Here is a 115,343-nt window from a genome sequence, read left to right as displayed (position 1 = left end):
CCGGCTAGCGAAACAGAAACTTGCCGGACAGCATCATTTTTGTTGCGAATATAGGAATCGATCTTTTCGAGCAGAGCGACCTTTGATTCAAATGAAGGTGAGGAAAGGGGGTTCAGTTCGTCATAGAGTTTTTTATTGGTGCCACGCGGTGCAGCACTATAATTTCCGTGGTAACCGTGGGTGACAGCTTTTGCAGCATCGGAAGCTCTGTTCAAGGCTGCTTTTGTCAGTTCTCCGGAATGGGCATAGCCCGTTGCCTCACCTGCGACAGCACGTAAACCGAAGCCCTTATCCTGATCGAACGAGCCATTTTTCAATCTTCCATTATCGAAAAGGAGTGACTCGCTTTCACGATATTCAAGAAACAATTCACCATCATCTGCATCTTTCAATGTGTTCTTTACGATTGACTGAACATCATTGGCTCCAATGTCGAATTGTTCGATCAGCGGTTTCATAAAATTTTCCTGTCTTTTAAACGGCCATTTGTATTGTTTTATATAAAAAGCGCCAACGCTTTTATAAAGGCCGCTTCAAGCTTTTATTCATGGAAAAATATTTCATTGGCATGACCGTGTCTTCATCACTCTTTGGGGAGCGCTGCATAGGCTTCCTTCAAGCCGTTAAGATCAATCATGCCGCCGACGCCTTCCTCAGGCGTTGTGAATATGAAATAGGTTGCCATTTTCCCGTCAAGGAAAGATTTCAGATCATCGTCTTTCAAGAAGGCTTCGGCTACGCAATTGTCACCAAGACAACGGCGATATTCCATTTTACCCATATCTTTATTGTCAATCTTGATACCAACGCCCAAGCGCAATTCTACTCTGATCGGAACAAAAACCCGCATCAGCGTTCCCTGATTTTTAGGCAACTTATAAAGTGTCACACGAAAAGCAATGTCGGGGCGGTTTTGTGCCCGAACATTTTGTACGACCTCGCATTGGACATTGGGTGTGCCCGGTGGCAGAGAGCAAACCTTGGTCCAGGCTCCAAAGGTTTTGGGTGCAGGAACTTCCTGTTGATTTGGCGTTTGCGCCACTGTCACGGGAAGACAAAACCCGATTGTTGTTAAACAAAACGCCGCAACGCTACAAGCTCGTTTGAAGAATTGACGAAGTGACATAAGAACTCCTGCTCGAATCATCATGACGTTATCGTGCTTAAGCCTTCATGAAAAGTGCCCAACAGCTCTAGAATATAAACCATACACAACTGATATAACATAGTGTTCAATTCTTGGGCGAGAACATGGCAAAAACTGGAAAATTTGACAATTAAGGCGATGAAGTGTTTCTATTTGGGTCTGTTTGTCGCATTGTTTTGATATTGAAATGTTGTTAAAGCAGTGAAAAAGTGGTTCCGCAGTCGCTTGATTGCTTGATTTATTTGGCAAAATTGATGTCTGAATGCGTAAAAAAAAGTTTCTTTTCATCGATATTGAACCTGGATAGCAGGGCAATCGGTACGCTCTATCTGGTGCTCGCCATTGTTGCAGGTGTCGTCGGTGCAGTCTTTTCTTTTGTTCTACGGCTTGCTCTCAATGGCTCCGATCTTGCCTTTCTATCGCTCATTGTTCCATCCGATCCGGCTTTATTGTCTTTTATGAACACCGCACACGCACTGATTCTGGTGTTTTTCATGGTTATGCCGGCATTGATCGGCGGTTTTGCCAATTGGTTTGTACCACTCATGATTGGCACACATAATGTTGCGTTTCCTCGTGCAAATCTGATTGCCTTTTTATTGTTGTTACTCACTGTTCTTTCAGGTTTCGCTGCCCTCTTGTCGTTTGGCGATGAAAGCCGGTTCAAAATTTTAATGTTGGCGAGCATTTTCATAGGCTCGATGTCATTTATTATCAGCTTTATCAATTTTATCACGACAATCATAACAATGCGTGCACCCGGCCTCACACTTGCACGTTTGCCGGTTTTTGTCTGGTCGGTGCTTGTCGCTTCTTTTCTCGGATTGATGTCGGTTCCGGCGATGTTGGCGGCGTTGACCGGATTGGTATTAAGCGGACCTGTTTCTGTTGATAACCCGTCAATGATGGTATGGTTTTTCAGCCATCCCGAAATCTATGTTCTCCTGTTACCGGCTTTCGGAATTGTCAGTGAAATTCTGGTGACATTCACGAAACGTCGCCTCTGGATGGAAAACGGTGTTGTGGCAGCAATGGTGTTTATCGGCACCATCGGCTTTATTCTATGGATGAATGATCTTTTTGAATTCCGGACACCTGATGTCATGGCCCGTTATTTCAGGGTTGCTTTGCCTCTTATCATTTTGCCAACCGCTTTTATCCTTTTGAGCTGGTTTGTAACTTTGGTTAAAAGCCGTTTCAAATTCGAGACGCCAATGCTCTGGGCTATGGGCTTTTTCTTTGTTGTTTTGATGGGGCAGCTTTCTGCATTGCAGCTTGCAGCAACGGGCAATAGTGTAAACGGTGCAAACCAGTCCGCTTTTGTTGCGCATTTTCACTACATACTGTCGTTGAGTGCGGTTTTCGCGATTTTTGCGGGTTGGTATTATTGGTTGCCGAAAATGACCGGCTATATGTGTCGCAGTCTCACAACGCGGATACACTTCTGGTCGCTATTTGTCGGCGTGAATGCTATTTTTCTGCCACAGCATCTCGACCAATTAACCAATGGACTTATCTTCGGTTCGACAGTTTCGGGTATTTTCTCTTCTGTCGGGGCAGTTCTTGCTGCTTTTTCCGTTATCGTATTTGTCTATGGTGTATGCGAAACATTCGTTCGTAAGACAAAAGCGCAGAGCAATCCGTGGGGAGAGGGCGCTTTGACACTGGAATGGCAGTTGGCTTCTCCGCCTGACAGAAATGTTTGGGAAAAAGTGCCCGTTATCACGAAATGATGGCGGCTATTGAAAATAACCTCATGTGACAGCGTTTATCGAGGTAGCCGGACTTTTTGTGAATTCGGATCGGGCTTAACTGGCCGGACGACAGTATTCGAGCCAATGTGGAAGAGACCGGTTGATATTCTTCGCCATATCGGCGCAACGGTGTCATCAGGCTATTGCTTCCGCCGGTTATTGATTTGGCCAGCAGTCGATTTTGTCCGGCAATTGATTTGTTTCTCGTTGTTTTAATCAGGCATCAATCCGGATTTTTTAAAAAAACGGATTATTGACGTGTTATCCGATGATTTGTTGTGGCAATCAATTTTTCCCAATTTAAAACGAAATGGGAAAGGCAGGCAGATCGCGAGAAAATCTGTTGGCTTGCCTGAATAAATAATTTAACGGTTGCGTTTCTTTGTTAAAATAGTTTTTATGAAAATGTGGCTTGCACGTTCGTAAGTCACAAAGTTGTTCGCCAATCAGGAAGGAAAAGCCTGACGCAAAAAGGTTACGTGTAAAAAACAAATTATAAGTGTAGAATAGTGACTGATAAAGGTTTGTAAAAGAACGGTTTATATATGTCTATATCGAAGCAAGCATTGCAAAAACCGAATGTGCCCGTCCCGTCTCAAGCAGATGCGAATGACTATATAATCCTTTTGAAACCAAGGGTGATGTCGCTTGTGGTATTTACTGCACTTGTCGGCATGATGGTTGCACCAAATCCGATCAATCCGGTTTTAGGTTTTCTTGCCATTTTATGTATTGCTGTGGGCGGTGGTGCATCCGGTGCTTTGAACATGTGGTACGACGCCGACATTGATGCGATCATGAAACGCACGAAAAAACGCCCTATACCGGCGGGCAAACTGACCGGCGGTGAAGTGCTGGTTTTCGGTCTCGTCCTTTCGGCCTTATCAGTGCTGACAATGGGGGTTTTTATCAACTGGTTTTCTGCCGCGTTCCTTGCCTTTACAATATTCTTTTATGTTGTGATTTACACGATGTGGCTGAAACGTTCGACGCCACAAAATATCGTTATCGGGGGCGCTGCCGGTGCTTTTCCTCCAATGATCGGATGGGCTGCGGCAACAGGCACGATCAGCATTGAAAGCATTGTGTTGTTTCTTATCATATTTCTGTGGACCCCTCCACATTTTTGGGCGCTCTCGCTTTTTGTCACAACCGATTATGGCGAGGCGCATGTTCCGATGATGCCCAATGTGAAGGGTGAAAGGTCGACAAAAAACCAGATATTTGTTTACGCAATTATTATGGCCTTATGCGGCATTGCACCTTATTTTATCGGTTTTGCCGGAATAACCTATGGTGCTTTGTCAACGATTTTGGGTGTTATTTTTGTCTATCGTTCCTATGAGCTTTGGAAAACGGTCACTCGCGAACAAACCGTGGCATGTGCGAAAAAGCTGTTTTTCTTTTCGCTCTTTTATCTTGCGGCTCTCTTTGCAGTATTGCTTGTAGAATCGCTGGCTACTCGCCTCATGAGCTATCTGGGAGCATAAGATGGACGGGCAAAAGCACCTCGATCAGATCGAACTTACAGAAATCCAGAAAAAAGCCCAACGTCATCGGGCAAAAGGGTTGGCAATTGCACTTTTTCTTTTTGTTCTTCTTGTATATGCCGCCACAATGGCGCATGTGGGTTCCTGAAAAGGCCTTTAACCTCGAAGAACGGGCGCCCCTCAAGGACAGATTATGACATCAAAACCTCCATTAACAATTCGCCTTTGCGGTCCGCGCGGCTTTTGTGCGGGTGTTGACAGGGCAATCCAGATTGTCATTCTGGCCCTGAAAAAATATGGTGCTCCGGTCTATGTGCGCCATGAAATTGTTCATAACCGCTATGTGGTCGAAGGTTTACAGGCGCGCGGTGCAATTTTTGTCGAGGAGCTGGACGAGATACCGGCTGAACACCATAATCAACCGGTAATTTTCTCGGCTCACGGTGTACCGAAATCGGTACCTGAAACCGCGCGATTGCAAAATCTTTTTTATCTTGATGCAACCTGTCCGCTGGTTTCAAAAGTGCATAAACAGGCTATGCGTCACCAGCGCAACGGCCGCCATGTCATTCTGATTGGCCATTCCGGTCATCCCGAAGTTATCGGAACCATGGGGCAGGTCGAGCCTGATACAGTAACCTTGATTGAAAATGTTGAAGATGCTGAAAAATACCAACCTTTGCCGGGACAAAAATTGGGATTTGTCAGCCAGACAACTTTGTCGGTTGAAGATACTGCCGAAATTATTGCCGTGCTCAAAAGACGTTTTCCCGATATTGAACCACCTGCTGCCGAGTCGATTTGTTATGCCACAACCAATCGTCAGGAAGCGGTGAGGGCGGCAGCCCCTGGAAGTGACCTGTTTCTGATTGTCGGCGCGCCGAATTCGTCTAACTCGCGGCGCCTCGTCGAGGTTGCCGAACGTTTCGGAGCAAAACAGTCATTGCTTGTCCAGCGCGCTTCCGAAATTGATTTTGCGCATTTGGATAATATCCGTACGGTCAGCCTTTCTGCCGGTGCTTCGGCACCGGAAATAATTGTTGACGAAATTATCGCCGCATTCAGAAAACGCTTCGATGTAACCATAGAAATCGCCGAAACGGCAGTTGAAAACGAAACATTTTTGGTCAATAGGGAATTGCGCGAAGTCGTTTTGACACCGGAAGACATGGAGTTTGTCAACGGGAAGGGTATTCCCGATAAAGACAAGTGAAGGGAACATGAAATTCATCATGTGGGGCGAATAATGGCTGTTTATACCGATATAAATGAAGATGAATTAACGAGCTTTTTGAGCGATTATTCAATAGGTGCTTTACAATCCTATAGGGGAATTGCCGAAGGTGTCGAGAACTCGAACTTTATGCTCGATACAGAAGCGGGGCGGTTCATCCTCACGCTCTTTGAAAAACGTGTCAAGAAAGAGGAACTGCCATTCTACCTCGAATTGATGAATCACCTTGCCCTCAAAGGTATTTCATGTCCTCGCCCTATCAAACGTAAAGACGGAAAAATGATAGGCGAACTCGTGGGAAGACCCGCCACAATTGTTTCTTTCCTTGAAGGGGTCTGGCTCAGAAAACCGAATGTCGAACATTGTCGGGAAGTTGGAAGAGGCATGGCAAAAATGCATCTTGCGGGGCTGGATTTTCCACTTGAACGAAAAAATGGCCTTTCCATCGAAGCCTGGCGACCATTATGGAATTTAAGCCGCGCACGCGCTGAAGAACTGGCATCGGGTATTGTCAAGGAAATTGACAAAGAACTCGATTATCTGGAACGTAACTGGCCACATGATCTGCCGAAAGGCGTCATCCATGCCGACCTCTTCAACGACAATGTTTTTTTCCTGAACGATCATATGTCAGGCATTATAGACTTCTATTTTGCGTGCACAGATATGCTTAGTTATGATCTTGCCGTTGCGCTTAACGCCTGGTGCTTCGAGCGGGATTATTCCTATAATGTGACGAAAAGCGAAGCGATGCTGAAAGCCTATTGTGCTGTTCGCCCACTCCAGCAAAACGAGATCGACAATATACTGGTTCTCGCACGTGGAGCCGCTATCAGGTTTTTTCTGACCCGCCTTTACGACTGGTTCAATACGCCGCCAGATAGTTTGGTGGTAAAAAAGGATCCGCTTGAATATTGGCGCAAATCGAATTTTTTTAAAGACGTCAACAAACCTTCCGAAATCGGGCTATAAATGGTTGATAGCCCGCTTAAAAAAGTTGAAATATTCACCGATGGTGCTTGTTCGGGTAATCCGGGGCCGGGCGGTTGGGGCGCCATTTTGCGTTGGAACGGGATAACCAGAGAACTCTATGGGGGCGAGCGGGATACCACCAATAATCGTATGGAATTGATGGCCGCAATCAATGCACTCGATGCGCTGAAAGTACCTTGCTACGTCGACCTCTATACCGATTCTGTTTATGTACGGGATGGTATTTCAAGCTGGATAGATGGCTGGAAGGCAAGGGATTGGAAAACTTCAGCCAAAAAACCGGTCAAAAATGCCGACCTTTGGCAACAACTGGATTTGGCGCGTTCACGCCATGAGGTAAACTGGCACTGGGTCAAAGGTCATGCGGGCCACCCCGAAAATGAACGCTGTGACGCACTCGCCCGAAAAGGCGTTGATGAAAACCGCCAGAATTCTTAACGCTTGTGTGAAGTCAATGTCCCGCTGAATGAAACAGGCTTGGCCTCGACCGTATAGAAAAAGGTGAGTGGGGTAGCCGAATTTATCGCAATGATCGGAGCGGTGAAAATTGTTTGTTCGGCACTTTGTTTGACCAATTTCGCAGGTCCGATTTCATTCTTTTGCCCGTCAAGATAGATGGCCGTGATGTCCGTTTTTTCTTTACCGGTTACGATAATTGTGAGGAGCTTTCCGTCATCATAAGCTTCAAGCGAGGTATTTTCAGGCACATTTTCCGGAAGTTTGTCTTTCGCCAATGTCAGAAGCGAATTTGAAAGCGCAATTTTATCGTCAAAATCGGAAAAGTCGAATGGAACAACCAGTGGCAAACATATCTCTTTGCAGATGCCGATTGTGAGTTGGCCTTTCAAGCCCGATTGATCGGCTGTCCGTTCGACAACAAAGGGCAATAAAACGCTATTTTTATAGCCGATTGACCAATCATTTCCGTCTTTGAAGAAATGTGGAACAGGAAATGAAATGTGATAATTGGCAGGAGGCTGAAAATCGAAAGAAGGAGCCAAACCGGATTCACCCGGATTTTGCCAATAGGTTTTCCAGCCCGGCTTGAGATTGACTTCAATTACACCGCTGACAGTTCCGTTTTCTTGAACAGGTTCCAATGCAACACGAACGCGTCCCCCCTCAAGCTCTTGCCAGGGAGTGGCTAATAGTGTCGACGTAGCATTTGATTGGGAAAATGCAGAAGAAGATAAAAGTACAGTAAAAATAGAAAAGGCGATGAACTTGAAAAATTGGTGCAATTGCAACAACTTTCGGTAAACAGTCAATTTTATCTGGACTTTCGACAAAAAATTCACTTTTCCCTTGCAACTATTCAATACACGGTTACTCTTAAAGTATGGATAAAATTAGCACAATGAAAAAACGTGACGGCTTTTTGAATGGCCATCTGCTCATCGCAATGCCCGGAATGGGAGATGAACGTTTCGCCCAAGCTGTTATTTATATTTGCGCCCATTCGGACGAGGGTGCAATGGGTATTATGTTGAACCGGCGTCAGGATTTGAAATTTCCCGATTTGCTTTTGCAGCTTGGCATTATAAATGAAGCACAGGCTATCCATCTCCCCGAACCGATAAAGCTTTTTCCGGTAAGAAATGGTGGCCCTGTCGACCGCTCGCGTGGTTTTGTCCTTCATACAGATGATTATGCATGTCGAACAACAATACCGGTGACCAAAGATATTTGCCTGACTTCGACAACCGATGTTTTGAAAGCTATGAGCATGGGGAAAGGGCCGGAACGTGCAATTATTGCGCTCGGCTATGCCGGTTGGGCAAGCGGGCAACTGGAAGCTGAAATTGCCGCCAACGGATGGTTGACCAGTCCTGTTGATGCAGACTTCCTGTTCGCTCAGGACTTTGACCACCAATATGAAAAAAGTTTGCGCAAGATGGGAATCGATCCCACTTTTCTTGTCGGCGAGGCCGGTCACGCATGAGTGAGCCGAAGTTTCGACATTTTGATCGGCTTTTCAATGACCGGTCATCGTGTTTCAGGCTCGATTATGCGCCACTTCCCGATGTAATCTTGTCTACAGAATTGCCTCATTAGCCAACCAGCTGTTCAACCGGCATTTCTCCCTCTTACAGAAACTTGTTGTGTTGGAATTTTCAGTTGTCTGTCACATGAGGCATCCTTGGCGCATCCATAGTCGATCCCATAAGATTCGACACAGAAGCGATATTCGGGTGGTTTTGAATTTCAAATCAGGCGTTGGCCTTGGGATGTTTCATAACAAGAGTAATCAGATCTTCAACCCCGACAGGTTCGGTAAAGACATTGCTCTGGACAAATTCGCAGCCTTCTTCACGCAACATGACTGCCTCATTTTCTTTCTCGACACCTTCGGCAATGACTTTCAAGTCAAGATCATGCGCCATGGTAATGATTGATTTCAAAACGAGACGCTTTTTCGAGCTGTCAACCTCCAATAAGGAACGATCCAATTTTATCATGTCGAACGGATAACGTAACAGGAAGGCAAGTGACGAATATCCGGTGCCGAAATTATCAAGGGCAAGCCCGATGCCGAGCGCTTTGATTTTTTCCAGAAGATTGGATGATTGTTCAGGATTTTCTATCAGAATGGATTCTGACATTTCCATCATCAAACGGCCTTTATTGACCGGATTGCGCATGAGAATTGCTTTTAATTCGTTTATCAATTCCTGATGAACCATTTCGGCACTGGGAATGTTGACGGAAACGAAGAAGGATTGTTTGGGAAAACGGTCCTGTATATGTGCGAGATCGTCGACGACGGTTCTCATTGCAAAGTGGGCAAGGTCCATGACAACATGTTCACTTTCGGCGGTGTGGATAAAATCGACAGCCGAAAGATTTCCGTGACGGGGATGATGCCATTCCAGCATGGCCTCGAAGCCGACAATCTGCCCGTCGTTGAGATCAAGAACCGGATGATAAAGTATTTTGATTTCATTGCGTTGGAGGGCGTAACGAATGTCATTTCCCATGCTGTTACGTTCAAGCCCCAAAGTGCGGAAATTCGGCCGGAAAGGCTCGATCTTGTTGCCACCGGCTTTTTTGGCATGGATCATGGCAAGCTCTGCATCACTCAACATATCCTCGGCATTGGAGTTTCCCTCTGTCCAGGTAATAAGACCAATTGAAGCAGATAATTTGATTTCACGTTCCGAAAAAAGAATAGGTGCTGCAACCGTTCTTTGTAATTGGTCGGCAAAAGCAGCAATTTTCGCAGGGTCGGTCTGGCTCGTCAGAACAATTGCAAAACGGTCTGTTGACAGGCGTGAAAGCGTGTCTTCAGGCGTGATAAGGCGGCCAAGACGACGGGCAATGGTTAATAGAAAAGTATCGCCTACCGACATTCCGAATTGATAATTGATATTACGGAAACCATCAAAATCTATAACAAACACAGTCGGCCTGATTGCGCGTCCCGCAACCGCCAGATTGACATAGGTTTGCAAATGGTCAAGAAAAAGCTGCTGGTTTGGAAGACCGGTCAGATTGTCGTGGACGGAATCTTGCAACAGGCGTTCTTCTGCCTTCTTGTGATCTGTTACATTGACGAGTGTTCCTACAACGCGCACAATTTCGCCATCCGAACCGATAACCGGTCTGGCTCTTAGCGAGAACCAGTAATAATGTCCATCACCGGAACGCAGCCTTAATGTCTGGTCTATCCGCCCTTTACGCGTGTCGAGAATCATGTCGAGTATCGCACGGAACCGGTCGCGGTCATCGCTATGCAGGGCTTCAATCCAGTTGCGGATCGTGCCATTCAATTCACCTGCGGTAGATCCGAGATAAAGAGAAAGATCGGGGTTGATGACCACGCGATCGCGGCGCACATCCCAATCCCAGACGATGTCGCCGGCTCCCATGACGGCAAGTGCCTTTCTTTCGAGGTCGGAGAATATTCCCTGATGGAAAGCGCCGCCGGAAAAAGCATGTTGCATGACTGTAAAGGCAATCAGAAGAACGATAAGAACCAATCCACCGGCAAGCGCGGGTTGGACAATGTCATTATCTAGTTTGCCGGTCACGCACACATAGGCTCCACAAAGCCAGAAAATAATAAGAAGCCATGTTGGAATTAACATAATCGCGCGGTCATATCCGCGAATGGAAAGATAGCCTATGAGAACAATTCCGAGAAGAGCGGTGAGTCCGAATGAAAGCCTTGCCATACCGGCAGCGCGTGTCGGATCATAAATCGCAAAAGCGCCAAGAGCACATAGAGCGATAATCCAGGCAGCTGCCCCATAGCTGAAATGGTAGTGCCACCGGTTAAGATGGAGATAGGTGAAGAGGAAAATGAAAAGCGATGCGGCAAGCGCTACCTCGGTTGCCGCGCGCCAGATCGGTTCTGTTGCAGCCGAAATGACAAAAAGCTTATTGAGAAAATTGAAATCTATGCCGATATAGGCAAGCACAGCCCAGGCAACTGCAGCGGTTGCCGGAAACAATCCGGTGCCGCGCACGACAAATAGGACACTCAAAAGAAGTGCCAGAAGGCCGGAAATACCAAGCAATATACCGTGGTAGAGCGTATATGAGTTGATCGTGTCCTTATAGGCTTCCGGTTCCCACAGATATACTTGCGGCAGTTTTGACGAACCGAGTTCGGCAACAAGTGTTACAACAGCTCCCGGATTGATTGTGATACGGAAAACATCCGAATCGGGACTCGACTGGCGATCAAGAGCAAAACCTTCCGAAGGTGTGATCGACTGGATACGTACCGAACCGAGATCAGGCCAAATCAATCCTGAGCCGGCCATACGATAATGGGGAGTGACGATGAGGCGATCAATCTGGTCATCGGTCGGGTTGGCAATGGCAAAAACAGCCCAGTCGCTTTCGGCGCGATCACCATTTCCCTGCATTTCGATGCGCCGTACAATACCGTCGGGACCGGCGGCTGTCGATGTCTGGAACGTGTTCCCTTTGATGTGATGGATTTCGACTGCACGCGATAAATCAAGCGCTGTATCCTGTGAAGAGATTTTAACCGGTTCAATAGACAAAGCCGTCTGGCAAAGCGCGATAGCTGCCAATGACCAGAATACAAAAATGCCGATGGTCTTGCCTATTGTCTTCACAACGCCTCACTTTCAAACTGGCTTTATTGGTCTTTCGGTTTCCAGCAAAGAATAAAGGTAATGATCTTGCCAGCAACCATGTATTTTAACATAAGAGCGCATCAACCCCTCTCTGACAAAACCGCATTTTTCCAGTAAAGCAATGGAACGTGTATTTGTCGGAATCGAGGCAGCTTGCAAACGATGCAACTTGAGCTGTTGAAAAGCAAAATCAATCATCAGGTCAAGACTTTCATGCATAAATCCATGGCCGGAATATTTTTCACCACACCAATAGCCGATCTCTCCTGATTGTACGACACCCCGTCTGATATTGCCGAGGCTTATTCCACCGATAAGATGATCTGTTTCATTGGAAAATACAAAAAAGACAAAAAATTGTCCGTTTTTGCGTCCCTCGATATAGCGATCGAGATGCATTTTGTAACGGATGAGTGTGTGTGCATCGGCAGGCCAAAGCGGTTCCCAAGGTTCGAGAAATGCCCGGCTTTCCATTCTCAGAGTTGCCCACTCCTGATAGTCGTCAAGCATGGGGAAACGCAAATAGATATGTTGCGCTTTCAAATTGGGAAGGCGGATTTTTCCCTGTTGTTTACGGGCCTGCCGCCGGAAGGGCATTTTGAACATGCCATTGCCTTTCTGGCTTGCCCTTAATAAGGACGCCGTCCGGCGCCCGAAGAAAGAGCTGCAACAAGATCACCATAACTCATAATTGGTCCAATTGCTCCTACTGCTGCCAATGTCGGTTTTGAATCAATAAATAAGCGTTCTGCCAGATCGGTCAATCTGTCGACGGTAAGAAGGGACAAGCGTTCCAATGTTTCGGATGCGGGTATCGGACGACCATATAGCAGCATTTGTCTTGCGATGGTTTCAGCACGGCTTGACGGGCTTTCCTGCGACATGACAAGTCCGGCACGATATTGTTCGCGTGCGCGGTCGAGTTCATTTTGTCCGATTTTTTCGCTGACTTTATAAAGCTGGTCAAGAATAACGGGGATCAGGTCATGTAGCCCATCTTCGCTTGAAGCGGCATGGACACCAAACAAGCCGATGTCCGAGAACCCCCAGTGGAAAGCATAAATTGAATAACAAAGGCCGCGTTTTTCGCGCACTTCCTGAAACAGACGCGAAGACATTCCTCCACCAAGGATGATGGATAAAATTTGCGACGCATAATAGTCGCGGATATGGTAGGCGCGCCCTTCAAATCCCAAAAGTACCTGGGCATCTTTAAGGTTACGGTATTCACGGAAATCGCCACCGACATAATTTGCGAGATCGGCAAGAGGGGCAGGAGAATGCGCGCGATAATTACCAAGCCGCTTTTCGACTTCTTTGACAAAAGATTGGTGGTCAACCGCACCGGCTGCCACAAATATCATGCGGTCGGCACTATAATGTTCATTCATGAAGTTACGCAAATTATCCGCAGTCAAAGCGCGCACCGATTGGGCAGTACCAAGGATAGGCCTGCCGATCGTTTGGTGGCGGAATGCCGTTTCGGTGAAATGGTCGAATACAATATCTTCAGGCATGTCATTGGCTGCACCGATTTCTTGCAAGACCACCTGTTTTTCGCGTTCGAGCTCATTTTCGTCAAATTTCGGCGAGGTGATAATATCGGCGAGTATATCCACAGCAAGCGGTATATCGTTCTTCAGGACACGAGCATAATAGGCCGTGGTTTCAACACTGGTTGCCGCATTGATTTCGCCGCCAACATCTTCGATTTCAGCCGCAATTTCATAGGCTGTGCGATTGATCGTACCTTTGAAAGCCATATGTTCCAGCATATGGGCGACGCCATGTTCATCAAATTTTTCGTTACGGGAGCCGGATTTTACCCAGATGCCGAGGGCAACGCTCTCGATTTGGGGCATCGTATGCGTGACGATCGTCAAACCATTGACGAGTCGGCTGATTTCTACACCCATACTGTTGAAACTCCTTCATTCAAAACTTCAATAAAAAACCACATTGTATGTTTGCTGTCTTTTGGAAACAAAGAATAGGGTTAATGGCAGGCGCGGGAATTTTTCAAAATATAGTCTTTGACGAGTTTTTCGTCGTTTTCGAGTGTTTCGTAACGTTCCGGCTTTTCCATGAGGCCGTCAAGCCACTCTGGAAGTTCAGGAGTTTGCCCGCAAGCTTTTTTCACCGCATCAGGAAATTTTGCCGGATGAGCGGTTGAAAGTACAACCATGGGTATCGTTTTTTCCATATGTTCACGGGCAACTTTTACAGCAATAGCTGTGTGCGGATCAGCAAGATAATGGCTCTCTTTATAAAGCTCGTCGATCATGCGGGCCGTCTGTGTTTCGGTGGAAAGACCGGCTGAAAACAAAGTGCGGATTTTGCTCAAGATTGCATCATCAATGAAAAATTCACCCGATTGCTTGAGATTTTCCATAGCATTGCGGATCAAAATCGCATTACGCCCTGAAGCCTCGTATAAAAGGCGCTCGAAATTCGACGAGACCTGAATATCCATAGATGGTGAAGTGGTGTGTTTGAGTGAACGTATCTGGTAATTGCCGGTTGAAAGCGTACGTACCAGAATGTCATTATCATTGGTGGCAATCACGAGACGGGCAATCGGTAATCCCATGCGGGATGCAACAAAGGCTGCAAAAATATCGCCGAAATTGCCGGTTGGAACTGTAAAGGAAACAGCCCTGTCAGGCGCGCCGAGTGAAATTGCAGAAGTGAAATAATAGACAATTTGCGCCATGATCCGCGCCCAATTGATCGAATTGACACCCGAAAGGGCTGTTTTATCCCGAAAAGCGTGATCGTTGAACATGGCTTTGACCAAAGCCTGACAATCATCGAAATTTCCTTCAATGGCGATTGCGTGCACATTGGTATTGTTATTGGTTGTCATCTGGCGTTGTTGAACGGGCGAAACATGCCCTTTGGGAAAAAGAATAAAAATATCGCAGCGTTCGCGACCGGCAAAGGCTTCAATCGCTGCACCGCCGGTATCTCCCGATGTTGCGCCGGTAATCGTAGCGCGTGTGTTCTGGCGCTTGAGAATATAATCCATCAAACGGCCAAGCAATTGCATGGCAACATCCTTGAATGCCAATGTGGGGCCATGAAAAAGTTCCAATATAAATTCGCTTGTATTGGTCTGGACAAGCGGACAAACGGCAGGATGACGGAATGTCTGATAGGCTTCATCCACCATAGAATCGAAAGCATCGCGTTCAATTTCGCCGTCGACAAAAGGCCAAAGAATGGTCTTGGCAATTGTTGCATATGATTTTCCGCGCAAAGCTTTCAGCGAATCCGGCGAAAAGTGGGGATAACTTTCCGGCAAATATAAGCCGCCATCGCGGGCAAGTCCGGTCATGACAGTTTCACAAAAGCCGAGTACCGGCGCATTATCTCTTGTGCTGATATATTTCATTCATAGACTCCTCGGCTCATCGACCAACGTGAAATGTTTGCATTCGCATTATCTTGCAACCTTTACGGGACTGAAAATGTCCTCTATTTTTACCAGACTTGCCAAATTATAGAAAAAGCGAGAAAACAACAAATCACTATTATTGATCGCTGATATAGAACAGGTTCACTACTCTAGGAAAGTCCACTTCATGGATAAAAAGTCGATTTATCGTTTTTCATTGGGCTTTGGCCTTGTTATTGCCGCTGCTTCAACTTTGTCGGGATGTTTTATCCATAAGAAAGTGGACAATGTTCCGCCCGAACCACAAATAACCGAAGCACAGTTGCGTGCCTATTGCCCGATTGTTCTTATGCGGGATGATACTGCTTTTTATGATGTTTATGAGCGCGGTGGCGAGGGTGACGCCAATAAAGTCATGTATCAGGCTGCTATCAGAGATGTGACGAGAACCTGTAACACGACCGATACAACACTTTCGATGAAAGTTGCCGCTTCCGGTCGCGTAGTGCCCGGACCGATGTTTAAAAAAGGTACAGTGTCACTGCCGATCCGCGTCACGGTTATGCAAGGTGATAGTGTGATATATTCCAAATTGCGCAATTATCCGGTTGAAATCAGTAACGGTGTTGATGCAACGCAATTCATTTTTTCCGACGATCAAATTTCTTTTCCCAAGCCGACATCCAAAAACATTCGCATTTTCGTAGGATATGATAGAGGCCAAAAGAAATAGCGTCCGGCGCATCCGGTGATATTCAAAAACCGTTTTACAAATCTGTTTTGATTAAAAAGGCTTTGGTCTTCCAAAGCCTTTTATCATGTCGGGATAAATTTCCCGAAATTGCGATGTTTATCTTTCAGATTCGTTCAACGTCAAAAAATTGAATGAATTAAAGTTATCAAATCTGTTTTATCTTCAAATTCCGCATATGGATTTTATGCTTATTCAACAATCAGCATTCTACTGTGTTTTTAACCGTTTGCCTGACATTATCAGCGAGATTTTTTACGGGCGGAATAGATTCAGACATCTTTCCATTCGGACAAGGCTTTGAGGACGGCCGGCAAGTCGGAATGGTGGGCAATGACTGTTTCCGCGCCCGCTTCGGTGAGGACATCGGCAAGACCGTGATAAGCATGTGAACCACCGGTAAAACCGATAACCCGCATACCTGCTTTTACCGCACCGCGCACTCCATGGACCGAATCCTCGATGACAATTGTATTTTCCGGTTTTGCGTGCATTTTTTCAGCCGCATAAAGATAAACATCGGGTGCCGGTTTTACTTTTTTTGTTCCCACTTCCGGTGCCGAGAAAATTTTGTTTTCAAAAAGATCATAAAGGCCGACGATCGTGAGCATACGCTTGATGTCTTCGCTTCTCGAATTGGAGCAGATACAATAAGGGTAGAGTTTGGCAACCGCTTCAATAGCCTCGCGCGCGCCGTCAATGCCAACCAATTCATCTTGCATGCGTTTTTTGAAAAGTTCCGGTACTTTTTCAATCAGGCTGACAGAAAGCGGAACATCCGACTGTTTTTCTATCTCTTTGAGAATGTCGAGAAAAATCAGTCCTGCATAACGTTCGGATAGTTCTTCCGGCGTAATTTCAAAGCCTGCCTCAGCCAATAATTGCGATTCAATCTGGGCTGCCAGATATTCTGAATCGACAAGCACACCATCACAATCAAAAATAACCAGATCTATCTGCGGCATCGGCTTTTGTCCCGTAAACTCTTATATTATTTGTCAACCTTTTAGACGGTTCAACTCGTCATTGGCAATAGTTTATAAAAATCTATCGTTCCCGATTGTGTGTTCCTTTAATCTCACAAATTTCTTCAATCGGGACGTTGGATAACGGGCAGTATCATTCACAATCATAAAAATACAGGTCTTTCCGTTCACAACTTCAGCTCGCTATATTCAAACACTGTCGATGATAGACAATCGAAACATCGGAGATGATCGTCGAATATCGAAGATAATGGTCAAATATCGGAAATAATGGCCAAGCATCGGAGATAAAGGTCAAACATTGAAGATGATGATACCGGGTTTTTGAAACCGGTGCTCTTTAACGCGATATTTACCCTATTTCGTCAATTTAGGCTTGTTGAAACCGTGATTCGATTTGTCACGGAGTTTATGTGTTTTGAGTATGTGTGGTCGAGTATCCTATGACAGTTGTCCGTCTTGTAAAAGATCTCGTTCAGGCTTCGCCGGAAGAAGCATGGCGTAACCAGATTTTAAAGGGTGATTGCGTTGCAGCGCTCAATAAGCTGCCAAGTCAATCGGTTGACGTTATTTTTGCCGATCCCCCCTATAATCTTCAACTTGCAAACGCTCTCCATCGCCCCGACCAATCTCTGGTCGATGCTGTTGACAATGATTGGGACCAATTTGAAAGTTTCGCCGCTTATGATGCATTCACACGTGCGTGGCTTCTTGCCTGCCGCAGGGTTTTGAAGCCGAACGGGACAATCTGGGTTATCGGTTCCTATCACAATATTTTTCGGGTCGGTACAGCATTGCAGGATCTGGGCTTCTGGATGCTGAACGACATTATCTGGCGCAAGACCAATCCGATGCCCAATTTTAAAGGGCGACGTTTCCAGAACGCCCATGAAACACTAATTTGGGCATCGCGCGACCAGAACGCGAAAAAATATACTTTCAATTACGAGGCAATGAAAGCCGCCAATGACGATGTCCAGATGCGTTCCGACTGGTTGTTTCCGATCTGCACAGGGGCAGAACGTCTGAAAGACGAAAACGGTCATAAAGTTCATCCAACCCAGAAGCCGGAGGCATTACTTGCCCGTGTTATCATGGCATCAACGAAACCCGGCGATGTTATACTGGATCCCTTCTTCGGCTCCGGCACAACGGGTGCGGTAGCCAAGCGATTGGGGCGCGATTTCGTCGGTATCGAACGCGAACAATCCTATATTGACGCCGCAATGGAAAGAATCCTTGCGGTCGAGCCTTTGGCGAAACCGGAACTTGCAATTTTAACCGGAAAAAGAGCAGAACCCCGTGTCGCTTTTGTCAGCCTTCTTGAAGCGGGATTACTGAAGCCGGGTAGCGTGCTTTACGACAAAAAACGCGAACATGCTGCAATTGTTCGCGCGGATGGAACCATCGTGGTTGACGGGGAAGCCGGTTCAATTCACATGATGGGGCGAAAGGTTCAAAACAGTGCAAGCTGTAACGGTTGGACGTTTTGGTACGTTGAGAAAGAAGGTCGTCTGGTTCTGATTGACGAATTACGCGTTGTCATAAGGGAACAAATGGCAAAAAGCGGCGTTTAACATTTTAACGATCGGGTAATCCTCCAGTCTCCGGTCAAGAAAAGGCGTGCGCATCCATTGCGCCGCCTTTTAATTTTTTCTTTTTAATTTTCCCGAATTTGTACCTTTGATTTTAAAACTCTCCGGAATAGCAACCGAGATTGCTTTTTTCATAACAGTGGGAAGAGCTTCATTGGCCAATTCATTCACAGAGCACCACCAACCATTGCCCGCAGCGGTTTTTTCGACATTTTTGGCCAAATAGACATCAAGAACGAGTGAAAAATGGGTAAAGACGTGCTGCGCTTTTCCTTTCAAGACCCAATCGGCGTGAAATGGAGCGTCATTAACCGAATAATGATTCCGTTCACTGAAATGGTTGGGGACTTGCGTCATTCCACCGAGGAGCCCTGAATTATGCCGTTTTTCCAGATAGATTTCATCATCTTTGTTTAATGCCACAAAGGCGACGCCATGGCGTTGCGGGCGCTGCGGCTTGGGCGGTTTGACCGGATAGGCTTCAGGGTTACCGCTGCGCTTTCCCTCGCACAGGCTTTCAACCGGACATATCATGCATTTCGGTGTGCGTGGTGTGCAAATTGAAGCGCCTAGATCCATCATGCTTTGGGCAAAATCACCGCAACGCTTTTCAGGCGTTAATTCTTGTGTTTTCGCCCTGATTGTCATTTTTGCCCGCGGCAATGGTTCATCAATTGAAAATATACGGGCAATGACGCGCTCCACATTTCCGTCGACCACAGCTACCGGCTCGTTATAAGCAATAGAAAGAATGGCAGCGGCCGTATAATCGCCAATGCCGGGAAGGCTTTTCAGGCTTTCTAACGAATTTGGAAAAATGCCATTATAATCGGCCACTATCTGTTCGGCACAACGTTTGAGATTTCTTGCCCGTGAATAATAGCCAAGACCTGCCCAGGCTTTAAGGACATCGTCCAATTCGGCTTTTGCAAGAGAAAAGACCGTTGGCCATGTTGTAACGAATTTTTCAAAGAAGGGTTTGACAGCCTCGACAGTTGTTTGTTGCAACATGACTTCCGACAGCCAGACCCGATAGGGATCATTTTTTTTGCCGTTCAACAAGTCGGCCGGCGCAACGCGCCATGGCAATATACGATGGTAACGGTCATACCATAAAAGCAGCTTTCCGGAAAAATCACTCATGGATTTCTCCAATCATAATTTGTCAAAAAAATCAAAAGGAAAAGGCAAGCCTTTAGCAGGCTTGCCTTTCTTTTTATCAATCTGTTCAAGATTGACTGCCGATAACCGTTTTTCAATCGATGTGATGTCCCTGAAGGTAGCCGCCTTTTCTTGCATCATTCATTTTATAAGCGCAGACAAAAGCAATCACCATCATGATTGTAACATACCAGTAGAAATAATTGCCGACGCCCTCGTTCTTGAACCATAGCGCAACATATTCAGCCGAACCGCCGAAAAGTGCGTTGGCGACAGCATAGGAAAAACCGACCCCCAACGCCCTGACTGAAGCCGGAAACATTTCCGCTTTAACGATGCCGCCAATGGAGGTGTAAAGGCAGGATACCGCAAGCATGACAACCATCACGAAGAAGGCTGCGAGTTCGCTATGCGTGGATCCGATGAATGATAGGGCAGGAATGGTCAGGATGATTGAAAGAGCCGACCACATCAACAACGAAGTGCGCGTACCGATACGATCTGCCAACATGCCGAACAAAGGCTGTAAAACCATGAAAATAAATAATGCAGCAAGCATCATCGTATTGGCATCTTTAGCCGAAAAACCGGTCGTCGTAACAAGATATTTCTGCATATAGGTGGTGTAGGTATAAAATGTCAGTGAACCGCCGGATGTGAACCCTACAACGAGCAGGAAAGAACGGGTATGGTTTTTCAACAGGCTGATGAGGCTTCCGGCTTCAACGCTGGTGCGTGATTTTTCGGTGGAAGTCTCGTGGAGTGAACGGCGCAAATAAAAGGCGATGATTGCTGTCAAAGCGCCAATAACGAAAGGAACGCGCCAGCCCCACGCCCTTATCTGCTGGTCATTAAGGAACATTTCCAGAATAACGACAACCAGAACGGCAAGAAGTTGTCCGCCGACAAGTGTCACATATTGGAAGGAACTAAAAAACCCGCGCCGACCTTTTAAAGCAACTTCACTCATATATGTAGCGGTTGTCCCGTATTCTCCACCGACTGACAATCCCTGCATCATGCGGACGAGCAACAAAATAATGCCTGCCGCATTCCCCCATGTGGCATAGGTTGGTAGAAAAGCGATGATAAGCGAGCCTAAACACATCATCACCACCGAGATCATCATGGATAATTTACGGCCATAACGGTCGCCTATACGGCCGAAAATATAGCCGCCGATCGGACGCATCAAAAATCCGATGAAAAATATGCCGGCAGTTTTTAGAAGTGCTGCAACCTGGTCATTGCCTGACGGATAAAACTGGTTGGCAAAATAAATGGATGCAAAAGCATATATATAGAAATCATACCATTCGACGAGGTTGCCCGACGCACTTGCTACAATTGCAAAAATTCGCTTGCGCGTGTCATGAGGATCAACCGTGGAAGCCGTCTCTTTCGTGTCAGTCATTAATATCTCCCATAAGGTACAGCTATTATCAGGGCTATTGTTATTCGTTTTATTGACGCAAGTTGACTGAAAACAGAAATAAAAACGTTTAAAGATACACAATTAAAAGTGATTTTTCCCCTTAAAATGATGTTTTGAAGTGATGTTTTCCCGAAATGGTTTCTCCAAAGTAAGTCATCCGGCTTTCGATTTTTTTAAAATTCGCAATTATAGACATCGCGAGGCAAAAAGGCGGAAATAAAGATTGGCAGGTAAAATTGCTGTTAATGCTGTTTGGTGCGGGAAATGCGATGAAGACACGACAAAGTCATTAAAGGCGTTTAGATCGTCGGTTCAAATGGATAATTCTGAATTGATTTTTTTGACAAACTTGCAAAATGTCATAACTTCCATTTTTACTCCCCTTACGCAATCGGAACATCGAGGATAGGTTGAAAATCCCCGTTTATATAATCAACCCTGATTGCTCGAATGACCGCTTCCAAAAAGTTTCCCGATCGGCAGATGGAGTTGGACAGGATTATCATCTTGTGAGCGCGGCTCACGGAAATAAAATCGACTTTCGGATTTCGTCTCTGATGAATATCAAACGGTTCTGCCAGCAACATGGAAAGAAAATTCGATTCTATGAAGCAGGTTGCTATTTTTGTCACCTTCGCCGGATTTTCCCGTAAAATGACGGATATAACGGGTAGTGTTTCTTTTGGCCGATTTCCTGTCAGACCGTTATGGAGTCCGGTTGGTTATCAGGTAACCGGCGAGGTCGCAAAGAAGCTGCATGATAAACGGAACCCGATGCTTTTTCCCGATACTTTTGCACCTCAACGTGGATGCAGCCGGTATAATGTTTTTCCGGACAATTATACAATTTTACAATCTGAACGGTTCAACAATCGTTAGGGCAAAGAAAACTTGTCATAATATATGTCAGGCGAATATATGTTTGCCGAAATGGTCCTGAACCGGTACTGTGTTTTTCCGGTTGCCGGATGATATTTGCCGTATCATCCACGGGCTTTTACGCAACCCGCTGAAACTGAAAGATAAGGTGTCGAAATGAAAGCAATTGTCACAGGTGCTGCCGGTTTTATCGGATTTGCAACGACGAGAGAATTGCTGCGACAGGGGTTCGAGGTTGTCGGCGTTGATAACCTCAATCATTATTATTCTGTCGAACTTAAAAAAGCACGGTTGGAGAATATAGGCGATAATTCGGCATTCCGTTTTGTCAAAGCCGACATTTCCGATAAAGAACAACTTGAACTCGCGATAGGCAGCGAAAAAAACGTTGATGTTATTGTTCATCTCGCTGCACAGGCAGGTGTTCGTTATTCTATCGAAAATCCTTCCGCTTATGTCAGTGCCAATGTGGAAGGCGAGGTCAGGGTTTTTGAACAGGCATTGAAATATAGTTCCTGTCCGCCGGTTGTTTATGCAAGTTCTTCATCTGTTTACGGCGGAAATAGGAAAGTGCCATTTTCGGAAGATGACAGGGTGGATGATCCGGTTTCGGTTTATGCTGCCACCAAGCGGGCAGGAGAACTGCTTGCCCGTTCATATCACCATGTTCATAAACTCAAGACAACGGGTTTGAGGTTTTTTACAGTCTATGGCCCGTGGGGCAGGCCTGATATGGCTCCATGGCTGTTTACGGATGCTATTTTGGAGGAGCGTCCTATAAAACTTTTCAATTACGGTAAAATGCAACGCGATTTTACTTATATTGATGATATTGTTGATGGCGTCGTAACCGTGACAAAAAAAATAATGAAAGAGCCGGAAAAAGTGGCCGACATTTATAATCTCGGCAATAACAAGCCGGTTCCTTTGATGGAGTTCGTCGAAGCGATTGAACAGGAGACAGGCAAAAAGGCGTTAACAGAACTCTGCCCTATGCCGCCTGCCGATGTCGAAAAAACCTATGCCGATATTTCCAGAGCCGAGAGAGATCTGGAATACCATCCGACAATGTCGATTAACGAAGGTATCGTGAAGTTTGTAAACTGGTTTAAACGTTATCAAGGCAAATAATGGGCTGGAAACCGAAAAAAAGTCATTTTTCTTCGCTTGCTGAAACAACAGCCGGTTTGCTTGATCCGATTTTGCGTAAAAAAACCGGTCTTAGTATGGAGCTTATCCAAAATTGGCCGCTGCTTATCGGAGAAGAAATTGCAGGAAGTACGATTCCCTTAAAAATCCTGTGGCCAAGACGTTCGAGTATTGATGATCCGTTCAAACCGGCAACACTTGTCGTTGGTTGCGAGGCTTATGCTGCCATGATTTTGACCCACGAAACAACCGAAATTCTGCAACGTATCAATGCCTTTTTCGGGTTTATTGCAGTGAACCGGATAAAAATAGAACAATGCGTTATCGAGAAAGAGGAAGTTGTCCGTTTCAAGCGCCCTCCGGTAGACGAAAATGATCGCAAGTTTATTGATGAAGTGACAATGCAAATTGATAATATCGGGCTTCGGAACTCTTTAAGCGATCTTGGTCTATCTATATTTGCAGAGAAACATACCGGTCATGACAAAAATTTTAATAATTAATCCAAGACAATTCTTGATGAATGCCGTATAAAATAACAAAGCTTGCCTTGAATTTAGCGAGTTTCAAGTTTGAACATAATAAAAAGAAAAGGTACTGTTATGCTTAATACAAAAAACAGTCGGCATTTACGGTTTTTTGCCGCCGCTCTAGGGTTATTTGCAACAACCTGTTTTACTGTTTTACCTTCTTATGCGGCAGAAAATAAACCTGCTGAAGCGAAAACCGACGAAGCTAAATCTGCCGACAATAAAGCAAGTGTTGCCAAAACAACCGAAGTCAAATCGTCGGGTACTGTTGATATGGCCAAATTGCTTGAACCCGGTAAAGGCAAGGAAATGGTCGAGGGCAAAGCAGATGCTCCGGTAACCATCGTCGAATATGCTTCTGTTACTTGTGGCCACTGTGCTGCTTTCTATAATGAAACGCTGCCATCCATCCGTGAAAAATATATCAAAACCGGTAAAGCGCGTCTGGTATTCCGCGAATTTGCGTATGATCCGAGGGCACAAGCCGGCTACATGCTTGCTCGTTGTGCGCCGGAAGACCGGTATTTCCCGATGATTCAGGTGCTTTTTGAAAAGCAGATGGAATGGGCGGCTGCTTCCGACGCATTGCCTCCATTGAAAAAAATAGCTGCAATGGCCGGTCTTGATGACAATGCTTTTGAAGCCTGCTTGAAGAATCAATCGGTGCTTGACGAAGTCAAGAGTTCGTTTGAACGTGGTAAAGAGTTCGGCGTCACGTCGACACCGACATTTTTTATCAATGGCAAGAAATATGAAGGCGCGTTGTCTGTGGATGACATGTCTTCTGTGATTGATAGTTTCCTTTAATATGATGATTGTGGAATAAGAGGCAGGATGCAGTTACTTTTGACTGCATCCTTTTTTGTAACCCCGAAGGTAGGTTCATGCAGTTTACCAAGCTGCGGCTGGTAGGTTTTAAATCTTTTGTCGAAGCTCAGGAGTTCGTAATAGAACGCGGGCTTACGGGCGTTGTCGGCCCTAATGGATGCGGGAAATCGAATCTCGTTGAATCTCTGCGCTGGGTTATGGGGGAAAACTCCTATAAAAATATGCGCGCTTCCGGCATGGATGATGTTATTTTTTCCGGCTCGGCGACGCGGCCGGCGCGAAATTTTGCCGAAGTTACATTGTTTCTTGATAATTCCGACCGCAGCGCGCCAACGGCTTTTAATGATACCGATGAGTTGCAGGTTTCCCGCCGTATTGAACGGGATGCCGGTTCGGCCTATCGTATTAATGGCAAAGAAGTACGGGCAAAAGATGTTCAATTATTGTTTGCCGATCAGTCGACAGGTGCACGTTCGCCTTCCATGGTCGGGCAGGGGCGCATTGGCGAGCTGATACAGGCAAAGCCCCAAGCACGCCGTGCATTGCTGGAAGAAGCAGCCGGTATTTCAGGCCTTCATAGCCGCCGCCATGAAGCTGAATTGCGGCTTCGTGCGGCAGAAGGCAATCTCGACAGGCTTGAAGACGTAGTAGGCGATCTTTCATCGCGGATTGAAAGTTTGAAACGCCAATCACGGCAAGCAAACCGCTTCAAAACTCTATCCGCCGACATAAGACAGGCGGAAGCCGGTCTGTTCTATTTGCGCTGGTCAGAGAACAAATCCCAGGAAGCCGAAGCAATAAGCGCTCTGAATGGTGCAACAAAACTTGTTGCGGAAAAAGCGCAGGCGCATATGCGTGCCGAAAAAGCACAGGAAGAAAGTAAAAACAAACTCCCTCCGCTGAGGGAGGAAGCAGCAAAAGCCTCTGCCGCTTACCAGAGATTAAGCATCGAGTTGAAACAGCTTGACGAGGAGAAAGACAGAAATCGTCAGCGGCAATCGGAATTGTTGCGCAGGCTTGAACAACTTGACGCCGACATCGTTCGTGAAGAACAACTTGCCAATGACAATCAGCAAAGTTTTGAACGGTTGAACGAAGAGGAAGAGACATTACGGCTTGAAGCGGAAAACCAGCAAGAAACCGAAATGGAGCTTACCCTTCATTATGAAGAGCTGCAAAGCAATTTAAGCGAAAGCGAAGCACAAGCGGGCGAACTTACAAAATTACAAGCCGAGGCCAAGGCCGAAGAATTACGAATAGCCGATCAGATCGCCGATTTTATAAATCGGGGCAAACGTCTTGATGAGACGATTATTGATATAAAAAACCAGATAAAGGCTTTGGAAGAGGAGCTGAACTCTTCCGACAGAATTGCCGAAGCTGAAGAAAAACTCGCGGAAGCCGAGGCACAACTTGCCCAGAATGAAGCATTGTTGCAAGAATGCGAATTGGCCACTGAAAACGCACGTGAGGCAGAAAATAAAGAGCGTCCTCTGGTGGCTGATTGTCGTGACAGGTTAAATGGTCTTACAACTGAATCGCGCACCCTTGAACAGCTTTTAAATTCCTCGAACAGCGCAGAATTTCCGCCGGTTGTTGATGAAATCACTGTTAAAGAAGGCTTTGAAGTTGCTCTCGGTGCAGCTTTGGGGGATGATCTTGAAGGGTCGTTGAAAGAAGGTGCACCAATTTTTTGGAGTGGCCGCACCGGAATAGTGATAAGTCCCGCGCTTCCTGACGGGGTGAAACCGTTGGCAGATTTTGTGAAAGCACCCGAACAATTGAAACAGGCACTTGCGCAAATCGGAGTTGTCGAGGAGGAAGAAGGCGAGCGCTTGCAAACAGGGTTGCAGGTGGGGCAAAAACTGGTGAGCCGGAGCGGCGCAATCTGGCGTTGGGATGGGTTAAAGACGCGTGCAGATGCACCATCTGCAAGTGCTCAACGTCTGGCACAAAAAAATCGTCTTCAGATTTTGGCGGAACTTGTCGAGGAAGCAAAGCAAGCCTTGAAGATTGCCGAAACGAAATTGCAACAGCTAACAAAGCAGGTGGAAGATTCAGCCCTTTATGAACGCGAGGTAAGGGCGAAGTTGCGCGTGAGCCGTGACAATCGCGATGCCGCACAACAATTCTATAGCAATGTTGAACGCGAAGTGTCCGAACACCGTTTGCGGCTGTCTTCTCTTGAAGAGAATATCGGCAATCTGGAAAGTGAAAAGACAGAGATTTCACAAAAACTCGAAACGGCTTTGATCGAGCAGAAAAAATTGCCCGATATGACGGCAATGGAGGCGAAAATCGCTTCATTTTCGGCAAAAATATCGTCCGAACGAAGAGCCGTCTCGGAAGCATTGGCTGCATTACAAAGCTGGAAGCAAAACGCCAGCGCGCGGGTGCGTAGACTTGAAGCGATTGGCTCGGAGAGGAAAAATTGGGTTAGACGTATAGAAAACGCGAAAAACCAGATAGATGCGTTAAAAGCACGTCGTGAAGAAGCAATGATCGAAGCCGAGCAATTGGCGCAAACACCTGAGGGGCTAGAGGAAAGACGGCAAAATCTGCTTGATGCCATTGCAAAGAAAGAAGCGGAAGGCCATGCGGTAATGGATCGCCTGTCACAGGCAGAAGCAATAGAGGCTACGCTTGATAAACAGACTTCGCAGGCTTTTGCCGCACTTTCGTCAAGTCGCGAAGAACGCGCCAGAGCCGAAGAAAGGCTGAATGCTGCTGTCGATCGTCGAAAGGAGATAGAAGCACGGATAAACGAAACTCTGAACTGCGCAGCACACGAAACATTGGCTCTCGCGGGGCTTTCGGTTGCCGATGAAATGCCCGACATCAATACACTCGAACACAAACTTGAACGATTGCGCATCGAGCGCGAACGTCTTGGAGCGGTGAATTTACGTGCCGATGAAGAAGAAAAAGAGCTTCGCACGCGATTTGATTCGATCACCGGTGAGCGCGACGACGTGGTCGAAGCAATCAAAAAGTTGCGTGTTGCAATTGTCAATCTGAACCGCGAAGGGCGGGAAAGGCTGCTTGCTGCCTTCACCAAGGTAAACGACCACTTCCAGAGACTTTATCATCATCTTTTTGGTGGCGGGACAGCGGAACTTCAACTGATCGAATCGGATGATCCTTTGGATGCGGGTGTCGAAATTCTGGCACGGCCACCGGGTAAAAAACCGCAAACCATGACACTCTTATCAGGCGGCGAGCAAGCATTGACAGCAATGGCATTGATATTTGCGGTTTTTTTAACGAGTCCTTCGCCTATTTGCGTTTTGGACGAGGTTGACGCCCCCCTTGATGACCACAATGTCGAACGTTACTGCAATCTCATGGAGGAAATGGCAAAATCGACCGAAACGCGCTTTATCGTTATAACGCACAATCCGATAACAATGGCGCGCATGAATCGCTTGTTCGGTGTCACAATGGGTGAACAGGGCGTATCACAACTTGTATCGGTCGATCTCCAGACCGCAGAAAAAATGCGTGACGTTGGCTAATGAAAAGAAATGCGTTCCGATCTTTGCTTGCAAGTGTAAAACTTTTGTTATTCAATCGGTTTGACTTTTCTATTTAATCGATTTGTTTGTTCTGTAAAGAAAATTGATGTTGGCGTAGGGGCAAATGTCATTTAAGCTGACACTGGTAGTTGGTCTCTTAATTCGTCTTTTCACAAAATAGGTAAAGTCTATTTTTTAACGGGCAGCTATTACAGTCAATCGGAGGATGTTTATTTAAAATGACAAAATGGGTTTACAGCTTTGGTAATGGAAAGGCTGACGGGGCGGCATCTGAACGCAATCTCTTGGGTGGTAAAGGTGCAAATCTCGCGGAAATGAGCAATCTCGGATTGCCGGTTCCTCCGGGTTTTACAATCACCACAGAAGTCTGTACCTATTTTTATAACAATAATAAAACTTACCCCGACAAACTCGATGAAACTGTTCAAAAATGTCTTGCAGAAGTCGGTAAACTGACCGGACGCCGGTTCGGTGACAAGGATAAGCCTTTGCTGGTATCGGTTCGTTCGGGAGCGCGCGCTTCCATGCCCGGTATGATGGACACGGTTTTGAACCTCGGTCTTAATGATGAAACTGTCAAAGCAATAGCAAGAGAAACCGGTGACGAACGTTTCGCCTATGACAGCTATCGCCGTTTTATCCAGATGTATTCAAATGTTGTGCTGGGAATCGATGGCGCATTGTTTGAAGAAATTATAGATGATGCCAAGGCGCGCCATGGTTATGACGTCGATACCGAAATGACCGCGAAGGATTGGCAGGATGTGATTGCCTCTTATAAAGAATGTGTCGAAAAAGAAATCGGAACGCCATTTCCCCAAGACCCTGAAAAACAACTTTGGGGTGCAATAGGGGCGGTTTTCCAAAGCTGGATGACACCGCGCGCCGTAACCTATCGCGAACTTCACGATATACCGGAAAGCTGGGGTACTGCGGTTAATGTCCAGGCCATGGTGTTTGGCAATATGGGTGATGATTCGGCAACCGGTGTTGCTTTCACCCGTAACCCTTCAACAGGCGAAAACGCGCTTTTCGGCGAATTTCTTGTCAATGCACAAGGGGAAGATGTGGTTGCCGGTATCAGAACGCCGCAAAACATTACCGAAGCTGCACGTATTGCTGCCGGTTCCGACAAACCTTCGCTGGAAAAGACTTTGCCGCAAGCTTTTGCTGCGTTTAACGACATTGCCCACAAGTTGGAAAAACATTATCGCGATATGCAGGATATGGAATTTACCATTGAAAAAGGTAAATTGTGGATGCTGCAAACCCGCATTGGCAAGCGTACGGCGCGGGCGGCACTCAAAATGGCTGTCGATATGGTTGACGAGGGGCTCATTGATCGCACCGAAGCCATTTCACGGATTGATCCTAAATCGCTCGATCAGCTTCTCCATCCGACACTCGACCCCAAAGCTAAAAAAGTGGTTTTGGGCACAGGGCTTCCTGCTTCTCCGGGGGCTGCAACCGGCGAAATTGTTTTTTCGTCGGAAGAAGCGGAAAATGCAACCAAAGAGGGGCATAAAGTTATTCTGGTGCGTGTGGAAACAAGTCCGGAAGACATTAATGGTATGCATGTTGCAGAAGGAGTGTTGACAACGCGCGGTGGCATGACGAGCCACGCCGCTGTTGTGGCTCGTGGTATGGGAAAACCGTGTGTTTCGGGTGCCGGCAGTATCCATATCGATTATCGTAGCGGCACATTGAAAGCCGGTGGCGAGACTTTCCATAAAGGTGACATCATCACAATTGATGGTGGAAATGGCGAGATTTACAAAGGCAAAGTCGCCATGTTGCAACCGAAAATGTCGGGCGATTTTGCAAAACTCATGTCATGGGCCGATGAAAAACGCCGTATGCATGTTTGTGCGAATGCCGAGACACCGGCGGACGCACGGATGGGGCGCTCTTTCGGTGCCGAAGGAATTGGTCTTTGCCGCACCGAGCATATGTTTTTTGCCGGTGATCGTATCATTTCGATGCGCGAAATGATTTTGGCCAATGATGAACAGGGTCGTCGCAAGGCCTTGGCAAAACTTCTGCCCATGCAGCGTTCCGATTTTATCGAATTGTTTGAAATCATGCATGGTCTACCGGTAACAATACGTTTGCTGGATCCGCCGCTTCATGAATTTTTGCCGAAAACAGACGCCGAAGTTGCCGAAGTTGCCAAAGCAATGTCAATTCCGGCCGAACTTATCAAAGAAAGAGCAGCAGAACTTCATGAATTCAACCCGATGCTGGGATTAAGGGGTTGTCGCCTGGCAATTACCTATCCTGAAATCGCTGAAATGCAGACGCGTGCAATTATCGAGGCTGCGATTGAAGCCGCTAAAAAGACCAAGGAAACGGTGATACCGGAAATTATGGTGCCTCTGGTAGCACTCAAAACCGAGCTTGACTATGTCAAAGAGCGTATTGATGAAACGGCAAAGGCGGTCATGAAAGAGCACGGCGTTACAATCGACTATCTCGTCGGAACGATGATCGAATTGCCGAGAGCTGCAATTTGTGCCGCCGAAATTGCCAAATCTGCGGAGTTTTTCTCTTTCGGCACCAATGATCTTACGCAGACGACGTTCGGTATTTCACGTGATGATGCCGGTCCATTTCTTTCGACCTATGTTAAAAAAGGCTTGCTGGAGCAGGATCCGTTTGTATCCATTGATCGCGATGGAGTTGGCGAGCTTGTAAAAATAGGTGCAACACGCGGCCGCAGCCAGCGTCCCGATATTAAACTTGGTATTTGTGGCGAACATGGTGGCGATCCGATGTCTATTGATTTATGCGAAGAAAACGGGTTGAACTATGTGTCCTGTTCGCCGTTCCGTGTGCCGATAGCCAGACTTGCAGCAGCTCAAGCAGCGATCAGACACCAGAAATAGGTAATGCCAAGCATAGGTAATAAATGTTGCGATATATCCGCCGGTGGGTGTTTGCCGGTATAATAGCTCTGAATGTACCGGCCATAAGTGTGGCCGGTACGGTCGAACCGACATTGCATATAGAAAAAGGTGCAGCGTCAAGCCCGCAAGTGGCTTTGACGCTTGACCTTTGTATGGGCGATATAGACCACCGTATCTTCGACATACTGGTTTCCCGCCAGATTAAAGCAACTCTGTTTGTTACAGCGCGGTGGTTGCGAAGAAACAAAACGGCTATCGATGTCATCAAGGCTCATCCTGATCTGTTTGAAGTTGCAAATCACGGGAAAAATCATGTGCCCGCTATTGATAACCAGCCGGATATTTATGGTCTCAAAACAGCAGGCAGCCTCGAAGCAGTGTGTGAAGAAGTCAGAGGTGGAGAGGAAGGTCTGGCAAATGCAGGTTTTCCCCAATCAAAGTGGTATCGTGATGCGGCAGCACGTTATTCTGATGATGCGATCAAACTCGTTCATGCCATGGGCTACGAGATAGGCGGTTTTTCTCTTAATGCCGATATGGGGGCATCTCTGCCAGCAAAAACGGTTGCCCGGCGTATTTCATCTGCTAAGAATGGTGATGTAATTATTGCCCATATGAACCAGCCCAAACGTGCATCCGGTCAGGGTGTGGCAGACGGTATTCTGGAACTAGAGAAAAAGGGCTTCAGTTTTGTAAAATTGTCGGATGCGGTAAAGCCGGTGGAAAGACAGACAAGTGTGAGCGATTGTAATGCATTGCAAGGGATCAAAGCAGTCGATAAAAAAACTGTGTTGCAAGAAAAAAATCCATTACAGAAAACTAATAGGCTAGACGGGGCGAGCACATTATCAGGGAAAATTGACGGACAATGAGAAAAAAATATGTTCGTGTGACATCCTATGCCGCTTTGTGGTCGCCGCGTTTTGGTGGCGTCAGCCTATTGGCACTTGTCATTTTGTGCCTCCTCCACCGATTTTCGGTTATTCGGACAAATGTTTTTATCGGGTTTTCGGCTGTTGCCGGTGCGTTGGCACTGATAGCATTTGTTCTGGCTATAAAAGGCCTTTACGATCTTTGGGAAAACGGTGATCGTGGCGGGCTAAAAGCCTTAAAGGGCATCGTCTATTCATTGATAACTTTGACTCCGATTTCAACATTCCTTGTAATGTGGTGTGTGTTGCCGCCACTGAACGATATTTCAACCGATACCGATACTCCGCCACATTTCATTACAGGTACCAGACCAGCCGATGCTTTGCCTGTTGCTTCCGAATTAACCGCGCAGGCCGCATTGCAACTGGAAGAATGGCCGGAGCTTTCAGGACGCCGTTACGACGGGTCGCCTGACCGTATTCTCAAATCGGTGCGCAATGTTCTTGATGCCCAAGGTTGGCCGATCAGGGCACAAAGGGGTGTCGATGGTGAAGATGAACAGTTATTTATCGAAACAGAAGCTAAAACTTTTTATCTGGGTTTTATATCCGACATTGTCATTCGTCTGACTGACGAAGGGGATACAACATTTGTCGATATGCGTTCGGCATCACGTTATTTACATCGCGATCTCGGAGTCGATGCAGCATTTATTCTGACGTTCATGGATGCTCTCGATACCGAAATGCTTTCGACACCAACCGATCAGGATAATGAATAACAAGCCGAGAGAGAAAGTGGTTCCTCGACTTTGACAACACCGCTTGCCACCAGTGATTCGAGATGCGCAAGAACCGAAAGTGAAGCAACTTTGTAAAGACGTTGGTCAAGCGAACGGTAAATTGCCTTGACGATCTCGCTTATTGTCCGGTCTCCCTCGCTTAACCGTTCAAGGATAGCCCTTTATGCGTTCGGCATCACGTTATTTACATCGCGATCTCAGAGTCGATGCAGCATTTATTCTGACTTTCATGGATGCTCTCGATACCGAAATGCTTTCGACACCAACCGATCAGGATAATGAATAATAAGCCGAGAGAGAGAGTGGTTCCTCGACTTTGACAACACCGCTTGCCACCAGTGATTCGAGATGCGCAAGAACCGAAAGTGAAGCAGCTTTGTAAAGACGTTGGTCAAGCGAACGGTAAATTGCCTTGACGATCTCGCTTATTGTCCGGTCTCCCTCGCTTAACCGTTCAAGAATAGCCCTCTCGCGCATTTTCCTGTGTGCAATGATGGCACGGACATAAGCTTGCGGTTTAAGCACCGGACCGCCGTGGCCGGGAAGATAAATTTTGTCATCCCGTTTCAGGAGTTTATCAAGCGATTTCATATAATCCTGCATAGAACCATCCGGCGGAGCAACGACAGTTGTTGCCCAAGCCATAACATGATCGCCGGTAAAAAGCACGCCCGTCTTATCGAGGCTATAGGCCGTATGATTAGCCATATGTCCAGGCGTGGTGATAGAGGTGAGCTTCCAGCCATCTCCTTCAATGGTTTCACCATCTCCAAGGGTTATATCGGGCGCGAAATCACTATCGCCACCCGAATCAAGAGTCATTGATATATCTGAAATATTATTCGAGGCCGGTCTGTGGCTCCCCTCGGCAACGATTTTTGCGCCTGTCAGCCGACTTAACCGTTTTGCGAGCCCCGAATGATCGCTATGGCTATGGGTGATGAAAATATAATCTAGCCTATGCCCTTCGATTACACCGAGCAACATTTCAAGCTGTTCATCATCCTCAGGGCCGGGATCTATAATAGCAAGGTCATCGGTACCGATGATGTAACTGTTGGTGCCGGTGAATGTGAAAGGAGAGGGGTTATGTGCTGTAATCCGCCTGACGTGGTTATCAAGAACAACCACGTGACCATATTCAGGGTCGAAATCGTTGTTAAAACCTACGGACATCAGCTCTCCTCGTCAATTACGCCAGATATAGTCCATTAACTGCAATCATTTCAATTTGGCGATTAAAAGTAAATAACATTGTTATGACTTGTATGGTGCGATTCCGGTGACAGAAATTTTCCAATTTATTATTTTAAGGAATAAATTTTGAAAAATTTAAAAATCGGATATAATGCATAAAACAAATGTAAATTACATTTAAAAAGTATAATAAAATATTGGTTACAATATATATTTTTTTGATATTTTTATTTATGTTTTTCAACTATTAATTGTTATTTTTAACTAATAATTGAGCATGAAATATATTAGATCACAAAAAAATTATCTTTAAAATTACGAATTGTACATGTTTTTTCTTTAGATTAGTTGCGTTAGAGGCTATTTCCAGACTTCAAAAACTTTGATGTTCCAGGTTTGAAGGAGTGTGGGAGATCATGCTTATTGTTCGTCTGTCAAAATCGGCGTTTGTCGCCGCAATAGCGTTGTTCGCAACATTGGTAGCCGTTGAAAACATTTTTTATTCGTCAATTAATTTTGCCTATGTCCATCATGTGTTTTTAATGGATAGCGTCTTTGCTGATGCGCCGACAAAGTGGCGTTCCATTGAAAATATAACCATTCAGAATATCGGTTATTGGCTCATTGTTACATTCGAGACGTTGACGGCTATCTTGTGTTGGATTGGTAGTGTGCGAATGTTGCTTGCTATAAAAGCCCCCAAAAACACGTTCCAATTGTCAAAACGTTGCGCAATCGCCGGTCTGACACTGGGGTTTCTGGTTTGGCATGTTGCATTTATGTCTGTGGGCGGGGAATGGTTCGGAATGTGGATGTCCAAGGAGTGGAATGGAGTGCCCGACGCCTTCCGGTTTTTCATTACCATTATATTGGTGCTGATCTATGTTGTCATACCGGACGAGAAAATAACAGCAGACAATTGAGACAGGGCTGACCGGTCGTCTTCGGTCTTATTACAACGTTAAAACTACATAAGTTGAACCGGAGCATTAAAATCACCGTATTTGCACCGCTGAGCCTCAAGACATGTCATTCTATCTGGCAAATAGTTGCCAGATAGGAGACAAAACACAACAGCCCGAACATCCGCATTATCCGTTTCACACCATTTGGTGAATATCCGGATTTGACGATGCCGTTCTGTTTTCTGAAAAAACTTTCTTGATTAGCCGATGATGACGTTCAAACGGCGTTATAGCGAAGCTGTTTTAATACTGTCGGGACGAAAAACCCTGATTCTCAAAAAAAAATTGTAGCTGGCGCATGAACATATTGCACATTTTTACCGAACTCGTTATAAGGCGCGCAGGAAGTATGCCATGCATAGTTTTTGGGGTATAGCCAAGCGGTAAGGCACCGGTTTTTGGTACCGGCATTCCCTGGTTCGAATCCAGGTACCCCAGCCACTTTTCCCTCGATAAATATTTATAATTGATTTCGCTTCAGTAAAAAGCTGTTGCGGTCAAGTGACTGAAGCTCCCCACCGGTAAACACACAATAATTCGTCAAACAAGCTGCAATCCGTCTAACAAGCTGCGCCAGATTATATTAACCGGAGCGGAACCGGAATGAACGCGACTTTTTTATTTTATAAGGAAAACGCTTTTATTTCCGGCTTTAAGCTTTTCACGTTATTTAAAATAACGCACCGAAAACCAGAAAAATATAATTTATTTCAGCAGCACCAGAGCGCCTGATTTTTTTTTAGCGTTTCAAATTGATAATTTGAGTCATTGTTTCATCAGCAACCTGAAAAACACGAAAATTGGCTTTGAAATTGTGCTCGCCCATATCCAGATCAATCATGTCATCACCCGGATCGTAAGTTTGACGCTCGACCGTCGTACCTCTGGCAACATTCAGAGCTGTTTTATCAAGTGAATCAACCTGTCTGTTCATGCCAGTTACCGAAATACGCATTGCGGTCTCAATAGACATTGAAATCACTCCTTTGATTGAGGTTCATTGCCATCAATAGAGTTAATATAATAGACAGAACAACAAATTTCCAGATGGGGAAAGTAATTCCGCAGGCTAAAGCCAGCCTTTCTTTCTGAAATAAAGAATCGGGATAACAGCCGAAATAATCATCAGAAAAAGCGCAAAAGGATAACCCCATTTTTCATTGAGTTCCGGCATGAATTGGAAATTCATTCCATAGATTGATGCAACAAGCGTTGGCGGCATGAAGCCCACTGCTGCAACCGAGAAAAATTTGATAATGGCATTTTGTTCTGTCGAAATCATCCCGACGACTGTATCAAGCAAAAAGGTCATTTTTGCTGACAAGAAATCGGCGTAATGCTCAAGTGACTGGGTGTCCTGTTCGAGTGATTTTACCGTCGTCTTCATGTCTTTTTTAGGCGTGACAGTTTTGCCGTCGGCTTCAATATATTTTGGCGTAACAGTTTTTCCATAGGCTTCCACATAAACGAGAAGACGGCTGACACCGGCGATGCTTTCTCTAACCATTGAAAGCAACGTTCCCTGATTGCCGATCTGGTTAAGAATTTTACGAAAATCGACAGTCGACATCGGCATCGCACCTTCATCACGATGGAAGATGTTGCGCGAAGCCTTTTCTATGCGTGCAGAGACGGCTTCGAGGAGATCGGCAAGCCGGTCTGTTGCCGCTTCCATAACCGCAGTCAAAATCGTTAGACCGGTACATTGTTGCGTAATAACCCCGTTACCGGCTTTGGTAACGCGTAAAATGAAAAGTTCGACAGCTTGCGGATGACTATAGCGAACAGTCACCAATCGGGATCCTGTCAGAATGAAAGTCACCGGCGCAATGTCACGCTTGTCCCCGTCAACTGTATAGATTAAGGGCGCAGTCATATATTGCGCCCCGTTTTCCATATAAAAGCGGCTGGATTCTTCGATTTCTGTCATGTCATCATGGGTTGGAATGGGAATCCCAAGCCATTTTTCCAGCTCTTTTTCTTCTCCCGCAGTCGGATCGGAAAGATCAATCCACAACACATCGTTTTCAGGTGTTCCATCTTCTTTCAGAGGAACTTCGACAAGTCGGTCAGTCGACGAACGAAAGCTGCGGATCATATATTAATCCTTCGTAATTTCCACCGGAGCGATTTTTTGAACTTCCAGAAAGTCTTGATCCCAACGCCCAGATACCAAGGGATGGCAATGGGAAATGCCTTCTGCTGAAAAATGAACAGCTTTGGTATCGACAATGCCGAAAGGAGCCTCGTCACTTTTCCGGTATTCGGATGTACCAATGATCGCACGTTCGTTTTTATGATAGCTTGCAAGTCGCAGATCACGCGCTTCTTCAATGCGTTTGGCGAGGTTGCCGTCTATCAGACTTTGCATGACACCACCTTCGTCTTCAAGCCGGGTAAACTCGACCCAGGCTGCTTCTGCAAGGGCATCCGCATCATTATCGCGACGATTGGCATGTTTCGCGAGAGGGTTCGCCAGTTCATCGACAAAAACAAGTTGGCTGTTGCGGGCAATACGGCGGGCATTTTCGTCCGGTAAGCCAAACACAAAACTATACGGCAATACGGATAAAGACGATGCACCGCCAAGAATTGCAGCATAGGCGGCAATAGAGGAACGCGAAATGTTACTTAGCGCATCCTGTCTGGTCATCATCCGCATGGATGTTTCAACATGGATAATGGCAGGGAAAGGCGATGAAACGCCACGTTCTCCCTGAAGACGCCGCCACAGCAACCTGATTGCCCGCATTTTTGCAAGTCCCATAACCGGATCCTGATCGAGTGCAGTAGCAAAACCGATATGCGGCAGAGCGTAAATAATATGGTGACGCGCTTCTTCAACCATCTTTAAATGGGCGAGCGCAACCGACATCATAGCACCGATTTCCTGTGCAGGCGTTGCACCCGCATTATGGTAGGGGCGACCGTCGGCTTCAAGCACAACTCCGGGAATGCCGGAAGAGAAAAATACCGACATTGATTGCGGCAGTGATGCTTTCAATGCCTCGATTGACATTTTAAGTTTGCCGGTTGTGGCCAGAACAGCAGTGGGGTCGGTACTGAATGTCAGTTTTGTGCGCGTCGGGTTAATGCGTCTGTGTTGAAGATAATCGATAAAACTGTCAGCAATGACACGACCATGCGGATGGTTATCCAGACGAATATGAAGACCATCCAGACTAACACCATCAAAAAGTGTCGGTATTGTTTCGGCCTTGGCCGGTAGCCCGAATCCATAGGCGCTGTTGGCGCCTTCAAAAATAAGAGCAATACCGGTAGCACCATTGGCTATGTCTTCCTTGAGTTGGAAGCGGGCACGTTCAATATCGGGGTCATCAGCACGTTGCATGACGGACCAGCCTGCTTGACGCGATTGTAAATTGTCGGATGGAAGGGATTGTTTCGAGCTCATGAGCAAATCAAAATCCTACTAAATCGTTTTTACACCATCTTTAAGAGGTACTCTAAAAAAATCACAAAGCCCTGAATGGCGCAAGACCAACCTACCGCAATTTCATTTAGAATTCATTTAATAAAATTCCATCCGGACGCATAAAATGATTTTTGGTGGAAGCGACCATTCTGTATTGCCATTCAGAAATATAACAAGTGAAAAACAGAATTTACAGATTTATATAATGATAGATATTATCATATATATTTGGATGTACAAATAATTATAATAATAGCAAATATATAAATATGAATATTATAAAATATTATAAATTGTCATTTTATGTAAAAATAGAGACCAATAGAGATATTTGTTTCAGGAAAAATCTGCCGACAAAAAAGGCCGTCAAAAAACAAATTCATTGAAGCCACATAAAAGACTTATTGAATTTGTCTGATTCTGGTACATTTATGCAGATTGGAAAATCAGGCCGAAGGATAATTGGGTATGATCGACAAGAGCGGAATTTTTCTTGGTGCCAGTCGCCAAAAACGGGATAATAGCCTCAAACCGGAATATATCTGGCTAAAATATGCAAACCGCCACGGATTGATAACAGGGGCTACGGGAACCGGAAAAACAGTAACGCTTCAAGTCATTGCCGAATCTTTTTCCGCAGCCGGCGTTCCCGTTTTTTGTGCCGATGTCAAAGGTGACCTTTCCGGCATAGCCAAAGCCGGTATTTTGAATGATAAAGTGCGCGCACGTGCAGAAGGTGTCGGACTTTCGTCAATCGAGATGAAGGCTGCACCGGTTATTTTCTGGGATCTTTTCGGTGTTGACGGGCATCCGATAAGGGCAACTGTTTCGGAAATGGGACCATTGCTGCTTTCCCGTTTGATGGATTTGACGCAAGCACAGGAAGGTGTGCTCAATATTGCATTCCGCGCAGCCGATGATGAAGGCTTGTTACTGCTTGATCTCAAGGATTTGCAAGCAATGCTCAATCACGTCGGAGAAAAGGCGGCCGAGCTTTCGACCCGTTACGGCAATATCTCGAAATCTTCAGTGGGATCTATACAACGTCAATTATTGGTTTTCGAGGAGCAGGGGGGCGAACATTTCTTTGGCGAACCTTCGCTGGAACTTGAAGACATTATGCGTGTTACGAATGACGGGCGAGGGGTTGTCAGCGTTCTTGCGGCTGACAAGCTTATGTCCAATCCGCGCCTTTATTCGACATTTCTTTTGTGGCTTATGTCCGAACTTTTTGAACAATTGCCTGAAGTCGGTGATCCCGATAAGCCTCGCCTCGTATTCTTTTTTGACGAAGCCCATTTGCTGTTCGATAATGCACCGAAAGCTTTGATCGAACGCATTGAACAGGTTGTCCGCTTGATCCGCTCGAAGGGAGTAGGCATCTACTTCATTTCACAAAATCCTCTGGATGTGCCCGAATCGATTCTGGCACAGCTTGGCAATCGTATCCAGCACGCATTGCGGGTGTATACGCCTCGCGAAACGGCGGCGGTAAAAGCCGCAGCTTCGACTTTCCGTGCCAATCCGGATTTTGACACGATGAAAGCGATCTCGGATCTCGGAACAGGTGAAGCGCTGGTATCAACTCTGGAAGATAAAGGTGTTCCTTCTATTGTCCAAAGAACCACCATTCGCCCGCCGTCATCGCAAATCGGACCGATTACGGTGCAAGAGCGGCAAAGTTTGATGAAAACAAGTCCGGTGAGCGGTAAATATGACGAGACAGTCGATCGCCAATCCGCCTATGAAATGTTGCAAAAAAATACAGAAGAAAAGCAATCCAACAATAATCAGGAACAGGGCGGAAGCTTTTGGGATACGATTTTCGGCGAGGATAAAAAGAATGGTCGCGGGCAATCGGTCGCAGAAACCGCAGTGAAATCCATTACCCGTACCGCTGCCAACTCTATCGGCCGGTCACTTGCAAAAGCCGGTGAAAATTATTTGCGCGGTGTCTTGGGAAATCTTCTGGGCGGCAGACGCAAATAAATGGCAATGCAAGGGCAGAGGGGAAAATCGGCCTTCGCTATGTTTCTCGATGTGAGCGTTTCCGGCTCTTCAAGTCCGACCTGATTGAGCTTTCATGTTTTGATCTGCATTGTCGGCAGAGGCTGAATAAAGAACCTTGGCTGACAGGAAGTTTACGGCAAGCTTTTGAGAAATTTCACCCGGAAAAGTGAAATTTTATGGCGTTATGATTTTCTATTCCGGATGGTCTTGGGGTTTCAGAAGGACTTAACTTTAAATACGTCATGCAATAAATCTTATCTAAAGATATGAGTGCTGGTCTTTCAGTCTCGCATCATAAATTACACGACAAGAACCGGAGCTTTTTCCGGAACGCGTTCGTAAAGATCTATAATGTCCTGATTGATGAGCCTGACACAACCGGATGAAGCGCGCTTGCCGATAGATGACCAATCGGGTGAACCGTGAAGGCGGTAGAGCGTGTCTTTACCATCCTGAAAAATGTAAAGGGCACGTGCGCCAAGCGGATTTTTCAATCCCGGTTTCATGCCGCCATTTGCAGCACTATATTTTGCAAGCTGCGGTTGACGGGCGATCATATCGGCAGGCGGTGTCCATGTTGGCCATTTGCGTTTATATTCGATAATGCCACGCCCCGACCATGCAAAACCTTCTTTTCCGACGCTCACACCGTAACGGATTGCTTTACCGTTGAGACGGACAAGGTAAAGATAACGCCGTTTGGTGTCGACAACGATTGTTCCGGGTTGTTCGCCGGTCGGATCGTCAACAATCTGTCGCAGAAATTGCGGATCAATATGTTGATAGGGAATTGCGGGGAGAACAAAATCGCCATCTCTCATTTCTCCATACATCGACGCAAAAGGAGCTAACGCATTATTTAAGGGTGTATTAACAGATGCAGGTGGCGTCTTTACAGGTGCCAATGCAATATCTTTCAATCCCGCAGGCATGCAGGCCGAAAGGCCTGTTGTTGCTGCACCCATCGTCAGTGTCTGTAAGAAAAAGCGCCGCGAGACAAGGGAAGTCATTCATCAATCCAATTTGTTTTTCTTTTTCCATATTTGACGGAAAAAAGTTAAAAACAAACAAATCCGGCTGTTTTCAATTCCGGCAGAGATGTTCGAGCGACAATCTCGAAAGGCTTAAAAAGCTGAAAAGGCTTAAAAAGCTGAAAAGCCTTAAAAAACCGAAAAGCCTTAAAAACCGAAAAGGCTGTTGCGCGCTATTTATGGGCTGCCCTTCAAGACGACAATAGGTTACTGTGAGACTTGTATCCCATCTTATGGAAAGAGGAGACATTTCAGCCCGACCGGTCAAACTCTTGTGAAAAGGGCAATTTCCCTTGCTTTTACCCAAGGAGCGCACCAAATAAATAATCGCACCTATTCCGGCAGAGACTATATTTTTAAGGAGTATTGAAAATGGCTTTTGAATTGCCTGAACTACCCTATGCTTATGATGCACTTCAGCCTTATATGTCACGCGAGACACTTGAATACCACCATGACAAGCACCATCAGGCCTATGTCACCAACGGCAACAAATTGCTGAAGGATTCCGGGCTTGAAGGCAAAAGCCTTGAAGAAATTGTCAAAGCAAGCTTTGGCAAAAATCAGGGGTTGTTCAACAACGCCGCACAACACTTCAATCACACCCATTTCTGGAAATGGATGAAAAAAGACGGCGGTGGTAAAAAATTGCCGGGCAAACTTCTCAAGGCAATTGATAGTGATCTGGGCGGATATGATAAATTCCGTGAAGACTTTCTTGCCGCCGGAGCGGCTCAATTCGGTTCGGGATGGGCTTGGCTTGCTGTGAAAAACGGAAAGTTGGAAATCTCGAAAACACCGAATGGTGAAAATCCGCTGGTTCATGGAGCAACGCCGATTCTCGGTGTCGACGTTTGGGAACACTCCTATTACATTGATTATCGCAATGCCCGTCCGAAATATCTTGAAGCATTTGTCGATCATCTGATTAATTGGGATTACGTGCTGGAGCTTTTTGAAAAAGCCTGATTTTGTTTTTGTAATTGAAAAAAGCCGCCATTTTTCCAATGGCGGTTTTTTATATCTGCCGGTTTTCCGGTACTTCCAACTTTTTACCGGTTGTCTTGCGAGTCAGCAATCACTCTTTAAAATTTGGTGCACATGCTCGCGTCAATGGATTTGTCATTATAAAGATAATTCATTGTTTTTAGCCAGGATTTGCATTCGTTCATCGTTTTGAAACAATGATAGCGTTCTACCGGCATAAGACCGGAACCGCGGTTCTGGAACGGTGTTTGTTCCCATCCGCGGAAAAAACCGGCAACTATTCCACTTCCCTTCTGAGGTGTCGAACAGCGCTTTCCGGCATATTCACTGGTCATATTTGCTACTTTTGCGGGGTCTCGACCACTTGCATAGACGCTTTGTGACATTGTCAGAAAGCCGAGGCCGATTGTAGCAAAAAATAATAGTCCATATTTCATAGAAAACAGGCCTCCCTCAGCCTTTTGATAATCAATATCGTGTACACAATGTGGCCGTTGGTGGTGGTGAGCCGTAGAGTGACTCCATTGTATAAAGCCAGCCACGGCATTCATCCATCGTTTTGAAACATCTGAACCGGTCGACAGGAACGAAACCGTCAGAGCTTATAATCGGATTATCCGTAACGCCGCTGAAATATCCCGCCACAATACCGCTTCCCTTTGCCGGCGTATTGCAACGGCTTCCGGCATATTCATCAACATCTTTCCTAATTCCGGCAGCATATGCCGGTGACAAGAAAAAGCCGATCAACAACAACAGCAATAGGCATGAAGTTTTCATCACTTGGTCGCTATTCCATAAAATGCGGACTGGTTAGCTGTCTGTTAAAACAGCTATATGAAACTATTTGGTAGCTTTATGAGCAATAGGCAAGTGCATTGTTCATTCTGCCTTAAAAATATATCGGAACGGATAACCCGTTAAAGCATGAATGCTCCGACGGGAGTTGCCAGCACTTATTTTTTCCTCTCCAGTCATTGGTTACAAAGGACAACGAAGACTTCAGGAAAAGTTGTGAAGACAAACGGAGACTTCAGGGGAAGTTGTGGTGGCAAGAAGAGCTTAGAAAAAATTGTCTCGCGGCAAGGCAGCTTCCGATCTCAAGAGATATGAGAGATCGGGTAAGCCGCCTTTAATCCGGTAATTTTAAAACGATGGTAGAAGGTTTAAATCTTTCCTGCAACTTTGAGAATAAAAGCGTAGATATAAGCACTTTCTTCAAGACGCGAAAACCGTCCTGAAGCACCTGCGTGGCCCGAATCCATATTTATTCTCAGTAAAACGGGATTATTTCCGGTGTTCAACTCGCGTAATTTTGCTACCCATTTTGCCGGTTCCCAATAGGTGACACGCGGGTCGGTAAGACCACCCATTGCAAGAATGGCGGGATAATTTTGTGCGCTGACATTATCATAGGGTGAATAGGATGCGATGAGCTTATAATCTTCCTTCGATGCAATCGGATTTCCCCATTCAGGCCATTCGGGCGGCGTAAGGGGAAGCGTTGCATCAAGCATGGTCGATAATACGTCAACAAAAGGAACAATGGCGACAATAGCCTTGTAATCTTGAGGAGCCATATTGGCGACCGCGCCCATCAACATGCCACCGGCTGAACCGCCTTCAGCAATCAACCGGTCATGCGAGGTGAAATGATTGGCAACCAGAAAACGCCCGCAAGCGATAAAATCGGTAAATGTATTGCGCTTGAACAAGTGCTTTCCTTTTTCATACCAGTCAAAGCCTTTTTCTTTTCCACCCCTGATATGTGCAATTGCATAGACAAAGCCACGATCGACAAGTGACAATGCATTGGAATTGAAACTATCCGGCATAGAAATACCATAAGCTCCATAACCATAGAGCAGACATGGCGCAGTACCGTCGAGTTTTGTATTTTTGTGATAAAACAATGAAACGGGAATTTCAGCACCGTCTTCAGCCTTGGCCATCAAACGCCGTGTAATATAATTTTCGGGGTCGTGTCCTGACGGCACTTCCTGCCGTTTTAACATAACGCGCTTTTTCGTGCCCATGTCATAATCATAAAGTTCGGAAGGCGTTGTCATCGACGAATAGGAGAAGCGGATTGTGTCGCTGTCATATTCGGCTGCGCCATGAAGTCCCAATGAATAGGTTTCTTCGTCAAAAGCAATGCTATGCTGCTTTCCGTTACGACGATCAAGGAGTTCAATTCTCGGCAATCCGTCGCGACGTTCAAGCCAGACAAGAAAATTTTTATAAGCATCATGGGCAAGAATAAGTCTTGATGGTTGATGGGGAACAACCTCTGTCCAATTTTCTTCTGTCGGTTTGTCGAAGGGCGCCGACATTATTTTGAAGTCTTTGGCGTCGTTGATATTGGTGAGAATGTAAAATACGTCGCCACCTTCAGCCAGGCTATATTCAACGCCTTTTTGACGTTTTCTGACGCATTCGGGCTTCATCGTCGGCTTGTTTGCAGGAATAAGCCAGACTTCCGAAGTTTCATGGTCGTGGATGTCAATATAGATGACATCATTCAAGGACGAACCGCCAACGCCTAAGAAAAATCCCGGATCTTTTTCTTCAAAGATCAACAGGTCATCTTGTTGTCCGGTTCCGAGTTTGTGATAATAAAGTTTTGACGGGCGGTGATTTTCATCGACACTCGTATAGAAAAAACCTTCCGAATTCGCGTCCCAAACAACATCGCCCGATGTATTTTCAATTGTTTCACTGCGGTCAGACAGCAAAGCCATGTCACGTAGCTTTATTGTATAGAATTCCGAACCCTTGTCATCATAGCACCAGACACATTTACTGTGGTCGGGAGAATGTTGGACAGTTCCAAGACGAAAATAGTCTTTACCTTTTGCCAGTACATCGCCATCGAGATATATTGTGGCCTCTCCGCCATTGCGAGGTGTCCGGAAGTAACGGGGTTGTTCACCACCTGTCACAAACGAGACACCGTAAGCATAAGGACCATCTTTCACCGGTACCGAACTATCGTCTTCCTTGATACGCCCTTTCATTTCCGAAAAAAGCTGTTGTTGCAGCTTTGTCGTATCAGCCATTTGCGCTTTTTGATAAGCATTTTCCTTATCAAGGTGTTGGCGTATCGCCGGATCAAGCAATTCGGGCTGTTTGAAGACTTCCTGCCAGTTTTTGGCTCTCAACCAGTGATAATAATCATGACGGATTATGCCATGATGCTCTTCGCTATGGTCAATTTTTTTTGTTTCGGGTGGCAAAATTACTGATTCGGTCATTCTTCATCCTAAATGGCGGTGTTGGCGTCGAATTACTTTGTTGTTTTATCCTGCTGGTATGTCAGAGCATAGCCATTCATGCAATAACGCAATCCTGTGGGTTCGGGACCATCAGGAAAAACATGGCCAAGATGCGATCCGCAATCGGCACACAAGACTTCTGTGCGCTCCATGCCATGGGAATAATCTTCCTGAAAGACGACCGCGTCCGGGTCTATGGGACGGAAAAAACTTGGCCAGCCACTACCGGATTCATATTTGGTTTCAGACCTGTAGAGCGGTTTCCCGCAGCAAACGCAATAAAACGTTCCGGGCTTCGATGTATCGAATTCAGGTCCCGAAAATGCTCTTTCTGTGCCTTGCTTGCGTGTAATATCATATTGTTTCGGCGTTAGTTGCTTGCGCCATTCTTCATCGGTTTTTGTAATCTTGAATTGATGTTTATCACTCATGAATTTATCCTCGCACAAATATATTAAATTTGCCGGCTAATCAGTCAATCTCTTTGACAGCGGAAACAATAGCTGCTAGAAGCTGAAAAAAATAGCAATCTTTCCCTTTTATATGATATCTGTGTATATGAATATCAATCTATACTAGAATTTTCGATGTGGATTCGCATTCATTATGTAAAAATGGGACACTTTGCCATAATTTATATATAATTCGCATAACAAACTTACAGAAGTTTAATAAAAAAACTAAAAAATAACTTGAAAAAAAATTGGAACCTTTGTTTTATAGAGTTGTTTGATGTTTGTAATTGACAAGGTTATTTACATAGCTATATGAAGACAACATTTGCTTGCTTGGTTCAAGCAAGCCAAAACAAAAATGAAGTAAAAAAAGGATAAGAAGATGGATGAACAAGCCGTCGGCGAGAATGAAAGCGATTTCATTATTACACTGGTTGCTGATGTTGTAGCTGCTTATGTTGGCAATAACTCAATCAGACCAGGTGAGTTGCCCAGTTTGATCGCGGACGTTCACACTGCATTTGTTAAAGCTGGTGGAGAAACAGCTACAGAGGCCGAAGTTGAAAAACAGAAGCCCGCAGTTAACCCGAAACGTTCTGTTTTCCCTGACTATATTGTCTGCTTGGAAGACGGCAAGAAGTTCAAGTCGCTTAAGCGCCATTTGATGACGCATTATGAACTGACCCCTGAACAATATCGCGAGAAATGGGACTTGGATCCGAATTATCCAATGGTTGCACCGAATTATGCAGAAGCCCGTTCTTCTCTTGCCAAACAGATGGGATTGGGACGTAAACCTGGAAAAAGAAAATCAAAATAATTCAAATTTCAGGTCGGATTTTATTAACGGGCGCATTTAATATGTGCCCGTTTTTTAAATCGATTGAAGTTGGGGGGTAAAAAAATAGCTTTCAAGGCTTGATCGAACGGTTTTAATGATCGATCAAAACGTTTTAACGATCGTTTGTGGACTATTCCCACTATTGTTTGTGGAGTGTGTTCGAGGCCTCAAGGCGAATGCGTTCAACCATAGAACGTAAACCGTTGGAGCGTTGCGGGGTCAAATTTTCGTCAAGTCCCAAGGTTTTTAAAACTTTTTCAATATCGGCATCAAGAATTTCCGATGCCCGTTTGCCTGAATAGTAAGTTGTCAAGATATAGACGAGACCGCGTACAATGTGGGCATCTGAATCGCCCTGAAAGGTCATGACAGGGTCGTCGCCTTCACCTCTTTTAGTTAATAACCAGACCTGGCTGACACAGCCTGGCACCTTGTGAACATCATCACGGGCTTCTTCAGGATAGGGCGGGAGTTCACGTCCGAGTTCAATAACATCACGATAGCGGTCTTCCCAATCATCAAGCAGGGCAAAACTTTCCAGAATATCGTCTATTGTATCGGTCATGATTTATTATAAATTTTCGTTGGTTCGATTGTTCAATGGTTATAGTCGAACCATTACTCCGTCTTTGTAAAAAAGTAAATTTTTAACCGAAGGCACTTTTTCGTGTGTCGTGGCACGCGTTTTGTTTATTCGCCTTTTTCGACCGGATGTGATTTTGTCTCTTTAGATGGAGTTACCGGTTTTTGAACTTGCTTCATCACCGAATCCGATTTCAAAGTCGCGTTTTTTTTGTCTGATTTGCCGTGCTCCTCATGAGTGTTATCAGGAGTGATGGAACCGGTATTGATATTTTCCGGTGGCAGTTTGTTTTCAACTTTATTCTCGACTTTGTCGGATCCGAATGTTCTGTCGAGATATTCATAGGCAATGCGCGCTCCGTCGCGTGCGCGTTCTCCAAGCGAGCCTAGAAATGTTTTGCCGGTCTCGCAAGTATCGGAATTGCGTTCGCAAAAATTGCCAAGGTCATTGACCGTGTCTTTGACTGCCAACAACGCTTCGACTGTATTCATATATTGATCCGGCTGTGATCCATTGTTCTTTCCCGATGTACCGAGAAAAGAAATGATAACCAGAAAAAGAGTTAGAAAGCAGAATGATTTTATAAAAAACCGTATCATAACGCCCCGACACAACGCAGTTACAAATGAGGAGGATAATGGCAAGTGTAGCGTTTTATGATTGACGAAAGATTGACGAAAATCGGTTTTTTTCAAGATCCCACAGGGTTTTTGGCTATTTCCCGATGAACTTGTTAACCATAGCCGAAGAGAGATGGGAGATGCATCTTCGAGATGCTGTTTATTATCTTTTCATTAAAAAATTGACGCCAGATTGGCAGAAGACAAGCAAAAAAGTTGTTTTGAATGGCCCCGAAGCATGGAAATAGCGTGCAAGAGGCTTAAAGCGACAAGGTTTTAATCGGAACAATGGAAACATTGAACGCAACTCTAACGGTGAACAGTCAAGGCATTGTGCTTCAAAGTGCCATGCCGGAGAGCTTTTTAGGCTATTTAAGTGAACGTGATTCTTTACCCGATCACGTTCATATAAATGATCGCATTATTCTTTTGTCATTTCTGGCAGATGTGCGCGAAAACCGTATTACTTCTCCAATTTCCATCCGCTTGAACGGACCTGATCGCAGAAAATTCATGCCGGTTATCATTTATTGTATTTCGGCAGACGATAAAGCCATTCAGCTTTCCGTCGAAACAAATTGCAGCGAAACCAGCAATATCGATATGAGTGCAGTTTCGCCTTTTGCTCGTGCTGCTCATGAAATGCGCACACCTTTGAATGCAATATTGGGTTTTGCGGATCTGCTCGATTATATCGATCACCAGAATATAAAGAACGACAAACGATATGAATATATCGCGATGATAAAAAAGGCAGGCAATCATCTTTTGCAAATCGTCAACAAAACGTTGCAAGTCCACCAGCAACAAGCAGATGCCGCTATTCCGGATGATCTTTGTCTTGTTCCCGATCTTATCAATGAAACGCTCGAATTGACATTGCCACTCCAGGGGCACAGGAAAATTATCCTCAAAGGCCTTGAAACGCCGGTTGCCTGCTATCTCGATACATTATCATTCCGTCAGATATGCTTTAACCTTATTTCCAATGCGATCAAATATAGCAGAGACAACGGACATATCGATATTGGTATTGGCGTGCGGGACGACGACTTCTGCGCCATCACAATCGAAGATGACGGCATAGGCATGGACGAGCACCATATTGCACGTTTGGGTTTGCCATTTTTGCGCGCATCCGATGTGGTTGCCTGTAACATCGAAGGGGTGGGCTTGGGGCTTGCAATGGTATTCGACCTCGTCAAACGGGCAAATGGAAAAATTTCGTTTGAAAGCGAGAAGGGAAAAGGCACACGGGTAACATTGCTTCTGCCTCTCGTTCACACAAAGCCGGTCGGCACGTTGCACGATTCGCCGATCAATCCGGTCATAAGAGAAGAAGCGGGCGATAACGGATATTTTTTAACTCCAGAAACAAAACTTAGGAACAATGGTAAGACAACGGAAAACACCAAGAACCAAGTCCGGAAAACAGCGTAGTTTGCTTTTTGCTATTCTTGCCGGAATAGGACATTTGCTGGGTTTGTTTGCCGGGTGGACATATCGTCATGCCCGAAAGAATCCGCTAATGGCATGCGGTTTTTTTCTGTTTTTGGTGGGATTTGGTTTCGTTACATTCAATGCATTGTTCTATCAAAGTACAAGTCATCATGCGGTTTTTATCCAGACACGTCCACTTGCTGCCCAGACAGCCGCAACAGCGAGCCGGAATATGCCGGTAAAAGCCGATCAACCTTTGAATAATACCCCTCCGGCAGCGCAATCGGCGTCAACTCAACCGCAAACCACAACACCGCCGAGTGTTGCAGTTGATAAAACGCTACCCGACAATTTGTTGGAAGCGCAGAAAAAACTGGCCGCAATGGGGCTTTATGATGGCCCTATCGACGGCCTTGACGGGCCAAAAACAAGAAGCGCTATTACACTGTGGCAGCAGAAAACCGCACAGGCTGGCGGTCAGAGCGGAACTCTAAAGCAGCAGGATGATATAGCTTCACTTATCAGCGGTTCATTGGCAACAGCCGGCAATGTCGATAAGGTGACGACGCAATCTCTTAACAATGAACATAGGGCTCTTACTAATGAGAAACCGGCTCCTGCCAACCAGCAACCGGCTAACAAAATCGCAACCAATGCTAATGAAATGCGAGTGATGAGCGCTGCACCACAAGAAATCTCGAAAGCTGCACCTTCGCAAAGATTGGAAAACCAGGGAGGTTTCAAGGCGGATACGGCCGATATTATGCGCGTTCAGGCGGGGTTACGCGCATTTGGAGATGACCATGTTGTCGTGACCGGCACAGAAGATGAAAATACAGCCGAAGCGTTGAAGAATTTTCAAAAAATGTTTAGCCTGACAGTAACCGGAAAGATAAATCAGGAAGTTATCGATAAAATGAAGGATATTGGTCTTATCGGATAGACGAATACATAAGTGGGCATAAAAATCTTAACAATGCTTCCGTTATTCTATTTAAATTCAAATCAATTCTGAATATCAATCGACAGTGGATTGAATATTTTATTTTTATAAAGAAAATTCATAAAAATATTTGAAAATACCTGTTTTTATTAATCATCATAAATATAGATTGTGCATTATCGTTTTATACGGTTTTTGGAGCGTGATATGCGTTTGACATCGGATTTCTGGACTGCAGCTTTAATGCGCCGGGTTCGGGCGGAGGGTGGCTTTGCCTATCTCACTCGCCGTGGTTCCAACGAAGCGGGTACAATCTTTATTCTGGATCGCCTTTCGAGCGGAGATGTCGACCTTTATGGACCGGCACCACAGAGCTTTTACACGGACGAGAGTGATCGCGACGAACGTTGTTTCATAAAAATTCTGGCCGGTGTGAAAGAAGCGGTTGCGGTCGAGAAACTCGAAAAAGAACTCCAATTCGACGCCGATTTGTGGTTGGTCGAATTTGAAAATTATAACCCGCAGCAATTGCCTTTCAATATTGTGAAAGCCTGAAACTTTTAATAATCGAGTAAGTCGCAATGGGTGTGATTGAGGAAGTTGTCACTGTCACTTGCCATTTTGGATTTTAGACTGCGTAAAATAACGAAACCTTCCGACAAATTTTCGCCTACCAGTACGGAATTTTCAACACTATCGGGGGTTGATTGCTTCAGTTCCATAATTTGTCCCGGATTTCCAATGACGAGATCGAGTTTTCCGTTTGGCATAGTGTGGTTGTTCAAACTATAAAAATTTGTTCCATTCCGATCATAAACAGACATTGACCAGAATGGAGCCGAGCCTTCGGCTTTGATGTGGACAGGCCCGTCATCGAGGTCGAACCGGCACGCTTTCAAATGGAACAAAGGATCACCCGACTCGACAATCGGATTATTCGGGGCAAGTGCTGCGAACTTATATTTGTTATCGTCCGCAATCAAACGCTTCCATGTGTTGAGTTCATTGAATTGGGGAACGAGCAGTACAACGCAGATGTGGACAATCACAGCACCAACGATTCCGGCTATCAGAGCATAAACAAGTTTAGTCACAATCACGCTCTCCTGCGGGAACAACTTCGACAGTCGGCATATTCAATTTCTGCAATGCAGTCGAGGTGACAATCGGCGTGTCATAAAGTGTCAGGATCAGGCCATATTCGTTTCGCCCCCGCGTGGCCAGCCAGTTACCCGCCTGAGCTTGCGGCGAAACCAGAACATTCAGTTTGCCGTCCTGATCCCATACGACATTGGCACTTGATAATTCGGTAGGTAATTGATCCTCGATCCATTGCGCACGCAGTTCGTGATCTGCCGCGTAAAGAGTGAACAATCGGGTTTCCGGCAAATAACCTTTCAGGCGATAAGTGCAATGCCCCTTTAAAGGATGGTTATGATTATCCCGCCAGAGCCGGAAAACCAGTCCTTCAGTTCTGCCCAAAGAAATATCGCCGCGTTTTGCCGCACGGGCACGCGCATAAGCATCCGCTTCTTCGGTTCCTGCCTGCGGATAAGCTTCCCATTGACCTATTTTCAAACGACCGAAGCCGTCGAATGTATCAAGTACATAATTGACACTCAATGCACCGCCACCAATAGCAATAAGAAGGCTCGATATTATGAGAAATATACGATAAAACATAACCCGTTTTTCCTGACTTATCTATTCTAGCGTATCTGGCTTGTCGAAGAAGAAACGACATGTGCAGAACTTGCCGGAGTGAGCAGAGGTGCCTTTTCCAGGTCATCGATAAGTGACTGGATAACCTTGGAGGAGGCGGGCGAAAGAACCTGCGGCAGGTCAGGAGCGATATTGTCGTTGGAATTGTCATCCTTGGATTGTTTTACATTCGATAAAATCGAGTTTTCGACACCGAAAAGCGGTTTGATTGTCGTATTCTGATGGGCGTAAAGCATGATGCGGTTCCACATCATTGCAGGAACGACACCGCCGAAGGCACGGTTCATAGAAGAAAAATCGTCATTTCCCATCCAGACCGCGCCGGTATAATTTCCGGTAAAACCGACAAACCATGCATCACGATAGGCTTGCGACGTTCCGGTTTTTCCGGCAACAAGCGTCATAGGTAATTGGGCGCGTTTGCCGGAACCACGCGTGGTTACGCCCACCATCATCTGGTTCATATAGGCGGCAGATTGCGCACTCATCACCCGATGCGGTTTTTCGCCATCCCGTGACCAGTCCCAAATAATTTTACCATCGGAAGTCATAATCTGGGTAAAGCCGTGGCGGTTACCCGCCATGCCGCCATTGGCGAAAACATTAAAACCGGTTGCCTGATCGAGCGGAGTCATGTTCGACGTACCAAGAACCATGGTTTTATGGGAAAAAATATTGGCATCAATGCCCATATTTTTAATGAGGTCACGAATGGGCTGGGTATCACGGTTAAGATATTGATAGGTGATGCGAACCGGTACTGTATTGATTGAAAAGGCGAGAGCCGTTGCAATGTCGACATTACCGCTATAGCGACCTGAATTGTTGTGCGGTGACCACCCGCCCCAGTTGATCGGCGCATCCGAAATAATTGTTTTCGGTGTAAGACCGCGTTCCATTGCAACAGCATAGACATAAGGTTTGAAAGATGATCCGGGCTGTCTGCCACCTTGCGTCGCGCGGTTGAACTGGCTTTGTTGATAGTCCCGTCCGCCTACGATTGCGCGTACCGAACCATCATTATCAAGTATCACAGCAGCCGCTTGAGTGGCTTTATACTGGGCACCATATTGCTGGAGATAATATTCGATGGATTCTTCGGCAGCTTTCTGTATTCCCTGATCGAGGGTCGAGCGGACGACAACATTATGGTTCGGTAATTTGTTACCGAGTTTTCTGACTTCATCGAAAGCCCAATCAAGGAAATAATTCGGCTCGTTATTATCAAGCTCTGTAACAACGCTGGCAGGATGGCGCCGTGCACCGATCACCTGTCCTTCGGTCATCAAACCGTCATCAACAAGGTTCGACAGCACAACATTGGCACGCGCCCGCGCTGCCGGCAGGTTGACATGCGGGGCATATTTTCCGGGGGCTTTGAAAAGTCCGGCGAGCATGGCTGCTTCGGCAAGTGAAACATCGCGTATATCTTTGCCAAAATAGAACCGTGATGCGGCGGCAATTCCGAATGCACCACCACCCATATAAGCGCGGTCGAGATAAAGTTGCAGGATCTCTTTTTTCGAGAGGTTCGCTTCAAGCCATATTGCAAGATAGGCTTCCTTGATCTTGCGTTCCAATGTCCGCTCATTGCTCAAAAACAGATTTTTTGCCAATTGTTGGGTCAGCGTAGAGCCACCTTGCACAACGCCATGAGCGCGCAAATTCTGGCTGAATGCGCGCGACAGGCCATAGAAATCTATGCCCCAATGTTCAAAAAACCGGCGATCTTCGGTTGCAAGGACGGCTTTGATAACAAAATCGGGCATTTCTTCTATCGGTACGGGCTCACCATGAAGAGCACCACGGCTGCCGATGTAATTGCCATGCCGATCAAGAAAATTGACTGCAAAATCTTCCGGAGAATGCCAGTCTTTTTTTGTTAGCGAGAAGACCGACACGCCAATGAATGTAAAAATAGCAAAACCGATGAGGCCAAGGGTTAGTCCTTCATCGACGATTTCGACAATGAACCTTTTCCAGCCGCGCACACGGAAACGGCGCGATATAATCGTCGCATTTTCCCAAAAAACAACAATTGCGCTCTTTAATCTATAAAGGCCGGAATCAATCCACGAATCGATTCCGATGAAACGCGGGCTACGGAAGCGCTTCCTGTCACTTTTATTGTTATTTTTTCTAAAACCGAACATGGAAGCAATCCGTGTAATTGATGACCGCTTTATGGCAAAACGAAAAATCTTCTGCATTTTAGCTTATCGAAGCGAAGGAACAAAAGAGTTTTTTCTCTCTTTAGGATTAATATTGGGTGAAAGGTCGGGGAACCGAAACCGTTTCCTTGAAAAACAGGCCGGAAAAGGTTGCATTACCATTGAAAAATCGTGGTTTTTCCTAATATTAGGAACCATGTAATAATTTCATATATCGGGTTTTCCGAAAATTATGGGAAGTCCAAACGATCAGGCAATAAATAACGCGTTTGTTCATTTTGTATTCAGACAAAATAGGGTATGAGTACGTTACCATGAAAAAATATCTGTTTTTTTTAATATTGACATGTCTTGCGGGAACGACTGCCGCTCATGCAGCCGATTGCACCGAAGTGGGAAAACGTGTAGCAAGCGAGCAGGGGGGGACATTGGCCCGCGCCACACTTGATACACAAAATGGCAATACCTGTGTTGTCATTGTTCTCATTCCCGCCCGTGATGGCGAAAAGCCGAGACGCGTAGAAGTTGCCGTACCTGCCAATTAGAATCTCGTCAGAAAGATAGTCGATGAGAATTCTCGTGGTAGAGGACGATCGGGATTTGAACCGCCAATTGGTCGAGGCGCTCAACAGCGCCCGATATGTTGTCGATCGCGCATATGACGGGGAAGAGGGCTATTTTCTCGGCGACACCGAATCTTACGATGCTGTTGTGCTTGATCTCGGCTTGCCAAAAATGGACGGTATCAGCATTGTCGAGCGCTGGAGGGAAAATTCCCGTTCAATGCCGGTATTGATTTTAACCGCAAGAGACCGCTGGTCGGACAAGGTTGCCGGTATTGATGCCGGAGCTGACGATTATGTCGTGAAACCCTTTCACATGGAAGAAGTCCTCGCACGGTTGCGCGCGCTGATAAGACGCGCATCCGGACATGCGTCAAGCGAGCTTGTTTGCGGGCCGATAACGCTTGATACAAAAACGTCGCGCGTCACTGTCAATGGTGTGCAGATCAAGTTGACCTCGCTCGAATTTGCTCTTCTATCTTTCCTTATGCATCATCAGGGTGAAATTGTATCGCGCACCAATTTGACAGAGCATCTCTACGATCAGGACTTTGATCGGGATTCCAATACAATCGAAGTGTTCATAGGACGGTTGCGAAAAAAATTGGGTGTCGATGTTATAGAAACAATACGTGGTATGGGTTACCGCCTGAAAGCACCCGAAGAATAGAAAATGTTTTGCCCATGGAAACGGTAAAAGGCGAAACAAAGTGGAAACATTTTTTCAAGACGATCAGTAAATCACTGGGTCTTCGGGTTAATATATTTTTGACTTTGTGGATCATTGCGGCGCTGGCCTTCATTTCGGTTGTCAGCCTCATGTTCTATCGCCAATCGAACAATGATTATCTGGAACGCATTTTAACAGCCCATCTCTACAGTCTCATATCATCGGTTAATGTTTCCTCCGATGGCAAGTTGCAAGGAAATCCGGAACTGGGGGATATACGATATTCCGATCCTTCATCCGGCTGGTATTGGGAAGTGGTGGCACTATCAGGCAATCTCAAAGGCAGGTTGACATCCTCTTCGTTGGGGACAAAGAAAGTCGCCTCGCCAAGCGAGAAGACAGATCCTTTCGACCAGAAATTTTTTCGTTCATATCGGATAATAGGTCCTGAAGGTCAGCATTTACGTGTTGTCGAAAGCGATGTCATTCTTGACAACAAAAATCGTGTCGCACGTTTTCGTATCATGGGCAATATTGATGAAACGCGTGCAGAACTTGAAAAATTCAAAAAGACATTGCTTCTCTATCTGTCATTATTCGGCGTTGCAAGCATACTGATTAACCTTGTTATCATCTATATCAGTTTGCGTCCGCTCAAACGGATAAGACATTCACTGGCAGATATTCGGGCAGGCAAAGCCAATCATCTTGACACTGATTTGCCACTTGAAGTGATGCCGCTTGTTGGCGAAATGAACGCTTTGATTGATAATAACCAGCGTATTGTCGAACGCTTTCGTGTTCAGGTCGGTAATCTTGCCCATTCGTTGAAAACACCCTTATCTGTCATTGCCAATGAAGTCGATCAAAGCTCCACCAATAGTTCTGATCGTCATGAAATGAATGTCAAACTCCTGAAAGAACAGACGGATATTATGCGTGCCCAGATAGACCGTTATTTACAACGCGCCCGTATCGCTGCTCAACGTGACAGTGTCATCTATCGCACGCCACTTAGACCATTATTGGAACGACTCGTAAGAGTGATGGGAAAACTCAATTTTTCAAAACAAATCTCTTTTTATATGAACGAGCCGGATATTATTTTTATAGGAGAAAAAGAAGATATTGAGGAAATGGTTGGCAATCTTCTCGAAAACGCCTGTAAATGGGCTAAAAAACAGGTGGTGTTGCGGTGCGAAACAATGGATGAAAGACGTGTCGATGCCGATCGTGTTCATCCCATGTTTTTTATCTCGGTAGAAGATGACGGTTCCGGCCTTCCGGAAGACCACCGAGAAGATGTTTTCAAGCGGGGAAAAAGACTCGATGAAAGCAAACCGGGAACGGGTCTTGGTCTTTCGATTGTTGCCGAACTCGTAGGCGAATATGGCGGAAATGTCGAATTGGCCAATTCCGGACTCGGTGGCCTTTGCGTAACCCTGACACTACCTTATGCCAAGTCGTAAACCCACTTATCAAGACGAACATATATCCGGCTTTTTCCCTCATCATAAACTTGCGCAAATTCAAAGATCGGTGACTTTCATAGACGCCCGTTGAAAAACTGTGGGAGACAGTGCGAGCAAATTATCGGCATCAAATACAAGCGGTAGCGCATAACGTTACACGCACATGCGGTAACGCATAACGTCACATGCGGTAACGCATAACGTTCATTGCCGGTTTGACGGGAGAGTTGGTCTAAGCGGAAGTTTTACCGGATCAATGATGGGTATTTGAAGCTTCCATGGCGATATAATGTCTCGGCGCAACCGGATGGGAAGTTTCGTTCTCGTGAAACGGCAATTGATAGCGCTTACGCAACAATTCACCCTCTTCGGGTTTTGTGTGCAAGCCTCTGCTTTCAAGAAGCGGAATGACACTTTCAGCAAAAATATCAATATCGTTGGGGAGAGAAGGAAACAGCACATTAAATCCGTCGGCGGCCCCGTTTTCAAACCAATATTGCATAGTGTCAGCAACTTCTTCGGCAGTGCCAACAAGAAGAAGATGGCCGCGCGAACACATAAAACGCCCGATCATTTGTTTCAGTGTCAGCTTGCGCAGGCGCGCGTCACCAAGGATAATACGCGTACGGCTTGGTGTCTTCGGGTCATCTGCCATTTTCAATAAAGTTTCCGGCAAAGGCTTATCAAGCGAATATTCCGACAAATCCCTATTGAAGATATAGGAAAGACGCTGAATACCCGATTGCGGAATTGCAAAACTATTCAGATAATTGAATTTCGCTTCAGCTTCTTTGTGCGTTTTGCCAATGACAGGAACAATGCCGGGAAACACCAGTACATCTTCATTATTCCGTCCGAATTCTTTGGCGCGTTGTTTAATGTCTTTATAAAATTGCTGTGCACCGTTCAAATTGGGCTGAGCTGTAAAAGCCAAATCGGCATAACGGGCAGCAAATGAACGGCCTATATCGGATGCACCACCTTGTGCCAATATCGGCTTTACCTGCGGCGAGCGCGGAACCGAAAGAGGGCCGATAGAACGGGTGTATGAGCCTGTATAATTGGCACCACGAACAGCCGAAGGATTAAGATAAAGCCCGGTTTTTTTATTCGCAATGCGTGCGCCCGGTTGCCAGCTTTCCCAAAGTGCCATAACGGCATTCAAAACATCTTCGGCACGGGCATAGCGTTCCTGAGAGGGAGCAATAACATCGCGCCCGAAATTTTTGGCTTCCGATAATGTGGTCGATGTCACGACATTCCAACCGACACGGCCATTTGAAATATGATCGAGCGAAGCAAAACGCCGCGCGATATGATAGGGATGGTCAAAAGTTGTAGAGGCTGTACCGATAAGTCCTATTTTGTCGGTAATAGCAGCTAATGCCGATAAAACCACAACGGTATCAAGTGCACCGCTTACACTATATTGCACTTCGTGTTGAAGCGCCAGAATGTCTCCGAGAAAGAGCGAATCGAATTGTCCTTTTTCAGCACGTTTGGCTATGTCGGTCCAATAGGACAGGCGTGTAATTGCCAGTGGATCAACGTCCGGTAAACGCCAGGAGGCCATATGACTTCCCAAACCGAACACCATGGCGTTCAAATACATCCGCCGCATTGATCTTAATCCTCTTAAACATTACATATGGGATGGAAAATTTGTTTCGTTTGATACGCGTTATACGTTATTTTGTTTCCAATTTTCCATAAAACATTCTGTGAGTGTAAATATGTTCCTGTTTTTTAATTGTTTTTTCAAATTATAGGTCATTTTGTGACGAAAAAAAGTTTTGTAATCCCGCTTTTAACCCGATATGAGAAATAACAGAAAGTGGTGACGGAATTTGTTGGTGTCAGCATGAAAATACGCAGTCTCGTTCTGTTGGTTTCTTTTGGAATTTTATCGGCCTGTAGCCATGATCGCGCCACCGGACGTGTAACCAATCTTGCTGATACGAAAGTTATTTTGCAAACCATGGGTAACGGGTTGCTAGGCTCCTCGATACAGTCGCTCTCCAAGGAAGACCGCAAGCAGGCTCTGGAAGCCGAATATAAAGCACTCGAATATACTGATGCAGGCAAAGCGGTTGGCTGGACATCTTCCAAAGATGGAACATCGGGAAGTGTGACACCGGGGCAACCTTATCAGGTCGGTTCACAAAATTGCCGCCAATATAGCCATTCTTTTGTTATTAATGGCGTTCCACAAACGGTTCATGGTAGTGCATGTCGTAACGCAAACGGTACATGGTCGCCACTCATTTGACACATTTCAGCGATCCTGTCCGATATATTCAATCAATTTGGTGCGAGATAACGGCGTGGGTTCTAGTTTTTTGCCAAGCGTTTCTATATTGAATTCATTATGACATACTGGGTTTTTGTATTGATTTTCACAGCTATCGTCACGTTAGTTGTGCTCTATGCCGTTAGCCGCCCGATGAAAAAAGGGCAGGAACGAATGGTTGTGGATTCGCCCGCTTCCGACATCGAAATATATAAAAACCAGCTATCCGAAATTGCAGCAGATTTGCAGCGTGGTCTGATTGACAAGGAAAGCGCGGACGAGGCGAGGCTTGAACTTTCGCGCAACATATTGGCCGCCGGAAAACAGAAGAAGGACACCGGCTTTATCAATCATCGAAGTCGTGGATTGAAAATTGTCATTACCATTGCTGTTTTATGTGTGCCGCTTGTTACGATCGGGATTTATGGTTTTTTGGGTTCACCGGGACTTCAAAGCCATCCCTTCAACGATCTTATGATGAAAGATCCCTCAAAACTGACAGCAGAAGAAAAGCTTGTTCGTACAGAAGCGCTTTTTGCGCGCGATCCCGATAATGGAAAACTGGCAGATGAACTTGCAACCGGTTATCTGGTTGCAGGACGTTTTCAGGATGCTGTCAATACTTATGTGAGTGCCTTGCGATTGAACGGAGATGCTGCCCCCCGTCTGGTCGGGTACGGAATGGCTCTTGTCGGCTATAATGGCGGAACGGTCAATGAAGATGCAGAGAAAAGTTTTGAAAAGGCGGCAAAGCTTGCTCCCGATGACTTTTATCCGCGCCTCTTCATTGCTGAATCTCTCCGTCAGGCGGGGAAAATTGATGAAGCAATAACAGGGCTTAAAGATTATCTTTCCCGACCGGTGAAAGACAGTGTCGGGCGCCAGCGCGTTGAAATGATGATTAAAGAGCTGGAAAAAGCAAAAATTGACGCTGCCTCTCGCGCAAACGGGGCTAAAAACGGGGCGATTTCGGGTGGCGACGAAACATCTTCCGGCACTGCAAACCAGCCTGTTGCGAATGATAATGATAGCAGTGATAATATTCATGCAATGGTGGAACAACTGGCACAAAAACTTGAAAAGAACCCCGACAATCTTGAAGGTTGGAAACAATTGATCCATTCATGGCTCGTTTTAAAAGAAACCGGAAAGGCAGTGAATGCGTTAAAAGAGGGAATATCGAAACTTACGAAAGATAAAGCGGCAGAGCTTGAAACTTATGCGAAAGCGCAAGGGCTTGTCGCCGAGTGAAAATCGTAATGTGAAAGTCAGGAAAACAGGATTATGAGCAATGAAACAGCCGTACGTTTGACAATCCAGAAAGGATTGCGGCGTCGTAAGACAAAACGCCTGATGATGATTTTGGGCGGCCTCGTCGTACTGGCAGTTGCAGCGGCGCTTGTTCTCTACGCCATGCGTGGCACTGCAAGTTTTTTTCGTATGCCTTCTGAAATAACCGGTGAAGATATTTCATCCGGCAGGCCTTTGCGGCTTGGTGGTTTTGTTGAAAAAGGTTCGGTTAATAAAGAAAACGGAACCAGAATAACTTTTGCAATTACCGATTTTTCCAACAAGGAAACGGTGAAGTTCGATGGTGTTCTGCCCGATCTTTTCCGCGAAGGTCAGGGCATCATTGCGGAAGGCCATTTTGTACCGGATGGCGTTTTCGTTGCCGATCGTGTTTTGGCAAAACATGACGAAACCTATGTGCCGAAAGATATTGTGGATAGGCTCAAAGCCCAGGGGTTGTGGGAGGCCTATCAAAAACATGAGCGTTGAGATCGGTTCTCTTGCACTCTGTGCGGCACTTGCAGTAGCGATATTTGGAACCATCATTCCGGTTGTTGGCGTTTATCGTTCCGATCGACGGTTGGTTGATGCTGCGTCCCCCATTGCGCATCTTGTCTTTGTGCTTGTGCTTATCGCATTTGCCACATTGATCCACGCATATGTTGTTTCGGATTTTTCAGTTCTGAATGTCGTGCAAAATTCACATTCCGAAAAGCCGCTTCTTTATAAAATAACCGGTGTTTGGGGAAACCACGAAGGCTCGATGCTGCTTTGGGTTTTCATTATCACATTCTTTTCTTCTCTTATTGCACTTTTTGGCGGTAACCTGCCGGAGCGGTTGAAAGCACTGATTTTATCGACACAGGCCTCGATCACCACGGCATTTTTGCTTTTCATTCTTTTCACTTCAAATCCGTTCATAAGGGTCAATCCACCCGCTCTTCAGGGGCGTGATCTTAACCCCATTTTGCAGGACATCGGTCTTGCTATCCATCCGCCGCTTCTCTATCTCGGCTATGTCGGCTTTTCAGTGTGTTTTTCGTTTGCAATTGCAGCCTTGATTGACGGGCGTGTTGATGCAGCCTGGGCGCGTTGGGTGAGGCCATGGACATTGGTGTCGTGGGTGTTTTTGACCGGTGGTATCATGGTCGGCTCTTATTGGGCCTATTACGAAATGGGGTGGGGCGGCTATTGGTTTTGGGATCCGGTAGAAAACGCGTCACTCATGCCGTGGCTTGCCGGTACCGCGCTTCTTCATTCTGCAATCGTTCTGGAAAAGCGTGGCGCCTTGAAAATCTGGACGCTGTTTCTCGCCATTTTAACATTCTCGTTGTCGCTGATGGGAACTTTTCTTGTCCGCTCCGGTATTCTTACGTCGGTGCACAGTTTTGCCGTTGATCCGGCTCGTGGACGAGCCATATTGGCAATTCTGTTTTTCTTTATCGGCGCGGCATTGGTTCTTTTTGCTTTGCGCGCTTCGTCACTCAAAACAGGTGGTTTGTTTCGCCCGATTTCGCGTGAAGGATTATTGGTTTTTAACAATCTGTTTTTGACAACGGCGACAGCAACGGTGCTCATCGGCACACTCTACCCGCTGCTTCTCGAAACATTGACAGGGCAAAAAATCTCGGTTGGCGCACCATTTTTCAACTTGACCTTCGGGCCCCTCATGGTGCCGCTATTGTTGATGGTTCCGTTCGGCCCCCTTATGGCATGGAAAAGAGGCGATATGCTTGCCGTTGCCGAACGGCTCTCCGGTGCTTTTGTACTGGCAATTATCGCAACATTGATCGTTTTTTATCAAACGTCTTTAAGATCCATTCTCGCCTCGTTGGGAATCGGGCTTGCAGCCTTTGTTTTTTTGGGCGGCCTTTATGATCTCTGGTTCAAAAGCGGGACAAAAAGTACAGGATTTTTCGTAAGGCTACGGCGCTTCGGCAAATTGCCGAGATCGAATTACGGCACAGCCCTTGCTCATATCGGTTTGGGGATTACGCTCTTCGGCATCGTCGCGGTGGCCACCTTCGGACAAGAAAACATATTGAGGATCGAGGCAGGGCAAAGTGCCAATATAGCCGGTAAACATGTCTTGCTCGAAGGGGCGCGAAATGTGAATGGCTCGAATTATTCGGAAACCCAATTCCGCTTTTCTGTGTCAGAGGCGGGTAAGGATATGGGGAACGTCACAGCGGCCAAACGCTTCTATCCCTCGCAGAACATGCCGACAACCGAGTCGGGCATAAAAAATTACGGATTATCGCAACTTTACATCGCACCGGGAGACGTTAATAACAACGGATTGGTGGTTCATATCTGGTGGAAGCCGGAGGTTATCTGTATCTGGCTTGGCGCAGTGTTCATGATGATAGGCGGAGTCTTTTCACTGACCGACCGGCGGTTGCGTGTGGGCGCCCCCAAACGCGCCAATACGCGTAGCAAACGACCGGAAAAGGGGGCTTGATGCGGTCTTTTTCACGACTATTGGCTGCTTTTGCTTTCATATGTTTTATGAACAGTGCCGCATTGGCAGTATTGCCCGATGAAGTGTTGCAGGATCAGGCACTTGAACAGCGCGCGCGCGACATTTCTTCGCATTTGCGTTGTCTTGTCTGCCAAAATGAATCGATTGACGATTCCAATGCGCCACTTGCACGTGATTTGCGTCTTTTGGTGCGCGAACGATTGAAAAACGGTGATACAGATAGTCAGGTTGTCGACTATCTGGTGGCTCGTTATGGCGAATTTGTCTTGTTAAAACCGCGGTTGAATGGTGAAACGTTACTTTTATGGCTGGCTCCGCTTTTGATTATAGTGATTGCCGGTTCATCGATTATTTGGCGTGTAAGGCGTCATAAACACAATAAGTTGATGCCTTTAAGCGAGGCAGAAAAACGCCAGCTTGACCGGATTTTGAAGTCAAAAAACCGCTAATTATTATAGCGCAGTCGAAGGAATGTGGGATATGCGGCAAAAACCGCACGCTCTTCCTGCCAATCTTACAAAATTTTAATAAAACGGACAGGCGATGGTAAGGTTTGACATCTTATCTTTCCATCAACACATGCGTTAAAGCGCAGTCTAAAAGGAGATTATAAGAATGCAGATTTCCCCAATTCGCAAAACGTTGGCAGCGATCACGATGTCAACGGCTTTGGCGGGAACGATGATTTTCGCGGGGCCGGCTTTTTCATTGAATATTGCCGAGGCCAAACCGGTCTATGTTGAAGGTGTCCAACAACAAAGCTTTGCAAATGTTGTTGAACAGGTGAAGCCCGCTGTCGTTTCCGTGCAAGTCAAAAGTGATAAAAAAAATGACGATCAGGGATTTACGGGATTTTTTGGTGGTCCGGGTATAGACCAGTTACCGGACGACCATCCACTCAAACGCTTTTTTAAAGATTTCAACGATCACCGCCGCCCGCCGCAGGGGCGCTCCACACAACGTTCAAAACCACGGCCGGTTGCACAGGGTTCGGGTTTCTTCATTTCGGAAGACGGTTATATCGTCACCAATAACCACGTTGTTTCTGACGGAACAGCCTATTCGGTTGTGCTTGATGATGGGACAGAACTTGATGCCAAGCTTGTAGGAACAGATCCCCGCACAGACCTTGCAGTATTGAAAGTGAATGACAAACGTAAATTTGTCTATGTCGATTTTGCCGATGATTCAAAAGTTCGCGTCGGTGATTGGGTGGTCGCTGTCGGTAATCCATTCGGATTGGGCGGAACAGTGACAGCCGGTATTGTTTCGGCGCGTGGTCGCGACATCGGTGCTGGCGTTTATGATGATTTCATCCAGATTGATGCAGCGGTCAATCGCGGCAATTCCGGTGGCCCGACTTTCAATCTGAACGGTCAGGTTGTCGGCATCAATACCGCTATTTTCTCGCCTTCGGGCGGTAATGTCGGTATAGCTTTCGCAATACCTTCGTCAACAGCAAAACAGGTTGTAGACCAGCTCATCAAAAAAGGCTCGGTTGAACGTGGATGGATTGGTGTTCAAATTCAACCCGTTACCAAAGAAATCGCCGACTCGATCGGTTTGAAAGAAGCCAAAGGCGCAATGGTTGCCGATCCGCTTGATGGCCCTGCTGCAAAAGCCGGTGTCAAAGCCGGAGATGCCATCATTTCGGTGAATGGCGAACAAGTTGCCGATGCGCGTGATCTTGCCCGTCATATTGCGAATATTACGCCGGGAGACACTGCAACGCTTGGTGTGTGGAGAGATGGCAAACAAACCGACATAAAGGTTAAAATTGCCGCTATGCCGAAAGACGAAAACAAGAGTGATGGCAAGGTTCTTCCACAGGGTGAAAACGGTTCATCGGAAACACTTGATGATTATGGTTTGACAGTTACACCTTCCGAGGAAGGGGAGGGACTTGTCGTAACCAATGTTGATCCGGATAGTGATGCGGCGGATAAGGGTATTCGTCCTGGCGATGTTATCATGACGGCCAATAATCATCCGGTGAAAAAAGCTTCCGAATTTGTTGACGCAATAAAGGAAGCAAAGAAGTCGGGTCGTACGGCCGTCTTGTTGCAAGTCGAAAGCAATGGACAAAACCGCTTCGTGGCTTTGCCAATTGCAAATAAATAGACTTGAAGTAGAAAAAATGGCTATGGCATAATTTTGCCATAGCTTGATAGCTTGCTATTTCCTGATTGTTGCCTGATGCCGGATTGTTGCCTGATGATGACCGGTCAAAGTGAGGTGTTCTTTATGAAAGTTCTTGTTGTCGAAGATGATCGTGAAGCACAGCGTTATCTGGAAAAAGCGTTAAATGAGGCCGGCCATTCTACCGATGTTGCCGGTGATGGTGAAACAGGACTGGCTTTGGCAGAAAATGGCAAATACGATGTTTTGATTATTGATCGTATGTTGCCCAAAAAAGATGGGTTGTCGATTATTATGGCATTGCGCGCCAAGGGTGTCGAAACGCCGGTTCTCATTCTCTCTGCATTGGGGCAGGTTGATGACCGCGTGACAGGTTTGCGAGCCGGTGGCGACGATTACCTGACAAAACCCTATGCTTTTTCCGAACTTCTTGCCCGTATTGAAGTTTTGCAGCGACGCAAAAACCCGAAAGAAGCCGAAACCACTTATCGTGTGGGTGATCTTGAACTCGACCGTTTGTCGCACACAGCCAAGCGTGCCGGTCAGGATATTATTTTGCAGCCAAGAGAATTCCGTTTGCTTGAATATCTGATGCGCCATGCCGGACAGGTTGTTACGCGCACTATGTTACTTGAAAACGTCTGGGACTATCATTTTGACCCGCAAACCAATGTCATTGATGTCCATATTTCGAGGCTCCGTTCAAAAATTGAAAAAGGTTTCGATACGCCGCTTCTTCATACCGTGCGGGGTGCCGGCTATATGTTGAAGGCGGTTGATAAACCATCATGAACAGGATCAAAAGCCTCCTGCGTACAACGGCTGTGCGTCTATCGGCCCTTTATGTTATTCTTTTCGGGCTGGTTGCTGTCGGACTTTCAATCTATATGACATCGCTTGCCGTTTCTATGTTGACCGACCAAACCGAACAGACTTTGAGTGAAGAGGTGGGCAATATCGAACACGCCTATCAACACGGGGGATTGCCGCTTCTCGTGCGCACCATCGACCGCCGGTCACGTCAGCCGGGGGCTTTTCTTTATCTTGTTGCAGACCCGCAAGGGCGATTTTTGGCCGGTAACGTGCAAAGCATCGAGCCGGGGCTTTTGAGTGGCAGCGGCCTGTTACGTAACTCGGTTGTGTATTCGCGTTTTGGTGACAGCGGGGAAAAGGTGAAGCATCGCGCTATTGCCACTGTTATTGATTTACCGAACGGAATGAAATTATTGGTCGGGCGCGACATTGGCGAACCTGAAAAATTCATTACGATTATCAGAAAAGCGTTGATGTTCGCATTGGCTGCAATGGCAGCAGGTGCATTGCTTATCTGGTTTTTTGTTGGCAGACGTGCATTGAAACGCATAGATCAGGTCACAGCCGCTTCCCAACGCCTTATGGCAGGCGATCTCACAGGAAGGCTTCCGGTTTCGGGGGCGGGTGATGAATTTGACAGGCTTTCTGCAAATCTCAATGTTATGTTGGAGCGTATAGAGGAACTTAATAGTGGCCTTCGTCAGGTGTCCGACAATATTGCCCATGATTTGAAAACGCCTTTGACAAGGCTGCGTAATCGTGCTGATGAAGCGCTTTCCCGACGTGATAAAAATGTTGATTATCGCCAGACGCTGGAAGCAATTATATCAGAGTCAGACCAACTTATCCGCACTTTCAACGCAATTCTTATGATTTCCCGTATCGAAGCCAGCACTTCGGTTGAACATCTTGAAAAACTTGATGCCCGTCCGATTGTCGAAGATGTCGGTGAACTTTATGGACCGGTTGCCGAAGAAGCAGGGGTTAAATTCGAGATGGGAAAAACCTTCGATGTGGAGTTATTGTTAAATCGTGAACTTCTTGCGCAGGCACTTATCAACCTTATCGACAATGCCGTCAAATATGGCGCGACCACAACAGAAAAAGCTCCTCAAGTTTCACTGTTTATGGAACAAAAAGACGGTCATATCAATATTTGCGTGAGTGATAACGGCATGGGTATTCCGCCGGAAGACAGGGAAAGGGTTACCAAGCGTTTTGTAAGGCTTGAAGATAGCCGTACAAAACCGGGCTTTGGTATAGGTTTAAGTCTGGCAAAAGCTGTTATGAAGCTCCATGGCGGAGAACTCGTTCTGGAAGATGCAAAACCCGGACTGAAAGCAGTTTTGTCTTTCCCTGAACTGCCAAAAGAAAAAGCAGAGCAAAAAAAGCCATCATAAAAAGCTCCATTTTCTTGAAACCATAAGCAATATAATTCTGTAAAAGCAGTCAATCATTCATAGAAGTTCAGGTTTAACCATTGCCGTTTCTGAACAAATGGTTTTCTATTGATTTCTAAAGAGTTTGAAGAATTGTTTCAAACTTCGGGAATGAAGCAGGGAAGATGAATAGTGATGCAAAACGTTTTTTGGACTATGACGTTAAAACATTTAACCCCGCTTAATGAAACCGGCCCGCAATGGTTGTCGGATATGGCAGAGAAAGCCCGTGAGGAAAATCTTCAACAGCTTGCCGATGAAATCTCCGGCGGGAAGGGGCAATCGGAATTTCTGGGTATAATCATGACGCTTTCACCTTTCTTGCGTGAAACCATGATACGTAATCCCGACTTTATTGCTCCGCTTCTTGATAAGGACATATCCGAACGACTGGATGAATTGCTTGCAGAAATCGGCCGGATAGATAAAAACGCGGATATAACCGAAGCGCTGTTGATGGCGCAGTTGCGCCGCAAAAAGCTTGAAATGCATGTGTTGATTGCATTGGCCGATCTTGGAGGATTGTTCACATCGGCAATGACATCGGAATGGTTGACAAGACTAGCCGAAGCCACATTAGGCGCGGCATTGCGGTTTTTATTACGGGAAGCGCATCATCAAGGTAAAATCAATCTTGCCGATTACAACAATCCGGAAAAAGATTGCGGGCTTATTGTTCTTGGTATGGGCAAACTCGGCGCACGCGAACTCAATTACTCTTCGGATATAGATATTATTGTTTTTATCGACGAAATGTCGCCGCATATCGGCGATCCTTACGAGAGTATTGATGTTTTCTCGAAAATGATGCGCAGGCTTATCCGTATTATGCAAGAACGCACTGCCGACGGTTATGTCTTTCGCATTGATTTGAGATTGCGTCCGGATCCGGGTTCAACGCCGCTTGCTCTTCCTGTCAGTGCCGCGCTCCATTACTATGAAAGTCGCGGGCAAAACTGGGAACGCGCCGCCATGATAAAGGCACGTCCGGTTGCCGGTGATGTCAAAGCGGGTGAAGCAGTTTTGCATGAACTGTCGCCCTATATTTGGCGCAAATATCTTGATTATGCGGCCATTGCCGATATTCATTCGATCAAACGGCAGATTCACGCCTATAAAGGGCATGGTGAAATTGCTGTTCGTGGTCATAATGTCAAACTTGGCCGCGGCGGGATTCGTGAAATCGAATTTTTTGTTCAGACCCAGCAACTGATTGCCGGTGGAAGATTTCCCGAACTTCGGGGAAGACGCACGGTCGATATGCTTGCCGAACTCTGTTCACTTGGCTGGATAAATGCCGAAACACGTGATGTTTTGACTGAAAAATATTCATATTTGCGCAATGTCGAACATCGAATCCAGATGCTGGAAGACGAACAAACGCATATTCTGCCGGAAGATGACGAAGGTTTTACCAGTGTTGCCTATCTGATGGGCTATAACAACACCAATGATTTCACGCGTGATTTTCTGGAAACTCTCACCACTGTAGAACACCATTATGCGGCCTTGTTTGAACAGGAAAAGGAACTGGGTTCAGATGCCGGAAATCTGGTTTTTACCGGTGAAGACGATGATCCGGGCACACTTGCGACATTATCCAAACTGGGGTTTTCGCGTCCAAGCGATATTTGTCGTATCATCAGGACGTGGCATTTCGGGCGTTATCATGCAACCCAATCGGCCGAAGCCAGAGAAAGATTGACCGAGTTGACACCTGCGCTTCTCAAAGCGTTCGGTGCGACCAAAAGGGCCGACGAGGCATTGTCGCGATTTGATGCATTTTTGCAAGGGCTACCCTCCGGTATCCAGCTTTTCAGCCTGTTACAATCCAATCCTTCATTGCTCGATATGCTGGTTCTTATCATGAGTTCGGCACCGCGCCTTGCCGATATTATCACCAGAAAACCGCATATTTTTGACGGGATGCTCGATCCGGCAATTTTTGCCGAATTGCCGACGAAAACCTATCTTCAAAACCGGCTGGAGTTTTTTTTAAGTGGTGTCACCAATTATGAAGATATTCTCGACCAGTTGCGGCTTTTTGCGAATGAACAACGTTTTCTCATCGGTATCAGACTTCTGAATGGAGCTATTGAAGGTGAACGTGCGGCGCGTGCCTTTACCGATCTTGCCGATTTGATGATTGCCAATACACTTGCTGCGGTCGAAGCCGAATTCGGCCGGGTGCATGGTTTTGTCAAAGGCGGGCGCGTTGGTATTTTGGGAATGGGTAAACTCGGCAGTTACGAGCTTACCGCAGGTTCCGATCTCGATCTTATTCTTCTTTATGATTACGACAATGAGACAGAAATGTCGGATGGTGCAAAGCCGCTTTATATTTCCCAATATTATATGCGTCTGACGCAACGTCTGGTATCGGCTTTATCTGCACCGACAGGCGAGGGAGTTCTTTACGAAGTCGATCTGAGGTTGCGTCCGTCGGGAAATAAGGGGCCGGTTGCGGTTCCATTCGAGGCATTCGGGAAATATCAGCGCAATGATGCATGGGTTTGGGAGCATCTGGCCTTGACGCGTGCGCGCGGTGTGGCAGGCGACCAGATGTTTTTGCAGCAACTTGAAGATGAGGTGGCGGCGATCATCGCGTTGAAGCGCGATAAAGAAAAAGTTGCCCACGATGTGCGCGAAATGCGCGAACTCATTGAACAGGAAAAACCGCCATTAAATATATGGGACTTCAAAACAATGCGGGGCGGGCAGGTCGATCTTGAATTTATTGCCCAATTTGCCCTCATTACACATCAAACCGAATTTTTGGCAGGGCGCACGACAGGCGAAGTGCTGGAACGATTGCCGCAATCCTTCCTGTCTATTTCATCAGTGGGCGAACTTCATCATGCTTATCGGATATATACAAATTTGAGCCAGATTATGCGCCTCTGTCTGAATGAAAAGCTCAATCCCGACGATATGCCGCCCGGTTTGGCTGATCTCTTACAAAGAACTGTTGGCGAGCCGGATTTGAGCCGCGTTGAAAGCCTGATTTCCGAAATGGCAGAGATTGTCGGCACAATATTCGATGAGGTGGTTGTCTGATTTTTCCCCGATTAGGGTTTTGTCATTCATTTTATGGTTGCGCAAAAATATGAGATGAAAGTCTATCAGGCTTGAAATAGGCCGGAAAATACCTTTCGGCCCGTTTTAGCCTGCAACGGGAAAAATTGCCTGAAGGCGCAATCAATGTCGTGCGCCTATGTCGGAGAAAATGCATTTTCTCGGCAATATGCCGGTTTATCATTCGGCCAAATTGAAAGTGTTGTTCAAGGTTGGATGCTGTGTAGTGGTCAACATGGGCAGAACGCGTTTGATTTTTGTGACAAGAGGTTAAACGGGTAAAGGTGGAAGGTGTTACGGGCGTGGGTAAGACATAAGGGTGAAGTCACCGCGATTTAATCATCACTTGTCAAAACATGTCGGGTTTATCGTGCTCACCGTGTCCAATTCCGGTCATCTGGAAACATCTTCTGGTCATCTGAAAACATCGAGCCAACTAATGCTTCTGTGTCATAGGCAAGGTGATGGTAACGGTTGTTCCTTTGCCTTCTTTGGAAGCTATATCAAGTTTGCCGCCATGCAGTTCAACGAGAGAACGGGAGATAGCAAGTCCGAGACCGGAACCGGCATGGGTTTTGGTAAACTGGTTTTCAACTTGCTCGAAAGGTTGGCAGAGTTTGGCAATCGCAGCTTCAGGAATGCCGACACCGGTATCGGAGAAAACAAAGATAAGCTTGTCGTCCCGCTGATAGCCTTTAACGTCGATATGTCCGCCTGACGGTGTGAATTTGACTGCATTGGAAAGAATATTCAGGAATACCTGATGAATAGCACGGCGATCAATGTCACCATGAAGTTTGGGTGTAATATCGGCGGTGACAGTGATATTTTTCTCTTGTGCCTGCGGTGTCAAAGTGCGCAATGTCTCGCTGATAATCGGCTCAAGATCGGCATTTTCACTTGATAGGGTAAAGCGTCCGGCTTCAATTTTGGACATATCAAGAATATCATTGATAAGTGTGAGCAAATGTGTACCCGAATTATGGATGTCATTCATATATTCGGCATAACGTTCCGACCCCAAGGGGCCGAAAGTGCCCTGTATCATCATTTCCGAAAAACCGATAATGGCATTGAGCGGGGTTCTCAATTCATGCGACATATTTGCCAAAAATTCGGATTTTGCCTTATTGGCACTTTCGGCGCGTTCTTTTTCGGATTGCAGACTTTCGTTCAGTTTTTCAACTTCGGTCGCACGTTGTTGGGCACTTTGGCGGGCAAGTTTCAATTCCTGAATGAAGGAATAAAGCCGTCTCTCGCTGTCTTCCAAACTCTTTTGTTGTTGTTTGAGTTCGGAAATATCTGTGCCAACCGAAACCAGACCGCCGTCCTGTGTGCGTCGTTCGTTGATTTTTAGCCAGCTTCCGTCAGCCATCTGGCGAATGCTGGTAAAGTTACCTGTATTGTCATGTTCAACCGACATTTCGTTGATTGCAGGCTTTGCCATGGCTTCGACCGTAGCCCGTTGGACGCCCGGTTGTAACATGTGGTCGGGCAGTGAAGCATATTCGCGGAATTTGCTGTTCGACATGACCAGTCGACCTTCCGAATCCCACAAAACAAAGGATTCGGAAATGTTTTCTATAGCATCGCGAATGCGCAAGTCAGCCTGTGCGGTTTGTTCAGCAAATTGGTGTTGCTCGCTTATGTCAAATGAAATTCCGACAAGGTGGGCTTCTTCTTCTTGCGCAACTTCGGCACGAATGCGCATCCACACATAATGGCCATCCGCATGGCGCATAGGAAGGTTGATGTCTATGTGATCTTTTTCGCCACTCATCAAATCACGTGCCAATTCATAAAGATCGGCATCGGCAGGATTGATAATGGATGTAATCTCGGAGATTGACAGAAGTGCATCTTTCGGTTTGAAGCCGAGCATTTCATACATGGAGCGTGACCAATAAACGCGCCCGCTTGCCATGTTCCAGTCCCATAAACCGCAACGCCCGCGCATCATTGCCATATCAATACGGTTCTGGATTTTTTCAGAAATGAGATCGGTATCGCGAACACGCGCAGCCTGGGCATAATATGCGTAAAGGATTGCCAGAATGACACCGACTGTTCCGGCAAATATAGTGATATTGATTGAAACGGTCTTGCGCCATTCAAGATATATCTGTTCGGTTTCTTCCCCTACAAATACACCGAATTTCCCTTGTCCGGCCTGATCGAATGATGCCAGTGACGCTTTTCCGCCAATCTTGACCTGCATAACACCGGCGCTGCGACCAAGAACAAAGAGAGCCTGCGCGTCGCCAACTGTATCCGATAAAGGATGGCCGATAAGTGTTTCCATTCCTGAAGCTGCAACAACAATACCGGCCTCGTCGACAATGGCAATGCGCGCCGAGCTGGTAATCAAACCCTGTGTACGGAAGTCGATTAAAATATTCTGTAAATCGTTGTTTGAAAGTGAAGCCGGATTTTGGCTGTCTTCCTGTTTTGTGTAAAAGGAGCGATCAATCGAACTGCCGATATGTCCGGTTGCGAGCATGATGGCAGATCTTGCTGTTGTGTCAATTGTTTGGCGCCATTCATAAAGCTGAACCAGACGTGTTGCAGCAAGCAAAACAAGAAAAACCAGAATAATAAGAGGAATAGCACGTCTAAGCCATGGCTCGATAATGAGCAGTCGCTTATAGGCAGGTCCAGAGAGCAAATCGACATGCGCTGACCCTGCCTTGCGCTTTTTGAGCGAAGGTTTTGAATCAACAAACGTCCCAGTGGGCGCGTCAAACGCGTCCAAATGTGCCATTTCTGGCCCCCTCTATCATTAACAGATTAACCGGAGAACTGATTCGGTACGCAAAACACCCGAACAAGGCCAATGAATCAAAACTGATTCGTCCTGTCCAGCTTTTTCTTTGCTCAATAACGTTTTTCATTGATGAAGCTTAGAACAAAAGCTTTAAAAAAATTTTAATGACGCGTTTTCGAGTGAACCCCGATTGGTACTCTAACTATCTCTATTTTTTTAATAAATTTAAAAAATATGAACGAAAAAAGCGGAAAGCATGCGCTTCCCGCCCGAATTTTTTAAGCTTTATTATCACCCCAATGTGCGGCTTACGATGTCTGAAACGTCAACCGAAAGCTTCGGTGCTTTCAATATCCGCTCCAATTGTTCCTTGAGCTTGCTTTGGCGCTTCGGCTCCAGTTGTTTCCATGACCGCGTGAATGTTGAAAGGCGCGCTGCAAGTTGCGGATTTTCCTTGTCGACCGTCAGGATAATATCGGCCAGCAATTTATATCCTTCACCGTCAACCCGATTGAAGCCTGTCTGGTTCGATGCAGCAAATGAGGCTATCAGTGCACGTGTCCGGTTCGGATTATCAAGCGAAAAGAGCGGATGTTTCATAAGTTCTTTGACATGATCCAGAGTTTTTTCACCATGGACTGTCGCCTGAACAGAGAACCACTTATCCATAACAAGCGGGTCGTTGCCATAGCGTTTTTCAAAATCGGATAATGCTTCTTTGGCTTCATTTGTTTCATTGAAGAGATGAACAAGAACGGACAACCCACCCATCCGGTCTGTCATATTGTCGGCCTTCTTATAAGCCTCGAAAGCCCGAAGAGGGGTCGCTTCGGCAAGCGCAAGGTAACCGAGTATCGTGTTTTTCAAGGCACGTTTACCTGCCGGTTCGGCTTTTGGCGAATAATGACCTTCCGTCTTCATCTTGTCGAAGACATGCAGCATTTTCTGTTTCAGATGATCTGCCAATGATTTCATAAACGATTGGCGGACATTGTAAATGCGGTCGGGATCGACATCGTGGCCTATCATACGTGCAAGCTCGATCTCCGAAGGCAATTGCAGGCATAGCGAGCGGAAAGCAGGTTCCAATGTGTCATCGTCAAGAAGGGCTTCAATCAGTGTTTGAAGCTTTTCGGGCATAGCCGGTTTTTCATTTGAACGGTCGGCAATTGCATTGACCAGCGCCTTGCCCATTAACTTGTTGAGCGACTCCCAGCGATTGACTTCGTCAGTATCAAAGTGGGCGCGGAAGGCAAGGTCATCGTCGCTTTCTTCCATCTTCAGATTGATTGGAGCCGAAAAACCGCGCAACAGTGATAAAACAGGCTTTTCTTTCAGATCGCGGATATGAACAGTCTGTTTTGCTTCGGACAAAACAATGACATTGTTTTCTATGTGATTATCGGCCTGATAGGGCATATCTTTGCCGTTTTTGCCCAAAAGACCGAAGGAAAGCGGAATAACCATCGGCTTTTTATCGGATTGTCCGGGGGTGTCGGGAACGGTCTGGGTCAAATCAAGTGTCAGGACACCATCTTTATAATGGCTATCAACTGTTACTGTGGGTGTTCCGGCTTGCTCATACCACAGCATGAATTGTGAAAAATCACGTCCTGAAACATCGGCAAAACAGGCGATGAAATCTTCAATTGTGCAAGCTTCACCATCATGGCGCTGGAAATAGAGGTCCATACCTTTGCGGAAAAGCTCGTCGCCCAGCATGGTATGAACCATACGCACGACTTCTGCACCTTTTTCATAGACGGTTGTGGTATAAAAATTGTTGATTTCGCGATATTGCCGTGGGCGAACCGGATGAGCCAGCGGCCCTGCATCTTCAGGAAACTGTGCAATTTTCAATACACGAACGTCGGAAATCCTGTGAACCGGACGCGAGCGCTGGTCAGACGAGAATTCCTGATCGCGATAGACGGTCAAACCTTCTTTCAAGCAAAGCTGGAACCAGTCGCGACAGGTAATACGATCACCGGTCCAGTTGTGAAAATATTCGTGTGCAATAACGCGTTCTATGCCTGCATAATCGAAATCGGTTGCTGTATCGGGGTTGGCAAGGACATATTTATCATTGAAAATATTCAGCCCCTTATTTTCCATTGCCCCCATATTGAAGTCGGAAACCGCAACAATGTTGAAAATATCAAGGTCATATTCGCGCCCGAACTTTTCTTCATCCCAACGCATTGCGCGTTTGAGTGAATCCATCGCATAGGCTGCGCGTTCTCTTTTACCTTTTTCGACATAAATTCCGAGTTTTACTTTCCGTCCCGACATAGTTGTGAAACTATCATCATAATGGTCTAGTGCACCACCGACGAGGGCGAAAAGATAACAAGGTTTTGGGTGCGGGTCTTCCCAGATTGCATAATGCCGCCCGTTTTCCAGTTTTCCGGTTTCCAACAAATTGCCATTGGAAAGAAGTACCGGTTCATTCTTTTCATCAGCTTCGATGCGGGTTTTGAAAACCGAAAGAATATCGGGCCGATCATAAAAATAAGTGATCCGGCGGAAGCCTTGTGGCTCGTTCTGGGTGCAATAAACGCCGTTGGAAAGATAAAGCCCCATCAATTGGCGATTTTTCTTCGGATTGATCTGTGTCGTGATCTGAACAATAAAATTGCCTGAAGGAGGTGTGTGAATTTCCAGTTTTTCAGGTGTTGCCGAATAGTCTTTGGAAGCAAGTTCGTGACCATTGATTGCAACCGACAACAATTTCAACTCATCCCCGACAAGGACTAACGGTGTGCCGGGTTTGGTGTTTTTTCGTGGTGAAAGTGAAAGTTTCGATTTGACAATCGTTTCAGTAGGATGAAGCGAAAAATCAAGTTCGGTATGTGAAATTGCGTAATCGGTGGGCTTGTAATCTTCAAGACGATATACGGGAGTGTCGGATTTGGTCATAAATCATGCCTTTTTCTAGGAGTTTACCTGAAAGGTAAGCATATTTGATTGAAACGACAACCGACTTGAAAAGAAATCTCGGTTCATGCACACCAATGTGATTACAAAATTTCATTTGGCAAAGCCGACCGACATTTATTTTGATTGGCAGGTCGTATATGAATGGCCAAGGCTTCGCATTAAAAACCGGCTCAAAATTTTTCAGGCACAGTCTTATTGAATGCCGGATGAATGCCACCCGACAGGAGAGAACACGTGCAAAAACAGTCACCGGAAATTCCGCAAGCCCCTTCGGGCAATGTTATGCTCGGAATCTGGATGAAGATTTTATCAGTTGCCTGTTTTGTTGTTATGTACAGCTTTTTGAAATCGGCAAAAGGAGTTCCGGCAGGTGAACTGAGCTTCTTCCGGTCGTTTTTCGGCATTGTCCCGATTATTCTTTGGGTCATGTCGCTCAAACAGCTTAAAACGGTGCTTTATACCAAAAATCTTACCGGTCATGTCTTTCGGGGAATGTTCGGTACTTTTTCAATGCTGTTCAGCTTCTATGCACTTACACTTTTACCGCTGCCTGAAACTGTCGCAATCGGTTATGGTGAACCACTCATTCTTGTCGTCTTATGCGCCATCTTTCTTCATGAAAAAGTATATTTTTACCGTTGGAGCGCGGTTATTGTCGGCCTTATTGGTGTTTTGATTATCGTGTGGCCACGCCTGACTGTTCTTGGTTCGGCAAATGCCGATCTCGGTGCATCGGTTGGCGCACTTTCTGCCCTTGGAGCCGCTATTATGGCGGCTATTGCGATGTTGCTTGTCAGAAAACTGGTCTTCACCGAAAAGACAACAACAATCACCCTCTATTTTATGATAACATCAAGTATTATCTCTTTGGTGACACTGCCATTCGGTTGGGTTGTTCCCGATTTTTATCAGGCTTCCATGCTCATTCTGGCGGGTTTATTCGGTGGTATTGCGCAGATTTTCATGACGCAGGCCTATCGGCATGCCGAACCTTCAACGGTTGCACCTTTTGAATATACGTCAATGTTATTAAGCCTTTTGAGCGGTTATTTTATTTTTAATGAAATCCCGACGCTTGCAATGTTGTTCGGAGCGTGTCTGGTGATCGGCTCTGGTATTTTCATTATATTGCGTGAATCCCATCTTATCGGAAAAAACCACACACGCCACCGTGCGCTGTTTCATAAACATCGTTGATTGCAACGTTCTGCTTTTTACGAAAGCCCGTTCAATGCATTGCGGATTTCCAGAAAATCCGCCCATGCAAGTTTTTTCTGGCTTGGCGTTCTTAACAGATAAGCAGGGTGGAAGGTTGGCATAACCGGAATGGATTGGCCGTTTTCGAGTTTGTGCGAAAGCCATTTTCCTCTTGTGCGAATGATGCCGTTTTTGACACCGGTCAGGACTTGCATTGCCGGCCCGCCGAGAGCAACCAGAATTTTGGGTGCAGCCAATTCGATCTGGCGTTCGATAAACGGGCGACAGAGTTCGGTTTCCATCGGTGTCGGGGTACGATTACCAGGCGGCCGCCATGGTATTGTATTGGCAATATAAACCTCTTTACGGGTAAGGCCGATAGCGCCGAGAATACGATTGAGCAACATTCCGGAGCGTCCGACAAAAGGAATACCTTGTAAATCTTCTTCCCGTCCCGGCGCTTCGCCGACAAGCATAAGGTTTGAATTCGGTGTGCCGTCGGCAAAACAGGTATTTTTTGCTGTGAGTTTCAATGTGCAGCCATTGAAAGATTTGACAGCTTCAAAAAGTTCCTCAAGATTTTTGGCGTTGCGGGCAAGCTCTGTTGCTGTTGCGACCTGTCCTTCAACAGAAATACGAGGTTGAGGCGCTGGCCGGGGCGGGCGGTGAACAGCCGTTTTTTGCTTTTGTTCAGTCGTTTCGTTCGCCGCCGCAACGAGCCGTTTTGCAATTTCGGCAGATTGCTTGAAACGATCAACGGGGGTGTCGGACAGGGGGGTATCAACTCCGGCTTCCGAATAAAAGCCGAGCAATTCTTCAAAAGAAATCGTATTGTTGAGCCGGTCTGACATCGTAGCCTTATGTTTCCTGAAATTCATGAATAGATCAAGCGGTAAAACTCTGCAAGGCCGGATATGAAACGTTCCGGATGGCTAACTATGTCAGAGTGTGAAATAGTAAAAATGATGATGCAGTTTTCGTGTGATACGTTGTTTTATTGTGCCATTTTCAAAAAAGCACAACAGACGAAATTCATGAATGTCGTAAAAAATCGGATATGTCGTGAAAAACCGGATAGAGCGTCGCCAATCCGGCAATGGAGAGAAAACATTATCTGTTAAAAAGATATTCTAAGACGGATTGCGTCCGTTTCCGCCATTTCTCTATTACATAAGAAAGCTATAAAGCCTAATTCGAGAAACCGGCTACCAAAGCGGTTCGCCATGCCTTTCCATGAGAAAACCGGCCGCCTGTAAAAGGCGGGCATCGGGGGCAATATGGCGAATAAACATTGAAAGGTCACGACGCATCCGCTCTATCGGGCAACGTTCAATGAAGGCTTCCATACCCAATGATTTTTCGCAAAGGTTTAAAATTCTAACGCAGACATCCTCCATCTGGTCGTGTGCCAGCAGGCAGGCTAAAACAGCATCGTCAATATTCGATTTCGTGGGAGAGCGTGTAGCCTCTTCAACAAGACACGCGGTTTTAAACAGCATAGCAGATGCAGCAAGTGTTTCGGAACGCGCTTTTGCAAGACGCGTAAGCTGAAACGGATCATCAAGCCGATTTTTCCGGATAAGCATCTCCCGCCAGGTATCTATAATTGCTTCTGCCCCGCCAAGATGGACGACACTATGACGCCAGACGCCGCCGATATAGTGTGGTTCCTGATGATAATCGCCCGGTTCCCCTAAAAGGTCGCTTTCTTTTATTTCGATGCCTGAAAAATCGAATGAACCGGTAAGTGTCGGGCGCATACCCGAAGCATCCCAATATTCGATCATTTGGCGGGATGTATCGTTGACTTCAACAATTGCAAGCTGATCGGCGTCGTTTCCGTTTTGTCGCAACCGCACAATTGCAAATTCGACCAATCCCAATCCGGTGACCAGCCGTTTTGTACCATGTAAAAGTAATTTGCCATTTGGCAAAGTCGTCAATGTCAAAGGTTGATTGAGACTGGCACCCCAGACACCGAGAAGAGCACCTTCCTTCACCTTGGAAAAAATGTTCTTTCTCAAACGTTTTTCGGCGTAAAGTTCGATGAGACGCACTGCATGGAGATGCCCTTCAAAAAGGCGGGCAAGTGAAAGATTGGCTTTACCAAGCCGGCGCAAAAAATCGAACGCCGCTTTTGTTTCGGTTTCGTTTTTGTTCAATGCCCAGTTCTGTCCGCCGAATTTTTTGGGAAGACAGGCAAGAAGTGCACCATTTTCGTTGAGCCTTTGCAAGTCGACTGTCAGCCCGTATTCTTCCACATGATCGGCGCTTTCCCTTATCAGCTCGAATAGGGCATCATCATTTGTCAACATTGGCTCTGTTCCTGAATTGAGAGAAAATCTCTTTAGGAGAAAATATTCACAAGCTTAAATGCGCAATGCTTGCTCAAATTCAAAAGTAAAACTTGAAAAGAAGTATTTCTTTCTAAAAGAAAAAGCTTTTTACAATTCAATTCATGAAAATGTCGGAATTGGATAAACTTCTTGTATCAATTCAGGTCATCATTAAACTGGAACTCGACCATGACCGGTAGATGGTCAGAGCCGAAGAAAGGAAGGCGCGTGACTTTAACGGGATCAAATTGTGAAGAAAGCAGAATCTGGTCGATCGGTAGTCCAAGATATGGGCGTAGAGAATTGGGAAATCGGTATGACAACCATGTGGGGCCGATGCCCGAAAGGTGACGTGTGGCGGTAAGCTCTTCCATTCGCGATACCGTGTTACTCCACGTTACGCTGTTAAAATCTCCGGCAACAATTCGGGCTGAATTGTCGTTGGCCAATTCATTTTTGAATGTGCCGTTTTGAAGTTCATCCATTTGTAAATTTTGCCCGAAAGGCCAGGGCCAGGACAGATGAGCCGATATGATGTCGAGTGAAAATCTGCCGGTTTTTTCGGGGCGTAATTTTACTTTCGCAACATAACCTTGTGTAGAAGAAGCATTGTAACATGTAAGAACGGGAGAAGCGGAAAAGCCGGACAGGCTTAAAAACCTGTCAGATAGAATAAATCCTGTAGCACCGGCGCGATCATTATCGGCAACGCAACCGATAACCGTCAAACCATGTTGTTTGAAAAAATCCCGCCATCTCGCAGAGGCTTCCTGAAGTGTGATAATGTCGGGTTTTTCGTCCTGAATGAGAGCCAATAGTTTTTCCGGCGTATTGTTGTCGAAACGTAAATTGACTTGCAAAAGTTTGAATGTCGGGCGTGTGGCGAGTGCAGGTTTTGGCAACAGGCCGCCGCTATTCAGGCTTAGACTGATGATGATACAAGCAAATATAGTCAGCATAAGACTATATCGACGTGCTTTTGTAAAATTGAGAGGAATTGCCGTTATGATTGTGAAAAGGGCGAGAGGGATGCGAATATCGGCAAGTGAATCAAAAAGGGGATGAATTGTTACAAACAGACTGGCCAACACCGGCAGAGTAGACAGAGCAACGAAAGTCAACCATATGGAGGTAAAGGTTTTACCGTCTGATCTGCCATTATAAGTGTTCATTATAATTTGCTGTCATTCAAGCAGCAGAATTAAACTATTATTTTGTGGAATTATTGGCTAACGGAGCAATGATGGGTTTCGCATATGCTGGCGTTTTTGCATGAAACAACGCAAAAGCTCCCAACGCTGCCACAAATACCAACGCCAAAAACAATATAGAAAAGCGACGAATCAGCATAATTGGCTCCCTTCATTAACCATATTGCATAATTTATTTTTATTGGAACCGGTTATTTTTGTAAAAATTCGTTTCTCTAACAATTTTTTAAATATTTGATGGTTTCGGGCAACATTGTTTTATACGAAGGCAAAACCTTTAAATAGAGTAATCAGGGAGAGCAGACCGGTTTCAACTATAGGAAATTTTATATTTCGCTTTAACGCGTCAAACACGATAAACGTTTATATTTTTTCAGTTATTAAACGCGTGTCAAACAGTTTTGCAAACGATCAGGGATTAAAGCCCTTCTTATCCGCAAAGGTTGTTCGTCTTATCCATTATCGTTGTTATCAGGAAGACAGATAAAGGCCGCGATAAATTTCTTCCATATCCTTTGAAAAACAACAAAATATAACCTTCTGCGGGAAATCATTTTTTTCAAGAAATTTGATTGTGGTCGAAATGGCAATTTTTGCTGCTGCTTCGGCAGGATAACCATAGGCACCGGCTGAAATCGCGGGAAATGCAATGGTTTTGAATTGATTTTTTTTGGCAATAAGAAGCGAATTTTCATAACAGGATTTCAGTTTTTCCGCTTCATGGTCCATTCCGGCATACCAAATTGGCCCGACTGTGTGGATAATGAAACGGGCAGGCAACCGATAGCCTTTTGTCAACTTCGCTTCGCCCGTTTTGCAGCCATGCAATGTTTTGCACTCGGTCAGAAGTTCAGGCCCTGCGGCTTTATGGATAGCACCATCAACCCCGCCGCCACCAAGAAGGGTAGAGTTTGCGGCATTCACGATGGCATCGACATTCAATGTCGTAATATCACCACACATGATGGAAATGCGGTTCTTATCTATCATCAAATTTGCCTCAACCCGTTATAGACCTCTAAAACCCTCTAAATGTAATACAATTGGAAGATGTCCAAAAGGTAGAGAAGTGCATAACAACAGGGTTTTTAGCCGTTCTTTCAAACTGCTACAGGTTGCATCCGCAGCAATTCAAAGACATAGGCTTTTGCTGTTCCAACAGCTTGTTCGATTGTTTTTCCCTTCGCCATTTCACAAGCAATTGCAGTCGATAGCGTGCAACCGGTTCCCCGCATTGTCGCATTGAGGCGCGGAATTGAAAAATCACGAATACTGTCGGATGAAACGAGGCTATCTGTTGCAAGTTTGCCGGTTTCATGACCGCCTTTGGCAAGCACAAATTTTGATCCGGCTTCTACCAGTGCTTTTGCTTGTGCTATCGCATTGGCATGATCTTTTGCGAGTTCGTGATCTGTCAGAGCGGCAAGTTCTTGCAGATTGGGTGTGGTGAGATAACAATATTGAAGCAAATCCTGTTTGATGGCTGCAACGGTCATATCGTCGGCAAGAACACCGCCGGATGAAGCCCGTATCACCGGATCAAGTATAACCGGAATATCAGGAAATTCGGCAAGAACGCCTGAAATTGCATGAACAATTTCAGGCGTTCCGGTCATTCCCACTTTGATCGCCGAAATGCTGTCAGCCTCAAGGGCGGCCAGCATTTGTCCGCGAATAAAATCGCCATGCATTGGCAATTTCGCTTCAACGTGAAGGTCATTCTGGATATTGACCGATGTGATGGCAAGTCCGACTTTTACCGAGAAATGGCTCGCCGTTTCTATATCACGGACAATACCGGCGCCTCCCGTAGGGTCGGTTCCGGCAACGATCAATATTTTGGGGCTTAACGCCATTTTTGTGTTGCTTCCAGCCACTGTTTTACCCGCTGTTCCGGATTTTCACTCATAATAATATCTGTAACAACAGCAGCGCTATCTGCTCCTGCATTCAATGCCGCCTTGGCGCGTTCGGGATTGAGCCCTCCTATTGCGACGAGAGGGAGATCGCCAATCAGTTTTTTCCAATGGGCGAGTTTGTCCAAACCTTGTGGTTGCCACTTCATTTTTTTCAATATGGTTTGGTATATCGGCCCCAAGGCGACATAATCCGGCTTGGCAGCAAGCGCTTTATTCAGCTCACTCGTGTCATGTGTACTGATACCGAGTTTCAATCTTGCTTTTCGTATCTCGCTGACATTGGCATCGGCAAGATCTTCCTGTCCCAGATGGACAAAATCGCATTTCTCATCAATTGCAATTTTCCAATAATCGTTGATAATCAATTGGCAATGGAATTGTTTACATACGAGTTTCGATCTTTGTATATGTCGGCGTAATACTTCATCGGGTGTATTTTTCATTCGCAACTGCACCAGCTTGACGCCTAGCGGTATCAGCTTTTCTATCCAGTCTGCACTGTCAACAATGAGATAAAAAGGATCCAATTTAATCAAAATACTGCCTTTCCGAAAACCGGTGTTGAAGGTACGGCGACATCCCGCGGTTCCAGCATTCCGGCTTTAAAAGCATTTTGTCCGGCTTTTACAGCATCTGCAAAAGCTTCTGCCATTAATACGGGATCTCCGGCTTTGGCGACAGCGGTGTTGAGTAAAACACCGTCGTAACCCAATTCCATGGCTTTTGCCGCATGTGACGGGCGGCCAATTCCTGCGTCGACAATCAGAGAAAGTTCAGGGAAATTGGCGCGAATTGTGCGCAGTCCATCAACATCCCGTGGGCCTTTTGCCGATCCGATAGGAGCACACCAGGGCATAATAACGCGGCAGCCAACATTTGCCAGTTTTTCCGCTACGATAAGATCATCTGTTGTATAGGGAAACACCTGAAATCCATCTTCGTTGAGAATGCGGGCTGCTTCAACCAATGCAAATATGTCGGGTTGAAGTGTGTCGGCATTACCGATGACCTCAAGTTTTATCCACGGTGTTTTAAAGAGGTCGCGTGCGAGTTTTGCTGTCGTCACCGCTTCTTTTACTGTATAGCAGCCGGCCGTATTAGGCAAAATTGATACGCCAAGCGATTTTATCAGTGAAAAAAACTGCCCACCCTGTTTTCCACCGGCTGTTTCGCGGCGCAAAGACACCGTTACAATTTCCGTACGTGAAGCACGGATCGCATCTTCAAGAATTTTTGGCGAAGGATATTGCGCCGTTCCTAACAGAAGATGTGAATTGAAATTTTTGTCATAAAGTTCAAGCAACGTATTCAACCTCCCTGCATGGGGCTTAAAATTTCTATTTTGTCGCCATTATTAAGTTTGAAAAGGTCACGTTCATCCGCACTGACAAGCTCGCCATTGACCGCTGTTGCAAGCCAATCTCCTTCATAATCAAGCTCTTTCAAAAGGGCTGAAAGTGTTTCGGCAGCGACTTGTTTTTGTTCGTCATTCACGAATATTTTCATGGACATTAACCCATCACAATTTCTGTTACTTGACGTGCCATTTCAGGCGAGATGAGATAACCATGGCGATGCATTCCGTTGACATAGATGTGGTTGTCTTCCTGTTTTACACGCGGGAAGTTATCCTTATAGGCCGGTCTTACTCCCACACCTATTTCAACAATTTCGGCTTCTCCAAAGGAAGGATGAATCGTATAGGCAGCATTCAAAAAATCCATCATCGAATGGGCTGTGATAGGGCGATTGTCGTCGCTTTCAATCATGGTTGCACCAATCATGAAAATTCCGTTGTCTCTTGGGACAATATAAAGCGGAATTCGTGGATGAACGAGCCTGATCGGTCTTGAAAATGAAATATCCCCATTATGGACGAGCAACATCTCGCCGCGAACCCCACGCATGTCATGATCCTGATCTATACGGGCAAATCCGGTCGCATCAACAATAAAATCAAAGCCAGCTTCATCGGCGTCAATGTCAACAAAGGTGGCTCCCATATCTTTCAATTTCTGCTTCAACGCCAGCAAGGCTTTGCGCGGGTCAATATGCGCTTCGGTTTCATAAAAAAGACCGCGACTAAAACGTCCTGCAAGATCGGGTTCAAGCTTTGCAATTTCATCTGCGCCGATTTTTCGATGTCCGCCTGTGCGCCGGGAAAAACGTTCCAATTCGGCACTATCCCTCGGCGGAGCAACAACAAGAGTTCCTTTGTGAGTAACAAGATCAGGCAGAGTTTCGGACCACCATTTCATTGTCTGTAACCCGAGTGTTTCGACACGGGCTTCAGCACTTTCTCTCTCGCAATAAGGTGCAAGCATCCCGCCGGCATACCAGCTTGCAGCACCACGGGGAGAATCTGCCGGAGCGGAGATCGTTATTTCAGCTCCCGCTTTTGCCAACATATAGGCACTCGTCAATCCGGCAACGCCACATCCTTTAACGAGTATTTTTTTCTTCACTTTTTGCATTCGCTTCATCCAAAATCAATGCGTGTTGCGCCTTTATCTGCTCCCCCCCCTAAGCAAAAGAAGAACCAGATAGACAATCCCGCTATGCGCGTCGGATTGCTGTGAAATTATGTTGGAGCGATTGGAAAATAATTGGCATTTGCTCGACGAGTTGCCAAATATAACTACCATCCCTCCGCCAGTCCTAACTGGTTCAGGTTCAATGGGTCACTGTAGAACGTAGACATAAGCTGCCAACGCGTTACAGACTCTCAGCCTTACCGGCTCCCCAAGGTCGGGGCGTATGTTTGGCTTAAAACTCTCTTTTGTCAATAATAATCAGAAACGAATTTCAATAGGGTGAAATATAGGCGGATTTCCGAAAACGACACTGTCAATCAGAAGCTGCGACATATTTCTTGAGGTCATTATTAAAATGCGATGACATTATTAAAATGCGATGACCGGCCACACCGCAATCAATTAACTTTCTTTTTCGTAAGGCAAAAATGCGGCAATGATGAGCAACAACCAGCCGAGAATATTGATCGTTCCTCCGAGTGGCGCGGCATAAGGAAAAAGACGTGTTGCAGCAAATTCCCGACACATGATGTCGGCGGCAAAAAGTGCAACACCGATAATGATAAGAAAACCGGCAAGCCGCATGACGATATTATTTTTGGTCGCAACCGAAAGGCCCAAAAGTGCCGCGGCATTGCCAAGCAGTACAGGTGCTACAGCTTCGTAATAACCGCCGATGTGTGATGCTGCTGCGTAAGCGGCAATACCTCCGGCTCCATAAAGTCCGGAAAAGCCGCTTAATATACGTTTATTCAAATCAGACATATGTTTCACCCCTTATCTGCCGCTATAAGTGCGGATGCAAAAGCTTCTGCAAATAGATCCAGCTCTTTTTTAGGGCCTACACTTACCCTTATGAGACGATCAAGTACCGGAACAGATGGTTTACGTACAAATATACCCTGTTGAATAAGTCGATCCAGTACAGCGTTAGCAAATTTGCCATCGCGGCCACAATCAATAGCGACAAAGTTGGTCGCCGACGGCAATGTTTTCAATCCGTGATTGTTGGCAACTTCTTTGATTTGCTGCTTTGCATTATTTATTTTCCCGATCACTTCATCAAGATATTTCTGATCGGCCAATGCATGAAATGCGGCAATTTGAGCCATTTTATTAATGGAAAAATGATCGCGGACTTTATCAAACATGGCGATCCGTTCGGGAAGTCCTATGGCATAGCCGCAACGCAATCCTGCAAGCCCGTAAACTTTGGAAAAAGTCCGCATACGCAAGACATTCGGCCATATTTCCGACATCGGAGGCAAGTCGCCTTGAGGCGCCAATTCACCATAAGCCTCGTCCAGAATGAGTAATGTGGATTTAGGCAGGCTGTTTATGAAAGCTTCAATATCGCTTTTGTTGTGCCACGTTCCCAACGGATTATCAGGATTTGCAAGATAAACAATTTTTGCCTTATGTTCGTGCGCAGCTTTCGCGAGTGCCTGAAGATCACTTTTATCATTTGCATAGGGAACGTTGACGAGTTTTCCGCCAAAACCGGCAACATGGTAATTGAACGTCGGATACCCGCCAAGCGAATTTACAACAATGTCGCCCGGCTCGATATATTGCCGCACAATCAATCCCAATAACGCGTCCACTCCGGGGCCGACGGTTAACTGATCGGGATCCAAATTGTAATGTTTCGCAAGCGCATGAATGAGATCATAGTTCTCAGGGTCACCATATTTCCATATTTCACCGAGCGAGTTTGTTAAAGCGTCCAAAACAGATGGAGCAGGACCGAAACCGTTTTCATTGGCACCCAATCGCGCACGAAATAAGCGGCCGGTTTTTCGTTCGATAGCCTCCGGCCCGGTAAACGGCACTGTTGCGGGTAGGGATGCGATAAGAGGTGTGACAGCCGGGAACTCGAATTTTTCTGACATAATTTAGTCCAGTTACAGCGGATACGGGCAACAGCACGTTCCACAATGATTAACACAAACAGTTTTGCTCACGACATCAATAAATCGTTATAGCCGCGTGTTAAATCGTAAAAACGACAATTCTATGTAATCCTCTGCAATGACAGAGCCACCAAATACATAGGCATACCACGTATTTTATTTAGCGATGATTGGAGTGAATAGTATTTATTTTTTCTTATTGAAACAAAAAGATTAATGAATGAATAAAATTCAAAAAATAAATATAATTAATTTATAAAGAAAACAGATAAAAATAATTCGCATTTATATTTTTATATAACATGCTCATAAATCATATAAATTATTTCTTAAAAATGTTATATCGAAGAATTACGTCAAAATAAATAATTCAGAGACAGAGCTTACAGACAAATAAAAAGTAAAATTCTGAAAATACCAATAAAAAAGCCGGTGGAAAACCACCGGCTTTTTTTTAATAATTCTCTTAAGAATTAGAACGAACGTTGGATACGAACCATACCCTGGAAAGCATCCTGATTCTTGAGGGAGCTGGTATATTTTGCATTTGCAGCTTCACTGCGAATGCCATAATCATCATCCCAAGAAATATATGTCAATTCAGGTGTAATTACCAAGCCTGGTACCAACTCGTATTTTACGTTGATGGATGCTGCAAAAGTATCTGTGTCATCGTAAGCAACTTGTGCATTGAAGCTGGCCTTCTTGTTGAATTTGAAGGTTGTGCCGCCCCAAACTGCCCAGTCGCCACCCCAATCGCCATAGATTGAGTTGACCTGACGATAAATACCATACTTGAGGACGCCGTCACGGCCAATACGTGCAGCATGGCGTCCGTTGCCATCTTTTAGACCATATGTGTTATCGAGATCATAGTAATCATCAGCAGATTTATATCCGCCCATGACCCAAACACTCCACTGGTCGGTAACGTTCAAATCCAAACGAGCCTTGGCAGCCCATTCTTCATAATAAGCGTCGTAAGCACCAACAACAGAAACGCCACCCCAGCCTTGAACGAACTTCAAGCCACCAACAACATTCGGTGTATAGTCATCAATCTTGCTGCTGAGTTTATAGCGTTTAAAGTTGATGTCGCCGTTATCCAAATGGGAGTAACGATAACCATACTTGTCCGCATCATCATTGCCTTGTTCAACACCCAAGATAGCGGAGAAACCGTTTCCTGCGTTGAATGTGTAGCTGATAACATTGGTACGTGTGTAAGCCATCGGGCTCAAGATGTCGTCATTGATGACGTTACCATAATAACCTGTCCAGTGGTTGAAGATGGATTCATCAAGACCAACGCGGATACCACCGAGTTCGATGAAAGCAAAACGAAGCTGACCTGAAGCGGAGTCTGCATCTTTCCCGTCGTATTCTGCACCACGATCCCACTGTGAACGCAATTCGATGAATGTGCGCAGTGTTCCGAGTTCAGTTTCAGAAGCTGTGTGGAAACGAAGGGTTGCACGTGTACGCCAAGCGTAGGTATCACGATCAATATTGCCACGCTTACGGGCATAAACGTTGTCACCGCCCTTGATGTCTGCACGGACATAGCCGGAAATACGCATGCAAGTTTCGGTTCCAGGAATGTAGAAATATCCTTCACCGTATGCATCGCAAACGCGTACATATTCAACGGGCTCTGGCTCTGCAACGACTACGTCAGCTGCACGAGCGCCAGAAACTGCAATGAGAGCTGCAGCGGAGCCGAGAAGAAGGCTCTTAATGTTCATATCTGACCTCCAGTCAAAGTTAAAATTGGGTCGGGTTCACGAAGTTCAGAAAAAGTTGAATCCCGATCCCCTTAACCGAAAAAGTCGCACACAAGCGCTCCTTCTTCATGAGACGAACATACCTGACATGATTTTCGATTCAACCGCCAAATAAGAAAAACTGGGGAGGAAGCGCGCGTATCGTGGTGCCTTGTTGCAAAAATGACACAAAAATAATGGGGGTTTGCAGTTTTATTTGTGGATTATTAACCATATTTTTCGCGTTAATTTTTGGTTAACTATCGAATTTCATTGCTTCTAGCTGTTGTTTTCGAGTCGTCATAGCGTTTTATCTCGATATGGAACAATTTTTTCAAACTTCACGAAAGTAACACATTTCGTCATTTTTGATGTGTATCAATTCGTTATTTCAGTGATTTTGGTGCTTCCGTAAAAGCACAGGTTTTGCGACCAAGTTTGAAAAACTCGCCAATAAAAATAATGTCAGTTTCAGGATGGGCTTGCAAAGAGTGGGAACGGGTAGGGCTTCTCCCATTCTCGAACTTATAAGAAGTTATCGGGCATTTGGGATTATATAATCTGTCGGTTGTAGGATATTGACAGTTAACATGCTCGCTGAAAAGTCGAATTTTGGAAAAGGCGCATTTTGGATATGATTAAGTCGACTTTATAGGAGAGGGGGAACAGGTAAAAAGGAAAAAGCAAAAGCCGTCGCCGTGAGGAGAAGGAAGGAAGTAGCATTCGTGCGATGCGAGGGAATGAATTATTAATATGTATAAAATTTTAGAAATTCGCGAAAATTGCTTGAACTTCCATTAAAGAATGTTTATTGGCTCCTCTTGGAGAGGTGGCCGAGTGGTCGAAGGCGCTCCCCTGCTAAGGGAGTAGAGCTCAAAAGGCTCTCGAGGGTTCGAATCCCTTCTTCTCCGCCACGCAAGTTCTGAATTTCACTGCATAACTCTCCATCCACTGGATAGAAAACAAAAATATCTGTTGGTGAGCGGTTCGTCTCACGGTCGAGACGGTTTTCCATAGGTACGATTGACGTTTTTCAGGCAGAAGTCTGTGTTCGGGATTTTTGCCGATGCGGTTTTGATTTCCTGTTTCTTAAAATACAGGGAATTGACAGGAAATTTTTTTTAAAATCGTTTTTTACTGTCAATTTATATCAGAGCTTGCCCTCGATCGAGCGGTTTATAGGGAAGGTTATGCCTGATGCATGTACTGACAGCTTTTCATGAACAGGAAATCGGGATTGGTGAAGGGGAACGCTCGTTCTGATATTGTGTTGTGGTTCCATCTCTTGGTCTTTTGAAAACCGGCACGCGCTCATGCCGTCGACTTCTGGCGGCGAATGGAGAAGTGGCTTCCATCGAGGAACTATGAGAATGACGGATGATTGGCTGTAAGGAAGAGATGTTCCTGTTTGTTCCAGTCGGGCTGTATGAAGTTTCCAACGGGTTTTTCAAGGAAAAATCCTATGCTTTTTAAAAAAATGACCAACGCGTATCTTTTTGGACAAGCGAAAGTTAATCCGGGAGCTTCAATGCCAACCTTACAGCTTTTGCAACATAATCATAATTGTCCACCAGATTGGATGTAGATATACGTAATGCCTGCGTTCTATAAACAGAACACTTGCTACCCGGCAACACAGCAATGCGCCTTGAGGCCAATGTAATCATGGCAAATTGTTCATCGGGAACAGGTAGCCAGATACTAAAACCTTCACCGCGGCACGGAAACGCATTGACACCATATTGATCGAAAGCTTGATAAAGAGACTCGCGACGCTGCTTATATATTTCTCTTGCCTTTTCCAATCCCTTTAATGTTGCCTCATCTTGCAAAAGCCATGCTGTTGCCGATTGCATAATCCGGCTTGTCCAACCTGAACTGAAAGCACGAAAGGATTGTATTTTAGATATGATAGAAAGTGGAGCTGACAAAACAGCAACACGTAAATCCGGCCCAAGTGCCTTGGAAAAAGACAGAATATGCACGACACGATCGGGAAAATATCTCCCTAGAGATAAAGGTGGCAATGATGAAATATCGCCAAGGCCATCATCTTCAATAATCATCATTTTTGAATTTTCCAGTATTTTAGCCAATGACTTCAATCTTTGCGAGGTCATTTTGGCTCCAAGAATGGAATGAAGTCTTGGTTGATAAAGAAAGGCTTGCGGCTCCTGCTTTATAGCTTCTGTAAGCGCATCCGGTATCGGGCCATTCTCATCGCAAGCAACCGGAACGGGTTCAACTCCCATATCTTCAATAATATCCAAAATCCGTATAGGTGTCGGATCTTCGACCGCAATCTTGGCTCCTGCAAAATAAAGTGCATGCAATATGGCATGGATCGCACTATAACCACCATTGGTAACAAGGAAACCTTCCGGCTTATAGGGCCAACGGGCTTCCACTGCCTCGCGCAATTCAGGCAGAATTTTTTCACGATCATAACTGTTCAGATTGGCAACTTTGACGCCGTGTTGCATCGCTTTGTCCAGTGATGGCAACAAGTCGGGATCAGGCACCGACCAGCTGAGATCAATAGTATTGCTATCATAATTACCGGCCTGTCCCATGCGAGAGGGATGCGCATTCAGAAAACGGGACGGCCCCGGAGATGTACGCACACCACTGATCCATGAACCGTTGCGTCCTTTGCCGGTGATTACACGATGTTTTCGCAACTCTTTCCATGCATTGGATAATGTAGCGGGACTGACTTTCATAACATAGGCCAGTTCTCGCAATGGCGGTAATTTTGCACCCAATTCAAGCTTGCCACTTGCAATGAGATTGCTCGTCCGGGTTGCGATTCCTCTCGTTGTACGATCGCTGATCTGACCAGCCAACCATTCTGTATCAATGTGCTTCATTTGCCAAACTTAATCTTTCCCGATTTTGTTCTTTCCCTGCTTTTTTATCGTCTAATATTTTAATTGTTCAATAACATAATAGTATTTGAACAATTATAACTAAACAATTAATCTTCAATATAGGGATAGAATATGCCGTTTATCTGGGGTTGGAGGATTTTATGGCTAAAATCAAAATACGTGCTGCTTTTCGTGATTGGGATTATCTGACGCCCTTGCTCATCGGTGATATTCAATCCGATCATGTCGATCTTGAGATTGAACGCGTTGGAACACTCGTAACCAATCTCGCAGAAAGTGACAGTTATGACGTTGCAGAAACATCTTTCAGCCGCTATGCCTCTGCACGCGCTGCTCATGATGACCGGCTTATCGGTGTGCCGCATTTTCTGATGCGTGGTTTCCGCCATCGTTGTCTTATCACACGAAAAGATAGCCCTATCACCACTTTTAGCGAGCTTGCAGGCAAGCGTATCGGTGTCACAGGATGGCGTGATTCAGGTAACGTCTGGACACGTACGGCGCTTTTTCATGAAGGCATAGATGTCGAGGATGCCTATTGGTATGCAGGTCGTCTTACTGCGGCACATCCGATCACAGACCGCCTTGATGGCTTTGGCAGGCCTGGACGCATAGAAGCTGCTCCTGATGAAAAACCGATGGTTGAACTCCTTGAAAATGGTTGGCTCGATGCCATCATGACACCCTTTATGCCGGATGGCTTTTTCAATTCATCAACGTCTTTTAGACAGTTGTTACCGGATTTCAGAGCTAGCGAACAAGCCTATTATGACAAAGTCGGATATATTCCGGGAATTCATATGTTGGCTTTCAAAAAAGACTTTGTTGAAAAACATTCCGAAGCTGTGGCCGAAGTTGACCGCCTGTTGAATGCGTCCAAAAAATTGTGGCTCAATAAACGGCGCAAATATGCAGAGACAACTCCGTGGATATTGGATGATCTGAAATATAGCGCCTATCGCCTTGCCGCAGACTGGGATTCAAGCGGGCTGGAAACGAACTCCAGAATGATAAGAGATTTTACTTCAGAGCTATATCGGCAAAAAATCCTGCCGCATAATTTGACTGTCGAGGATCTTTTTCCACACAGATTCTGACTGATACATCGTTTCAACGTCACGATATTTTCAAAGGAAAAAATATGAAAATCGCATTAGGGCAGTTTGCAGTCGGCAAAATATGGGAAAAAAATTTGGAAACGGTCCTTGGTCTGATGGAAAAGGCCAATCAACAAAATGCAGAGCTTCTTGTGCTGCCGGAAGGTATTTTGGCACGAGATATTGCCGATCCTGAAATCGTTCTCAAATCGGCCCAACCACTTGATGGTCCCTTCATCAGCGCAGTGATTGAAAAAAGCAGGACGATGCCTATGGCTGTGGCAATGACTGTACATACAACAACAGGTGAAAAACGCGTTCATAACAACCATCTTGTCATTCACAAAGGTAAAATCATCGCATGTTATACAAAATTGCATCTTTATGATGCCTTTAATATGCAAGAATCCGCCAATGTCGAACCTGGCTCCGAAGTCCCTGCATTGGTTGAAATCGGCGGTTTCAAATTCGGATTGATGACGTGCTATGATGTCCGTTTTCCGGAACTTGCAAGACGATTGGCTGCAGATGGTGCCGATGCTTTCCTATTGCCGGCAGCATGGGTGCGTGGTTTAGGCAAAGAAGCGCATTGGAACATTCTTGTCACCGCACGCGCACTTGAAAATACCTGCTATATGATAGCTGTTGGTGAATGCGGTGAACGCAATATCGGCGCCAGTATGGTCGTTGATCCTCTTGGCGTTGCCATTTTACAAGCTGGCGAGGCTCCCGCTCTCGTTTATGCAAATCTTTCAAAAGAACGCATTGAACACGCACGAAAAATATTGCCCGTTTTAAAAAACCGGAAGTTCAAAACACCTGAACTCACATAAGATCAAAAAGAATACGGGTAAAACCAAAAAGGATATGGGGAATGAAAAATAAGTTAACAAAACTGGTCACTTGTCTTTTTCTGATGATTGGCTGCACATCTTCTTTTGCACAGGACATCACAATTCCAAAGCAGAAAGTAAATGAAGAACTTCGCGCCAAATTGCCTGCCAAGAACCTTGAATCAGGAAAATTAATATCCGTCAATGGTGGTTCTTTCCCGCCCTATATTATTGCAAAAAGCAATACAGACATTGATGGTGCCAGCGAAGACTTTTCGCAAGCCATATCAGAAATTCTTGGCTTGAAAATCGAACATTTGACGGTTTCCGGTCTTGCTGCCGAACTGAGCGGCGTCAATTCAGGTCGCTATGATCTGTCTATCGGGCCTGTCGGTGACTATCCTTCCCGTCAAGGTGCAAATGATTTTATCGATTATGTACAAGAATTTGTTGTTTTTGCCGTCAAGAAGGGCAATCCGGAAAACATCACCAACCTTGGTGAAACATGTGGCAAACGCATTTCCGTTATGGCTGCCGGCTCGGCCGAAAAAGTAATCAAACAACAGTCGGAAGTCTGCATCAAGGATGGCAAACCGGCAGTAAATGTCTTGTCTTTCGCCGATCAGCCAACGGCTATTCTTTCTGTTCGTTCAAATCGCGCAGACGCTTTCTTCTCGTCTCAGGCTCCCCTTACTTATTTTGTCCAACAGGCAAACGGACAGCTTGAACTTGCCGGTATTGGGCAAAAAAATGGCTTCGAGGACATTTATCAAGGCGCAGTTGTCGCCAAAAACAGTCCACTGGGCAATGTTTTAAAAAGCGCATTCAATGAGCTTATTGCCAATGGAACCTATGAAATCATCATGAAAAAATGGGGGCTTGAAAATAATATGGTCAAGTCGGTCGATGTGAATATGGCAACAGATATGAGCAAATAAGGGCAAAATAGTCATGCGTGAAGAGACCGATCATAATGACTGGCAGAAACGTGATGTCGTCAATGCTCATCATGTTGTACCGCTAGGACGTATTGTTGTCTGGATCGTCGTACTCCTTATTGCAGGCATCCTGTTATGGCGTGTTGCAAACAATCCCAACTTCGGATGGCCGATTATCCGGGAATGGTTTACCGAATATTCAATTATGAAGGGGTTGCTGACGACTTTATGGCTTACAGTCATATCCATGGTTCTCGGTGTCGCAATTGGTCTGGTAATTGCTGTTGCACGCTTATCAAACGACTACCTTGCACGAAGCGTTGCCGGTCTTTACATCTGGTTTTTTCGTGGCACTCCACTCCTGGTACAACTGATTTTCTGGTATAATCTTTCTACGCTGGTTCCAAAAATCAGCATCGGTATCCCGTTCGGTCCTACTTTTATTTCATGGGATACGAATGACCTGATTACACCATTGACTGCTGCCATTGCAGGTCTGGCTCTTAATGAAGCTGCCTATATGGCAGAAATCATACGCGCTGGTCTGTTATCAGTTAAAAAGGAACAATATGAAACGTGTGATGCATTCGGCATGACAAAGATTCAGGCATTACGCCGTATCATTATTCCACAAGCTATGCGTTCTATCGTACCTCCCACGGGAAACCAGTTAATCAGCATGATTAAATCAACATCGCTTGTCAGCGTTATTGCCATGTCTGACATGCTTTATTCAGTCCAATCTATCTATAACCGCACTTTCGAGGTTATCCCTATGCTGATGGTTGCCGTGATCTGGTACCTCATCATTACGTCGATCTTGAATATCGGCCAAGGTTTCATCGAGCGTTATTATGGACGTGGAGAGAAAGGAACACATCCGCTTCCAAAAAGAACTGAGATTGTAACCGCCGGGGGAACTGAAAATGGTTGAAAAGCATATAAACTCTTCAGAACCGCCTTTGGTTGTCGCACGAAATATTCACAAATCCTTCGGTGATCTACAAGTTCTCAAAGGTCTTGATGTCGACGTTAGAATTGGTGAAACAATCGTGATATTGGGGCCTTCCGGCTCAGGAAAATCAACATTTTTGCGCTGTATCAATCGTCTTGAGGTTATTAATCAAGGCATGATTATGGTCGGCGATGAACAAATCGGCTTTAAATGGAGCCATAACAAGCTTATGCCGCTATCCAGTCGCGGCATTGCCAAACAACGGCGCTCTATCGGTATGGTCTTCCAGCAGTTCAATCTCTATCCGCACATGACGGTGCTGGAAAATATTATTGAAGCACCAATACATGTTCATAAAATCACGCGCCAAAAAGCATGTGAACACGCATTGGAATTGCTTGATAGGGTTGGTCTCGGTGATAAGGCCGGTTTCTATCCGTCACAACTTTCCGGCGGACAACAACAACGTGTTGCTATTGCGCGCGCACTCGCTATCCGGCCAAAACTTCTTTTGTTTGACGAACCGACATCTGCTCTCGATCCGGAGCTGGTTGGCGAAGTCCTTGAAACCATGCGCGACCTCGCCAAACAAGGCATGACCATGATTATCGTAACACATGAAATAGGTTTTGCACGCGAGGTTGCAGACCGTGTTATTTTTATGGATGATGGCTATATTATAGAACAGGGTAAGCCTGAAGATGTCATAGGAAATCCTCAAGCACCAAGAACAAAAGAATTTCTCAGTCGTTTCATCTGAATATTTTAATGTTTGCCAATCAATATCATAAGCATATGTAAAGGCCTTGGCAGAATAACTCTGCGCTTTGCGGATGGCGTGCTAACATTGGGAAATAGTCAAGTCGGATCCCTTCAAACATGTCAAAACGTCATCCGAAATCATCCAACTAGCCGTGATGGTTTACATGCGATAGATATTGTCGGAATAACAGCTTTGGCAGATGATTGGCTCGTTTTATCGTTAAGAAGCGTAACGGGAAGTGTCCAAACCGGCAATGGCATCCGGATCAAAATGGTTAAACGATCAACAGCGTGCAGCATTATTTTTGGCGTGTTGTCGATCATGAGGGTGAAGTTCAGAGATGCCGTGTTTCAAAGAAACGCAATATCAGGGGTGTCGGAAAGTCCATCCTGAAGTCCGTGAAAAAGCACGCTTATCCATAGATCATAACAATTGAAAGGCTCGCTTCCTATGGAGCAGTGTTCAAAGCAATCGGCATTGAGAGAACAGAGGAAAAGGGGCGTCGTTTAAAAGAACTGCTGCGAGAATGCATTCGCATTTTCCGTTCTGATGACGGGAGAGGGCGAGGCAACGCTTCAGGAGCATGGCAAGTTTATAAAAATTCACACATGGTCAAGGACAAGATAGTCAAGGACAAGCATGCAACAATTTCGATCTGGAATGGCATCTTGTTTGCAGGCAAACATAAAAGCGAAAATGAACGATCGCGTTCAATGGGTGGTGCAATTTAACCATTGCGTAAAGCAGGTCCATCTCACGCCCTTCAGACACGTTGCAATGAACCTGACAATAACGCCATGCCATCGTGAAACATTTTATGTAAAAGAAATATGCGAAATCACTAGTTACACTATATCAGCCATTTTTTTCGAACGCATCCGTCAATACAATTTATCACATTTTTCAAGTTCGCCTTGTTCAATCTGGGTAACAACAGTTTAAGTGGAAACCGTTTTTTTGCTTCTTTGTCCACATTGTTTTACCGACTGTTCGGGGTTTTCATGACTTCCGGAAAGAACGATCTATCAACAAAGATGAAAATGAAAATAGATTAATTAAGTTCATTAATTGATGAAACGTTATAAGTGATTGAGACATAATTTCGGTATTGAATTTTTAAAAATCTTTATGCACTTCTGTTTCAATAATTGCGTACCGAAACGAAACAATATAATTCTTGTTCAGAATTTTTATTTTTTAAAGATTGTCAGAAAATCAATATGGATAAAGAGCAAGATACAGGAAATACCGACGACGAACATTCCAAGCGATTATCTGGAAACAGCGGTGAATTACGTGCTCTTAACGAGTTGAAGGGAAATTTTATTATTCCCGGTTATCAGCGTGGTTACCGATGGAATGACCAACAGATTAATGACTTTTTAAATGATATTTTCGAGTTTTATGAACAATTCAAGAATGGCAAAGAAAACAAAATCTATTTTCTTCAACCTATTATGGTTGTGGAGAAATATAGCGATGGAACCGGTAACGAAGAAAAAGATCCCGAAATAAATATTGTTGATGGGCAACAACGTTTAACGACAGTGCTTTTATTAAATTCGGTTCTGTTGAACAATTATGTCGGGGAAAAAATCGGTTATGGTAAGTCAATTAACAAACCTGTAGACCGCGATGCCATTTATCTCGATTATTTTGCAAAAGCCACTTACTATATTTTCCCCGACGATATTCAGGAAAAAAACGATAGTTCACGTTGCGATAGTGAAAAAAGTGATTTTATAAATTACACTCTAACCATTAATACACGGGATGAAAGTGATAGACTTTTAAAACGTATAGCAAATGGTATAGAACCCACAGAAAAAGACTGTGGGAGTATAGATTTATATTTTATCTACAATGCTTACAGAAATATAAAAAAATATATTGATAAGAAGAATGAAGAAGGTATCGACTGGTCAAAGTTTTATGAAACATTTGCTAAGCAAGTAAAAGTACTTTGGTACGTAATTGATGATAGCGATTCCAGTGGTGAAATAGCGGCATTTACACGTTTGAATAGCGGAAAAATTCCCTTGACGAATGCCGAGCTAAGCCGCGCAGCACTCCTCAATCCTGCTTATTACAAATCGCAAAATAATAAAGACGCTAATGAAAACTTGCCGGATATTGAAACGGAGCGCGGCTTGATTAGCGTTGGGTGGGATAATCTTGAATACGAGTTGCGAAAACCGGAATTTTGGGGATTTCTCGGTTTTTCGGAAAATGATTATTCGTCGAATGTTAAAGATCGACGAAACAAAAGTTTTGAAGATGAACGTTATCAAACGCGCATAGATTTTCTTCTGGATTTTCATTTTAACAAAAAAAGCGATGAAGATAACAAACTTGCTTCTTTTATGGCGCTCGAAAAAGAATTAAAAAATGCGGAAGCAGAGAAGTTTGCCAAAAAAAATGTCAAACAGATATGGGAAGCAATCCAGCTTGATCTATGGAAGTTACAAACCTGGTATGACGATAACGACCTTTATCATTGGATTGGTTATTTATTTGCTGAAAAACAAATGAATCAATACCTGTTTTCGGACTTTAAAGATCTGGAAAAAGACAAGTTAAAGGAAGAAGTTAAAGGTAATATCAAAAGTTTTTATCCCGATCTGGAAACGGTTCTCGAATATACGTATGAAACCGATAGAGCAGGATGCCAAAGAGCCTTATTTTTATATAATGTCGAATATGTGAGAAGTATGAAAACAACGGGTAAAAAGCCCCGATATGACTTCTCTGCCCATCACCAAAAGAAATGGTCAATAGAACACATCAAGGCGCAAAATGTTGAGGAGCTCAATACAAAAGAACAATGGTTGACTTGGTTGGAAGGCCATCTGGAAGTAGTGGCGAGCATTTCTCCGCGAGGTGAAGACCGGAAAAAGGATGACCTTCAAAAGGATGGCTCCCGGAAAGAGGACAACCTTCAAAGCGATAATCTGCGGAGAAAAGATGATCTTCAGCCCCTGTCTAAACACGTTGAAGAGTTGATGGACAAGCTCAAATCTTCGGAATTATTTGAATATTCGGAGCCATTCAAACTTCCTGATACGAAAGAAGAGTTTTTAAGGTTGTCGAAACGCATATTGGAATTTTTTGATGATAGAGCAGGCCCGACTGAAGTGATTGATAACAGGTTACATGAGTTGTCAAACCTTGCGCTTCTGGACCGTACGGCAAACAGTGCTCTGAACAATTCGATTTTTCGTGTCAAACAGAACAAAATTGTTGAAGAAATGAAACAAGGCAATTTCATTCCGCCCGCTACCCAAGCTGTATTCTTGCGCTTGTTTAGCATGGAAGAACAAGGTCATCTGTATTGGACAGCGAAAGATCGCAAAGCATATCAAGACGACATCAAAGAAAAACTTGAGTATTTATTGGGATGAACATCATGGGGAGTAGCACGGTCAAAAGCTTTTACCAACTTTTGAAAGAAACTGAAGTTGTTATCCCGATGATACAACGTGATTATGCGCAAGGACGTCTCACGGAAAAGGTAAAGTCTATTCGTCATGACTTTTCGGATGCACTTTATAAGGCGTGTAAAGATAAAAAACCGTTACATCTCGATTTTATCTATGGGGAGGAAGATAAGAGACAATTCAAGCCGTTTGATGGGCAACAACGGTTGACCACATTGTTTTTATTGCACTGGTACGCTGCAGGAAAAGCCGAAAAATTAGCCGAGGAAAAAGAATTTTTTAACCGCTTTTGTTATGAAATTCGTGAAAGCACGCGGATATTTATTAAAAAACTTAATAATGAATCCGGTTTTTTATTTAAACGTCTTTCCGACGACAAGGACATTTCATCAATTATCAAAAAAGCTCCCTGGTATGTTGCGAGGTGGAAATTTGATCAATCAATATCCGGTATGCTGGTCATGCTGGATGCGATCCATACGAAATTTAAAGATATTCCAGATCTTTGGAAAAGATTAACAGAAGAACCACCGCTTATCACATTTTTTTATAAGCCATTGCACGACCTGTCATTGAAAAGCGATGAACTTTACATAAAAATGAACGCGCGCGGCAAACAACTCACCGAATTTGAAAATTTCAAAGCGAAATTTGTGGAACACTTGAGAGAAAAATCCTTGAGAGGTGAACTGAAAATCAAAACGCCATTGGACGAGATAGAAAGATGTTTTGATACGTCATGGATCAGCATTTTTTGGGATAATATCTGTTCAGGCTATAAATTTTATTACGTTGACAAAGCGGTGTTATGTGACAAGGCATTTGCGCGTTTTTTGCGTTATATTGGCACTATTTTATATCTCTTGAACGACGAGCAAATCCGCGCGGAAGATAATCAAGCAACAAATATGTCAGACGATGTCCGAACCATGAAGTTGTTCGAGATATTCTATCATGTAGTTGGAAAAACATCGTTTTTATCTAATATAGACGGTAACAATATTGATGGGTTAAAACGTTTACTCGATGCAATAAATGACATCGGTAACGATAAAATAGATTGGATACTCAAAGAAATATTTTATAAAAAGGATTCGGATAGTAGCAACGAAATTAATAATGATAATTCATTCTCAAAAGTTGCTTTATTCAATAATGCTGAAGAAAATATTTTTGATCATTTAATCAATAATGAAAAGGAAGAGCCTGTTGCCGTTCGTCTTCTTTTATTTGCGCTTTTATTGTTAATATGGCAAAAAATTTCATATGATAAGGATGCCAACTTGGCAATTGACGCAGAAGATATAAAAGCGATGCGGGAATCACTGCGTACCATTCGCAATCTTCTTGAAAATTCGGCCGACAATCTTCGATATGAAAAATATCCGGCGCAATTATGCGAAATGGTGAAGATTATTTTAACTGATCCATTAAATGAAAAAGAGGATATTGTTTCACGCGATCTGTTGAGCAGTGGTCCGCGGGATCGGGTCGACAATGAAAACCAATGGATCAGGGAAAGCAGTTTCAATGTTTATCAAATAAATGAAGAAGCGGTAAAATTGAAACTGCGCCGGGAACATAAAGATGATGAAAAATTGCTGAACGCATTGAACCGGCTTGAAAATCACGAATTTTTCCGTGGTAATTTAGGCGCATTTTCTCTGTGCGAACAGCAGGAAACAGAAGAGTGTGAACAGCCGGAGCCAGAAAAGTTTATCTGCTTTGATCGTAAAATTATAGAGGCAGGAGATAAACTTTTCAGTCACTTTGCGGACAATTCCGACAGTGAGTTACTAAAAAACTCCTTATTATGCGAAGGCGATTACGCATGGCAAACCGGTTCCTACTTTACCTATGGAGCAAGAGAGAGCGGTGGGCATTGGAACGATATATTCAGCAGAAGCATATATAATCAAAGGATGGATTGTCGGCGAGCAGTCACAAAATTATGCCGCTATATTGCAGAACAGAGCGAAACGGAAAAAGAAATAGAAGATATACTTTATGAAAAAAATAAAGAATGGCTTATAGAGTGCGAGCAGTCTGAAGAACTTTGCTGGAGATATTATTTAGTAAAATATTCGGATCTTTTTATACCGAAGGAGTCAAAATATAAGCTATTGAGATGTAAAGAATACGGTCATATATTTACCAGCAATGTATATTTTAAAAAGAATGTGAGAGTGTATTGGAACCCGTTTCTATTTTGTGTTGCTGAAAAAATGAAGCAGGAATTGGATAAAGAAATAGAATTTTTACCGTGCGGGCCTCGGGATGAAAGACCGGAACGCGATTTTGAGGATGAAGGTCTGGAAATAGAAAAAGGAGTTTATCTCCATGGGGTCGAAACCGGTTGGCAGCTATCATCTTCACCGACTAATAGAGATCAGTGTAGCGACGAGCTAAAAATGCGCTTTAGAGACGAAAATGATCTCGCTCCTTTATTCAATAATGATGATGTTAAGTCGTCTGCCCCCGAAAAAGGTATTATAGTATTGAAAGGGGAAGATGGGTATTTACATGAAAAAGGTGATGAAGGGGAGGGGACATGTCGGTTGTATGACAAAGTCGACCGTATTGATTACATCGTCAAATTTTTCAAAAATCGTGTAAATTAAACGATAGTGATAACTATCATGGCATAAAGTGCTTTCAATATCATAAGGTATTATGGACACATTTCCTGTAGTCCAATCGGAATATTTGACTGATTTTGGAAGGCAAGCGTTTCAGCCGGTTTGCCGTATTGTTGAAAACCGAAGAATTATTGGCATATTTACGTATATGTCGGGATTTTTATATCGTGATTTTGTTTCGGGAAACTACCGGTTCGAGATCTTGAATTGATTTTCAGTTGTAAACGGGAATTCTTCCTGTTCCGCTTATTTTGTAGGGCTTAAGGTGGTTAAAAATTCGATTCATCTGTAAAGGTCGGTTCTGTTTAAGCTTATCTCACGAATTTTCCGTTCAACAGTGCTTACGCTAAAGGATGACGGAAAGAATGCTCATTCTTTTTATTAGCAGGCTTGCCGGTGAGCCTTTTTAAACATCAATCACAAACGCTTGGAAAATTCATATGAGTGCCATTCCACGCGGTTAGATCTGCAGAGCGGGTCAGCCTTTGACCGATAAAGAACTATCGCTGCCTTTTACAAAAATTGCTCACACATAAATTGCTCACACATATTTTAAAGAACGGGTGAAGGAATGTCGCTAGAATATTTTGGGCTGCTTTGGCTCTTCCTGAAGAGAAAACGCTCGTGCGGTGCGCGGTGAATTTTACGGGTTAAAAAAATGGTCTTAGATAAGATGATTATTTTTGCGAGTTCCTGAAACCGCGCCTTCCGGATAAGGTATTAGTTAAAAAACCAGTCATTCAAACGGATAAAACTACAGGGAACAACGAGCAGGCACGCTCTAATGTTTAGTACTATCCGTCCACAGAAGATTTAGTTTTACCCGTCCATAGAAGGATAAGGGCAATAATAACAGGTAGCATAAAATAAGCGGGTAATGTTGCGGGATAAGCCCCGTATGAAACAAGAACGCCACCAATCACCGAACCTATTGACCCTCCGAGATATACAGATGACTGGTTTAAACCGACAGCCAGATTACCATCGCCTTTATCTTCCCTAAGTTTTATGAGTTCATTGTTCTGGGGCACTTGCAACGCCCAGCCAACCGCACCCCATATGACGAGGGGTAAAGCTATCAACGGCAGATAGATATGTGACAGCAAAACCAATCCCAGAAATGACAGCAAAAGCAATCCGAGAATAATGAACAGGATTTTCTTCAGATCATAGTCATCGACAAAATATCCGATCAGAATACTTCCACAAACGCCCCCTAAGCCCCAGTACCATAAATAAACCGTGACATAGGCCTCTTTATTTATGGCGCTCACAAATGGTGACAGAAAAGTATACATTCCCAAGCTTGATATTGCTGCAAAAAGAGAGATCAGTAAAACTCTCACGACAGGCCATTCGGATAAAAGAGCAAAACGGGATTTTTCGGATTTTATCATTGTTGATGGCAAGGCGGGTAAACATAAAGATAAACCGATGAGAGCGATACCACCAAGAATGCTCACGATTATCATAGCGCTTCGCCAACCGAAATGATCGGCTATAACGAGTGAAACGGGTACACCTATGACAGTACCAATTGCCATGCCCGCCATTATTGTTGAAATGGATTTGCCCTTGTTTTCGTTAGTGCTCAATCGGGTTGATGCTGTTATTCCGCAAGCAAGAAACGCACCTGCAGCAACTCCCGCTATAGCGCGAAGAATGATTAAAGAATAAAATTCCGGAACAATCACACATGCGGCATTGGCAATAACAAACACCCCAAGATAAACGCAGACATTGTTTTTAAGATCACGATGTCCTGTCATTCCCACCAGAACGGGAGATAAAAGACCATAGGGTAGCGTAAAAGCAGTTACCAACTGTGCGGACAAACCGATCGAAACATCAAAATCGTGACTAATCAGAGGGATCAAACCGGCTGTCATATATGATGAAAGCCCCAGGGCCAAAGCCGATAAGGATAAACAGACGAGTGATATTCTAATAGATGACATGTCGCAACGCTCTTTCTCATTCCGGTATTTTTTAGCTTTTAGCGTTGGCCGTTATAAAAATAATGAGAGCGGAACGTTTAAGACTTGAAATAGCGAATGGTAATCTAATCTTTTCAGGAAAATATCGCGGTATCAGAGCTTTCTTGCATGAAAGACTTCGCCCATATGCTCCAGAGCTATGATATGATGACCGGAATATCGACATGTAAAATCAAATATATTTTACCTTCCGTTTTTTCTCAACTTTAAACAGAAAATTATAAACTATTAGATCACCCATACTGTCAGACGGGGTGTTTATCGGACGTTATGATATGGGTAGAAAAAATATAATGAAAATTTAACAATATTTATAATATAAAAATAGCAATAATAATAATTTCATAAAAAATATAGTAATATTAAAAATTAAATATATTAAAACAATTTAATTATTTAATTATGATAACATGGGATATATATCAAATTGATTAGATGTATAATTTTTTTATGTTAAAAAATTATCTATAAAATATATTTTTTATTTATTATTATAAGGGTAAATTGTTAAATTTTCTAAAGTCGAATGATACGCAGTTTTTAAATTCATAGAGCCGGAAGGCTTGGAAAATAGATGGATTCATTTTCTAACAAATATAAAAAAAATATCAGTTAAATTTTTATCAATGCAAAAAAGGAGAAATCCATTCTTTGCCGCTTGCCTGCCGAGCGTTTAGGATTTTTGCCGGAAAACATTTCATTTGATGTTTGTGAAGAATGGATTTTTATAATGGCAGATAACCAGAAAAAGCTCGGCTTCTTTTCGCGCCTGCTTGATGCAGTACCAGCGGGAGAGCGTTACAAGTTGGCTGAAGAACAAATAGTTTTTGCGGAAAAATTGGGTTTTGAAACCGCATGGGTTGCTCAGCATCATTTTCATCCGCAAGAGGGTGGGCTTCCTTCACCTTTGGTTTTTCTTTCAAATATCGCAGCAAAAACCAAAAGCATAAAGTTGGGGACGGGTGTTATCACATTACCTATGGAAAATCCGGTACGTGTTGCAGAAGATGCAGCGGTTATCGATCTCTTATCCAATGGCCGTCTGGAATTGGGATTTGGTACCGGCGGAACACGCGAGTCATTTGAAGTGTTTGGCGTCAATCCGGATAAACGTGGTGAAGTCTATGGCCACCATCTCAAAGTATTGCGACAGGCTTTTGCCGGTGATGACCTGTTAAAAGGCAACCGGCTTTATCCAAGTGCGCCGCATTTGTTACGTCGTTTCTGGATGGCAACGTTTTCTCCATTCGGCGGTAAGCTTGCAGGCGAAACAGGTGACGGGCTGATGTTATCGCGTACCCAGCCACGTCCGGCGGATAACCCTGATGCCACGCTTGATGAAATACAAAATCCGATTATTGATGCCTATCTTGCAGCTCTGCCCGCAGGTGTCAAACCCCGTATTATGGCTTCTCGAAGCCTATTTGTCTCTCGCGATCGTAACTACGCCCTCAAATTGGCGGAACAAGGATTGAAAAAGGCGGCAGAGCGGTTGGGCAAAGCTATATCGAATGTTAAAGGGAACTCGCTTGAAGATCTTATTGTTGCGTTCGATCAACATGTCGGAACGCCGGAAGATGTTATTGAATCACTGAAAAAAGATACCTCGCTTAACCGTGCAACAGATGTTGTCTTTCAGGTTCACTCTGTTGATCCGCCGCACGAAGACATATTGAAATCGTTGGAACTGACGGCAAAAGAAGTCGCTCCTGCATTGGGGTTGACGCTTGCGACACATTGAAAGCGGATATGTCTGGAAAAGTTTTGCCATAAGGAAAAAGCAAATGTCCCGGTATGATATAATTGATGAACTTGTTGGCGTGCCATTGGAGCTACGCAAGCGTCGGCCAATTACCAAAGAACAGGCACAAAAGAGTTTTGACGCGCTGTTTTCAAATGTCAAAGATGGCGACTTTTCTTTGAAAGATCGCTTTGCAATTGCAACTTTTGTTTCCCGATTGCATAATTTTGACAGTGCCATCAAATTTTATGAAAACGAATTGAAAAAATTCCAACCGGATTGGGCGGAAGTCATTCTGGAGGCAGCAAATTCTGCAAAAAGCACAGGGCCGTTCGGCGACTATCCCGATGGCCCGCTCGTAAAAGAGAATACAACCGGAAAAACCTGGCGTGCTGAGGCAGAGGTAAAGAATTCTTTAGGAGAAAAGTTGGCAGCCGCATTGACCCATAGTCATCTTCTGGTTTTTCACCCGCGGGATTGTGAAGCAAGCCATCTTGAAGCATTGAAAAAAGCCGGTTGGAGCAATGATGAAATCGTCACTCTTTCGCAACTGGTTGCTTTTTTGAGCTTCCAGTTAAGACTTGCTCTGGGGCTAAAAACACTGGCAGCGAAAAAAGAAGCAAAGTAACGGCAAATTTCAAGCTTCGTTGAAAAGCTGCATAATAATCTCACTTTTATAATCGGGAATTGAGCAAGAATGAACACAAAGCCAAGTAATTCGACCAAAGAAATCAAAAGACCCAATGTCTTTACGCGCGACAACCTTGATTGGATTGCGTGGATCGAACCGGTTGCAGAAGAGAGTTTGAGCGAACGTCAACGTGACTCTTTGGTGGAACCGGCTCGCGCAAAATCCGGTTATTTCCGTTTGCTGGCGCGCGATCCCGATATATTGGAAGCGCGCACACGGACAGATAAGGATATTTTTTATAATACTGTCGATGGCTTGCCCCGTGCCGAGCGTGAGCTTGCAGCCGCTGCGACATCGCGCTTCAATGGCTGTATTTATTGTGCTTCCGTTCATGCCCGACATGCGGCTGTTTATTCAAAAAAACCGGCTGATGTTGATGAACTCCTTGATAAGGGCATCTCTGCCGATTTGGGGGAGCGCTGGAACGCCATTGTTTCTGCTGCGTCAACACTTAGTCAAACACCGCCGGTCTTTGGAAAAACAGAAATCGACGCGCTTCGCGCCGCAGGTCTTGATGATGATGAAATTTTCGATGTTATCCACGCTGTCAGCTTTTTTAATTGGGCCAACCGGTTGATGCTATCACTGGGCGAACCGGAACTTCAGCAAAAATAAAAACGTCTGAAGTTCATGCTTCGATCATAAACAAGCCGATTGAGGGAGAACAAAAGGCACACCCTCGGCAGGTATTTTGCCGACGGTGAGCTTGCAATGATAGATTTCACGCAGCATTGGCGTGGTCAGGACTGCTGCCGGCGAACCTTCCTTGACAATATGTCCATGGTCCATGACAATGATTTTGTCACTATAATGGGCGGCCAAATTGAGATCATGCAAAATAGCAATAACGCCGCCACCGGCTTTTGAAAAATCGCGTGCAATATCCATAACTGCGAGTTGATGATAGATATCCAGACTTGCAACCGGTTCATCCAGAAATAACCAGCGTGGAATGCCATTGAAAACCGGTTCCCAAATCTGGCACATCACGCGGGCAAGTTGTACGCGGGCCTGTTCGCCGCCCGATAATTCATGATAAAAGCGTCCCTCATAACCCGCCAAATCCACCTTCTCTAAAGCCATTTCAGGCAGTTGCTTTTTAATAAATTCGGGGTGGAGACTGTTTAAAAGACCGAGCGCTACGACTTCCCTGACGAGGAAAGGAAAACTCACATCGGTTGATTGTTGAAGTACCGCTCTTACCAATGCCATTTCAGACGGTTTTTTTCGGGCTATGTCGTCGCCGTTAATTGTTATTTTTCCGCTATAGGAAAGTTCGCCGCTTAAAGCTTTGACAAGTGTTGTCTTTCCCGAACCGTTGGTTCCGATAATCGTGGTTAGATGTCCGGCTTGTGCCTTGAAATTCAGGCTGTGCAATATATGGCTTTTTCCGAGGGTGAGTTCGAGATTTTCGGTTTCGATCATTGGTTGAAGTTTCCACGTTGTTTAAGCAAAACCCACAAAAAAAACGGGCCGCCGATCAGCGAGGTGATGATGCCGATAGGAAGTTCGGCCGGTGCCACAATGATGCGTGAAACAGTATCGGTTAGAATGAGCATGGAAGCACCGAGAAGAGCTGAACAAGGTATGAGAAAACGATGATCGGGGCCGATTGTGAGGCGTAAGATATGAGGCACAATAATTCCGATGAAACCGATATTGCCGCTTACAGACACAGCACCACCACACATAAAAGCGACAAGAAAAATCGTTAAATATTTCAAGCGTTGAACCTCGAACCCCAGATGTCCGGCAACAGCTTCGTCAAGCGATAGCGCGTTCATTCCGCGTGAAAGAAATGGTGCAATAAGAAGACCGGTTAGAATGAAGGGGCAGGCGATTGCAACACGTGACCATGTGGCACCTGCGAGTGAACCAAGGTTCCAGAAGGTTATATCCCGCAATTGATTATCATTGGCAATGAAGATGAGAAATCCCGTTAGAGCCGCACATAAGGCACTCAATGCAATTCCGGCAAGCAACATCGTAGCAACGGATGTCCGGTTATTTCTGGTTGCGATAAAATACAAAATAATGGTTGTCATCAAGCCGCCAAAAAAGGCACCGGTGACAATCGTGAAACTTCCAAGGACGTTTATGAAAAACGGGGGCAACAGGCTTGAACCAACAATGATGATAACGGCTCCCAATGCGGAGCCGGACGATACCCCCATAATTCCGGGATCAGCGAGAGGGTTACGGAATAAACCTTGCATAAGCACGCCGGAGATAGCGAGTGCAGAACCAACCAATGCGGCAAGAATAACGCGTGGTGGACGGATGTTGACGAGCACAAGATAATCACGCGATCTGGAGCTTTCTAAAAAGCCATTTTGTATAACCGATTTAAAAAAGTCGGAAATTGAAACTTTGTAGGCGCCGAGAACGAGGCCGCAATATAGGGACGTGAAAAACAATGCGACGAGTAAAATTACGGCTATTTTTCCCCGAATGCTGCGATCGCCTTTGACCGGACGATATGAAAACAATGTCGCTACCATGTTGTTTTGCTCATGCGTGCCTGTTCAGATAAAAAGTGCTCGAAAAACCTCGAAAAATAGCGAAACAGGTTTTAAGGAAACAGATGTTGAGCCAACCAATCCCTCCGGTACGATTTGAGCGGCCCAATCGCCTTTCGGCTTTACAATCCGGCATAATTTCGTCACTCGCTTTTATAGAGAGTTTGAATGACTTCACGTATGGCAAGAGGCGTTCTTGGACCAAAGCCTAATAGATAAAGTCCGTCCATTTGTTTTATTGCTTTGTTTTTGAAAGCAGGTGTCGTCTCGATTGCCGGTATTTTATATATATCGTCGACTGTTGTGCTCGTAGCGGAATGAGCCATCAATAAAATCAGATCCGGACGGGCTTCAATAATGGCTTCATCGGTAAGAAGCTTATAACCGTTAAAGCCGTCAATGGCATTTGTTGCGCCCGCCAGTTTGATAATACCATCAGCGGCGGTATTCTTTCCTGCCGCCATGAGACGACCATTTTGTATTGTCAAAACGAAAAGGATGCGTTTTGTGTGGGGTAAATCTTTTAATAGCGCATCGTTTTTTGCAAATTCTTCATCAACGGTTGCTATCAACTGTTGTGCTTTTTGTCCTTCATGCAAAGCATGACCGATTTTCAAAATCTTGTCGTTAATTCCTTCCCTTGTAAAATGTTCAGCGACTTCAAGCATCGGCACGCCGGCATTTTCCAAAATTTCGATTGTCGAAGCGGGGCCACTCTGTTGATCCAGCAAAATGGCTTCAGGGCGAAGAGACAAAATGCCTTCAGGCGATAAATTCCGCATGTAACCGACATCAGGCAGTTTTTGTGCTTCCGCCGGATAGGTGCTTGTTGTGTCGCGGGCGATCAACCGGTCACCGGCACCTAATGCATAAACAATTTCTGTCAATGTTCCGCCGATTGATATGATCTTTGCATTTTCAGGAAATTCATCGACCGGATTGGCTATCGCGATCACCGGAAAAAGCACAATGACAAGTGTTGATACAAACCAAAGAATTATGCCGCGCAGATTAGGCCGAAAAATATCCGGCCAAATAGAACGCGCATAATCGTTATCAGCGAAAACATATTTCATCGTTATCAATTTCCGTGAGTGTTATGCGACGGCCATTTCCGGCGCAGGAGGAAGCTCGCTTAACAAACTGCGCCAATCTTCACGCTCCTGTTCGCCTGCACTCCGTTTTCCGAAAAATTGAATAATCATTTCGCCATTCTGGTCGAAAACTTCCAAAGAACTGACATAACCGTCGCTGGTCGGTTTGCGTACATTCCAGATGCGTGAAATTCCCGATGTGAGCAGGTGAAGGTGAAATTTTTCATCCAGAATATTGAACCAGCCGTCAACTTTTTTGAGTTTTTCAACTTTTCCGGTAAAAATCTGGATGCATCCCTTATTACCCACAAAACACATGATAGGAACTTCCCGTTCGGCAGCACTTTGTAGAAGAATTTCGACTGAATCGGCACGTACTTCATTGGCAAATTCGCTACCAACAAGTTTGACTGCGTCGTGTCGGCCAATTTTTAGTTCTTTCAATATGTCATGAAGCTGGTGAACGTCGGTCATTTGCCGCCAGCGGTTGCGAAATTCTTCAATATCCGCATTGTGTGTCGACGAGTTATCATAGGGTGTCGCTCGTAAAACCTGCAATTGTTCCTTCGGCGCATCAACCTTTAAAAGGCCAACAAGTTTGTTCCATTCGTCAAGATTGGTTGTTGGTTCGGGATAGAGTTTGAAGACAGCCTCGCCATAAGCATCGAAAAACTGGAGGCTATCTACAATCCTGTCATGGACAGGCATGGTGCGCACGAACGCGAATTTCCAATTGTTTTGGAAAATGCGAAGGTCAATTTGGCCAAGCGTCATAGAAACGTCGCTTCCGGGGAAAACATTCTGGAAATGGCCTTTTTTTTCACTCACCGCATATTCATTGCGGGTAAGAGCCATTATTTCGCCAAGCTTATGAGCATTTTTTAGCAATAATGGAACGTCGACTTTGAGCCGTTGCGCTTTACCGGTCGAGATGAAAGCTTCAACCAGTTCAGCTTCCGAAATACCTATAGATTTTACAAATTCCCTATCCCGTAAATTCTTATTTTGCTCACGCAGTGAGAGGATAGTTCCGCTCTCCAGTGTCATGGGGGTTCGCCTTTCTATTTATTCAGAATAAGTTTTCCAAAACGGGTGATTTTCAGCCGATAAACGGCTCCTTCGTGATGGATCAACACTTCTTTGTTCGCGCCGAATAACGCTTTGCTTTCGATCATCGTTGAAGGTTGGTTCATCGGATCTCCCGATTGCAATTCAAGGTGTTCCTGCATCAGTTTGTACCTAACTTTTATAAACATGATAATTTTTATCATGTTTTACAAAATGGCAATACACTTTTTCGTATGGCCGGAAGTTGTTTCGTATGGCCGGAAGTTGGAATGTTCATTTTGTGTTCAAGTCACAGCTCTTGCAGCTATTTTCAGAAGCCGGATTGTTGAAGCCGGCTACCTCGCGATCGGGTTCGGTACGACCCGGCCCGCACCCGATCGCTGATTGCATCAGAATTTTTGTGTGAAAGATATTTTGAATGTGCGTCCGGGCTGACTGTAATAATCTTTCGGCGATGCCGGAGCCGAAGGAAGGTCGACTGCATTCCAATAACGCTTGTCAAAAAGATTATAGATGCCTGCTTGTAATCTGGGGCCTTTTTTGCCGAGAGGTTCCCACCAGCCGGTAAGATCAACAAGTGTATAGCCCGGAGTTTTTGCAAAATCGGAGTTTTCTTCAACTTTGTTGCGCTTTGCAGCAGCCGTCAACGAAACATCCGAACCCCATTGTTCACGGGCATATCCGACACCGATGATCCCTTTCAGCGCTGGTATGGAATTGAGATGTTCATCATTGTCGGTGTCTTTTCCTTCGGCATAGGCGAGAGCCGCATTGGTATGCCAACCGTTTGAAAAAACAATATGTCCTTTGGCCTCGATGCCGGAGATGCGAACGTGAGCACGATTGATATAATTCAAACGTTGAAGCATGAATTCGCGGTTCGCACCCAAATCGATTTCATCAATGAAATTGCGGTAATAATTCGAGAAAAGGCTGACAGATCCTCCAAGATCATCATTGCCGAGCCTTGCCCCTATATCATAACCGTTACTGGTTTCGGGTTTTAGGTCGGGATTGCCGCGTGTGTAATAAAAACCCGGATTGGTATAGTTCAGATAAAGCTCGGTAACGCTGGGAGCGCGAAATGCCTGTGCCCATTGTGCGTAAAGCGTGACATCGTTTCGTGTATCCCATTCTGCTCTAAGTTTTGGCGACAAGTGTGAATGGCTGTTATTCGGCGGGTAGCCCTCGAAACCTGCACCATGTTCATAAGCATAAGTGTCTTGCGGACGATGATCGTACCAATCGTAACGTAATCCGGGCGTCAATCTTAAACGGTTAGAGAGAAAGCCGATTTCATCTTCAGCAGACAAACCGAAAATGGTGCTGTCAGTATTCGGAGAATCCGATTGGTTGATGTGCATGAATTTGCATGCCATGAAAGGCCCTTTAAACGGCGGGGGAGGGCAGTTATCCGCTCCGGCAGCATATTGTTGGAATTTTGAAGATGATGCTTCGGTTGCCAACCGCAATGTGTGCGTTGTTGCCCCTGCTTCAAGTTTTTTCAGTCCGGCAATATTGATACCATAGTCTGTGTCGCGGATAAGGTTGTCCCGCATATAATAACCTTTTGGAATGGATATGCGGTCGGATTCCGATTTTTCATCAGTGCGTTGCCGTTGCCAATAAACAATTCCGTGGGCTTCATCAAGAAATCCGCCTCCATTATAGTCATAAGACAGTGAGAGACGCTCACGGCGTTTTTCATCATCTTCTGTTCCCGAACCGGGGCGGTAGGTGGATGTCGACAAATTGTAGGTATCAATGTCTTTGGAAAGATTGAAACGCTCGGCAGTGAAGCCGACCCGTTGGCTGCCATCGATATGTTGATATATTTTAAAAAGCAAATTATCCTGATCAAATGTTGTCGGGTTCATATCGACACGGTTTGCACCATATCCTCCACCGCTTCCGTTGTTTTCACGCTGTTTCCCGCGTGTATAGCCACCCTGGAACAAAGCGTAGGTCTGTTGTGCGCGCATTGCAAATGCTTCGTTTATGCGCCAACTGCGATCGGTTGAATCATAGCTGCCTTTGGTCAGGCTTGCCCAATTCTTGTCAGTTGTCAGAAGGTCTTCGGGATCAAGTGTGCGTAGTGCAACGACACCGCCCAATGCTCCCGAACCATAAAGGCTTGAATCGGCTCCATGAATAATATCCAACGTTGAAAGCGATGAAAAATCGAAAAGCGATATGCCATTTTTGACTTGTCGTGATCCGTCATAAAGCCAAGGAAGACGAATACCGTCGATCGTTGTCAGTACACGGTTCTGGTCTAGCCCCCTGATGTTGAAACTGTCGCTTGCAGAATTATAGTTGATAGCAGCATCAAGCCGATCAATATCATGAACATCGTCAACCTGTTTGTCGGCTATGTCTTTGGCAGTCTTACGCTCGGTTAAAATAGTCGCATTGTTGAGCTTCATTAATTCGGATTTTGATTTAACAATGACGGGATTGAGCTGCGTGCCGTTATTTTCCGCGTCCTGTGCAAAAACAGACATAGGACTTGCGATTGTCAGGGAAATTGCGGTTGTCAGTCCGCCTAATGCAGCACATGTTTTCAGTCTCGTCCCGATCTTAAGCAGCATTCTCTCGTCCCTCGCTTTTAAGAATAATATGCATTTGGAAGAAGCGCCTGGCTTGCTGGATTTTTAACCGGCTGGCTGAGCATAATTTTCAACGCCCCGAACGTTGATCGGTCGCTTATACAAAACATGATAAAAATATTCAAGAAAAAACATTTCATAAAACGGACTGACACGGGACAGTTCTTTTTATCTGTTTTTTTAAATGGACTGGAATACGCAGCCTCGACCATAAACGGGATGCAACTTACAAAAAGGTTTTTTGAACGGGTGACGTTTTATGGTCGTGAGTGATTAAAGCCGAAAAGGATAAAAAGCCGTTGTATGCGCAAACCGGTTTGATTAAAACAACTGCTATCGCACACGTCATAGGAAATGTTGATGTTCATTCGTAAATTTTTCTGGCCCTCACTTACAGTGATTGTTTTTATAATCGTTATGGGGCTGTGGTTCGGAATAGGGGGGCAGGAAAGACGTCTTTCCAATGAACTTCAAGAGCTTGGCGCGCAAACAAAATGGCTTTCTTACGATGTTGACGGATTTGATGTAACTTTACACGGTTATGCACCTGATAAAGATGCACGCGATAGCATTCTTGCAAAGGTAAAAGCATTCAGGAATATAGGGAACGTCGATTCAGACATCATTCTTCTGTCCGATCAGACAAATAATTATCTCATGTTTATCGTAGACGATGACGGTATCACCGTTAGAGGTACGATTCCGGTAGGTATGGCAAGGTTCACAGTGATAAACCTCATATCAGCACAAAAACCGGGTCTGATGGTCTATGACGAGTTGGATACGGGTGCCATTATGCCTGAAAAATTCAAACAGGCTTTTTCTTTTTTTCTGAATGTTTTGCCGCTTATGAAAAACGGAGTTATCGCTGTTAAGGACGACCAACTAACATTTGACAGGGTAACTCTTTACAAGCTCAAAAACTCCCGGAATAGAGATGAAAGCATAGCAATTCCGACAGATTTTACGATTGACGAGACATGCGTCTGGGACAAGCCGAATGGCGGCTATTGGCAAAATCCGTGCTT

Annotated in this window: 97 protein-coding genes, 2 tRNA genes, 1 pseudogene and 1 riboswitch (1 of these 101 running past the window's edge); of the genes and pseudogenes, 52 read left to right on the top strand and 48 right to left on the bottom strand. The window is 45.2% G+C overall.

Features of this window, described 5'->3' with window-relative positions; all coding sequences use genetic code 11:
- Both tldD and H3S94_RS00495 read right to left on the bottom strand, forming a co-directional pair.
- On the bottom strand, positions 1-458 hold the beginning of the coding sequence (gene tldD, locus H3S94_RS00500; protein WP_198230779.1) for a metalloprotease TldD. Its footprint begins 955 nt before the window's first position; the window shows 458 of its 1,413 coding nt (coding positions 1-458); the start codon lies at positions 456-458; its stop codon lies off the left edge, out of view.
- Between the two features lie 125 nt (positions 459-583).
- Positions 584-1,126 (bottom strand): invasion associated locus B family protein, encoded by a 543-nt coding sequence (locus tag H3S94_RS00495; RefSeq protein ID WP_077991431.1) that lies wholly within the window; start codon positions 1,124-1,126, stop codon positions 584-586.
- A 275-nt stretch (positions 1,127-1,401) separates the two neighbouring features.
- Here H3S94_RS00495 and H3S94_RS00490 point away from each other — a divergent pair, with 275 nt between their 5' ends.
- The 6 genes from H3S94_RS00490 (at position 1,402) to rnhA (ending at position 7,056) form a co-directional block, all read left to right on the top strand.
- A complete protein-coding gene (locus H3S94_RS00490; RefSeq protein WP_198230780.1) occupies positions 1,402-2,880 on the top strand; it encodes a cbb3-type cytochrome c oxidase subunit I in 1,479 nt (492 codons plus the stop codon).
- A 566-nt stretch (positions 2,881-3,446) separates the two neighbouring features.
- The gene (locus H3S94_RS00485) at positions 3,447-4,391 is read left to right on the top strand and encodes a heme o synthase (RefSeq protein ID WP_198230781.1); all 945 of its coding nucleotides are present in this window, start codon (positions 3,447-3,449) and stop codon (positions 4,389-4,391) included.
- 1 nt (position 4,392) lies between these two features.
- Positions 4,393-4,539, top strand: coding sequence for a hypothetical protein (locus H3S94_RS00480; RefSeq protein WP_188318077.1), 147 nt, complete (start codon positions 4,393-4,395; stop codon positions 4,537-4,539).
- A gap of 45 nt (positions 4,540-4,584) precedes the next feature.
- Positions 4,585-5,604, top strand: coding sequence for a 4-hydroxy-3-methylbut-2-enyl diphosphate reductase (ispH, locus tag H3S94_RS00475; RefSeq protein ID WP_077991437.1), 1,020 nt, complete (start codon positions 4,585-4,587; stop codon positions 5,602-5,604).
- Positions 5,605-5,637: 33 nt separating this feature from the next.
- Entirely contained in the window at positions 5,638-6,597 is a 960-nt protein-coding gene (gene thrB / locus H3S94_RS00470) for a homoserine kinase (protein WP_198230782.1), read from the top strand.
- Complete coding sequence (rnhA, locus tag H3S94_RS00465; protein ID WP_077991440.1) at positions 6,598-7,056, top strand: ribonuclease HI; 459 nt, start codon at positions 6,598-6,600, stop codon at positions 7,054-7,056.
- On the opposite strand, the gene H3S94_RS00460 is transcribed toward rnhA, so the two are convergent.
- A complete protein-coding gene (locus H3S94_RS00460) occupies positions 7,053-7,916 on the bottom strand; it encodes a protein-disulfide reductase DsbD domain-containing protein (RefSeq protein WP_198239992.1) in 864 nt (287 codons plus the stop codon). The genes rnhA and H3S94_RS00460 overlap by 4 nt on opposite strands.
- Positions 7,917-7,975: 59 nt before the next feature.
- Here H3S94_RS00460 and H3S94_RS00455 point away from each other — a divergent pair, with 59 nt between their 5' ends.
- Positions 7,976-8,560, top strand: a complete 585-nt coding sequence (locus H3S94_RS00455) for a YqgE/AlgH family protein (RefSeq protein ID WP_077994480.1) — start codon at positions 7,976-7,978, stop codon at positions 8,558-8,560.
- 268 nt (positions 8,561-8,828) lie between these two features.
- Here H3S94_RS00455 and H3S94_RS00450 read toward each other — a convergent pair whose 3' ends face one another.
- The 4 genes from H3S94_RS00450 to thrC form a co-directional block, all read right to left on the bottom strand.
- Positions 8,829-11,708: an EAL domain-containing protein gene (locus H3S94_RS00450; RefSeq protein ID WP_198239991.1), complete on the bottom strand. Its 2,880-nt coding sequence runs from the start codon at positions 11,706-11,708 to the stop codon at positions 8,829-8,831.
- 12 nt (positions 11,709-11,720) lie between these two features.
- Positions 11,721-12,335, bottom strand: a complete 615-nt coding sequence (locus tag H3S94_RS00445; RefSeq protein WP_077991446.1) for a GNAT family N-acetyltransferase — start codon at positions 12,333-12,335, stop codon at positions 11,721-11,723.
- 23 nt (positions 12,336-12,358) lie between these two features.
- Positions 12,359-13,645 (bottom strand): pitrilysin family protein, encoded by a 1,287-nt coding sequence (locus H3S94_RS00440; protein ID WP_198239990.1) that lies wholly within the window; start codon positions 13,643-13,645, stop codon positions 12,359-12,361.
- An 80-nt stretch (positions 13,646-13,725) separates the two neighbouring features.
- Positions 13,726-15,123 (bottom strand): threonine synthase, encoded by a 1,398-nt coding sequence (thrC, locus tag H3S94_RS00435; protein WP_198239989.1) that lies wholly within the window; start codon positions 15,121-15,123, stop codon positions 13,726-13,728.
- 190 nt (positions 15,124-15,313) lie between these two features.
- On the opposite strand from thrC, the gene H3S94_RS00430 reads away from it, so the two are divergent.
- Positions 15,314-15,859, top strand: a complete 546-nt coding sequence (locus H3S94_RS00430; RefSeq protein WP_077991454.1) for a hypothetical protein — start codon at positions 15,314-15,316, stop codon at positions 15,857-15,859.
- 290 nt (positions 15,860-16,149) lie between these two features.
- Here the strand turns inward: H3S94_RS00430 and H3S94_RS00425 are convergent, their stop codons facing one another.
- A complete protein-coding gene (locus H3S94_RS00425) occupies positions 16,150-16,842 on the bottom strand; it encodes an HAD family phosphatase (RefSeq protein ID WP_077991455.1) in 693 nt (230 codons plus the stop codon).
- A 464-nt stretch (positions 16,843-17,306) separates the two neighbouring features.
- On the opposite strand from H3S94_RS00425, the gene H3S94_RS00420 reads away from it, so the two are divergent.
- Positions 17,307-18,440 carry a site-specific DNA-methyltransferase gene (locus H3S94_RS00420; RefSeq protein WP_198230788.1) on the top strand — a complete coding sequence of 378 codons (1,134 nt, stop codon included), beginning with the start codon at positions 17,307-17,309 and terminating at the stop codon, positions 18,438-18,440.
- A gap of 69 nt (positions 18,441-18,509) precedes the next feature.
- On the opposite strand, the gene mutY is transcribed toward H3S94_RS00420, so the two are convergent.
- Together mutY and H3S94_RS00410 are read right to left on the bottom strand one after the other, a co-directional pair.
- On the bottom strand, positions 18,510-19,601 hold the full coding sequence (gene mutY, locus H3S94_RS00415) for an A/G-specific adenine glycosylase (RefSeq protein WP_198239988.1): 1,092 nt from the start codon (positions 19,599-19,601) through the stop codon (positions 18,510-18,512).
- 112 nt (positions 19,602-19,713) lie between these two features.
- Complete coding sequence (locus tag H3S94_RS00410; protein WP_198239987.1) at positions 19,714-21,033, bottom strand: MFS family transporter; 1,320 nt, start codon at positions 21,031-21,033, stop codon at positions 19,714-19,716.
- 606 nt (positions 21,034-21,639) lie between these two features.
- Between H3S94_RS00410 and H3S94_RS00405 the strand changes: the two genes are divergently transcribed.
- The 8 genes from H3S94_RS00405 to H3S94_RS00370 all read left to right on the top strand — a co-directional run bounded on the left by H3S94_RS00405 (position 21,640) and on the right by H3S94_RS00370 (position 32,536).
- Positions 21,640-21,933, top strand: coding sequence for a hypothetical protein (locus H3S94_RS00405; RefSeq protein WP_198239986.1), 294 nt, complete (start codon positions 21,640-21,642; stop codon positions 21,931-21,933).
- 156 nt (positions 21,934-22,089) lie between these two features.
- On the top strand, positions 22,090-23,064 hold the full coding sequence (locus H3S94_RS00400) for an SDR family NAD(P)-dependent oxidoreductase (protein WP_198239985.1): 975 nt from the start codon (positions 22,090-22,092) through the stop codon (positions 23,062-23,064).
- Positions 23,064-23,585, top strand: a complete 522-nt coding sequence (locus H3S94_RS00395; RefSeq protein WP_198239984.1) for a DUF721 domain-containing protein — start codon at positions 23,064-23,066, stop codon at positions 23,583-23,585. The genes H3S94_RS00400 and H3S94_RS00395 overlap by 1 nt, the downstream gene beginning before the upstream one ends.
- A gap of 99 nt (positions 23,586-23,684) precedes the next feature.
- Positions 23,685-24,419 carry a DsbA family protein gene (locus H3S94_RS00390; protein ID WP_198230794.1) on the top strand — a complete coding sequence of 245 codons (735 nt, stop codon included), beginning with the start codon at positions 23,685-23,687 and terminating at the stop codon, positions 24,417-24,419.
- A 77-nt stretch (positions 24,420-24,496) separates the two neighbouring features.
- Positions 24,497-27,955 (top strand): chromosome segregation protein SMC, encoded by a 3,459-nt coding sequence (gene smc / locus H3S94_RS00385; RefSeq protein ID WP_198239983.1) that lies wholly within the window; start codon positions 24,497-24,499, stop codon positions 27,953-27,955.
- A 239-nt stretch (positions 27,956-28,194) separates the two neighbouring features.
- The gene (gene ppdK / locus H3S94_RS00380) at positions 28,195-30,861 is read left to right on the top strand and encodes a pyruvate, phosphate dikinase (RefSeq protein ID WP_198239982.1); all 2,667 of its coding nucleotides are present in this window, start codon (positions 28,195-28,197) and stop codon (positions 30,859-30,861) included.
- A 23-nt stretch (positions 30,862-30,884) separates the two neighbouring features.
- The gene (locus H3S94_RS00375) at positions 30,885-31,754 is read left to right on the top strand and encodes a polysaccharide deacetylase family protein (RefSeq protein ID WP_198239981.1); all 870 of its coding nucleotides are present in this window, start codon (positions 30,885-30,887) and stop codon (positions 31,752-31,754) included.
- A complete protein-coding gene (locus H3S94_RS00370) occupies positions 31,751-32,536 on the top strand; it encodes a DUF1499 domain-containing protein (protein WP_198239980.1) in 786 nt (261 codons plus the stop codon). Before H3S94_RS00375 ends, H3S94_RS00370 begins: the two co-directional genes overlap by 4 nt.
- Here the strand turns inward: H3S94_RS00370 and H3S94_RS11850 are convergent.
- Positions 32,521-32,670, bottom strand: a complete 150-nt coding sequence (locus tag H3S94_RS11850) for a hypothetical protein (RefSeq protein WP_369805700.1) — start codon at positions 32,668-32,670, stop codon at positions 32,521-32,523. The genes H3S94_RS00370 and H3S94_RS11850 overlap by 16 nt on opposite strands.
- A 50-nt stretch (positions 32,671-32,720) precedes the next feature.
- Here H3S94_RS11850 and H3S94_RS00360 point away from each other — a divergent pair.
- Positions 32,721-32,843, top strand: a pseudogene (locus H3S94_RS00360) (DUF1499 domain-containing protein); the annotation flags it as partial.
- Here the strand turns inward: H3S94_RS00360 and H3S94_RS00355 are convergent.
- On the bottom strand, positions 32,828-33,733 hold the full coding sequence (locus H3S94_RS00355; protein ID WP_198239979.1) for an MBL fold metallo-hydrolase: 906 nt from the start codon (positions 33,731-33,733) through the stop codon (positions 32,828-32,830). The pseudogene H3S94_RS00360 and the gene H3S94_RS00355 sit on opposite strands and share 16 nt — an antisense overlap.
- 437 nt (positions 33,734-34,170) lie before the next feature.
- Here H3S94_RS00355 and H3S94_RS00350 point away from each other — a divergent pair, with 437 nt between their 5' ends.
- Complete coding sequence (locus H3S94_RS00350; RefSeq protein WP_198239978.1) at positions 34,171-34,677, top strand: DUF2165 family protein; 507 nt, start codon at positions 34,171-34,173, stop codon at positions 34,675-34,677.
- A gap of 408 nt (positions 34,678-35,085) precedes the next feature.
- Positions 35,086-35,160: transfer RNA gene (locus H3S94_RS00345), tRNA-Gln, on the top strand.
- Between the two features lie 298 nt (positions 35,161-35,458).
- On the opposite strand, the gene H3S94_RS00340 is transcribed toward H3S94_RS00345, so the two are convergent.
- The 3 genes from H3S94_RS00340 to H3S94_RS00330 form a co-directional block, all read right to left on the bottom strand.
- On the bottom strand, positions 35,459-35,692 hold the full coding sequence (locus tag H3S94_RS00340) for a hypothetical protein (RefSeq protein WP_198239977.1): 234 nt from the start codon (positions 35,690-35,692) through the stop codon (positions 35,459-35,461).
- A gap of 96 nt (positions 35,693-35,788) precedes the next feature.
- Complete coding sequence (locus tag H3S94_RS00335) at positions 35,789-36,817, bottom strand: magnesium transporter CorA family protein (protein WP_077991488.1); 1,029 nt, start codon at positions 36,815-36,817, stop codon at positions 35,789-35,791.
- Between the two features lie 3 nt (positions 36,818-36,820).
- The gene (locus H3S94_RS00330; RefSeq protein ID WP_077991490.1) at positions 36,821-38,134 is read right to left on the bottom strand and encodes a methylmalonyl-CoA mutase family protein; all 1,314 of its coding nucleotides are present in this window, start codon (positions 38,132-38,134) and stop codon (positions 36,821-36,823) included.
- 489 nt (positions 38,135-38,623) lie between these two features.
- Here H3S94_RS00330 and H3S94_RS00325 point away from each other — a divergent pair, with 489 nt between their 5' ends.
- Complete coding sequence (locus tag H3S94_RS00325) at positions 38,624-40,144, top strand: helicase HerA-like domain-containing protein (RefSeq protein ID WP_198239976.1); 1,521 nt, start codon at positions 38,624-38,626, stop codon at positions 40,142-40,144.
- A 320-nt stretch (positions 40,145-40,464) separates the two neighbouring features.
- On the opposite strand, the gene H3S94_RS00320 is transcribed toward H3S94_RS00325, so the two are convergent.
- A complete protein-coding gene (locus tag H3S94_RS00320; RefSeq protein WP_198239975.1) occupies positions 40,465-41,175 on the bottom strand; it encodes a L,D-transpeptidase in 711 nt (236 codons plus the stop codon).
- 393 nt (positions 41,176-41,568) lie between these two features.
- Between H3S94_RS00320 and H3S94_RS00315 the strand changes: the two genes are divergently transcribed.
- Positions 41,569-42,165, top strand: coding sequence for a superoxide dismutase (locus tag H3S94_RS00315; protein ID WP_077991495.1), 597 nt, complete (start codon positions 41,569-41,571; stop codon positions 42,163-42,165).
- A 116-nt stretch (positions 42,166-42,281) separates the two neighbouring features.
- Here H3S94_RS00315 and H3S94_RS00310 read toward each other — a convergent pair whose 3' ends face one another.
- From H3S94_RS00310 to msrB, 4 genes are all read right to left on the bottom strand, one after another.
- Positions 42,282-42,620, bottom strand: coding sequence for a hypothetical protein (locus tag H3S94_RS00310; protein ID WP_077991497.1), 339 nt, complete (start codon positions 42,618-42,620; stop codon positions 42,282-42,284).
- A gap of 31 nt (positions 42,621-42,651) precedes the next feature.
- Complete coding sequence (locus H3S94_RS00305) at positions 42,652-42,963, bottom strand: hypothetical protein (RefSeq protein WP_198230901.1); 312 nt, start codon at positions 42,961-42,963, stop codon at positions 42,652-42,654.
- Between the two features lie 386 nt (positions 42,964-43,349).
- On the bottom strand, positions 43,350-45,437 hold the full coding sequence (locus H3S94_RS00300) for a S9 family peptidase (RefSeq protein WP_198239974.1): 2,088 nt from the start codon (positions 45,435-45,437) through the stop codon (positions 43,350-43,352).
- Between the two features lie 32 nt (positions 45,438-45,469).
- Entirely contained in the window at positions 45,470-45,889 is a 420-nt protein-coding gene (gene msrB / locus H3S94_RS00295) for a peptide-methionine (R)-S-oxide reductase MsrB (RefSeq protein ID WP_077991503.1), read from the bottom strand.
- 406 nt (positions 45,890-46,295) lie between these two features.
- Here msrB and H3S94_RS00290 point away from each other — a divergent pair, with 406 nt between their 5' ends.
- Positions 46,296-46,733: a MucR family transcriptional regulator gene (locus tag H3S94_RS00290; protein ID WP_077991505.1), complete on the top strand. Its 438-nt coding sequence runs from the start codon at positions 46,296-46,298 to the stop codon at positions 46,731-46,733.
- A 160-nt stretch (positions 46,734-46,893) separates the two neighbouring features.
- On the opposite strand, the gene H3S94_RS00285 is transcribed toward H3S94_RS00290, so the two are convergent.
- Together H3S94_RS00285 and H3S94_RS00280 are read right to left on the bottom strand one after the other, a co-directional pair.
- Positions 46,894-47,319 carry a SufE family protein gene (locus tag H3S94_RS00285; RefSeq protein ID WP_198239973.1) on the bottom strand — a complete coding sequence of 142 codons (426 nt, stop codon included), beginning with the start codon at positions 47,317-47,319 and terminating at the stop codon, positions 46,894-46,896.
- Between the two features lie 125 nt (positions 47,320-47,444).
- Complete coding sequence (locus H3S94_RS00280) at positions 47,445-47,828, bottom strand: DUF5330 domain-containing protein (RefSeq protein ID WP_246786381.1); 384 nt, start codon at positions 47,826-47,828, stop codon at positions 47,445-47,447.
- 417 nt (positions 47,829-48,245) lie between these two features.
- Here H3S94_RS00280 and H3S94_RS00275 point away from each other — a divergent pair, with 417 nt between their 5' ends.
- From H3S94_RS00275 to H3S94_RS00265, 3 genes are all read left to right on the top strand, one after another.
- Positions 48,246-49,397: a sensor histidine kinase KdpD gene (locus H3S94_RS00275; protein WP_198239971.1), complete on the top strand. Its 1,152-nt coding sequence runs from the start codon at positions 48,246-48,248 to the stop codon at positions 49,395-49,397.
- Positions 49,348-50,340, top strand: coding sequence for a peptidoglycan-binding domain-containing protein (locus tag H3S94_RS11845; protein ID WP_246786380.1), 993 nt, complete (start codon positions 49,348-49,350; stop codon positions 50,338-50,340). The genes H3S94_RS00275 and H3S94_RS11845 overlap by 50 nt, the downstream gene beginning before the upstream one ends.
- Before the next feature lie 207 nt (positions 50,341-50,547).
- The gene (locus tag H3S94_RS00265; RefSeq protein WP_077991512.1) at positions 50,548-50,895 is read left to right on the top strand and encodes a DUF1491 family protein; all 348 of its coding nucleotides are present in this window, start codon (positions 50,548-50,550) and stop codon (positions 50,893-50,895) included.
- A 5-nt stretch (positions 50,896-50,900) separates the two neighbouring features.
- Here the strand turns inward: H3S94_RS00265 and H3S94_RS00260 are convergent, their stop codons facing one another.
- Genes H3S94_RS00260 through H3S94_RS00250 form a run of 3 tightly spaced genes read right to left on the bottom strand, consistent with a single transcriptional unit; the run spans position 50,901 to position 54,215 of the window.
- Entirely contained in the window at positions 50,901-51,434 is a 534-nt protein-coding gene (locus tag H3S94_RS00260; protein ID WP_077991514.1) for a hypothetical protein, read from the bottom strand.
- Positions 51,427-52,023, bottom strand: a complete 597-nt coding sequence (locus H3S94_RS00255; RefSeq protein WP_077991515.1) for a DUF1214 domain-containing protein — start codon at positions 52,021-52,023, stop codon at positions 51,427-51,429. The genes H3S94_RS00260 and H3S94_RS00255 overlap by 8 nt, the downstream gene beginning before the upstream one ends.
- A gap of 26 nt (positions 52,024-52,049) precedes the next feature.
- Positions 52,050-54,215, bottom strand: coding sequence for a transglycosylase domain-containing protein (locus H3S94_RS00250; protein ID WP_198230807.1), 2,166 nt, complete (start codon positions 54,213-54,215; stop codon positions 52,050-52,052).
- A gap of 332 nt (positions 54,216-54,547) precedes the next feature.
- Between H3S94_RS00250 and H3S94_RS00245 the strand changes: the two genes are divergently transcribed.
- The 3 genes from H3S94_RS00245 to H3S94_RS00235 are packed head-to-tail and all read left to right on the top strand — an operon-like array spanning position 54,548 to position 56,935.
- Positions 54,548-54,778 (top strand): hypothetical protein, encoded by a 231-nt coding sequence (locus H3S94_RS00245; protein WP_077991524.1) that lies wholly within the window; start codon positions 54,548-54,550, stop codon positions 54,776-54,778.
- 22 nt (positions 54,779-54,800) lie between these two features.
- Positions 54,801-55,466 (top strand): response regulator transcription factor, encoded by a 666-nt coding sequence (locus H3S94_RS00240; RefSeq protein WP_077991530.1) that lies wholly within the window; start codon positions 54,801-54,803, stop codon positions 55,464-55,466.
- A gap of 14 nt (positions 55,467-55,480) precedes the next feature.
- The gene (locus H3S94_RS00235; RefSeq protein WP_198239970.1) at positions 55,481-56,935 is read left to right on the top strand and encodes an ATP-binding protein; all 1,455 of its coding nucleotides are present in this window, start codon (positions 55,481-55,483) and stop codon (positions 56,933-56,935) included.
- 256 nt (positions 56,936-57,191) lie between these two features.
- Here the strand turns inward: H3S94_RS00235 and H3S94_RS00230 are convergent, their stop codons facing one another.
- Positions 57,192-58,559 (bottom strand): NtaA/DmoA family FMN-dependent monooxygenase, encoded by a 1,368-nt coding sequence (locus H3S94_RS00230; RefSeq protein ID WP_198239969.1) that lies wholly within the window; start codon positions 58,557-58,559, stop codon positions 57,192-57,194.
- Between the two features lie 216 nt (positions 58,560-58,775).
- Between H3S94_RS00230 and H3S94_RS00225 the strand changes: the two genes are divergently transcribed.
- The 9 genes from H3S94_RS00225 to H3S94_RS00185 all read left to right on the top strand — a co-directional run bounded on the left by H3S94_RS00225 (position 58,776) and on the right by H3S94_RS00185 (position 70,448).
- Positions 58,776-59,207, top strand: coding sequence for an RT0821/Lpp0805 family surface protein (locus tag H3S94_RS00225; RefSeq protein ID WP_370540999.1), 432 nt, complete (start codon positions 58,776-58,778; stop codon positions 59,205-59,207).
- Positions 59,208-59,306: 99 nt separating this feature from the next.
- Positions 59,307-60,479: a c-type cytochrome biogenesis protein CcmI gene (gene ccmI / locus H3S94_RS00220; RefSeq protein WP_198239968.1), complete on the top strand. Its 1,173-nt coding sequence runs from the start codon at positions 59,307-59,309 to the stop codon at positions 60,477-60,479.
- Positions 60,480-60,512: 33 nt separating this feature from the next.
- The gene (gene ccmE / locus H3S94_RS00215; RefSeq protein WP_075914797.1) at positions 60,513-61,007 is read left to right on the top strand and encodes a cytochrome c maturation protein CcmE; all 495 of its coding nucleotides are present in this window, start codon (positions 60,513-60,515) and stop codon (positions 61,005-61,007) included.
- Complete coding sequence (locus H3S94_RS00210; RefSeq protein ID WP_198239967.1) at positions 60,997-62,979, top strand: heme lyase CcmF/NrfE family subunit; 1,983 nt, start codon at positions 60,997-60,999, stop codon at positions 62,977-62,979. Before ccmE ends, H3S94_RS00210 begins: the two co-directional genes overlap by 11 nt.
- A complete protein-coding gene (locus tag H3S94_RS00205; RefSeq protein ID WP_198239966.1) occupies positions 62,979-63,449 on the top strand; it encodes a cytochrome c-type biogenesis protein in 471 nt (156 codons plus the stop codon). Before H3S94_RS00210 ends, H3S94_RS00205 begins: the two co-directional genes overlap by 1 nt.
- Positions 63,450-63,615: 166 nt before the next feature.
- Positions 63,616-65,121, top strand: a complete 1,506-nt coding sequence (locus H3S94_RS00200) for a Do family serine endopeptidase (RefSeq protein ID WP_077991543.1) — start codon at positions 63,616-63,618, stop codon at positions 65,119-65,121.
- A 123-nt stretch (positions 65,122-65,244) separates the two neighbouring features.
- Positions 65,245-65,931, top strand: coding sequence for a response regulator transcription factor (locus H3S94_RS00195; protein WP_077994481.1), 687 nt, complete (start codon positions 65,245-65,247; stop codon positions 65,929-65,931).
- On the top strand, positions 65,928-67,352 hold the full coding sequence (locus H3S94_RS00190) for a HAMP domain-containing sensor histidine kinase (RefSeq protein WP_198239965.1): 1,425 nt from the start codon (positions 65,928-65,930) through the stop codon (positions 67,350-67,352). Before H3S94_RS00195 ends, H3S94_RS00190 begins: the two co-directional genes overlap by 4 nt.
- Positions 67,353-67,526: 174 nt before the next feature.
- Positions 67,527-70,448 (top strand): bifunctional [glutamine synthetase] adenylyltransferase/[glutamine synthetase]-adenylyl-L-tyrosine phosphorylase, encoded by a 2,922-nt coding sequence (locus tag H3S94_RS00185; protein ID WP_198239964.1) that lies wholly within the window; start codon positions 67,527-67,529, stop codon positions 70,446-70,448.
- Between the two features lie 454 nt (positions 70,449-70,902).
- On the opposite strand, the gene H3S94_RS00180 is transcribed toward H3S94_RS00185, so the two are convergent.
- Both H3S94_RS00180 and pepN read right to left on the bottom strand, forming a co-directional pair.
- Positions 70,903-73,227 carry a PAS domain-containing sensor histidine kinase gene (locus H3S94_RS00180; protein ID WP_198230816.1) on the bottom strand — a complete coding sequence of 775 codons (2,325 nt, stop codon included), beginning with the start codon at positions 73,225-73,227 and terminating at the stop codon, positions 70,903-70,905.
- 294 nt (positions 73,228-73,521) lie between these two features.
- Positions 73,522-76,149, bottom strand: a complete 2,628-nt coding sequence (gene pepN / locus H3S94_RS00175) for an aminopeptidase N (RefSeq protein WP_077991549.1) — start codon at positions 76,147-76,149, stop codon at positions 73,522-73,524.
- Positions 76,150-76,452: 303 nt separating this feature from the next.
- On the opposite strand from pepN, the gene H3S94_RS00170 reads away from it, so the two are divergent.
- A complete protein-coding gene (locus H3S94_RS00170; protein ID WP_077994482.1) occupies positions 76,453-77,367 on the top strand; it encodes a DMT family transporter in 915 nt (304 codons plus the stop codon).
- A gap of 17 nt (positions 77,368-77,384) precedes the next feature.
- Here H3S94_RS00170 and H3S94_RS00165 read toward each other — a convergent pair whose 3' ends face one another.
- From H3S94_RS00165 to H3S94_RS00110, 12 genes are all read right to left on the bottom strand, one after another.
- On the bottom strand, positions 77,385-78,218 hold the full coding sequence (locus tag H3S94_RS00165; protein WP_077991554.1) for a uracil-DNA glycosylase family protein: 834 nt from the start codon (positions 78,216-78,218) through the stop codon (positions 77,385-77,387).
- 354 nt (positions 78,219-78,572) lie between these two features.
- On the bottom strand, positions 78,573-79,682 hold the full coding sequence (locus H3S94_RS00160) for a hypothetical protein (protein WP_077991560.1): 1,110 nt from the start codon (positions 79,680-79,682) through the stop codon (positions 78,573-78,575).
- Between the two features lie 176 nt (positions 79,683-79,858).
- A complete protein-coding gene (locus tag H3S94_RS00155; RefSeq protein ID WP_198239963.1) occupies positions 79,859-80,875 on the bottom strand; it encodes an endonuclease/exonuclease/phosphatase family protein in 1,017 nt (338 codons plus the stop codon).
- 510 nt (positions 80,876-81,385) lie between these two features.
- On the bottom strand, positions 81,386-81,904 hold the full coding sequence (locus tag H3S94_RS00150) for an O-acetyl-ADP-ribose deacetylase (protein ID WP_198239962.1): 519 nt from the start codon (positions 81,902-81,904) through the stop codon (positions 81,386-81,388).
- Between the two features lie 110 nt (positions 81,905-82,014).
- Complete coding sequence (locus H3S94_RS00145) at positions 82,015-82,770, bottom strand: hydroxymethylpyrimidine/phosphomethylpyrimidine kinase (RefSeq protein ID WP_198240451.1); 756 nt, start codon at positions 82,768-82,770, stop codon at positions 82,015-82,017.
- Positions 82,761-83,366: a thiamine phosphate synthase gene (locus tag H3S94_RS00140; RefSeq protein WP_198240450.1), complete on the bottom strand. Its 606-nt coding sequence runs from the start codon at positions 83,364-83,366 to the stop codon at positions 82,761-82,763. Before H3S94_RS00140 ends, H3S94_RS00145 begins: the two co-directional genes overlap by 10 nt.
- Positions 83,366-84,136, bottom strand: a complete 771-nt coding sequence (locus H3S94_RS00135; RefSeq protein ID WP_198239961.1) for a thiazole synthase — start codon at positions 84,134-84,136, stop codon at positions 83,366-83,368. The genes H3S94_RS00140 and H3S94_RS00135 overlap by 1 nt, the downstream gene beginning before the upstream one ends.
- A gap of 5 nt (positions 84,137-84,141) precedes the next feature.
- On the bottom strand, positions 84,142-84,339 hold the full coding sequence (gene thiS / locus H3S94_RS00130; RefSeq protein ID WP_198230822.1) for a sulfur carrier protein ThiS: 198 nt from the start codon (positions 84,337-84,339) through the stop codon (positions 84,142-84,144).
- Between the two features lie 5 nt (positions 84,340-84,344).
- A complete protein-coding gene (locus tag H3S94_RS00125; RefSeq protein WP_077991568.1) occupies positions 84,345-85,307 on the bottom strand; it encodes an FAD-dependent oxidoreductase in 963 nt (320 codons plus the stop codon).
- A gap of 153 nt (positions 85,308-85,460) precedes the next feature.
- A riboswitch (TPP riboswitch) is annotated at positions 85,461-85,588 on the bottom strand.
- A gap of 181 nt (positions 85,589-85,769) precedes the next feature.
- Positions 85,770-86,132 (bottom strand): DUF423 domain-containing protein, encoded by a 363-nt coding sequence (locus tag H3S94_RS00120; protein ID WP_198239960.1) that lies wholly within the window; start codon positions 86,130-86,132, stop codon positions 85,770-85,772.
- A 5-nt stretch (positions 86,133-86,137) separates the two neighbouring features.
- Positions 86,138-87,259, bottom strand: coding sequence for a pyridoxal phosphate-dependent aminotransferase (locus H3S94_RS00115; protein WP_198239959.1), 1,122 nt, complete (start codon positions 87,257-87,259; stop codon positions 86,138-86,140).
- 494 nt (positions 87,260-87,753) lie between these two features.
- On the bottom strand, positions 87,754-89,025 hold the full coding sequence (locus H3S94_RS00110) for a porin (RefSeq protein WP_198239958.1): 1,272 nt from the start codon (positions 89,023-89,025) through the stop codon (positions 87,754-87,756).
- Positions 89,026-89,866: 841 nt separating this feature from the next.
- Between H3S94_RS00110 and H3S94_RS00105 the strand changes: the two genes are divergently transcribed.
- A tRNA-Ser gene (locus tag H3S94_RS00105) sits at positions 89,867-89,957 on the top strand.
- A gap of 597 nt (positions 89,958-90,554) precedes the next feature.
- On the opposite strand, the gene H3S94_RS00100 is transcribed toward H3S94_RS00105, so the two are convergent.
- Positions 90,555-91,913, bottom strand: a complete 1,359-nt coding sequence (locus tag H3S94_RS00100) for a PLP-dependent aminotransferase family protein (RefSeq protein ID WP_198239957.1) — start codon at positions 91,911-91,913, stop codon at positions 90,555-90,557.
- 161 nt (positions 91,914-92,074) lie between these two features.
- On the opposite strand from H3S94_RS00100, the gene H3S94_RS00095 reads away from it, so the two are divergent.
- The 8 genes from H3S94_RS00095 (at position 92,075) to H3S94_RS00060 (ending at position 102,578) form a co-directional block, all read left to right on the top strand.
- Positions 92,075-93,031, top strand: coding sequence for an ABC transporter substrate-binding protein (locus tag H3S94_RS00095; protein ID WP_198239956.1), 957 nt, complete (start codon positions 92,075-92,077; stop codon positions 93,029-93,031).
- A 44-nt stretch (positions 93,032-93,075) separates the two neighbouring features.
- Positions 93,076-93,864: a deaminated glutathione amidase gene (locus tag H3S94_RS00090; protein ID WP_198239955.1), complete on the top strand. Its 789-nt coding sequence runs from the start codon at positions 93,076-93,078 to the stop codon at positions 93,862-93,864.
- A 41-nt stretch (positions 93,865-93,905) separates the two neighbouring features.
- Entirely contained in the window at positions 93,906-94,802 is an 897-nt protein-coding gene (locus H3S94_RS00085; protein WP_198239954.1) for an ABC transporter substrate-binding protein, read from the top strand.
- A gap of 13 nt (positions 94,803-94,815) precedes the next feature.
- Positions 94,816-95,736: an amino acid ABC transporter permease gene (locus H3S94_RS00080; RefSeq protein WP_077991582.1), complete on the top strand. Its 921-nt coding sequence runs from the start codon at positions 94,816-94,818 to the stop codon at positions 95,734-95,736.
- The gene (locus tag H3S94_RS00075; RefSeq protein WP_188318082.1) at positions 95,729-96,517 is read left to right on the top strand and encodes an amino acid ABC transporter ATP-binding protein; all 789 of its coding nucleotides are present in this window, start codon (positions 95,729-95,731) and stop codon (positions 96,515-96,517) included. Before H3S94_RS00080 ends, H3S94_RS00075 begins: the two co-directional genes overlap by 8 nt.
- Before the next feature lie 461 nt (positions 96,518-96,978).
- Positions 96,979-97,251 carry a hypothetical protein gene (locus H3S94_RS11820; RefSeq protein ID WP_210327950.1) on the top strand — a complete coding sequence of 91 codons (273 nt, stop codon included), beginning with the start codon at positions 96,979-96,981 and terminating at the stop codon, positions 97,249-97,251.
- Between the two features lie 489 nt (positions 97,252-97,740).
- Positions 97,741-99,921 carry a DUF262 domain-containing protein gene (locus tag H3S94_RS00065; protein WP_198239953.1) on the top strand — a complete coding sequence of 727 codons (2,181 nt, stop codon included), beginning with the start codon at positions 97,741-97,743 and terminating at the stop codon, positions 99,919-99,921.
- Positions 99,922-99,926: 5 nt separating this feature from the next.
- Positions 99,927-102,578 (top strand): DUF262 domain-containing protein, encoded by a 2,652-nt coding sequence (locus H3S94_RS00060; RefSeq protein WP_198239952.1) that lies wholly within the window; start codon positions 99,927-99,929, stop codon positions 102,576-102,578.
- Between the two features lie 812 nt (positions 102,579-103,390).
- On the opposite strand, the gene H3S94_RS00055 is transcribed toward H3S94_RS00060, so the two are convergent.
- On the bottom strand, positions 103,391-104,554 hold the full coding sequence (locus tag H3S94_RS00055) for an MFS transporter (RefSeq protein WP_198239951.1): 1,164 nt from the start codon (positions 104,552-104,554) through the stop codon (positions 103,391-103,393).
- A gap of 769 nt (positions 104,555-105,323) precedes the next feature.
- On the opposite strand from H3S94_RS00055, the gene H3S94_RS00050 reads away from it, so the two are divergent.
- The 3 genes from H3S94_RS00050 to H3S94_RS00040 all read left to right on the top strand — a co-directional run bounded on the left by H3S94_RS00050 (position 105,324) and on the right by H3S94_RS00040 (position 107,640).
- Entirely contained in the window at positions 105,324-106,334 is a 1,011-nt protein-coding gene (locus H3S94_RS00050) for a putative FMN-dependent luciferase-like monooxygenase (protein ID WP_198239950.1), read from the top strand.
- A 43-nt stretch (positions 106,335-106,377) separates the two neighbouring features.
- Complete coding sequence (locus H3S94_RS00045; RefSeq protein WP_198239949.1) at positions 106,378-106,962, top strand: CMD domain protein; 585 nt, start codon at positions 106,378-106,380, stop codon at positions 106,960-106,962.
- A gap of 69 nt (positions 106,963-107,031) precedes the next feature.
- A complete protein-coding gene (locus tag H3S94_RS00040) occupies positions 107,032-107,640 on the top strand; it encodes an alkylhydroperoxidase domain protein (protein ID WP_198239948.1) in 609 nt (202 codons plus the stop codon).
- Positions 107,641-107,664: 24 nt separating this feature from the next.
- Here H3S94_RS00040 and H3S94_RS00035 read toward each other — a convergent pair whose 3' ends face one another.
- From H3S94_RS00035 to H3S94_RS00010, 6 genes are all read right to left on the bottom strand, one after another.
- The gene (locus H3S94_RS00035) at positions 107,665-108,450 is read right to left on the bottom strand and encodes a heme ABC transporter ATP-binding protein (protein WP_198239947.1); all 786 of its coding nucleotides are present in this window, start codon (positions 108,448-108,450) and stop codon (positions 107,665-107,667) included.
- Positions 108,447-109,526 (bottom strand): iron ABC transporter permease, encoded by a 1,080-nt coding sequence (locus H3S94_RS00030; protein ID WP_077991603.1) that lies wholly within the window; start codon positions 109,524-109,526, stop codon positions 108,447-108,449. The genes H3S94_RS00035 and H3S94_RS00030 overlap by 4 nt, the downstream gene beginning before the upstream one ends.
- Positions 109,527-109,687: 161 nt before the next feature.
- Positions 109,688-110,620, bottom strand: a complete 933-nt coding sequence (locus H3S94_RS00025) for a hemin ABC transporter substrate-binding protein (protein ID WP_077991604.1) — start codon at positions 110,618-110,620, stop codon at positions 109,688-109,690.
- A 21-nt stretch (positions 110,621-110,641) separates the two neighbouring features.
- Complete coding sequence (locus H3S94_RS00020; RefSeq protein WP_077991606.1) at positions 110,642-111,685, bottom strand: hemin-degrading factor; 1,044 nt, start codon at positions 111,683-111,685, stop codon at positions 110,642-110,644.
- A gap of 14 nt (positions 111,686-111,699) precedes the next feature.
- Positions 111,700-111,867, bottom strand: a complete 168-nt coding sequence (hemP, locus tag H3S94_RS00015; protein WP_077991609.1) for a hemin uptake protein HemP — start codon at positions 111,865-111,867, stop codon at positions 111,700-111,702.
- Between the two features lie 228 nt (positions 111,868-112,095).
- Positions 112,096-114,297 (bottom strand): TonB-dependent hemoglobin/transferrin/lactoferrin family receptor, encoded by a 2,202-nt coding sequence (locus H3S94_RS00010; protein ID WP_077991613.1) that lies wholly within the window; start codon positions 114,295-114,297, stop codon positions 112,096-112,098.
- Positions 114,298-114,675: 378 nt separating this feature from the next.
- Between H3S94_RS00010 and H3S94_RS00005 the strand changes: the two genes are divergently transcribed.
- On the top strand, positions 114,676-115,343 hold a 668-nt coding region (locus H3S94_RS00005; RefSeq protein WP_198239946.1), incomplete at its 3' end, for a hypothetical protein.

This window comes from Bartonella sp. B10834G3 (assembly GCF_016102505.1).
Lineage (GTDB): Bacteria > Pseudomonadota > Alphaproteobacteria > Rhizobiales > Rhizobiaceae > Bartonella > Bartonella choladocola.
Note: the sequence above shows the minus strand (reverse complement) of the source record. Positions and strands in the feature narration are given on the sequence as shown.

Coding starts and splice junctions, on each gene's coding strand:
- H3S94_RS00495 (WP_077991431.1), bottom strand. CDS start 1,126: ATGTCACTTCGTCAATTCTTCAAACGAGCTTGTAGCGTTGCGGCGTTT.
- H3S94_RS00490 (WP_198230780.1), top strand. CDS start 1,402: ATGTCTGAATGCGTAAAAAAAAGTTTCTTTTCATCGATATTGAACCTG.
- H3S94_RS00485 (WP_198230781.1), top strand. CDS start 3,447: ATGTCTATATCGAAGCAAGCATTGCAAAAACCGAATGTGCCCGTCCCG.
- H3S94_RS00480 (WP_188318077.1), top strand. CDS start 4,393: ATGGACGGGCAAAAGCACCTCGATCAGATCGAACTTACAGAAATCCAG.
- ispH (WP_077991437.1), top strand. CDS start 4,585: ATGACATCAAAACCTCCATTAACAATTCGCCTTTGCGGTCCGCGCGGC.
- thrB (WP_198230782.1), top strand. CDS start 5,638: ATGGCTGTTTATACCGATATAAATGAAGATGAATTAACGAGCTTTTTG.
- rnhA (WP_077991440.1), top strand. CDS start 6,598: ATGGTTGATAGCCCGCTTAAAAAAGTTGAAATATTCACCGATGGTGCT.
- H3S94_RS00455 (WP_077994480.1), top strand. CDS start 7,976: ATGAAAAAACGTGACGGCTTTTTGAATGGCCATCTGCTCATCGCAATG.
- H3S94_RS00445 (WP_077991446.1), bottom strand. CDS start 12,335: ATGTTCAAAATGCCCTTCCGGCGGCAGGCCCGTAAACAACAGGGAAAA.
- H3S94_RS00440 (WP_198239990.1), bottom strand. CDS start 13,645: ATGGGTGTAGAAATCAGCCGACTCGTCAATGGTTTGACGATCGTCACG.
- thrC (WP_198239989.1), bottom strand. CDS start 15,123: ATGAAATATATCAGCACAAGAGATAATGCGCCGGTACTCGGCTTTTGT.
- H3S94_RS00430 (WP_077991454.1), top strand. CDS start 15,314: ATGGATAAAAAGTCGATTTATCGTTTTTCATTGGGCTTTGGCCTTGTT.
- H3S94_RS00425 (WP_077991455.1), bottom strand. CDS start 16,842: ATGCCGCAGATAGATCTGGTTATTTTTGATTGTGATGGTGTGCTTGTC.
- H3S94_RS00420 (WP_198230788.1), top strand. CDS start 17,307: ATGACAGTTGTCCGTCTTGTAAAAGATCTCGTTCAGGCTTCGCCGGAA.
- mutY (WP_198239988.1), bottom strand. CDS start 19,601: ATGAGTGATTTTTCCGGAAAGCTGCTTTTATGGTATGACCGTTACCAT.
- H3S94_RS00410 (WP_198239987.1), bottom strand. CDS start 21,033: ATGACTGACACGAAAGAGACGGCTTCCACGGTTGATCCTCATGACACG.
- H3S94_RS00405 (WP_198239986.1), top strand. CDS start 21,640: ATGGAAAGAAAATTCGATTCTATGAAGCAGGTTGCTATTTTTGTCACC.
- H3S94_RS00400 (WP_198239985.1), top strand. CDS start 22,090: ATGAAAGCAATTGTCACAGGTGCTGCCGGTTTTATCGGATTTGCAACG.
- H3S94_RS00395 (WP_198239984.1), top strand. CDS start 23,064: ATGGGCTGGAAACCGAAAAAAAGTCATTTTTCTTCGCTTGCTGAAACA.
- H3S94_RS00390 (WP_198230794.1), top strand. CDS start 23,685: ATGCTTAATACAAAAAACAGTCGGCATTTACGGTTTTTTGCCGCCGCT.
- smc (WP_198239983.1), top strand. CDS start 24,497: ATGCAGTTTACCAAGCTGCGGCTGGTAGGTTTTAAATCTTTTGTCGAA.
- ppdK (WP_198239982.1), top strand. CDS start 28,195: ATGACAAAATGGGTTTACAGCTTTGGTAATGGAAAGGCTGACGGGGCG.
- H3S94_RS00375 (WP_198239981.1), top strand. CDS start 30,885: ATGTTGCGATATATCCGCCGGTGGGTGTTTGCCGGTATAATAGCTCTG.
- H3S94_RS00370 (WP_198239980.1), top strand. CDS start 31,751: ATGAGAAAAAAATATGTTCGTGTGACATCCTATGCCGCTTTGTGGTCG.
- H3S94_RS00355 (WP_198239979.1), bottom strand. CDS start 33,733: ATGTCCGTAGGTTTTAACAACGATTTCGACCCTGAATATGGTCACGTG.
- H3S94_RS00350 (WP_198239978.1), top strand. CDS start 34,171: ATGCTTATTGTTCGTCTGTCAAAATCGGCGTTTGTCGCCGCAATAGCG.
- H3S94_RS00340 (WP_198239977.1), bottom strand. CDS start 35,692: ATGTCTATTGAGACCGCAATGCGTATTTCGGTAACTGGCATGAACAGA.
- H3S94_RS00335 (WP_077991488.1), bottom strand. CDS start 36,817: ATGATCCGCAGCTTTCGTTCGTCGACTGACCGACTTGTCGAAGTTCCT.
- H3S94_RS00330 (WP_077991490.1), bottom strand. CDS start 38,134: ATGAGCTCGAAACAATCCCTTCCATCCGACAATTTACAATCGCGTCAA.
- H3S94_RS00325 (WP_198239976.1), top strand. CDS start 38,624: ATGATCGACAAGAGCGGAATTTTTCTTGGTGCCAGTCGCCAAAAACGG.
- H3S94_RS00320 (WP_198239975.1), bottom strand. CDS start 41,175: ATGACTTCCCTTGTCTCGCGGCGCTTTTTCTTACAGACACTGACGATG.
- H3S94_RS00315 (WP_077991495.1), top strand. CDS start 41,569: ATGGCTTTTGAATTGCCTGAACTACCCTATGCTTATGATGCACTTCAG.
- H3S94_RS00310 (WP_077991497.1), bottom strand. CDS start 42,620: ATGAAATATGGACTATTATTTTTTGCTACAATCGGCCTCGGCTTTCTG.
- H3S94_RS00305 (WP_198230901.1), bottom strand. CDS start 42,963: ATGAAAACTTCATGCCTATTGCTGTTGTTGTTGATCGGCTTTTTCTTG.
- H3S94_RS00300 (WP_198239974.1), bottom strand. CDS start 45,437: ATGACCGAATCAGTAATTTTGCCACCCGAAACAAAAAAAATTGACCAT.
- msrB (WP_077991503.1), bottom strand. CDS start 45,889: ATGAGTGATAAACATCAATTCAAGATTACAAAAACCGATGAAGAATGG.
- H3S94_RS00290 (WP_077991505.1), top strand. CDS start 46,296: ATGGATGAACAAGCCGTCGGCGAGAATGAAAGCGATTTCATTATTACA.
- H3S94_RS00285 (WP_198239973.1), bottom strand. CDS start 47,319: ATGACCGATACAATAGACGATATTCTGGAAAGTTTTGCCCTGCTTGAT.
- H3S94_RS00280 (WP_246786381.1), bottom strand. CDS start 47,828: ATGAATACAGTCGAAGCGTTGTTGGCAGTCAAAGACACGGTCAATGAC.
- H3S94_RS00275 (WP_198239971.1), top strand. CDS start 48,246: ATGGAAACATTGAACGCAACTCTAACGGTGAACAGTCAAGGCATTGTG.
- H3S94_RS11845 (WP_246786380.1), top strand. CDS start 49,348: ATGGTAAGACAACGGAAAACACCAAGAACCAAGTCCGGAAAACAGCGT.
- H3S94_RS00265 (WP_077991512.1), top strand. CDS start 50,548: ATGCGTTTGACATCGGATTTCTGGACTGCAGCTTTAATGCGCCGGGTT.
- H3S94_RS00255 (WP_077991515.1), bottom strand. CDS start 52,023: ATGTTTTATCGTATATTTCTCATAATATCGAGCCTTCTTATTGCTATT.
- H3S94_RS00250 (WP_198230807.1), bottom strand. CDS start 54,215: ATGTTCGGTTTTAGAAAAAATAACAATAAAAGTGACAGGAAGCGCTTC.
- H3S94_RS00245 (WP_077991524.1), top strand. CDS start 54,548: ATGAAAAAATATCTGTTTTTTTTAATATTGACATGTCTTGCGGGAACG.
- H3S94_RS00240 (WP_077991530.1), top strand. CDS start 54,801: ATGAGAATTCTCGTGGTAGAGGACGATCGGGATTTGAACCGCCAATTG.
- H3S94_RS00235 (WP_198239970.1), top strand. CDS start 55,481: ATGGAAACGGTAAAAGGCGAAACAAAGTGGAAACATTTTTTCAAGACG.
- H3S94_RS00230 (WP_198239969.1), bottom strand. CDS start 58,559: ATGCGGCGGATGTATTTGAACGCCATGGTGTTCGGTTTGGGAAGTCAT.
- ccmI (WP_198239968.1), top strand. CDS start 59,307: ATGACATACTGGGTTTTTGTATTGATTTTCACAGCTATCGTCACGTTA.
- ccmE (WP_075914797.1), top strand. CDS start 60,513: ATGAGCAATGAAACAGCCGTACGTTTGACAATCCAGAAAGGATTGCGG.
- H3S94_RS00210 (WP_198239967.1), top strand. CDS start 60,997: ATGAGCGTTGAGATCGGTTCTCTTGCACTCTGTGCGGCACTTGCAGTA.
- H3S94_RS00205 (WP_198239966.1), top strand. CDS start 62,979: ATGCGGTCTTTTTCACGACTATTGGCTGCTTTTGCTTTCATATGTTTT.
- H3S94_RS00200 (WP_077991543.1), top strand. CDS start 63,616: ATGCAGATTTCCCCAATTCGCAAAACGTTGGCAGCGATCACGATGTCA.
- H3S94_RS00195 (WP_077994481.1), top strand. CDS start 65,245: ATGAAAGTTCTTGTTGTCGAAGATGATCGTGAAGCACAGCGTTATCTG.
- H3S94_RS00190 (WP_198239965.1), top strand. CDS start 65,928: ATGAACAGGATCAAAAGCCTCCTGCGTACAACGGCTGTGCGTCTATCG.
- H3S94_RS00185 (WP_198239964.1), top strand. CDS start 67,527: ATGCAAAACGTTTTTTGGACTATGACGTTAAAACATTTAACCCCGCTT.
- H3S94_RS00180 (WP_198230816.1), bottom strand. CDS start 73,227: ATGGCACATTTGGACGCGTTTGACGCGCCCACTGGGACGTTTGTTGAT.
- pepN (WP_077991549.1), bottom strand. CDS start 76,149: ATGACCAAATCCGACACTCCCGTATATCGTCTTGAAGATTACAAGCCC.
- H3S94_RS00170 (WP_077994482.1), top strand. CDS start 76,453: ATGCTCGGAATCTGGATGAAGATTTTATCAGTTGCCTGTTTTGTTGTT.
- H3S94_RS00165 (WP_077991554.1), bottom strand. CDS start 78,218: ATGTCAGACCGGCTCAACAATACGATTTCTTTTGAAGAATTGCTCGGC.
- H3S94_RS00160 (WP_077991560.1), bottom strand. CDS start 79,682: ATGTTGACAAATGATGATGCCCTATTCGAGCTGATAAGGGAAAGCGCC.
- H3S94_RS00155 (WP_198239963.1), bottom strand. CDS start 80,875: ATGAACACTTATAATGGCAGATCAGACGGTAAAACCTTTACCTCCATA.
- H3S94_RS00150 (WP_198239962.1), bottom strand. CDS start 81,904: ATGATAGATAAGAACCGCATTTCCATCATGTGTGGTGATATTACGACA.
- H3S94_RS00145 (WP_198240451.1), bottom strand. CDS start 82,770: ATGGCGTTAAGCCCCAAAATATTGATCGTTGCCGGAACCGACCCTACG.
- thiS (WP_198230822.1), bottom strand. CDS start 84,339: ATGAAAATATTCGTGAATGACGAACAAAAACAAGTCGCTGCCGAAACA.
- H3S94_RS00125 (WP_077991568.1), bottom strand. CDS start 85,307: ATGCAAAAAGTGAAGAAAAAAATACTCGTTAAAGGATGTGGCGTTGCC.
- H3S94_RS00120 (WP_198239960.1), bottom strand. CDS start 86,132: ATGTCTGATTTGAATAAACGTATATTAAGCGGCTTTTCCGGACTTTAT.
- H3S94_RS00115 (WP_198239959.1), bottom strand. CDS start 87,259: ATGTCAGAAAAATTCGAGTTCCCGGCTGTCACACCTCTTATCGCATCC.
- H3S94_RS00110 (WP_198239958.1), bottom strand. CDS start 89,025: ATGAACATTAAGAGCCTTCTTCTCGGCTCCGCTGCAGCTCTCATTGCA.
- H3S94_RS00100 (WP_198239957.1), bottom strand. CDS start 91,913: ATGAAGCACATTGATACAGAATGGTTGGCTGGTCAGATCAGCGATCGT.
- H3S94_RS00095 (WP_198239956.1), top strand. CDS start 92,075: ATGGCTAAAATCAAAATACGTGCTGCTTTTCGTGATTGGGATTATCTG.
- H3S94_RS00090 (WP_198239955.1), top strand. CDS start 93,076: ATGAAAATCGCATTAGGGCAGTTTGCAGTCGGCAAAATATGGGAAAAA.
- H3S94_RS00085 (WP_198239954.1), top strand. CDS start 93,906: ATGAAAAATAAGTTAACAAAACTGGTCACTTGTCTTTTTCTGATGATT.
- H3S94_RS00080 (WP_077991582.1), top strand. CDS start 94,816: ATGCGTGAAGAGACCGATCATAATGACTGGCAGAAACGTGATGTCGTC.
- H3S94_RS00075 (WP_188318082.1), top strand. CDS start 95,729: ATGGTTGAAAAGCATATAAACTCTTCAGAACCGCCTTTGGTTGTCGCA.
- H3S94_RS00065 (WP_198239953.1), top strand. CDS start 97,741: ATGGATAAAGAGCAAGATACAGGAAATACCGACGACGAACATTCCAAG.
- H3S94_RS00060 (WP_198239952.1), top strand. CDS start 99,927: ATGGGGAGTAGCACGGTCAAAAGCTTTTACCAACTTTTGAAAGAAACT.
- H3S94_RS00055 (WP_198239951.1), bottom strand. CDS start 104,554: ATGTCATCTATTAGAATATCACTCGTCTGTTTATCCTTATCGGCTTTG.
- H3S94_RS00050 (WP_198239950.1), top strand. CDS start 105,324: ATGGCAGATAACCAGAAAAAGCTCGGCTTCTTTTCGCGCCTGCTTGAT.
- H3S94_RS00045 (WP_198239949.1), top strand. CDS start 106,378: ATGTCCCGGTATGATATAATTGATGAACTTGTTGGCGTGCCATTGGAG.
- H3S94_RS00040 (WP_198239948.1), top strand. CDS start 107,032: ATGAACACAAAGCCAAGTAATTCGACCAAAGAAATCAAAAGACCCAAT.
- H3S94_RS00035 (WP_198239947.1), bottom strand. CDS start 108,450: ATGATCGAAACCGAAAATCTCGAACTCACCCTCGGAAAAAGCCATATA.
- H3S94_RS00030 (WP_077991603.1), bottom strand. CDS start 109,526: ATGGTAGCGACATTGTTTTCATATCGTCCGGTCAAAGGCGATCGCAGC.
- H3S94_RS00025 (WP_077991604.1), bottom strand. CDS start 110,620: ATGAAATATGTTTTCGCTGATAACGATTATGCGCGTTCTATTTGGCCG.
- H3S94_RS00020 (WP_077991606.1), bottom strand. CDS start 111,685: ATGACACTGGAGAGCGGAACTATCCTCTCACTGCGTGAGCAAAATAAG.
- hemP (WP_077991609.1), bottom strand. CDS start 111,867: ATGCAGGAACACCTTGAATTGCAATCGGGAGATCCGATGAACCAACCT.
- H3S94_RS00010 (WP_077991613.1), bottom strand. CDS start 114,297: ATGCTGCTTAAGATCGGGACGAGACTGAAAACATGTGCTGCATTAGGC.